An 87,953-nucleotide genomic window follows, 5' to 3' on the forward strand; every position below is an offset into this window, starting at 1 on the left:
GCGTTGCAGGCTCAGCACAACCACAATCGCCTGCCGAGCGGCTTTGGATACCCCGTTCTCGCCGGCGATGCTGGTGGATTAAACTCCCCGTGGAGGGTGCATGAAAAAGCTTCCGTTTCTTGCGCTTCTTTTGGCCGCAGGCCTTGCGGTTGCTGCGGATCTCCCCAGCCTCCGGAGGGATGTGTACTTCCTGGCTTCCTCCGGGCTAGAGGGGCGGCGGGCGGGAAGCGTGGGGGCGCAGGTGGCCGCCTCCTACATTGCCCAGCGCTTTGCCGCTCTAGGGCTTTCTCCAGCCGGGGAGGAGGGCAGCTTTTTCCAGCCTTTTACCTTTGTGGCCAACGTCACCCCGGGGCCTGCAAACGCCTTGAGCTTTTCCGGGGCCGTGACGCTACAAGCCCAACCCCAGGAGTTTGCCCCTGTGCCCTTTTCCGCATCCGGGGAAGCGGAAGGCGAAGTGGTGTTCGTGGGCTACGGGATTTCCGCGCCGGAGGCCGGCTACGACGACTACCAAGGCGTGGACGTGAAGGGCAAGGTGGCGCTTTTGTTGCGCTTTTCCCCCGCGGGAGACGACCCTTCCTCCCCCTTTGCGCCTTACCTGCCGCTGCGCCGTAAGGTTTCCGACGCGGTGGCCAAAGGTGCGGCTGCGGTGCTCATCGCCACCGGTCCCGCCTCCAAGGAGTCCGGGGAGCCGGTGAAGGTGCCCTTTGATTACTCCTTTGCCGATGCCGGGGTGCCGGTGATGGCCATTGCCACGCCTCTGGCCGAGCGCTTGTTTGCCGGCCAGGGTTTTACCCTGCGGGAGTTGCAGGAGCGCATGGACTCCCGCCGCGAGCCGGCTTCCCGGCCGCTTCCGGTGACCGCCCGCATCAAAGCCGACCTTCAGCCAGAGCGGCGGCAAACGGCCAACGTTTTAGCTATGCTGCCGGGCACCGACCCCGTGGTGGGCCACGAGCTGGTGGTGGTGGGAGCCCATTACGACCACCTGGGCTTTGGTGGCCCGGGAAGCAACTCCCTAGCACCCGACGTGCGCGCTGTGCACAACGGCGCCGATGACAACGCCTCCGGTGTGGCAGCGCTTTTGGAAATTGCCCGCCAGCTGGCCGCTCATCCGCCCAGGCGCTCGGTGCTGTTTGTGTCCTTTGGCGCTGAGGAGCTGGGGCTTTTGGGCTCCTCGTACCTGCTCCAGCACTTCCCCCTGCCCAAGGATTGGGTGGTGGCCATGGTGAACCTGGATATGGTGGGAAGACCAAAGAAAGGTCCAGCCCTTACCGTGGGCGGCTACGGCACCGCCAAGGAATGGGCGGAGCTCATCCCCAAGCTCAACCGCAACCACCACCTCAAGCTCACCACTTCCGCCGGTGGCTACGGCGCTTCCGACCACTCCAGCTTTTACAGCGCCGGCATTCCCGTGCTGTTCTTCTTCACCGGTGCCCACGAGGACTACCACAGGCCCAGCGACGACGCGGAAAAGCTCAACTACCCGGGCTTTGCCAGGGTGGTGCAGTTTGCCACCGACACCGTCCGGGCGGTGGCCAACCTCCCCGAGCGGCCCACTTATCAAAAAGTGGCGCAGGAAGAAGGTCCCCGCCGCAGCTTCAAGGTGCGCACCGGACTTATCCCCGAGTACGGTTGGGAAGGGCGAGGGGTTAAGGTGTCCGGGGTGCGTGGCGGATCGGCGGCGGAAAAGGCCGGCCTGCAAGCGGGGGACGTGGTGATCAAGGTGGGCGAGCGGGTGGTGCACAACATTTACGACTACATGTACGCCCTGGGCGACCACCTTCCCGGCGAAACCGTGCCGTTTACCGTCCAGCGAGGGGAACAAACGCTGACCTTGCCGGTAACTTTCGAAGCCGGGGGCGGAGGCAAGAGCTAATGCTTTCCCTTATCACCGCCGGGGAGTCCCACGGCCCTGAGCTTTTGGCGGTGCTTTCCGGTTTGCCTTCGGGCTTGCGCCTTTCCCGGGAAGCCATTGACCGGGAGCTGGCCCGCCGCCAGCACGGTTTTGGCCGTGGAGGTCGCCAAAAAATCGAAAAGGACCAGGTGGAGGTGCGGGCCGGCCTCCGCAACGGAGTCACCCTGGGCTCGCCGTTGGTGCTCGCCATCCGCAACCGGGACTTTGAAAACTGGGCGAAGATCATGGACCCTTGGGAAACCGACCCGGCGCAAGCCGCGCGTCGGCAGGTCACTGCCCCGCGGCCGGGGCACGCCGATCTTGCCGGTGCCTGGAAGTTCAACCACCGGGAGGACCTCCGCAACGTCCTGGAGCGGGCCTCGGCGCGGGAAACCGCGGCGCGGGTGGCCGCAGGGGCGGTGTGTAAGCAGTTCTTGGCCAACTTCGGGGTGGAGGTTCGCTCGGGGGTGTTGGCCCTTGGGGAAAAGGTGCTGCACCCAGGGCCCCCTTCCTTTGAGCTTTTGGCCCAGGTGGACGACCACTCCCCCCTGCGCACGCCCTTTCCGGAAAAAGAGGCGGAGCTTGTGGCTTACGTGGAAGCCGTCAAACACCAGGGCGACACCCTGGGCGGCATCGTTGGGGTGGTGGCCCGGGGCGTTCCCCCGGGCTTGGGCTCCTACACCCAGTGGGACGAGCGCTTGGACGGACAGCTGGCGCAAGCCGTCATGGCGGTGCAAGCGGTGAAATCGGTGGTGATCGGAGCGGGTTGGGAGGTGGCGTTGGGGCCGGGTTCCAAAGCCCACGACCCCATCGTGCCCGGCACCCGGGGCCTGCGCCGCAGCTCCAACCACGCCGGTGGTCTGGAGGGGGGAGTCACCAACGGCGAGGACATCGTGCTGCGGGCGGCCATGAAGCCCATTTCCACCCTCCGGGAGCCCCTGCCTTCCGTGGATTTGGCCACGCTGGAAGCAAGACCGGCCGCTTACGAGCGTTCGGACGTGACCGCAGTTCCCGCTTTAGGTGTGATCCTGGAAAACGTGGTGGCCTTTGTGTTGGCGCGGGCGTTCCTCGCCAAGTTTGGTGGAGACCACATGGACGACGTCCGGGCTTCCTTCGAAGCCTACCAAAAGCGGCTGGCCGGCTGGGGCCCGGAAGCTTTTTTGACGCCAAACTGTTAGCCGAGGCGGTATGGGTGTGAAGATCAAGCGCGCGGAAAAGTACGGGTTTTGCTCCGGGGTAAGGGTGGCCGACATCAAAGTGCGCCGGTTTGCCCAAAGCGGCGGAAAAGCCGCCATCCTCGGTCAAGTGGTCCACAACGAGCGGGTGGTCGCGGACCTCGAAAAGCTGGGCGTTCGCACCGTGCAGCGTATGGAGGAGGCCACCGAGCCGGTCATTGTGTTTTCCGCCCACGGAGTGCCGCCTTCCTTCCATCAAAAGGCCCGGGAGCTGGGCCTGGAAATCCTGGACACCACCTGCAAGTTCGTGTACGACATCCATAAAGAAGCCAAGCGCGCCCTGGAAGCCGGCATGCATTTGGTTTTTATCGGGGAACGTCGCCACCGGGAGGTCATTGGTTACACCCACGACCTGGACCCCGCCTGCTACCACGTGATTCAAAGCCTGGAGGAAGCCCGGGCCGTGGACTGGCGCCAGTTTCCGGCTATCAAGATCCTGTACCAGACCACCCTCAACGCCGAAGACTTCGAAGAGGTGGTGCGGTACATCGAAAGCCAAAACCCCAACACCCACCGGGCCGACACCATTTGCTACGCCACCAAGGAAAACCAGGACGCCGCCCGCAAGCTGGCCCAGGATCCGGAGGTGGACCTGGTTTTGGTCATTGGCGGCAAAAACTCCGCCAACACCCGGCATCTTTTTGAGATTTGCCAGCGCTTTAAACCCACCTACCTCATCCAAGGTGCGGAAAACTTGCGCCCCGAATGGTTTGACAACGTTCGCTGCGTGGGCATCACCGCCGGTGCTTCCACCCCCGATTACGTGGTGGCGGAAGTGGAGGACGCCATCCGCCAGCTCACGGAAGCGGCTGCCGTCCGCTAGCCCGCAGGCTGCAACACCACCGGTAGCGGCCGCGCGGGCCTGAGCTCCTCGAGGCTTGCCGCCACCTCCACCGCTGCAAACACCACGCCGGCTTGCGCCGCCTCCCAGGCAGCCCGGGCGTAATGGGGATCCACCTCCGCTGCCGCCCGCACCCGCAGGCTGTCGGTTCGCTGCACCACGTACACCACCGCCGTGCGCTCCCCACCTGCCGCCAGCTCTGCCAAAAGCCGCAGGTGCTTGGCCCCGCGGGCCGTCACCGCATCGGGAAACAGCGCCTCGCCGCCCTCCACCATGGTGATGTTTTTGACCTCCACCCAGAAAACACCGCGTCGGTCCACCAGCTGCAGGTCCAGCCGGCTCCCAGGGGCGGGGACCACCTCTCGCCGTACGGAAAACGGCCGGTTAAGACCGGGAAGCAAAAGCAGGTTGGAGGTCAGCGCTTCCTCCGCCAAGCGCATGGCCCGCAGGGTGTTGACCCCAACCAGCGTGCTTCCCACCTCCACAATCTCCAGGCGAAACCGCAGCTTCCCCGAAACCGTGGGCAAAAGCCAGCAGCGGCGGCCCGGGTGAAAAACGCCGGTGAGCCTGCCGGAGTTGGGGACATGGACCACCACCTCCTGGCCGTCGTTCAGCCGCACGTCGGCCAAAAACCGCTGGTACCTTCGCAGGAGGACGCCTTCCACCAAAGGCTTTTCAAAGCGCACGGGCCAGTGTAACCCAGCGGCAGCCGCCGTTCCGAGCCAAGGCCAGAACGCCAAGTTGCGCGTTTGCATCCTTGGCGCGAGGCTGCTACACTCACCATCCCACCGCGAGGTGGGCCGGGAGGTGTTATGAAAGAGGGAATTCATCCACCGTACTACGAGGTGGAGGTGCACTGCGCGTGCGGGAACACCTGGAAAACCCGCTCCACCAAAAAGGAGCTGCGGCTGGAAATTTGCTCGGCGTGCCACCCGCTGTTCACCGGCAAGCAGAAGTTCGTGGACTCCGCCGGTATGGTGGAGCGCTTCCAGCGCCGTTACGGCAAGAAGCAGTAACGGGACGGAAAGCTCGAGCGTCAGGGCGGCGGTGTGACCCTGGCGCTCGTGGTGTTTTTACCCATGAACGACCTTCTCCCCAAGCTTGAGGAAATCGAAAGGACCTTCCAGGGCCTGCAAGAAGAGCAGGCTTCCCCCGAGGTTTTGGCCAACCCCGAGCGCCTGGCCGAGCTTTCCCGCAAGGTGGCGGAGCTGGCGCCGGTGGTGGAGTCCATCCGCGCCTACCGCAGCTTGCGGGAAAGGCAAGCGCAAGCCAGGGCCATGCTGGCCGAGGAAAAGGACCCCGAGCTTCTGGCGCTGGCCGAGGAGGAGCTTTCCCAGGTGAACGAGGCGCTGGAGCAAGCGGAAGCCGAGCTCAAGCTCATGCTCCTCCCCGCCGATCCCCACGACAGCCGCAACGTCATCCTTGAGGTTCGCGCCGGCACCGGCGGACAGGAAGCTGCGCTTTTTGCCGGCGAGCTTTTGCGCATGTATTTGCGGTACGCGGAGGCCAAGGGCTGGAAGGCAACCATTACCGAGCTTTCCGAGGCCGACCTGGGCGGGGTGAAAGAAGCGGTGGTGCTCATCGAGGGACGGGGCGCCTACTCCCGCTTGAAGTACGAGTCCGGCGTCCACCGGGTGCAAAGGGTGCCGGTCACCGAGGCTTCTGGCCGCATCCACACCTCAGCAGCCACGGTGGCGGTGCTCCCGGAAGCCGAGGACGTGGAAATCCAAATTGACCCCAAGGAGCTGCGCATTGACACCTTTTGCTCGTCGGGCCATGGCGGTCAATCGGTGAATACCACGTATTCGGCGGTGCGCATCACCCACCTCCCCACCGGCATTGCCGTTTCCTGCCAGGATGAGCGCTCGCAAATTCAAAACCGCGCCAAGGCCATGCGCATCTTGAAATCCCGGCTTCTGGAAATCAAACAGCGGGAGCAGCAGGAAGCTTTGGCAGCACAGCGGCGCTCGCAGGTGGGCACCGGGGACCGCTCGGAAAAGATCCGCACCTACAACTTCCCCCAGTCCCGGGTCACCGACCACCGCATTGGCCTCACCGTGTACCGTCTGCAGGAGGTTTTGGACGGGGAGCTGGACCTCATCCTCGACCCGCTCATCGCCCACTTCCAGGCCGAGCGCTTGAAGGAAGAGCTTGCCGCTTCGGCATGAAACCCTGGAAAAACCTCCGCATCTTGCAGGAAGGAAAGTTCGTCTTGGGGGCCGCCGCCGCCGGCTGCGTGGTAGGCGCGGTGGCTGCGCTCATGGTGCCGCCGCTCCCCTGGGTGACGCCGCCCCTTTCCCCGGCTGCACAGGTAACCGTGCGCATCGCCCACGGGGTGGGGTTGGGGTGGTGGGCCGGCCTGTTTTGGGCTGTCTTTGCCGTGCTCCTGGCCCGCTCCCAACCGCAACGACCCGAGGTTTCCGCCTTGCCCACGCTGGGGCTCTGGGCAGCAGCGGCGGGGCTTTTTACGCTGGCGGTTTTTGTGCTCTTTGGCTTTTCCGCCCAGGTGAGCTTGCTTTCCAGCTTGATACTGGCGCTGATTGCCACCCGCGTGGGCCTTTTTTGGGCTTGTCGTGACCATCGCTGAGCTTTTGGCCGAAGCTCGAGCGCTGCTCAAACCCCGGGAGGGGATGCTCTTCCCCGAACGGGAAGCCCGGGCCTTTTTGGCCTGGCTTTTAGGCAAGGACGAGGCCTTCGTGCTGGCCCACCCCGAGCACCAGGTCCCCGAAGCGCTCGTCATCCGCTTTCGGGAAATGGTGGCGCGGCGGGGAAAGGGCGAGCCGTTTCACCTCATCGTGGGCTTTTGCCCCTTTTTTGGCCGGGAGTTTGCGGTGGCCCCTGGGGTCCTCATCCCCCGGCCGGAAACCGAGCTTTTGCTCAGCGCGGTGTTGCGCCTGCCGCTTCCCCCCCACCCCAGGGTCCTGGATGTGGGCACCGGCTCCGGGGTGCTGGCGGTGAGCTTGAAATGCGAGCTCCCCAAGGCCACGGTGGTGGCCAGCGACGTTTCCTGGCAAGCCCTGCACCTTGCCCGCAAAAACGCGGACAAACACCAGGTCACCATTGGATTGGCCCTCGCCCATTTGGCCAGCGCCTGGCGGGGCCCCTTTGACCTGGTGGTGGCCAACCTCCCCTACCTTCCCGAGGCCATGCGCCACCGCTTGCCGCCGGAGCTTGCCTTTGAGGATCCCCGGGCGCTTTTTGCGGGAGAGAACGGGCTTACTCTGGTGCGGTCTTTGATCCAGGATTTGCCCCGCCTTCTGGAGGCCCGCGGCTTTGCCGCCCTGGAGCTGGGGGAAGGGCAAGCCTCTGTCCTGATCTCGGCGCTCCCTCCCCAGCTGGAGCCACAGGATGTGGTGTACGACCTCCGCGGCGTGGAGAGAGTTTTGCTGCTGCGGAAAAAGCAGCGCTAACGCGAGCTAGCGATTGCCCGGCACCGGCAGGTTTCCCCCTTGGAAAACCTTGAAAAGCTCAGCAGGAAAGGGCAAAGGCTGGCCATTAATGGCGCGTACCGGCACAACCCCGGAAAGGGACGACGTGAGAAACGCGCCCCCGCAGGCCAAAAGCTCATCCAGGTGAAAGCGAGCTTCCCGCACCGGCCATCCCCGCTCCCGCAGGAACGCCATGCAGTAGCCGCGCAGCACGCCGGGGAGGGCCAGGGGCGGGGCGGGAGGGGTGAGCACCTCACCGTCAAAAACCGCAAAGATGTTGGCGGTGGCGGTTTCCCGCACCACCCGCTCGTGAGCGTAAAACAAAACCCCGTCAAAACCTGCGGCGAGCGCCTGACGGTGCAAAACCTGGGCGGGCCCCACGCTGGTGGTCTTGTGGGGGGTCAAAGGGTGAGCCGGGAGCAAAGCGGTGGTCAGGTGCGCGCCGCGTTCCCGCAGCGTTCGTGGCACGGAAAAGCGCGTGGCCCAGACCACCGCTGCGCGCCGCGGGTAAAACCACACCACCCGCAGCGCCGCCGGGCCGGAAGCCAAACCGCACGCCAAAAGCAAGCGCCGGACCGCGCCCTCATCGGCCAACTCTGGGGAACTGGCAAACAGCTCCTGGGCCGAGCGGGAAAAACGCGCAGCATGCGCCTGCCACAAGAGCGGCTGGCCGTCCTGGCAGCCCACGGTCTCGTAAAGCCCCAGGCCCTGGTACACCTCCTGCGGGCGAAACCGTGCGATGCCCCGAGTTTCTGCCCACATGCGGCGTCCTACCAGCAGAAAGCTCAACTCTCCACCCCCAGCGCTTGAAACCAGCTTCGCACCTTTTCCCGGGTTTCCTGCTCTTCCCGCTGGGGCTCGGAATCCCAAACGATGCCGGCCCCGGCATGGAAGTAAAGCCTTCCGCCCGCCACATACCCGGTGCGGATGGGCATGGCCAAGGTAAAGTCACCGCTCGCTTGAAAAACCCCAAAGGCGCCACAATACACGCTACGAGGCACCGGCTCCAGCTCAGCAATACGCTGGCAGGCCGCCAGCTTCGGCGCGCCGGTGACGCTGCCCCCGGGGAAGGTAGTCTGCAGCAAGTCCCGAAGGCTTGTGCCTTCCCGCAGCTCGCCGCGCACCACTGCTTCCCGGTGCACCACGTCCCGGGTTTGCACCGGCCGCCACGGCGCAACCACCTGCACGCTCCCGGGCTCACACACCCGCCCCAGGTCGTGGCGCACCAGATCCACGATCATGGCCAGCTCCGCTTGCTCTTTTTCTCCTGCCCTGGCTGGTTGCTCCCCCCACCAGGTGCCCTTAATTGGCCAGCTTTCCACCACCTGCCCCTGGCGTTTGAGGAAAAGCTCAGGGGAAAGACCCAAAAGCGCCCAACCCTGCTCCTGGTCCTGGAGGAAAAAGGAAAAACGCGGTGGGAGCTCACCGGCGAGCTGCTGGAAAAGACCGGCGGGATCGCCCGAAAACTCAACCTCCCAGCGGCGGGTGAGGTTGACCTGGTACACCTCCCCCGCGCCAATGGCGTCCCGGATCGCCTCCACCCCCTGGCAAAACTCCTGCGAACTCAAAGAGCAATGTAGCGAGTCTCCGGGGGCAAAAGACTGCGGTTGGTTTTCTTCAACATCCTGCAAATCCACCAACGCCCACCAGGCCAGCGGCAGCGGGGCAGGCTCTTGGCAAACGGCCACCAGCGGGTCCAGGTACGGCGCAAACTCGTAAGCCAAAAAACCCAGGGCCACGTGCGACCCACTGGTGAGTTCCCTCTCCAAAACCGTTACCAGATCATCCACCGCCGTTTGTCTTCCGGCTGCCTCGTAAGACCCCTGCCCATCCCGAACGTACAGCACCGCCGCAGGCTCCGCCCGTAAGACGCGCCCCCTACCCCCAAACCCCGGCCCCAATCCAAACCGAACCCGCACAGCAAAATCCTCTCACAGTCGCACCTTGAGGCAAGGAGGGTAAAATGCGCGCTTGGACAAGGTTCGTGCTGGTGCTTGGGCTTTTGGTGGCTCCCGCCTTCACTTGCGAAATTCGGGTGGGCGGCGACCCTATCCAGAAGGAGTACTACCTGTCCGTCCCGTTTTTTCGTCAAGCATGCGACCTCTGCTGTGCCGCTGCTGCCATTCAGATGCTTCAGGGGTACTGTCAGCAGCCTCTGCAAGGTCAATTAGAGATCCTAGGGCTGATCGGGGGCTCGCCGGCCGGCGGTGCGTGGTGGCCCCAAATTGCCGACGGGGTCAACCGACTCACGTGCTTCAGTGGAGCAAGCGTTTCCTATTACGGTGCCGGCGATCCCCTTCAGCTTGAGCTAGCGGTCACGGAACAAATTGCCAGCGTTGTCTGGTACTCCCCCCACCGGCCCGTGCTCCCGCAAGCACCCTTAAACCATGTGGGTGTGCTGGTAGGGGGCAGCGCCGTGGAGTCGGGTCTCAAACTGTGGTGGAACTCGGTTCTTTACCACGATCCTGCGTCCGGACCGCAGCCCTTACCCGCGCACGAGTGGCTAAGCAGAAATTGGTTCAACCAAGAAGACTGGGCACTTGTGCAAATTGTTCCCAAGGGCGTGCAGCTGCCCGTGGCCCAAAGCCTGTGGGAGGAGTACCGCGGTTATGTGGAGTTGTGGGACGGCGAGGGCTTCGAGCCGCCCTTTGAAAACCTTTAGGAGGGTTGCCATGAAAGCTTACGTGTTTTGGACTTGTTTGGTTGCCGTTTCCGCCTTCGGGCAACAGCCTGACTATTGCCCGCCGCCGATGGCGAAAGAGTGGGCGGCAAAAAAAGCAGCTATCCTGAAAGCAAGAAAGGGTGATAAGCATTACCTTCCCAAACCTTTCCCCAAAACCGAAGAGGATTTTCGGGTAGATGTTCGGTACTCGTGGTTCAAGTGGTTTTATCCTTTTGCCAAGAAAGAAAGCGACGTGCGCGCGGAGGACCGGGAGATTTTCTCGGCGCTTATTACAGACGCCTTCGATGTGGAAATCATCCCTGTCATCAACTGGCGCGGGACGATTTGCCAAGACAAGCTTTACCTGGTGAGGCTTTACCGGCAAGCCGCGCCAACGCAAGCGCGCTTCGCCCCGGAAAACTTTCTGGCCTCCATCCGGCTAGATGAGACCGGCGAAGTCGCGGGCTACGCTTACTTTCCCAAGGAGCTTGGGTTTCTTGGGCAAAAGGGCAACAGGACAACCCTGGAGGATCGCCTCAAGCTCTGGCCCCAAGACTTTCGTGAACACGAGGGGCGGGTGAAGCGAAAGTTTGGGTTGGATGCGCGCGCGGTTGGCTACGTTGCCATTGTGCTTCCGGGCGACTACTGCGACGTGATTAACCCTTGCGTGCTTTTGGATGTCCAGGGCCAGCGTTACCTTTACTTGGTCCACTGGATACCGGAAAGGGAAAGGCTTTACAAGCTCGATGCCAACCCGAGACTTGTAACCCGCGAGGAAGTTGAGGCCCTAGGAGGGGAACGCCCTGACCCGTCTGTAGTGTTTCACAAGCTCTTCCAGCAGACGGGGCGGTGGCCAGCACCTTGGGGCTACGACTCTCGGGGGAAACCGTTGTTGATCCTGCTGGAGGAAGGTGTACCACCGCGCCTTGGCGAAGAAAACGAAAAACCGTAACAGCAGGCTCAGTGCGCAAGCGAAAGCGGAAAAGTGGCCGGGGGTTTGCCCACGGGCAGCCTCCGGCATTTTTTGAATGGCGGAGTTTACCCCCGCATGGCTTCGACCGGGCTTAAGCGGGAGGCCTGGCGGGCCGGCCAGAGGCCGGAGAAAAAGCCCACAGCCACCGCAAAACCAAAAGCAAAGGCTAGGCCCGCGGGGGAAGGGGGCAAACCCGCCTCGAAGGCGCTGGAAGCCATGCGGGTCACCAGAAGCCCCAAAATGACCCCCGAGGCAGCGCCCAAAAGCGAAAGGGATGTGGACTCGGCCAGCACCTGGGTGAGGATCGCTTGATCGGAAGCGCCAATGGCCTTGCGGAGGCCAATTTCGTAAAGCCTTTCCGCCAGGGAAATGCGCAAAACCGAGTAAATCCCCACGCCACCCACCAGCAGGGAAATGCCGGCAATGGCAGCAAGCACGATGGTCCAGTTGCGTAGGATCACGCGGATTTCCTTTTCCGCCCGCAACATTTCGTCGGCAACGTTTTCCACCTCGAAGTCGTCAATGCGGTTGTGGGAGCGGCGGATGATCCTTTCGATTTCCGCCTTCACCGCTGCCAACTTGTCCTTGCGGTCGGTGCGCACGGTGATGAGGTTGACCTCTTGCCCGCCGGATAGGTAGGCGCGAAAGGCCGAAAGCGGAATGAGGATGCCCTCCATTTCCCGCCGGGTCCAGCCGGAGTTGGCAAAGCGGTTGCCCAGTCTCTCTTCCACGCCAATCACCTGAAACGGCACGTCCCCCACCTTGACGGTTTTCCCCACCGGGTTTTCATGGCCAAAGAGGCTGGTGGCCAGCTCCGCCCCCAGCACCGCCACCCGGCGGGCAGCTTCTTCGTCCCCCTGGTGGAAGAACCTGCCGCGTTGCACCTGGCGGTCGTGCACCTGGGCGTAGGAAGCGGTGACCGCGTACACCTGCACCCGCTTGGACACGCTTCCGGCCTGCACCACGCGATCGGCAAGCCGTACTGCCGCCACCGCCGCGAGACTCTCGCCCTCGCTGGCCAACGCCTGGGAGTCCCGCAGGGCCAACCCCCGGCTTTGAAACGCCTTCTTTTGCCCCAAAAGCGACTGCGGCCGCTGGGCGCTCACGAACATCACGCCGTCAAAGCCCAGGCCCCGCACCCCCGACCACACCGCTTCCCGCACCCCGGCCATGAGCGTCATGAGCACCACCATTGCCGCGGTGCCCAGGGTGACACCGGTAAGGGTAAGCCCCGAGCGCAGTTTATGCGCCCACACTTCCACCAGAGCCGAGCGAAGGCTTTCGGAAAGGGAAAGCCGCATCATTCGTACCTCAACGCCACCACTGGATCCAGGCGGGCGGCCTTCCAGGCGGGGTACAAGCCAAAAACCACCGCCACGCTCACCGCGCACCCCACCGCGGCCAGGATCATGGTGGGGGTGAGCACCGCCACCTGGTCCAAGAGGTAAGCCATGCCATGGACAAAGGCCACACCTAAAACCAAACCCAAAAACCCGCCCAGGCCGTTGACGATGATGGTCTCCACCAGGAACTGGATGAGCACGTGGCTGCCCTTGGCGCCGATGGCCTTGCGGATCCCCACTTCCCGCATGCGCTCGGTAAACGACGCCAGCATGATGTTGGCCACCACGATGCCGCCCACCAACAGCGAGATAAGCCCGCAAACCAAAAAGGTGATGTCGTAAATTCTGCCCTGCTGCTCCATCTGCTCAATTTGGTCCTTGCGGTCGAAGATTTGAAAGTCCTCCACCCCGTGGCGGGCAAGGAGCAGGTTGCGGAGGGCAGGGACCGCGGTTTTGTGGGCCTCGGGCGAGGCAAGCCGCAAGGCAATTTCATCCACCCGGCTGCTCCCGGCCCCCAGGTAGCGGCGGGTCAAGGTGGTGGCTGGTACAAGGATGAGCTCGTTCATCCACCACAGGGCGTTCCAGGAATCGGCGCGGTTCCAGTAAAACTCCCGAAAGGCCAAAACTCCCACCACCACCAGCGAGTGATCCCCCACCCGGAGGGTCTTGCCCAGGGGATCGCCGGAGCCAAAGAACTCCCGGGCCCGTTCCGCCCCCAACACACACACCGGTGCGCCGGTGAGCAAATCCTCGGCGGTAATGGGGCGGCCGCGGGCCAGGCGCAGCTCGTTGAACTCGGCCCACCCTGGGGTGATACCGGTGACCGTGTAGCGCCGCTGGACTAGCGGTGAGCTCACCCAAAGCCGCTGACGCACGGCGGTTTCCACCAGGTCGAAGCCGGAAACCTTCGCAGCAATGGCTTGCGCGTCCTCCAGGGTGAGCCCCTTGCTGGCCCGCTGTCTGGCGGAAAGGCGGGTGGCGTCCACCGGCTTGGCGTACACGCGGACCTTGAGGGTGCCGCCGGTTTCCTGCCAAAACTCCATGGATTTGGCCCTTTGCCCCGCCGAAAGGCCCAAGGTAGCGACCACTGAGGCCACGCCCAAAACCACACCCACGGTTTGCAGCGCGGTGCGGGCCCCGTAAGCCCGCACGTCAGCCAGGGCATCGGCCACGATTTCCAGAAACCTCAAGGCTCGCTCCGCACGTCCTCGGCAATGCGCCCGTCCACCAGCCGCACCAAGCGACGGGCGTGGGACGCCACCTGCGGGTCATGGGTCACCAGGATCACGGTTTGCCCCTGGGCGTTGATTTCGTCAAAAAGCGCCATGACCTCCGCCCCGGTTTGCTGGTCCAGGTTGCCGGTGGGTTCGTCGGCCAAAAGCACCGCCGGGTTGGTGACCAGCGCCCGGGCAATGGCCGCCCGCTGACGCTGGCCCCCCGAAAGCTGGGAAGGGTAGTGCTTGGCGCGGTCCGCAAGCCCCATGCGGGCCAGCATGCTCAAGGCCCGCTCCCGCCTTTCGCTGCGCGGCACCCCGCCGTAAAGCAGCGGCAGCTCCACGTTGCGGAGGATGGAAGCGCGCGGCAGCAAGTTAAACGCCTGAAAGACAAAACCCACAAAGCGGTTGCGGATTTCCGCTAAGCGGCCGGGTGGGAGGTTGGCCACCTCTTCGCCGGCCAGGCGGTAGGAACCGCGGGTGGGGTTGTCGAGACAACCCAGGATGTGCATGAGCGTGGATTTACCTGACCCCGAAGGGCCCATGATGGCCACGTACTCGCCGCGGTTGACCTGCAAATCCACCCCGCGCAGCGCCTGCACCTCCACCCCGCCGTTGTAAACCTTCCAGATGCCGGAAAGCTCAATGAGCGGGCTCCCCTCAGCCATGGTTAGGACTCCTTCTTCTTGGGACGGGTGGGATCCTCCAGGGCCACTTCTTCGCCGGCGGTAAGACCGGAAACCACGTGCACCCGGGAAAGCGAGGCAATGCCGGTTTCCACCACCCTTTCCTCAAACCAGAACTTCCACGCCTCGGGGCTGGGTGTGGCCTTGGGTTTGGGGGCTTTGCCTTCGGTGACGGTCTTGCGCACGTACACGATGTCCTTGTCGTCTTTACGGAACACCGCTTCCACCGGCACGGTGAGGACCCCGCTTGCTTTTTCACCCAGGATCTTGACGTTGGCGGTCATGCCGGTGCGCAGCTCCTTGCCCTGGGCGTCCAGCACCACCTCCACGTCGTACACCTTCACGTCCCGGTCCAGCCGCGCTGCTGGAGCAATGCGCGAGACCTTGCCGGTGAACTTGGCCTTGGGAAAGGCGTCCAGCGTTACCTCCACGGGAGCGCCTACCGCCACCTTGCCAATGTCCACCTCCGAAACCCCGGCCTTCACGATCATGCGGGAAAGGTCGGCCACGGTGGCAATGACGGTGCCGGCGTTAAAGGACCCCGCGCCGGTAACCGCCTCCCCCAGCTCCACCGGCCGGCGAATCACCACGCCGTCCATGGGGGAGAGGATGTGCAGCACCTGCTGGGGATTGGTGGAAAGCGGCACGCCGGAAGACTCCACGATCTTGGCCTTTTCCCGCGCCGCTTCCAGCGCTTCCTTGGCTTGCTTGTAGCGGGTTTCCGCCGCCCGATGGACCTCCAGGGAAACGAGACCCGCCTTCAACAGCTCGTCCTTGGCCAGGAAGTCCTTTTCCGCATCGGCAAACTCGATTTCCTGCTGGGCCACAGCCCGGCGCACCGCCGCCAGGGTTTGCGCTTGGTTCACGTCCGGCTCGATGGCGGCAATAAGATCGCCCTTTTTCACCGCGTCCCCTTCCCGCACCGGCAGCGCCACCACCTTTCCCGAAAGAGCCGATTTCACGTCCACCTTCACCTCAGGCTCCACGGTGCCGACCTCCACCACCTCCACCTGCACGTCGGCTACCTCTGCTTTGCCCACCGGCACCGGGGGATCCGCGGAAAGCTTGCTATCCGTTCGCCGGGAGGCCACCACCGCCGCGGTGGCCCCCACCGCCAAAACGCCCACCAGGACCCACTTTGCCTTTCTGCTCATGCTCCCTCCACCGACACCTCCCTATACGAAAGCTGAGCGACGGATGTTCTTTGGGCGGCGAGCTAGCTTCCCTGGGGAAGAAGCGAATGAAAAGTCCTATGAAATACGACTTCTCCTTGACAAATACCCCGCGCGAGGCTAGGGTAAACGCCATGATACGGAGGTAACCATGAAAGCGATCCCGCTTACATGCGTGCTTTCCTTTACCCTGGCAGCTGGAACCAGCTTTGGACAGGGGCAGGTGAAGGCCGGTGATGAGGCGCTGGGTGCTTTCCCTTACGACGGGTTCGAGCGCCCCCAGGCGTGCGCCACCTGCCACGTGGACATTGCCCGCCAGTACGAGCAAGCCATGATGTCGCAGGCGTACACCCATCACTGGGATGAGATCGAGTACTTCGAGCTGGCCCTCCCCCATGCCGAAAAGGAACCCAAGGTGGCCGGCGTCAAAGCCGGCTGCAACGGCTGCCACGCACCGTTTTCGTTTTTAGCTGGCGATATTCCCCCCAAGCGGCCCAGCGAGAACACCCGGGCAAACGAAAGCGTGTCCTGCGACCTCTGCCACACCATCACCGGCTTTGCCGGCGACACGCCCTTCAACTACAACTACATCGTTTCCCCCGGCAAGGTGAAGTACGGGCCGCGGCCGGGGTTGGTGAGCCCCCACCATGAAACCCGGGAATCGCCGTTCTTGCGTTCCGCCGAGTTTTGCGGCACCTGTCACAACGAAAAGAGCCCCTTTGACGTGTGGGTGAAGGCCACGCACCTGGAATGGAAGGAAGGGCCCCACGGCAAGGCCGGCATCGTTTGCCAGGACTGCCACATGCCCAAAGCTCCCGGCCGCTCGGCCCGCATGGGTGAGGAGCTCCCCGACGTGCGCCAGCACCTGTTCCACGGCGCGCACGATCCCGGCAAGCTGGCTGGCGTCATCGAGGTCCGCATTCACCCCGAGGTGCGGGAAGCCGAGCCGGGGGAAACCGTGAAGCTCACCGCCACGGTGGTGAACGCCAAAGCCGGACACAGGGTCCCCTCGGGTTCCGCGGAAGAACGCATGTTGTGGCTGCACGTGGAGGCCATCGACAGCAAGGGCAAGGTGTACCACCTGCCGGTGGACGCCAAGGGCTTTGCCGGCGAGGAGTACACCATTGCTTCGGCCACCGCCCTGGCTTACCAGGATATTGGCGACATCAAGGGCATCCCCAACTTCCCCGGCCTCCTGCGGGACGGTACCTATCCACACCTCTCCCCAGGGGACCGCATCTTCCGCTTGCCCTACTTTGACCCCAAAGGCAGGCAAACCATTGCTCAGTGGAACACCGCTTCTCTAGGCACCGATTACCGTTTGGCACCGCTGGCGGCGGTGAACGAGACCTTTACCTTTAAGCTCCCCCAGGGCATCCCCCCGGGTCCTGTGACCGTGCGGGCCACCGTTTACTACTCGCGTCTGGTTTCGTCGGTGGCCGAGTTCCTCAAGGTGCCCGCTGACGAAAGTCAAGAAATCCTCATCAACAGCCACGAAACGCGGTTTACGGTTTTGCCTTAAAAAAGAAAGGAGAACCCCGATGCTTGCCCGCTTTTTCCGCATTGGTTTGGTTTTTGCCGTGCTCTATTTCGTTAACGTCACCCCAAGCCATGCCATCCCCGCCTTTGCCCGCAAGTACCAGTTTTCCTGCTCCACCTGCCATGCCCCCTTTCCGCGGCTTAAGCCCTTCGGCGAGGAGTTTGCCGCCCGCGGCTTCCGCCTGGAGGACCCCTCCCAGGAACCCACCCGCGCCTTTTACGACGTGGGCGACCCTTGGCTGCAGCTCCCCCGGGAGTTCCCCCTGGCGCTGCGGCTGGACGGGTACGCTTCTCTGGTGGATTCCAAAGGGCAGCCCAGATCCACCGATGTGGAGTGGCCATGGTCGGTGAAGCTGCTCACCGGCGGGCAAATTTCCAAGAACATCTCGTACTACGCTTACGGCATCCTGGAAAAGGGCGAAACCATCAAGCTCGAGGACACCTGGGTGCAGTTCAGTTCGGTTTTTGGGGCGCCGGTGGATTTGATGGTGGGGCAGTTTCAGGTTTCCGACCCGCTCTTTAAGCGGGAGCTCCGCCTTTCCCGCAACGACTACGCCATCCTCAAGCTCAGGGTCGGTCACAGCCCCACCAACCTCACCTACGACCGGGGCTTGGTGCTCACCTGGCATGCGCCGGCCGAAATCGAGGTCATAGGGCAAATCGTCAACGGCAACGGCATTGAGCCCGCCGACGAGCGCTTCGACGACAACCGGTTTAAATCGGCAAGCTTGCGCCTGGCCCGCACCTTCGGACCGCTGCGGGTTGGGGTCTTTGGCTACCGCGGCAAATCAGGCCCCGACCAGGGACCTAACGACACCGTGACCTACTTGGGCCCCGATTTGGTGGCGGATCTCGGGGAGAAATGGCAGCTTTCCCTCTGCTACCTGCGCCGCACCGACGACGATCCCTTCCTCGTGGGCCGGCAGGGGGCTTCCCTTGCCACCAAAGGCGGGTTTTTGGAGCTGCACTTTTTCCCCCAGGGTCAGGACGGACGATGGGCGTTTACGCTTTTGGCCAACCGCGTGACCTCCGACCTTCCCAACGTGGAGGTCAAAAACCTCTCGCTCACGGCCAATTACCTGTTGGCACGGAACTTCCGCCTAGTGGCCGAGTTCCTCCGCGACCAAACCGCCGATCAAAACGTCCTTTCGCTGGGTTTGGTCACGGCGTTCTAGGCGGGAGTCGCAAACCTCTCCAGCCGGGCCTGGCGCAGCGCCGCCAAGGCCCGGCCAAGCTTTTCGTGGGGCACAAAAAGCCACAGGCCCTGAGCTCGGGATAACACCAGAACTGGAACTTCCACCTCCGCCAGGGCCGAGGCGGCGGCGGCCAAAAGCCCGGCATGGGCAAGGGAGCCAGACACCTCCACCCGCCGCCAACCGCTGCTTACCACCCGGGCTTCCGGCGGCAGTTGCGTTAAGGCCGATTCGGGGGCCAGGAAGGTGCGCGTATCAAGCGGGTAGCAACCTTGGGAGACCAGCTCCGGCCAGGGCAGTTCCCCACCGGCCAGGGAAACCACCGCGTAGCTTTCAGACGACACGTGGAGGCTCTGCCCAGATCTCACTGATAGCATTAGGCCCAACTCCAGGAAAAATCAGTAGGCGTCGAGGATGTAGTGCAGGGGGTTTTGCCTTTCCCCGTCTTTCCACACCTCGTAGTGCAGGTGGGGACCGGTGGTGCGGCCGGTCATGCCCACCCTTCCAATGACGTCCCCCCGCTTGACCCGCTGCCCTTCCTTCACCAGGATGCGGTCCAAGTGCGCGTAAACGGTTACGAAGCCGTAGCCGTGGTTGACCTTCACCACCCGGCCGTAGCCCGTTTCCCGATCGGCAAATACCACCAAACCATCGGCCGGGGCTTTCACCGGCGTGCCGTAAGCAGCGGAGATGTCCAGGCCGTCGTGAAACGCTGCCTGGCGGGTGATGGGGTCAATGCGGGGCCCAAAGCCATCGGTGATCACCCCCACCACCGGGGCAATGGAGGGAGTGTGCGACAACAGCAGCTGCTGCTCGGAAAGCCGCTGCTCCACCGCTCCCAGCTGCCGCTCCAGGCGCTCCTCCCGCTGCAAGAGGTGTTCGGGGCTGCCGGTGAGCCGATCCAGCGGTCCACCGGTACCCACCGAGGTCTTGCCCGGGAGGGCGGGTGCCACCAGGGCATCGGCCACCCCCGCAGCAATGGCCAGCTGCTTGGTGCGCTGCTCGAACTGCTCCAGCCGCGCGTGGACCTCGGTCAGGGCCTCCTGCAGCCGCTGGTTGGTGCGGCGAAGCTCTTTGTTTTCCTTTTCCAGAGAGCGGTAGAGGGCGCGCTGGCGGACGAAGTTGCCGGAACCCAAAAGCGCCACCAGCGACAAAACCACCGCCAGAACACCAAAGACCGCAGCAACCTTCAGAAGGGTTGGAGAGAGGTGGATTTTATAAACCCGCCCAGCAGCATGGGGAATGATGACAATGGTGCTGTGGCGCTTGTGGTTCAACCTCCAACCTCCTCCCAAAAAACTCAGCTACCACACGCAGCCGCAGCTGCAAAGGTAATGATGACAAGCTCGCCCAGGGCTGTCAACCCCAAGCCAAGTGATGCTGCTCACGGAACTTACTCTGGCTCGGCAGGCGCCGGGGGAGGCTGCGGGGAGCCCAGCACCAGGCTGACCCCCACCAGCACCAGCACCCCTCCCAGCAGGGCTTCCGGCCCGGGCCACTCCCCCAGCACCAACCACCCTAAGCTCACCGCCACCACCGGGTTGATGTACGCCGAGGTAGCCACCCGCGTGGCCGGCCAGGCTCGCAGCAGGAAAAAGTAGGCGGAAAAAGCCAAACATGAGCCGAACACCACCAGGTAAAGCAAGCTCAAAGCCGCTCCGGCAGTCAAAGGGCTGTGGAGAAGCCGTTCCCCCCTCACCAGCGCGATGAAGCTGAGCACCAGCGCACCGGAAACCATTTGCCACGTGGCCATTTCCAGCGGATGGTAGCGCTCCCGCACCCGCCGCACCCAGAGGGAACCCACCGCCCAAATCACCACCGATCCCTCCACTACCAAGGCGGCAAAGAAGTTTTCAGGCAGCACCTTTTCGGGGTGAAGCAAGAAGTAAGAGCCGACAAAACCCACGGCAATGCCCAACCAGCCCCTCACACCCAGCCGTCCCTCCCCCGGCAGCCATGATCCCGCCAGCGCCGAGAGGAGCGCGGTCCACAAGGGGCTGGCAGTAATCAACAGCGCCGTGTAGGAGGAATCCAAGCGGGTTTCAGCCCAAAACACCATGCCGTTGCACAGGCCGATGAAAAGCACCCCCACCCCAAAGGCTGGCCACAGGTGCCGCAGCTCAAAGCGAAAACGCACCCCCGCACGGGCCGCCAAAAGCCCCATCAAAGGCGCCGCCGCCCAGTAGCGAAGGGCTGCAAAGCTAAACGGGTTAAAGGAGTCAAGACCCACCTTGATGGCCAGATAGGTGGAACCCCACACCAGGCAAACCACCGCGTAAGCCAGAAGCTCCAAGGCCGGAACTTTCCGTCGCACCCGCTCATGCTACGCCATGCTGCGGGCTTATTTACTCGGCAGTAGCCTGACGGCAGTAAAAAAATCGAATTCAACTTTCCTTAAACACACAGCCGTTACGGTCCTTTTACGCTCGAGCGAAAATCCGCTAGACTGGTGTGGGCAGGGTGCGGGGTAAGGGGCTCCGCTTGCGGGGGGATATGCAGGAACAAGGAGAGGCTAAAAAGCCGGACGGCAACCACCGGATCGCCGAGAAGCTCGCATCGTTGGTGCGCGACTGGCGAATCCGCACCTTGCTGCCGGTAATCCTCATCCATCTGGTGGCCTTTACGGCCCTTTTTGGCTATATCTACCGGCACGCGATCCACGGCGTTGTCAACGACTACCAGCAAATCGCCACTTCCCTTCTGAACGAGGTGGAAGCTTACTTTGCCGACTCAATGAAGCTTCATGGGAGCCAAGAGGTCCGCCAAATCTTCACCCGTCAGCGGCACTACCGCACGATCAGCCTTGCTCTCCTGGATTCCAGCGGCCGGGTCACCGTTGCTACGGACCCCGCAAGCCTTCCGCAAGCAGAGCTCGCGTCCTTGGTGGCCAAAAGCCTGAAGGAAAAAACGGCGTGGAGTGGCCCACAGGGGGAAGAACTTTGGGTCACCGGCGTGCGTCGGCTGGAAAACCTACCGGAATGCCGGCGGTGCCACAACCAAGAAGGCGAGACACTGGGCTTTGTGGTCATGAGGCAGGACATCTCCGTCCCCTTGCGGGCCGCGCAAGGTTGGGTGCGCAGCGGGTTCGCGGTCATTGCCACCGTGTGGCTCGGCCTGTTGATCGTGATGAGCTGGCTTAAAGCTTTGGTGATTGCCCGCCCTCTGGAGCAAATCCAGGAAAGCCTGCAAGCGGCTACCCCAGGCGGCAAGGTTTCCAAGTACGACCTGGAGGCCATGGCTGCGGAGCTGCAAGCCACCATTCTCCAACTGCTGCGAAAGGAGCAGGAGCACGAAAACGCCCTGGCGTCTTCTATGGCCCGAGCGGAACAGCTGGCTTGCCTGGGGGAAATGGCGGCCGGGCTTACCCACGAGATCAAAAACCCTCTGGCTGCAGTGATGGCGGCCTTGGAAACCCTGGTGCAGGACGCCAAACGAGGCGAGGCACCCCAGCCGGAGATCCTTGCGCAAATGCTGCGGGAGCTGCAACGGGCCCATGGAACGTTGGATCGACTGCTGACGCTGGCCCGTCCCGCCAAGCCGCAACGGGTCAAAGTGGATTTGGCTAAGCTTCTCCGCGAGATGGCTACGCTCTTTGAACCCCGGGCCCGCCGGCGGAACATCACTTTCGAGGTTCGCATCCCCCGGGCGCTCCCAACCCTGGAAGCCGATCCGGATTTGCTGTCGCAGCTCTTCATCAACCTGGTGACCAACGCCTTCCAGGCCACACCCCCCAATGGAGCCATCACGGTTTCCGCCACGCCCTTCCCCCAAAACGACGGGATAGCGGTGATGGTTTCGGATAACGGCTGCGGCATCCCCAAGGAAAACCTCCCGCGGGTTTTTGAGCCGTTCTTTACCACCAAGGAAGGCGGCACGGGGTTAGGTCTGGCCATCGCCCAGCAAATCGCCAGCCAGCACGGGGGTACCATCAGGATTGACTCGCAGCCCGGGCAAGGTACCCAAGTGCTGGTGCTGCTGCCTGTGCAAGTTCAAAGGACAACCGAGGAACCTTAGGATGGCATTGGTCCTGCTCGTTGAAGACGAACAGCTCCTCCGCTGGTCCATGGCCCGCTGGCTGGAGCAGGCAGGGTTTCAGGTGCACCAGGCGGGAAGCCTTGCGGAAGCCAAAGAGCACCTGCACCAGCACTGCCCAGACATCGTGCTTTTGGACCTCGGTCTCCCCGATGGGTTCGGTCTGGACTTGATTGAAGAGGAAAAGCAAAACTTACGGGAAAGCGAAATCATCGTGGTCACCGCTTCCGGCCACGTGGAAGACGCGGTGCGGGCCATGAAGATGGGGGCCTTTGACTTCCTCACCAAGCCGGTTTCCCAGGAAGCCCTGCTGGAGGTGGTGGAGAAGGCCAGTGCCTGGCGTCGGAGCTCCCGGGACGCCGAGGGTTTCCGGCGCCTCACGGAATCGAAAATTAAAGGCCCCCTCATTGCCCACTCACCGGCCATGCTGCGGGTGCTGGACCAAGCTAAACAAGTGGCGGCAGCACCCACCACCGTTCTCATTCAAGGAGAAACCGGCGTGGGCAAGGAGGTGTTGGCTCGCTTTATCCACGCCAACTCCCCTCAAGCCAGCGGCCCCCTGCAAGCCATTAACTGCGCGGCCATTCCCGAGCAACTGGTGGAAAGCGAGCTTTTTGGCTATGAAAAAGGGGCGTTTACCGACGCCCGCGAAAGCCGCAAAGGGGTCTTTGAGCTTGCCGACGGCGGCACCGTCATCCTTGACGAGGTGGCGGAAATCCCCTTGGCCCTCCAGGCCAAGCTGCTGCGCTTTTTGGAAGAGCGGACTTTACGCCGACTGGGTGGAACCCGGGAAATACGGGTGGAGGTACGGGTGATCGCCATCACCAACCGCAACCTGGAGCAACGGGTGGCCGAGGGGCATTTCCGGTCCGATCTCTTTTACCGCCTCAACGTATTCCCCATTTGGGTGCCTCCCCTCAGGCAACGCCGGGAAGACATCCTGCCCCTGGCCCGCCATTTCTTGCAGAGCTTTGCCGCCCCCCTGGGCTAGCGCTTCAGCCACTTTGCCCCGCGGGTGGAAGCGGCGCTTTTAAACCACTCCTGGCCCGGCAACGTGCGGGAGCTGCGAAACCTCATGGAGCGCACCGCACTCTTGGAGGAAGGCGGAGTGGTGGTGGGCCGCGCTTTGAACTGGGGGGAAGTGGAGGCCGAGCCCGCAGCTCACAAGCCCACCGCAGAGCTGGTGCCGCTGGAAGAGCTGGAGTTTCGCGCCGTTGTGAACGCCATGCGGGCCAGCAAGGGAAACCAGTCGGAAGCCGCACGGCTTTTGCGCATCAGTCGCGATCAGCTGCGGTACCGGGTCAAGCAGTACCGGAAAGCCGGTCGCTGGCCCAAAGACCTGGAAGAGTTGGATGAAGCATGAACCGCCCCGTACCAGGAAGCTGGCACAGAGCTTGCTTCAACGGGCGAGGGCGGTCAAGCCGCAAGCTTTGCGGCTTAACCCGGCCAAAGGGTAACTTCCAGCCCGTGCAAGGGGTTGCCCGGTGCGCACCGGAGAGAAAGGAGGGCGGACCTTGGCTGTAAGGCGGTGGCTATTGGGTATTTTTCCCCAGGTGCTGCTTTTGACTTCGGTGGCGCTCCCGGTTTTGGCCAAGCAGCATCCGAGCTTGGTCAACCCTGAGACCACCCGCTGCAGCACCTGTCACCAGCTCTTCCCCCCATCCGCGCAAGCTCACCCTCCGGCGGAGAAGAAGTGCCTTACCTGCCATCGCTTTACCAAGGAAGGGGAGAAAACCCAGGTAGCCTTGGCCGCATCCCAGCCTGACCTCTGTCTTTCCTGCCACAAAGGGCTCAGCAAGCCAGCAAGCCTCACCCTCACCGGCGCCCATCCCCCCGTGGGCGATCAGTGCACCTCCTGCCACGAACCCCACGCCAGCACGGAAAAGCACCTTTTGTCGCAAGGACCACCAAAGCTGTGCCTTTCCTGCCACGGGGAAAGAGACGTGCAGGACAAACACCCTCTGCCGGTGCTGGCAAGCTCCTGCGTGGGCTGCCACGCCCCGCACGGAAGCGACGTGAAGGGCATGCTTCTGGGCCAGGTGCTCCACCCGCCTTTTGCCGAAAAGACCTGCCAGGCTTGCCACCGGAAGGGGTTAGGCAGCAAGGTGCTGATGCAAAAAACCGGTGCCGCCTTGTGCTTTGCCTGCCACAGCCAGCAAGAAAAAACCTGGAGTTCCGGGACCGTGCACGGGGCGGTGCAAAAAGGCCAGTGCACCGCCTGCCATAACCCCCACCTTTCCGCCCAACCGCACCTGGTGCGAGCCACCGGCCCAGCGTTATGCGTGGGATGCCATCAGGATGTGGGAAAGAAGCTGCAAGCCAAGACCCCGCACCCCCCGGCGCAGGAAGACTGCCTCACCTGCCACCAACCCCACCAGGCCGACCGTTCCGGCTTGCTGCAGGCTCCAGTCAATGAACTTTGCGGCAACTGCCATGACGGAAGCGACAAGGGTTTCGCGGCCAAGCACCTGCAAGCCAAAGGGGACAAGCTGGCGTGCGTGGGCTGCCACGACCCCCACGGCAGCCAAGGGGTGCACCTGCTGGCGGAAGGTTCCTCTCACCCGCCCTTTGCGGAGGGGAGCTGCGATGCCTGCCACGAGGGCAGCGCTCAAAAGGTCATGGAAGGCGGCAGCCGGAAGCTGTGCTTTGCCTGCCATTCGGACATGGAAGAAAACCTGGCCAAGGGGGATGTGCACGGGGCGGTGGAAGCCGGCGAGTGCGTGGCCTGTCATTCCCCCCACGCCTCGCGGCAATCTAGCCTCCTGAAAGCCACGCCCGCTTCGGTGTGCGGTGAGTGCCACCCCGATCAGCTGCCCGGACCGGGAGAAACCGCCCACGGCGTCATCAAAGTTCTGGGCTGCCAGGCCTGCCACCAGCCCCATCAGGGCAAGGACAAGCTCCTGCGGAAAGAAGGACCCGAGCTCTGCACCGCCTGCCATGTGGCCAAGGCCACGTCGGAGCTGCAGGTGACGCTGTTTGGCAAGTTCACGGTTCCTCGCGAGCAGTGGAGCCAATGGGCGCGGCTGCGGCTTACCCCCGACGGCACCCGCAACCACCCCGTGACCGGCCACCGGGTCTTGGGCACCCCCACCGCCGCCGGGCGCAACAAAAGCAGCTTTACCGGCGAGCTTTCCTGCCTGACCTGCCATGACCCCCACAAGGGTCAAGGTCGGGCGCTCGCCCGCCAGGGGCAGGATGGCAAGCCGGTTACCTGCGAAACCTGCCACGCCAAATGAGGGTGAACATGAAAGCCTGTTTTTTGTTGTGGGTCGCGGTTCTTTCCGCCTGTGCTTCTGCCCCTAAACAGGCCAAGACAGAGGCCGATCCCTATGCCCGCTACGTCTGGCCCCCACCACCCGATGAAGCCAAGATCCGCCTGGTGACGATCCTTTCCGGGCGCGCCGATGTGGAAGCCGAAAGCAAATGGAAAAGAGCCCTCATTGGCGCCTCCCCCCACGCGGTTTTTGACTTCCTGCGCAAGCCCTTTGCCGCGTTGTTCGATGCTCAAGGTCGCCTGTGGGTTTCAGACCCCGGCCTGCACGCGCTGGTGCGGTTTGATCAGCAAAACCGCCGCTACGACGTGTTTGGCACCACCGGCAGCTTGCGTTTGAAGACGCCCCTGGGCTTGGGGCTGGGACCCGACGGCACGGTGTACGTGGCCGACGCGGATCTCAAGCGGGTTTTGGCCTATGGGCCGGAGGGGGAACTGAAGACCGCGTACGGCAAACCCGGGGAGTTGGAAAACCCCACCGATGCCGCGGTTTCCCCGGACGGCAAAAAGCTCTACGTCACCGACTCCAAAGCCCATCGCGTGGTGATCTTCGAGGCAGCGACCGGCAAAGTGGTGGGAAGCTTTGGGGAAAGGGGCTCCGGGGAAGGCCAGTTCAGCTTCCCCTCGGCGCTGTGCTTTGACGCCGAAGGGCACCTTTTTGTGGTGGACCAAATCAACGCCCGGGTGCAGGTTTTCGACAGTGACGGGACCTTTCTGCAGGTAATTGGCGGACTGGGCGTGGGATTTGGCAACTTCGTGCGGCCCAAGGACGTGGCCGTTGACAACCAAGGCCGCCTGTACGTCAGCGACGCCGCGTTTAACAACGTGCAGATCTTCGACCGCGAGCTGCGCCTGCTCACCTTTGTGGGGGAAACCGGCGAGCAACCGGGGCAGTTCCGCATTGCTTCGGGTATTGCCGTCCGCCCGGGGGAGTTTGCGGTGGTGGACCAGTTGGGCCGCAGGGTTCAGCTCTTCCGCTACCTACCCACTACTGGGGAATGAAACCCACAGGGTGGGGATTTTTCCCCAGCTTCTTTTTATCCATCCCCACCGCGCCTTGTTAACAGCTTGATTACGAGAAGATTACACAAAGCGGTGAAATCTGTATCGCTTGGCATTTGCTTTGCATCAAATGCGACAGGGGGCTTTCCCAGAAGGGAAAGCCCAGGAAAGGAGGATGTATGAAGAAAGTTTTGGTTGTCTTTGCTTCTCTTATCTTGGCGGTGGGTCTCGCCAGCGCCGCTTCCATCGTGGGCTCCAAGCACGACCTGCGGGCCTCCGGGGGCGGCACCCCCACCGGCCAAGGGTTAACGGAGGTTTGCGTGGTGTGCCACACCCCCCACCAGGCGAGCGCTGCCAACGGCCAGTATCCACTGTGGAACCACCAGGGTACAGCTACTGCCAGCTTTGGGGTCTACAGCAGCCCCACCATGAACGCCACCCCGGCGGAAATTGGCGGGGCAGCCATGGGTTCGCAGTCGGTTTCGCTCCTGTGCATGAGCTGCCACGATGGAACGGTGTCGGTGTTGGCCATGTACAACAATCCACCCAGCGGTGCGCCTACAGTCAATCCCATTAGCGGACGAATTGATGCCTCCGGTCGCATCATCAGCACCGCCAACATTGGCACGAACCTGACCGATGACCATCCGGTGAACTTCACGTACAACACGGCCTTGGCCAATGCCGACGGCGGCTTGGTGGACCCAGCAACCAGCCCCACCATTCAGGGCTGGCTGGTGGCCGGGACCGTGCAGTGCGCCTCCTGCCATGACGTGCACGATCCCCAGTACACGCCGTTCCTGCGCGCTGACAACACCGGCTCGGCGCTGTGCCTCACCTGCCACATCAAGTAGTTTTTCGAAGGCGTAGCATGTCCACCGGGCGGCGGGTTTTCCCGCCGCTCGGTGTGCTGGGGGGACCATGAAACATCTGGCACTGCTCACGCTTCTGGGAACAGTAGCAACGCTGGGCGCGCAAACACCGGTGGCCCGGGTGGGGGATGTGACCATTTCCCGGGAGATTTTGGACGAAAACGTGGCCCGGGTGCTTCAGGGCCAGTACCAACACACCCGGGTGAGCGAGGAGAAACTGCAGGAGCTGCGGGTGAAAGAGCTTTCTGTCCTCATCCGCCGGCAGCTTCTGGTGGCGGGAGCCAAAGACCGGGGTCTCGCCTTGCCGCTTGCCGAAGCTCGGCTGCAGGTGGCGGCCATGGAAAAGCAGCTGGGCCCGGAGGAGTATCAAAAATCCTTAAAAGCCCGGGGCTGGACCAGAAAAGACCACGAGCGGATCCTGGCGGAAACCCTCCTCGCCGAAAAAGCCTATCAGCGCTTCATCCTTAACCCGTCGGCTGTCAGTGAGGAGGAAATCGCGGCCTTTTTCAAAGCTAACCCAGAGCGTTTCCAGTGGCCCGAAGCGTTGCGCGTCCAGCATATTCTCCTCAAGGTTTCCGCTACCGCCGACGCCAAGACCTGGGAAAAACGCGAGCAAGAAGCAAAGGACCTCGTTGCCCGCCTGCAACGGGGGGAAGATTTCGCCACCTTGGCTTCCCAGCTTTCCGATGACCCTTACCGGGTCAAGGGCGGGGATTTGGGCTGGGTGCACCGCGGGCGCCTGGTGGAACCGCTGGAAACCGCAGTGTGGACCGCCCGGGTGGGACAGCTTCTAGGACCTGTGCGCTCCTCCGAAGGGTTTCACGTGGTCAGGGTGCTGGAGCGGCGGCTTGCCCGGCCCATGACGCTTGATGAAGCGCGGCCCCTCATTCAGCGGGAGCTTGGGGAAAAGAAGAGGCTTGAAGCGGAAAAGCGCTTCTTTGCCGAAGTGAAGAGCCGTCACGCCGTGGTGATCCTGGATTCCAGCTTGGCCCATGCGGCACCTTAAGCTTTTCCTAATTTGCTTCTTGTTCGCTGCTCCGGCTTTGGCCCAGCAGTTCGGCCAGTGGAGCTGGCAGGCCAACGTGCGCGCCGGGGGTCGGAGCTACGAGAACACCTCCCAGGGCCAGGTCCTTTCCCAGTACCAGGAGCAGGTCCTGGGTTTGGCCTTCAACCTTAACGGTTTTTTGGTCCACCCAGCCATTGCCCGCTTCAACCTGGGGCTAGACCTGGTCTTTTCCCGCTACCCCAAGGGCATGGCGGTGGACAACAACCGCACGGGCTTTTCCCTGCGCTTGGGTTTGCTTCCGGAAAGCGCCTATCCCCTCGAGCTGTTTGCCTCCCGCTCGCGGTTTGACTACCAGGGTTTGGCGGATTTGCCCGCCTTTACCTTTGCCGGCACACCCGAGCAAACCACCAGCTGGGGCGGGCGCTTGCGCTTTCGCCACGGACTCCTGGCCGGTGCCCTCTTGGGCTTTGACGCATCCACCATCCGCTTTTTGGAAGGAAGCAAGACCCAAGACGAAAAGCGGGCGTTTTTCGATTGGAGCGGCAGCGGCCAACGCCTGCAGCACCATCTGCGCTTGGACCACCAGGACCGCAGCTACGGTGTGCTGGGTTTGAGGTACCGGGACGTTACGGCTACCTGGGATTCCCACGGGAACTTTACGCCCACCACCCGCTGGGACCTTTCCCTTTCCGGTCTGCAACGGGAGTTTGGCCGCGGTGGAAGCTCGTACGTTCAAAGCTCGCTTCGCCAAAACCTCACCCATCAAACCCCGTCGTCCTGGGTTTTGTCGGCCTTTTACGCCGGAGGTTTTGCCCAAAGCGAGGGGAGCGAAGCGTCGGTGACCCATGACCTGTCCTTAAGGGCACAAAGGAGCTTTACGGGCGGCTTTGACCTGGGCGTTGACGTGGGTGCCGCTCGTCAGCAAGCCGGGGATTACTCCACCCAGGCGCCCCGCTTGGGGTTGACCGCCAGTTACCAAAGGCAGGGGAAGCTGGGGCAGCTTGCCCTTTCGGCAGCTACCGCTCTGGGACGCCTCACCCAAGAAGGCCCCGACCAACGCGCCACCAGCTCCTACGCCAGCACCTCCGCCGGGCTTACCCTGCGTTCGGGATCGCCCCAGGTCCTGCAAGGGGAGCTGGAGCTTGCTTACGCCAAGAACAAGCTGCGGCAAGCGGCCGAAGACGTGGGTCCACAACCGGAACCCCAGGCGCTTTTGGCTTTGGGTACTGAGGACAACCGACGGGCGCGGCTCACCCTCCGCCGAAACTTGGGTGCTGTGCAGCTTTCCGCCTTTTCCGACTGGTGGCAGCGGGAAACCACCCCCACTTGGAACCTCCCTCGACTGGAAAGCAAAACCCTTACCCACACCCTGCAGGCGGGCTTCCCTGTGGGGAACCTGGCCATCAACGTGGGCCAAAGCCAGTACTTCGCGGTGCGTAAACAAGAACTCGCCTACTTTTCCGGGGTTTTGTCGCTGCGCCCTTTCCATTTCCTGGGGCTCACCCTGAGCCACCGGCAAGACCGCCGTCGCCTTCCCGGCGAGCCTTGGTTAGACTCCAAGCGGCAGGAAGTGGCGATGACGGGGTATCTGGGCGCGTACCAACTGCAACTGCGGCTGTACTGGCTTGAGGACCGCTGGAACCTTGGCGCGCCGCGCGAGGATCGGGGCTTAACCTGGACGGTTTCCCGGAGCATGGGCGGGTGGTTGCCCATCATCACCGCTCCGGTTCGCCGGGGGGTGATCCGGTGAGGAAGGCCCTGGCCCTGGCTGCAGCGTGGGCGGCCGCCAGCTGCGGCACCACCCCAACTGCGGTTCCCAAGCTCATTTGGTCCAGCCCTTCGCCCAGGGTGGAGCTGGTTTCGGTCATGCAAACCACCGCCGACATCCCCATGCCGTGGCTGCGCCGCATGGTGGGCTCGGGGGCTGAGGCGCTTTTCGTGCGCCCCTACGGTGTAGCCTGGCTGGGCGAAGATTTGCTGGTGGTGGATTCCGGGGCACGGAGGGTTTTGCGGTTTGCTGCAGGTTCACTGCTGCGCTCGCCGGAAGGTGTGTTTGCCGAGCCTCTCTTTGCGGCCGCCATCCCAAGCGGCGTTGCGGTGAGCGACCCCCCGGCCGGCAAGGTGGTGCTTTTGGACGAAGCTTTGCGTCCTCAATCGGTTTTGGCCGAAGGCTTACAGCGCCCCACCGGTTTGGCCTGGGTGGGGGGCGGGCTTTGGGTGGCCGAAACCACAGCCCATCAGCTGCGCTGCCTGGGCCCTGTTTGCCCCCGGCCCACCTTGGGCCAGCGCGGAGTCGGCCAAGGCGAGCTCAACTTCCCCACCGCTTTAGCCGCCTCCGGCACCACCCTCTGGGTGGCGGACACCTTGAACTTCCGCATTCAGGCGTTTGACATCAACTCCGGGGAGGTGACGGCAGTTGTTGGCGGGCTCGGGGACAGCCCCGGCAGCACCCCCCGCGCCAAGGGTTTGGCGGTAGATGGGGAAGGTCAGCTTTGGGTGAGCGATGGCGTGTTGAACCAGGTAAGCGTGTTTTCGCCCGCGGGTCACCTGTTAACCTGTTTGGGGGGAGAAACGGCTTCCCAGCCCCTGTTTTCCATGCCCGCCGGCATCGCTGCCCGCGGGCGAGAAATTGCGGTGGCCGATGCGCTGGCTCGGCGCATCGTGGTGTTTCGCGTAAAGGCCCAGGAGGGACCGTGAAGCTTGCCACCTGCTTCCTGCTTCTGGCTTCGGGTTGCTGGGCGCAAGGCACCAGCGTGGTGCATACCGTGCATAACCTCTCGGCCTTTGGACCCGGCGAAGTGAAGGTCCTGGGCGAAAAGGAGGTGTGCAAGTTCTGCCATGTCCCCCACTCCGCCACCGTGTCCGCACCCCTGTGGGGGCGGCCGGTGCCCCAGGGGCAATTCCGGGTTCCGGAGGTTTCCGCAGGACGCGGCAAGGCCCCGGCCCCGCAACCGGACGGGGCCTCCCGCTTGTGCCTTTCCTGCCACGACGGCAGCGTGGCCCAGGGCTTTTCCCCGGCGGCCAAGACCTTGAAGGCTTTCTCGGTTGGAGGTTTGCGGGAAAAGGGAGACCTCTCCGGAAGCCACCCGGTTTCGATTCCTTTGCCCGAAAGCTCACTCGATCCTGACGACGAGCGGGATATGGGCGTGAAGGCCCAGGCGGTGATTGCCGCCGATCCCACCGTGCGCTTGGACAAGGACGGGAAGCTCCAATGCACCACCTGCCACGACCCCCACGCCGATCCTTACTACCAACCCGGTGTGGTTCCCCACTTTTGGGTGCGACCCACCGTGGATGAGGTGTGCCTGGCATGCCACGAGCTGCGGTAATCGCCGCGCTCTGGTTCGCCTCCTGGCCGGCTTTGGCGGCGCCGGGGGCCGGGCACGTGGACCGCTCCCAGCTGCCGGCCGGCTGCCTCACCTGCCACCAGGGCCATGGCCAGAGCAACTCGCCCATGCTCCGGGTACCGCAGCAGGAGCTTTGCCTCACCTGTCACGGTGGACAGGGAGCGCGGCAGGAGGCGATCCGACGTGGGCTTTTGAAGCCAACTGCCAATCCGGCGGATATTTCCCGGGCCTTGCTTTTGCCCTACCAGCACCCGATGGACCCCCTGGCCACCTCCAGCCGCCAGGGGGTGACCTGTACCTCCTGTCACGCGCCCCACCGCGGGGCAACGGTCAATCCTTCCGGTGGCAAGAAGCTTTCCCCCCAAAACCCCCGGAAGTTTGAGTTTGAGCTTTGCGAGAGCTGCCACGGTTTCCAAGGGGCCCTCACCCAAAGCCTCGCCGATATTTCCCGCTACTTCGACTACCCCAGCCAGTCCTTTCACCCGGTTCACCGGCCCAGCAGCAACCGCTCGCCTTCGCTCCGCCCCGGCCTTTCGGGGAAGGAAATCAACTGCACGGATTGCCACGGAAGTGACGCCCCTCAAGGCCCCAAAGGGCCCCACGGGTCTTCCACCCGGTTTTTGCTGCGCGCTCCCTACACCACTACCGACGGTCAGGGGGAAAGCCCCGAAGCCTACGCCCTGTGCTACCGCTGCCACCAGCGGGAAAAGGTGCTTTCGCCCCAATCGCCCTTTCCCTACCATCAAAAGCACGTGGTGGACGAGCGCGCTTCCTGCGCCACCTGTCACAACGGCCACGGCTCCCCTAACAACCGGGCGTTAATTCGCTTTGGCGAGGAAACTACCTTGGCCGGTGTGGCCCCGGCCGCTTCCGGTCGCCTGCAGTTCCTTTCCACCGGCCCCGGGCAGGGCAGCTGCTTCCTCACCTGCCACGGGAAAAACCACGATCCCTTAAGCTACGGACCCGGCAATCCGCCCCCACCGCCAGGGACCCTGGGCCATTCACCTGGGAAATTCTCCCCACCTTCCCCACCGGGGTTGGGGATTAATCCCCATCTCCGGCCCCGCTGAAGCACCGACACCCTGGCGTAGCAAGGCACGGGGTTTGCTTGCGCCCCAAAGGGGGTGCTGGCTATGCGCATGTCGAAAAATCAAGCGATGACCCTCCTCGCGTTGTTCCTCTTCCTCTTGGATCCCATGGTGACCTATCCCCCCTGGAGTGCCAGCATCGTAGGCTCCAAACATGACCTTTCCACAAACTGGGACCCCTACTCCACCCAGGTGTGCGCCTTTTGTCACACGCCTCACTTTGCCAACCCCTCACTTCCCATTCAGGCTCCCCTGTGGAACCGTTCGGTGGATTTGGACAAGGTTTTTCAACCCTACTCCAGCCCCACCATGAACACCACACCCGGAAACCCCCAAACCACCGTTTCCATGCTGTGCTTGGGTTGCCACGACGGAACGGTAGGCTGGGAGGTCATCCGTGGCTACAACGTTTCCGACAAACACGACCTCATCAATGCCCCAGGGCCCGGAGGCATCCCCGACACCACGTCATGGCCTAACTGTCAGCGCTGCCATCCCGAGTACTACGGCGACCCACCGGCTTTTTGGCAAGGCACCGACCTCAGGGACGACCACCCCATCGCCATCGTCTACCCCACCGCCGCCCAGGACCCCAAGTTCAACCTCCCACCGGACCTCAGCAACGGGTGGAGCGACGTGAAGCTGTACTCAGGGCGGGTGGAGTGCCCCACCTGCCATCAGGTTCACGATCCGGGAATCCCCCCGTTTATGCGCAAGTCAAACCAGGGTAGCGCCCTATGTTTGACGTGTCACATCAAGTAAGGAGGCGTTCTATGCGCGCCAAGACTATTTTTTGGCGCATCAAAAAGCTTGGCCTCACGGAAGCAATTGCCGTCGCCACGCTTGCATCGCAAGTTGCGATGGTTGGGCTTTTCCCCACGCCCGGGCTGGCACAAACCTGCAGTTCCCGGGGAACGCCCACGGTCCCTGCCCCCCAGGTGACCTACCTTCGTTTTCTAGCCGTCACCGCCACACCCCAAGCCCTGGCCACCGATGCCAGCGGGCGGCTGTTCGTTGCCGATGCGAAAGCCGGGGTGGTGGAGGTGCGGGACCGTTACGGACGGCTGGAAACCCGTTGGACCGGGCTGCAACAACCCGTGGCGGTAGCGGCCGATGACGAAGGGCGAGTTTTCGTGGCCGAGACCGAGCCCGGTGCCGTAAGGATTTTCGACCTCGCGGGCATTCGCCCGGTGAGCTACTTAGGGCGAGGAGAGGGTGAGTTTGCCCTGCCTACCGCCATCTCCGTGGCTCCCCAGGCCAAGCTGGTGTTCGTAGCCGATGGCGGCGAGCACGCGGTGAAGGTGTACAGCCCCACCGGCGGCTGGATCAAAACCATTGGCGGCCCTGGAACCACCGCCGGGCGCTTTTTCTTTCCCGCCGGCCTGGCGGTCAACACCCGTAACGAGCTTTTGGTGGTAGACCAGGGCAACGCGCGCGTGCAAGTTTTTGACTTCGACGGCAACTTCCTCCGTTGCTTTGGCCGCGCCGGCGGCATGGGCACCAGCCGCCTCTTGGTGCGAGCCAACGGCCTTGTGGCCGACACCTTAGACCGGGTTTTCCTCGTGGACAGCTTCCAAGACCTGGTGCGGGTCTTTGATCCTGCGGGCCCCACGCTTTCCACCGTGGGAACCTTTGGCGAGGGTCCCGGCCAGCTCTTCACCCCCGTGGGTCTCGCCCTAGACCCCTTAAACCGGCTCTTCGTGGCTTCCCCAAACACCGGCAAAGTTGAGGTCTTTGGGTTGGACAGCTTCCAGGACCCCCATGTGGTGGCGGCTCAGGTGAGCGCCGATCCAGACACCGTGCCAGTAAGCCGCCGGCTTTTGACGGTGTGGCTCGCCATCACGCCGCTGGAGCGCGACGCCCGGGATCTGGACCCGGCAACCCTTCGCCTCAGCGGCACCGCACCCATCGTTCTCAACAGCAAGCTCGAAGCTAACGCGCAAGGCCTGTGGACCCTGCGGGTTCTGGTGCAGTTCGCCCCCAAGCCCCAGGACGTTGTGGGTAGCGAACTGCGAATTCCCGTGAGCCTGGAGTTCCGCGACGGGGTCCCGGTGGAGGGCATGGTCATCCTCAAGCAAGGCCCGGGAGGTAAGCAATGAAGCGCGCATCGTGGTTGGTTTTCTTGGTTCCTTTCCTGGCCTGGGCGGCGGACCCGCCCCACGATTGGCCCACCGCTGGCCTCACCTGCACCGACTGCCACACCCCCCACACCGCGCCCGGGGGCACCCTCACTTCCACCTCCGGAAACGCCAACTTGTGCTTGAGCTGCCACGTCATTGGCGGCCTCGCCAACAGCCACCCCTTTTACCTCACGGACCAAGCGTTCCCCTGGCCCGGCCTGCGCTCTGGACAAACGCCCAGCGGCACCTCTCACCGTTGGGATTCCTCGGCAGTGGGGCACGTGAAACCTGGGACCACCAACACCTCCACGGGCACGGTGGTTTCCGGAGGCACCTACACCGGCCGCTACCCGAAGACCTACACCATTTCCATCACCCAGAGCGGGGATGTGGGGGTGGCGCGGTTTTCCTGGAGCGCCACCAGCCCACCGGGGGGCAGCGGCAGCAACCTGCTCACCGGCACCAACGTGGCCTTGGACGAAGGCATTACGGTCACCTTCAAACCTGGCACCACCTCTCCCGCCTTTGTGGCCGGGGACGTGTTTTACCTTTACGTTCGCCCTGACCTCCGCAACCCTACCCTCACTTCGGTACTCCAGCGGCTGGAAAACGGGCGGCTTACCTGTTCCGCCTGCCACGATCAGCACAGCCAAGCCGCCGAACCTTTCGATCCCCAGGCCCCCGCTTATGCCGGTTCCGGCACCGGCAATGGCCGGCACTACCAGCGCACCGCCAACAACGTGGCGCAAATCTGCGAGGACTGCCACGCGGCCCGGACCGTAACCCTTTCCTCCCAGGGCTCCCATCCGGTGGCGGTGTCTGTCCCCACAACCAGTAGCTTCAAGCAACCCACGCAGCTTCCCTTGGACAAGACCACCGGCAAGGTGCGGTGCCTTACCTGCCACAGGGTGCACTACGCGCCCGCCAACGACGGTGCAGTCTTGCGGCTGACCTCGCATAAGGCGCTGTGCCAGGACTGCCACGTGAAAAGCCCCAGCGGCAGCAACCCGATTCACGCCTCCACCACTAACGGGGTTCTATGGCCCGGAGGCCAGTACGGCAGCACCCTGCCTGCCCGGCCCGATGCCAGCCAGCGGGGCGCCTGCACCCAGTGCCACGCGGTTCACGGCTGGCCCAACAACGCCTCGCCCAGTACGGACTACAACTGGCTTTTGGCCGACGCTGAAGAAAACCTCTGCTTTACCTGCCACGATGGGGCTCCGGTGGCTGTCAACGTGCGTGGTGACTTCCTGAAGACCTACAAACACCCGGCCACCAGCTACTCGGGCCGCCATCAGCCCAACGAAAGCGCTTCCTCGGCTTTCGGAACCAGCAACCGCCACGCGGAATGCACTGACTGCCACAACCCTCACCAGGCTGAAGGCCCCAGCTCCGGTTCTGCGCCTCCCACCATCTCGGCGCTGCTCAAAGGCGCGTCTGGGGTGGCGGTCACCAACGGCGCCGCCGGCACCACTCCCACCTACACGTTCCTCACCTCGGCCCAGTACGAGTACCAGGTGTGCTTCAAGTGCCACTCCAGCTGGACCAGCCAGCCTTCGGGGCAAACCAACCTGGCGCTTAAGCTAAACCCCAACAACCCCTCGTACCACCCGGTGGAAGCTGTGGGAAAAAACACCGGGATTAACGCCAACGCCTTCGTCAACGGCTGGTCAAGCTCCAGCCTTACCTACTGTTCCAGTTGCCACGGCAGCGATGGGACCGTTCGTGGCGTGCACGGTTCGGCAAACCAGTACATCCTCAAGCGGCCATTTAGCCCTTCGTCGGCTCAGCGCACCATGAGCTCCAACGACCTGTGTTTCCTGTGCCACCGGTACGACACCTACGCCAACGACGGCGCCACCACAACCGTCAAGGGCTACAGCCGGTTCAATCCCCCAACATTTACCAAGGGCCACACCTTCCACGTAGGGAACAGGCGGTATCCCTGCAGCGCCTGCCACGAAACCCATGGGTCCACAACCCGCCCGCACCTCATCGTCACCGGCCGCAGCCCGGGCCTTACCAACTACACCCATAGTTCTAACGGTGGCACCTGTTACCCCACCTGCCACGGCAGCAAGACTTACACGGTCAACTACTAGTGGCAGTACCCCCGCGGGCTGCCTGCCCGCACCCCCCTTGGCCCACCCCCCCTCCGCGGGGGGTGAGCTTTTTTGCTAAAATTCGCCCGGCGGGCCAACGTAGCTCAGCCGGTAGAGCAGCTGATTCGTAATCAGCAGGTCGTCGGTTCGAGTCCGACCGTTGGCTCCAGCAATATCAAGAGCGTCGACGGGCCCGCAAGAGCGGGCCTTTTCTTAATGGCATTACGAAGAGCCATCACGGGCGCTGGAGGGTCTGATGGCTCGCTTATGGGAAGCAAGATCACACCTCTTGCCCTCCCAGCTTTCCGCGCTTTTCCAGAAGCCCGGCCTCCTTGAGAAGCTGCAGCACTTCTTCCCGGCTCAGCTCCCGAAGCTCGCCAGGTTGCAGGTCACCCAAGCTCACCGGACCCACCGCCACCCGCTTCAGCTGGCGCACCCGGTGTCCCAAAGCGTGGAACAGACGGCGGATTTGCCGATTGATGCCTTCGTGGAGCACCACCTCCAAGCGAGTGCCGCCCCGCGGAGCCTTGCCCAGCCTGCGCACTTCCGCTGGCCGGGTCTTTCGCCCATCCAACTCCATTCCACCGGCGCGCAAGCGGTCCAGTGCAGCTTCGCTGGGCAAGCCCCGCACCGTCACCAGGTAGGTTTTGGGCAAAACCCCCGGATCCATGAGCCGCTGGGCAACCCGGGAGTCGTTGCACAGGAGGATCAGGCCTTCCGAATCCTTGTCCAGACGGCCCACCGCGTAAAACCCACGGAACTCCGCCGGGAGCAGCATGAAAAGCGTGGGCGCCCCTCTTTCGCTCACCCGCGATACCACCACCCCTCGGGGCTTGTGAAAGGCAACAACCCTGGGCAGGCCATGACCCCGCACGCCGGGAGCATAACCCACTCCGAGCATGGAGAAAGCAAGACGGCCCTGTTCTGGTTGGTTTTCAATGGGTCCCACCCTGGAATCTGCCCGCAGCCGCCGAGCTTTATGGGCCTTCGTCCTCCCGTGTTTCCCGTTTAGGTTCCGGGCAGGAGTCTCGAAGGGATTGAAAAAGCCTGACCAGGAAGTCAAAAGCCACCTGATACCCGCCCGGCCATTGGCTTTCCCGGGGACCCGCTACGTTCAGCACGTCAGGCCTCACGGCCGCAAACCAATCCCGGGCCTTTTGGAGCGCCTGAACTTCCAAAGGGGACAGGACGAGGTGCGGCTTGTTGAGCCTTTGGCACCACTGGATGGTGAGCCTGGTGCCACCGGCGGGTTCACCCTGGACCAGCACCAGGGTGGCATCGGCGGCTTCCACGTTGGCCCGGGTCCGGGCGGCGTAGGCTGAGCTTGCCAGCTCCACCAGGGGATAGCGCTCGGGGATCCTCCCGTCTTCCGCCCGCCTTCCCCGCGGGCAAAAGCCTCCACAAGGAATTCCCAGCGCCTGCGCCGCATCCAGCGCTGCCCGATCCACCCCGGTTTGCCCGCCGGAAATGACCTTCATCTCCCCCGTGCCCCAGGCTTTCGGCCACTTCACCGCCCCGACGATTGGCAGCCCCGGGAATTCTTCGCGTCCCTTGCGACATTTCAAAACCCACGCTGCGAAGCCCGCGCCTTTCAAAACCCATGCCGCCAAATCAAAATATCAAAACGCCCAGCGCCCAGTCTTCTAGGCCCCTCTCAACGGAAAATTTTCGTTCTCAAATGAGCGAAGGCCCCTAGGGAGCGCCTTCCGCCCCCAAATCCACCACCGCTGCACCCCAGGTCCCGGTTCGCAGCTCCTCAATGACCACCGCCAGCCGCTCCGCTTCCTTGGGGAGCTTTATGGGCGCCTCGTAGGTCCACACCGTACCCTCGGACTCCTCACCCACCGCCTGCTCAAACTCCTCCTGATGCACAAAGGGCTCGCCCTTCCTCAGGTGCACCGCCACCGTCACACGCAGGCGGGCACGGCTCACCTTCTCAAGAACCTGCCGCACCGCCCCCAGGTCGGTTCGTACCTCCAACCTCCCCAGCCGGCTCTTCCCCTCCACCTTCTGCACCTCCAAACTTACCTTTGGTGCCAACTCCCCTTCGGCCAAGGACCCCCTCATCACCGCTTCCCTCGCCCGGGCGACCGCCTGACCACCGGGACTTCCCAACGTGATTCGCTTCGGCCCCCATACCTTGAGGCCAGGTTCTTTGACCCGAACCTCCAGGTCATAAGTTCTGCCATCCGGCGCCATGGGCACCTGAAACCACAAAAGGTAGGTGTTCTCCAAGCGCTTGAGCCCTTCCCCTAAGCTTTCCCGCGGCGGAATCACTGCACCCCCGGTCTCGTCCGCCAAGTACTGCATGGGCTCATGCGCCGCCACCACCAGCAGCTCGCCCACCGCCACACTCCCCCGCCCAAAGACCTCGGGGGAAACCGCCGGCCGCCGAAACTGCGCCGACCACACCGGCGAGTACGCCTCCATGTAGCCGGGGTTGAGCGAAACAACGGGAACACCCAAGTTCGCCGTTACGGCCGCTAACTCTTGAACCTCCGCAAGGAAATTCGCATCAAGAAGACCCACGGAAGTAGGGCCTTCCGTTTTTGTTTGGTCCCTTCCCGAAGATTGCTTGGACTGGCCAAGAGAGCCATAAGGGCCCTGAAGGTTTAGATCGAATCCATCCCAAACGAGAAGCACCAAACGCTTTCCTCCGCTATACTGCAGAAGCGAGTTCCGCAGAGCCTTAAGCGCGCCGCGGACTCTCGCAATTTCTTCCCCTCCGGAAAGCATACTTACGAGCTGGGAGTCAAAGCCGACACTGGAAAAGGATTGAGCCTCCTTGCGCAGCTTAATTTGCCAATTTACCACGAAAATCCTGCTCAGATCATTGAGTTCCTTTCGCAAACACTCGCTATCCTCGCACAGCTTCGCCCCTTCATCGGAACCCGGCGAGGCCGCAACCAGCACGGGGCCTACGCGCGTGAGCTCCTCGGCGTAAGCCCGGAGTTTCGCCACCGAAGCGTCCCGGTTGCGAGGGGAACAAAGATCACGAACAAGCAGCACAAGCACACCTCGCCTTTCTTGCGCCGGCAGGGCTGTGGTTGGAGGAACAGGCGCCGAAGCTGGCTCGGAGGAAACCCCAACGGGGGTCGGCAATTGCGGCAGAATTGGCTCCACCGCCAATACCGGGACCGCCTGCCCTTTGAACAAAACCTCAAGTTGCTCCGGGCGCGGCGGGCCACCTGCGGTGCGGTTTTCCCAGCGAATCACGGTGCTCACCGCCGTCACCGCCACCTGCTCATGAAAGGGCTCCTGTGAAAGCACCGGAACGGTCAACAACGACAGAACCAACACCCACCAAGCTCGTTTCATGCGGACCTCCTTAATGTCTTTCGGTTCAACGTCCCGGCCGCTGCCAAGCCGGGCCTCCAGCATCTCACCGCACGCAGGCTCCAACGGGACCACCCCGGCAATGGCGCGGCGCCACTTTGCAAGCGCACCTGCCAGCACAAACCTCTCGCTGCCCGTCACCCGCCAGTGGAGCCCGTTCGTTTTGAAACCTTTCCTGTGAACACGCCCCTTGCCTTCAACGCCTTTCGCCCGCAACCATCCCTCCCGCCCTACGAAGCGCCCGATGTCCCAAGCTCCACCAGAGCCGCTCCCCAAGCACCCAAAGGCCACATTTCCACCGCAACCCCCGCTTGGCAGCCCTTTGATGGCCAACGGATTTCGTGCTCCAACACCCACTTATCCCTCGGGGCTTCCACCGAGATTGCAGAAAAGGCCGGCAGCGTTCCCGGACAAGCCACACAGACCGTGAGCCGCCCAACCTCTCCTGGGTTTAAAAGCCCCAGGTTGAAGCTTTGCAGCGTCACTCGCAACAAACCCAACCCTGAACCATCGTCGAAAACCACCGGATCAACGAGCGTAGCGACCACTGGCAATGAGCCTTTTTCCTTGTTCCGCAACGCTCGCCAAGCGAGTTCCTCACCCACCAGCGGATGGGTTTTCGCGTCTATGCGCCGGGGATACCAGAATCTCGTGCCATCGGCTGTCCCCTGCACCTCCAAAGAGCCACCAACGCTCTCACCCTCTTGAGCCTCCAGCGCAACGGCCCAGAAACGGAGGCTTTCGGCCGGCCATCGGAACTCAGCCAGCGCTTGGGCCTTGCCGCCGGTGGCTGTCACCACGGCTTGCCAGCCGGAAAGCTCTTCAACGGATGCCGTACCCGCGTCCTCGGGTGGAAGAACCTGGGGGTCGTAATGAAGCGGTGCCCACCTGGCAACGTTGCCGGGCCCGGTCTTTTGACCTACCACCGCAGCAAATACCAAGCACCCCCGGGCGGCGAGGCTTTCGCCCACACCCGCAGCGAGCTCACCTAAAAGGGGAACCTGACTTGACCCCGCCCCTCGCTCATGCCGGGAGTAAAAACGCTCGGGCTGGAGATCCAAAGCCTCGGAAACCACCACCAAAACCGCCGGGGGAGGCAAGGTCTCGCAAGCCAGGAGCAAACTTCCCAGGTTCCTGCGGACCAGGTTCAGCTCTTGACCGAGGAAATCCGACGAATGCCCTACTTCGCTAGCAGCCCCCCTTCTTCGCGAAGCGAGCTCTTGCCTCTCCTCAAATTCCTTCCGTAGGCGCTGGCTTGGGTTTTGGCGAGGAAGACCGCGCTCCCAGGTCCGAAACCACTCTTTAAGCTCTGAAGCACTCGTTGTGCGCCAGACATGCAGCGGGTCCTTTTCCAGGTCCACCACACAGATGGCGCCAGCAGCCTTCAAATGGTCCAGCAAGAGCTTCTTGACCGCACCCGAGGCCGCTTCGCCCAGGAACCGGCTGTTCAAAGCAAAACACGGCCATCTGCCGCCCCCGTTTTCCTGAGGGCTCCAGGTGCGTTGGACCTTTCGAACCGCGCCTCCCACTCGAACAACCCATTCGTTCGGCCTCACCGGCAAGGCGCCAGGAGCTAGCCCCACCCAAAAAACCGGGGCCCGGGGTCTGGTTTCTCCGCCCGTTTCTGCCTTTTGAGGGGCAGCGCTGGACGAAAGTCCCGTGGTTTGCAACGGCTCGGACCCACCCGGCGCCCCGCCCACCAGCCCCCAGCCCAGAGGCCAGCCCTCTTGACACCGTCGCGCTGGCCACGCCCCTTGCAGCCAAACCACGGTTTGCCGTCGCAAGAGACCAGCGAGCTCCTGGGCCGCAGCAGCGAGGTCCCCCACCGAGCGCACCGTTTGCCCCGTGGGCCACTGGTCCCCGGAATATTTCCTGGAGTCCCAAACCACCAGGGGAACCATGAGCTCCCGCAAGTACTCGCGAACCTCGGAAGGCAGAAAGACGCTCTCGTCCTCGGCCTCGTCCCCGCGAGCCAAAATCACCGCCCGGGGACCCGGGTGTGTGGCAAGATGAAAAGCCGCCACGGCCACGGCATCCGCTGTCCGCCGTCGCTGGGCGGCCCCAGCGTCGGCTGCCTGGCTGGCCGAAAGCAGCCAGTTCAGCGTCCCAGCTTTCCGCGAAAAACCTGGAGAGGCTTGGGGTGAAACCACTTGCGGCAAACTGCCAAAAGCACCCAAAACAGTACCCGTTCTGCTCCTTCCAAGGCCTTTTGAGCCGTTTCCCAAGCCCTGGCATCGGCAGGCTGAAACCAACTCATCTCCTTGAGGCCCCGGGGTTGGAACTGAGCCTGCTGGGCCCAAAAACGCACCCGTCGTAGGGCCCCAGGTTCCAAAACGAAAACCAGAGCCGGAGGGGCAGACGTTTCCTCACCCAAGACGGTTTGGCCACAAAGTGAAGCCGGAAGTGATCCAGACGGCTTTTCCACCACCACAAAACCCGCGGTGGTTTCAGCAACCTCCGAAAACAAGGTGGGCCCGACCGTCGCGGCATATTCGGTGACGCTGCCATCGACGAATTCCAAGCGAACCAGAAGCACAGAGCCCTCAGCTGGGGCGCGAATCTTCGCCACCTGATTTGGGCCGAAATTCCAGCGTTGCTCTCCCACCCCAACTTGAATGGCGGCTATCGGCTTTTTTTCCGGATGCCCGCCGCTGACGCGAAAGCAGAGATAAGACGGATCGCAAGGTTCACGCTTCAATGAAACCCGCGGACGCCAGGGACCGCGATTCAGCCACACCCGCTCCCTTACCTGGCCCCGCGCGTCCTCCAAGACCACCTCATGCACTCGTGGTGTGCCCCCGAGGTCCAAGGCGCAAGTCGAATGAACCGAAACTAGCTCGCAAGCCAGCTGTCCGTTGAGCCACAATCGGCCCGGAAGGTCCTCCCGGACAGCGGAAATCTGCAGGACCACAGTCCCAACCAAAATGCCCCACGGAAAGCTAACGATCTCCATGCCTGTACCCAGCTCCAACCTGAGCACACAAAGCGCAATTCAACCTAAGGAAATGGTTAAGCCTCCGCCATCGACCAGAAACCGAGCTTGAGTTGTCCGCTATCAGCAACACCCTGTCCTCTTTGCCGGCAACCGTGACGCTCCCTTCACCTCGCAAAAGGATTGCCGGTCCGTGCTCTTGACTCCCGGAAAACCGCACCACTTCCAGCCTCACCTGCGCCAGCTTCATCTCTGCCACCTGCACCTCAGAAAGCAAGATCCGTACCACTTTTGGCTGGTTAAAAGTTCCCTGCCTTGGCTTTTCCGAATGCCCCATGGCTATCCGAACATTATTGGTGTTCTCGCTGCGAACCATAAAGGATTCCAAGAAATCTGCAGGCAAAAGGCGTTCTTTCTTGCCCGGATTTGCGTAGCGCATCTCAAAGCCAAGCCTTGGGATGAAAACGTTAATCTCGTACCCGAGCCGCGGATTTGGTTCCTTTTGGGGGGCCAATACCCCGAGGCCATGGTGAAGGGGTCATCGGGAAAGGAAGCTCCCCCTGAAGCCAAAGAAGGCGTTGCCTGCGTAAAAGGTGCTCCAGTTCGACCAGCGCCGCATCGAAACGGGAGGAGCTCGAAACATCGCGTGGGGTCGGCCACTGCGGACAATTTACCGCCCCGGCCGACCAAATTACCAGCGGAATATGAAGCTGCTCCAAGTAGCGAGTCACGGTGCCAGCTTTAAATACCGAGTGGTCATTGACGCATTGGCCGTCCAAAATGAGGACCACAGCCCGCCTTCCGGGCCAAGAGCCCACACGAAAAGCTCCCAGAGCCACAGCGTCGGCGAAACGCCGTGGCTCATGGCGGCCCTCAAAAGGAAGATTTGCCGGGAGGGTAACGATGCCAGCTGCCCGTTTGCCTTTTCCGCTGCTGGGCTTCGCGATCGTTTCCCTTTGTGGGAGCTGGGGCGTCGCCCCTATCGCCACGACCTGGCGCAAAAATGGAATCCTGGAGTCGAGGAGCTGGCTACGCCGCGAGCCAGCGAAACTACCAGCCAGAATTTCGTCGGCCAGCGCCCTCACCGCGGCCGGGTGAGCAACAACCCCGATCACTGCATCCCCCTCCTCCACCGCGACCACGCGGCATCCCAACAATTCCGTGGGCACCTCTATGCCTGGCTCGACCTCTACTACGATCGGTGACAAAGAGCTCTCAGCTTCTTCCGCAAAATCTGCTTGGAGGACGACGCTCCGTTGCGCGCGCCGCCCGTCAGGAAAAAGCGCCTCCGCCACCAAGATCGATGGTTCACGAAGAGGCTGTTGCCAGACAAAGGGCTCACCGGGCTTCAGCGCTCGTTCTGTCCCCCCAATCTGCAGCCTAACCTCACGAGGTAACAGCTTTTCGGGGTGCGCCCAACCCACATTCACACGAAGCGCGTTCGGCTGCTTGTCAATTCGTAAGAAAAGCTCCGCTTCCTGTCCGGGACGGTTAATCCACCGCTCAACCCGCGCCGGGCCGCCCTCGCGCTCTGGACCGACGAGCTCAAGCCGGTGCATCGCCAGGTCCCCACCCAGATCTATTTGGCACGAGGGAGATGCTGTGGAGAGCACGCAGACCTCGCGACCGTCAAGAAACAGCCTGGCTGGGGATTCTTCTGGTGCAAGTGAGACGTAAACGGGAATTACACCCACGAGCAAACCGACGGGAAAAGAGAGGATTTCCACGGCCGCAGACTACCAGGGAAATCGTGGTGGGCAATTAACTTGAAACCAAACAAACTGCTCCGGCGTCCCGTCCCCGTTCTCGTCCCAGCCGATGTACTGCCAGCATTCCTGGCGGGTCCAGGGGTTGTTTAAATCACAGGAAGTTGTCGTTTCGGCTTTCGAAAACCCATCCTGAATCCCCTCGCGGGAGGTGGCGCCGTTGCAGAGGCGGATGAAAGAGCCAACCCACTCCGAAAAGTTAGTGTCGGCAAAATAATCTATCACTAGCTCAGAAACGGGCATCGTTGGCTCACCGGCAGCCAAGTCTCGGGCTGCAAGCAATCCTTGATCACCGCGGTCCCCCATCACAAACCGACCCTGTCGCTGGCCTTCCCTCTCCCACACAACGAGCGCGCCGGAAAGCGTTTCCCCTTGCACCGTGAGCTTCACCGGCACCTGCATCACCTCCCGGCGGGAAACCTTGCGCCATTGGCCAGAAAAAGAGCTCGCGCTGTCCGCCGAAAGCAACACCCTGTCCTCTTTTCCGGCAACCGTGACGATCCCTTCACCTCGCAACAGGATTGCCGATCCGTGCTCTTGACTCCCGGAAAACCGCACCACTTCCAGCCTCACCTGCGTCAGCGTCATCTCTGCCACCTGCACCTCAGAAAGCAAGATCCGTATCACCTCCGGCAAGGGTACCCTCTGCTTCCACTTCGGGAAGGAAAACCCAACTGGGCCAGCCATCTTAGACGCCTAATAACCCCAACCGAAGGCTCTTGGGGAACCTGAAGCTTTTAGGTTTTTGCTCCAAACAAAGGGGTTCCCAAAACATTTTTGGGACCGGTTAACAAAGTCTCGCTCCGGCCGCGCTAGGAGATTGTGGGTCTTCGCGCCCTACAACCTGGTTCATCCTGAAGGTCCTGCGCACGTAGCCCTTGTTTCCCCCAAACAGCAACAAAGCGCGCGAGAGAAACGCCTGCCTCCTACGGACTCTCAACAGGGACTGACGCCCCGCCCCAGCGGCCGCTTTCCAAATCCTCCACAACTACGCCAAGCCAAAGAGCATCCGGTGCAACGTTCGTTTCGAAGATCAGGAACTCATCAGGCGGCGTTTCCAGCATCCTCTGTTGCCACCGCACTGGACCCGACTGAGCCCAGGTGCCAACAGAAAGCCGTACAGGACCACGCGGCGGTTCTTCTTTTCCCTGCCTGAGATGCAATCTGATGCCCAAGGTCGTGGACCCGTCGCGTGGCTCCCTCCTTGTTACAGCAATGTCGTCCAGCAGATCACCGGAAACGGTACCGCCCCTTGCATACGCTTGCAACGGCCCAATGACCCAAAACTCTGGGCGCTCCCGGCGTATTGCCCAGCTTATAGAACCCAGGGAAAGCCTGCTACCCTGCCCAGAAAGTCCGCCGATCTTTTCGGTTTGCAGAAGGGCCCAGAGGTGCTTCCCATTGGCCTCAAATTGCCACTGAAAACGATCCTTAGCGCTAGAACCGCCAGTGTATAAGGCAAGCAACTTCAAGAATTCTTGGTCGCCCCCCGCCAGTGAAACAGTAGTAGTAGTGGTGGGACTTACGCTTCCCTCAAGCCCCGCGCCAAAGAGAAACCTAGCCTCCGGTTTCCTGAGCGTCTGCCATACGCCAAGGACGGAATAGCCACGGAACGACAAAAAGGCGGCAAGCTGGCGCAGCTCTTCGGAAAGGCCACAGTTTTGTGCCGCAGGTAGCGGTTCGCCGGTAACTTGGCTCATCAGCGTCGCTACGAGACCACAGGGGTCCATGGGAAGATCGTCTACGAAAACGAGCAGCCAAGCAGGACCTGGGTGGTTGTCAGCCCAGTCCACCAATGAGGCTAAAGCTGCAAGCAAGGTACTTCTTTCTTCCTGACCTCGCGAGGCCGCTAATGCCATTTTAGCTTGGCGATACATCGGCGCATTGTTCCTCGTTAATGGCTCGAGGTAACCAGCCCGGCGCCCCGCTAGGCCTAGCATTGCCTCAAAAACCCGCGTTAACTGCGACCAGTGTGTATTCAAAGCCTCGGGACCAACTAACTGAACCGGCTCCAATCCGAAGCCGACCTGCCTCGGCAACAGCAAGATCGGGGAATGGGGAGCCAAAGCAAACGCTAATTCGGACACCTGCTGTTTCCAATAGGGCAGAGACTCGGCGGTTACAAAGGCAGGGTGGATGAAAACAAACACAGGCGCCGAACCTGGCTCAGCTTCCACCGGCAGGCGTGCGGGCTCGGCCCCTTCGGCTTGAAACACAGCCTCGTCAGCGCCGCTAGTTACTTTGTTTGCAAAACCAGGCGGGATTGGAAGTCGAAGCATCTCCCCTTTTCTCGCATTCGCTGCTAGCGACCGACCGAGTGAGCCCAGGCGAGTTAAGGGTTTGGGTACCTCTCCCCCAGATGCCTGATCAGCTTCCGGCCGGGGTTTCGAGCTCCCAGCATACCGATAATCCCCAGCCCGACGATACCCAGCTGGAAGCTCAGGAACCGGCTCAGCCAGAGGATCCCTGGTCAGCCAAAGGACAACCTGATTCCCGAGAACGCGGTCCAGGGCCGCAAATGCGGGAGCAAGATCGTCTTGACTCCATATTTTGGTAACCGCAACATCTTCGCTACTTTTAGTCGCGATGATCCAGTGCACCAAGGGAACGTTAAGCTCCATCAAGTACCGGCGAACCGACGCACTTGCAAACCTGGAGGCATCTTCGCCAACCGTGCTAGAGATGGCCCAGACCACCCGCCTACGGCTGACGCTGCTGGCAAGATAGCCGGCCAAAGCCGTAGCATCCCAAAGCCGTCGAGGACGCTTGGCAAACCGCTGGGAAAGCTCCTCCGAAGCCAGTAGGAGACGTTGAAGCCAATCTCGAGACCTGGGGATCTCAACCCGAGGGAAGCCTTCTACCGCCAGGATTAGCGTAATTGCCACTGGTTCTGACAACGGTCCTGAAAACCGTAGTTGCCGCACGGCGCGAAGAGACGCAGTGCGCTCGCGCAGCTCCCAGTCCCCTGCCGGTGCCTCTTGCACGCCGGCCAGATCAAGCAGCTTCGCTAGGGAAAACGGTTCAGCCACTACCAGCAGGTGGGCTTCACCCCTCTCAACAGCGAACGGTGCGCTCTCACCCAAAGCAAGCGCACGTTGTTCCTCACTCTCCACCGCCTCCAGATGCCAAGGATAAACCGCAACCGAGGCGTTCTCAGAAAACTGCGAAAGCGGTAACACCGATGAGGCCCGTAAACCATCGGCAAAGGCAACCTCGGCCGCCACAAAAACAGATCCCTCGCAATTCAGCGACAGTGAGTGCCGGGGTGGACCGTCAAACAAAACCTCTCGATCACTGGTTACAAGCAGGCGAATGGCCTTCTCTTTATTCGGGTGGGCATACACCAAGAACATCTCACAACGTTTCCCGTTTGTGGTTTTCACCAATCGCAACTCCGCAGGCAAAACGCCCCGGTTTAACCATCTCGTGTCGTTCACGACCAACCCTTGCGGTGTCTCGCTGGCCAAATCCAAGCGGTGAAGCTTTGGCACCGCTCCCAAAGCAACCTGGCAAGAGTTCTGCGATGGTGTGAGATCACAAACCTTTTCCCCGTTGAGCAGCAAAGAGCCACCGTTTTCGCCAGCGGAAAAAGCAACGGTGATTTGGATAACACCCACCAGCAGACCAACAGGGTACGAGAGAATTTCCATGGCCTTTACATCAAGCTAGTTGTACCACGGGCACTCAATGCTACACCATACACAGCCGGGTGCACACCGGTTACAACTGAATTCTGCACAAGTCGATGAGCCGCCACCCCCGCTGCAAAGTTCGGAGATCTCCCACTTCACCGGGCCAACAACGCCCTCCCTCACAGTCGTCCCGTTACACAGCCGTAATTCCCAACCAACTTCCTCCGTGAAGGTCGAATCGGAATAATAGTGGATTTCCACTTCCCGACTTGGCAGACGGGGTTCGGGGGTTCCTAAAAGGGAAACTCCCATGCCAGCTGTTTCTTCCACCACAAACCGACCCTGTCGCTGGCCTTCCCTCTCCCACACCACCAGCGCGCCGGAAAGCGTTTCACCCCGCACCGTGAGCTTCACCGGCACCTGCATCACCTCCCCGCGGGAAAGCTTCCGCCATTGACCAGAAAAACCGCTCGCCGTGTCCGCCAAAAGCAACACCCTGTCCTCTTTTCCGGCAACCGTGACGATCCCTTCACCTCGCAAAAGGATTGCCGGTCCGTGCTCTTGACTCCCGGAAAACCGCACCACTTCCAGCCTCACCTGCGCCAGCTTCATCTCTGCCACCTGCACCTCAGAAAGCAAGATCCGTACCACCTCCCGGGAGACCCCCACCCGCTCCTTGTCAGGCGGCAGCCCCCATGTCAGCTCACTTCCGAGGAACATCCCCAACACAACAGCCAAAACCTTACCCCGTTTCATGGTCTTGCCTCCTTTCTCGCCCCTTTCCGGGGCTTTTTTTTGGAGGCTAGCCGCTTTTTTTTTTTGGCAAGATCCAAAATGTGATCGGGGTCACAAAAGAGAAAGAATCGTGACTTGGCCAAAAGCCCCCAGAAACGCCGGGGGCCTGAACCGGTGGCAGGGGGTTTCCTGCCCTTTTTGCCCACGGGGTCCCGAGCTCCGTCTTACCCGCAAGCGAAACAACAGAAAAGTTCGAGGTTAGCCACTTCGGCGACCAAACTCGATGTCGAGGCAAGCAACAACCGAGGCTGCCCCAAGCCTATTACGTGGCTCCTTTCGGTGGCAGGAGACGCAAGATTCCATTTGGGAGGAGCTTTCCTGAGGTGCAACTTAGGTCCTGGGGCTTGGACACTAGGCCTAAGGTTTCCCAAAGGCGCTGGGCCGGAACAAGGCACAAGCGGTGGTGGCCAGGGGGCGCCATAGGCAAGACAGTTCCCTCAAGACCTGGTACCGTGCCGTAAGCTTCCCGCCAACTGGTCACATCGTGGAAGGCATCGAGCATGTAGTCGTCGATCATCGGCAACAAGTAACTGCGGGGTTTTTCTCCGCTACCCACCACTAGGTTTCTCGGAAGCACGAGCGTACCGCCCCGCTGGCCCATGGCAATTGGGAGAGACGAAGGCAGCGGTGCGCGGGAAAAAAATCCCTGAACCGCGAGGGGAGGGGCCAGCACCACGCCGCTTACGGCCACCGCTTGGGCTGGAATAGGCAAACGCGCTCTGCCGTCGGCACTCGAGGTGACAGGTATCGGCGGCAATAGCTGCGCGGGAAGGCCTTCACCCAACGGTCTAAAATGCACCAAAGCCCCAGCAACGGGCTTTTCCCCGTCGGACAGTTCCAGGGTAACAAACGAAAACGGAGTAAGCGCAAGATCCAGCGACAACGGTTCACCGTCAACCAGGCGCACGGCAAAGACTTGCGAAATGCCGGTGGGGCCTACAGCTTGGACCCAGTATTCCCCTTCCGGAAGGCCTTGCACCTCAAAATATCCATCTCGCTTGATCTGGGAAGAGCCTGAGGCGGCCATTGCTTTGCCAAGAACATAAACGAACGTAGGTCCTGAGGCCACGCCTTCCCCGTAAACGTAACCGGAAAGGTGGGTTGCGGGAAACGTAATGGCAAGCGTCCTGCCAGCCTTAGCTTCAAACCACAGAGCAGCCTCAAAACGGGTCGAGTCGGCCAGAGGGCTCACCCACCACCTTCCCTTTTCCGGTAGGTACGCGGAAAAGCGCCCTTCCTCGTCGGTGTTCACGTGAACCTCGAAAGTTGCGTTTTCGGTTTTTACAAACCTGAAGCGTCCCTTCCACGGCTTGTCACCGTAGAAGATCGCGCCACGAACGGTAAACCCTGCGTCCCCAAAGTCCACCGTAGCGCCCGTCGCACCCAGCCAAACTTGCTCCACGGATAAAGCCTCCCCCTCCGCGTTGTGGATTAAAACGTTATAGGTCCCCTCGGGCAGTGGGGGAGACGCCCAGGTTCCCCCGCCGGCAACACGCCCCTGCACCACCGGCTTCTTAACCCCTTGCCCTGAGTTCTCGGCGAAAACCAAAACTTCCCAGGACCCTGTGAGCTGGGGAGAAATACGAACCCGCAGGTTGCCGCCGCACGCCACGTTGAGGACAGGAAGAGTGAGAGATGAGGAGGCCGTCAGAGAAAACCGCAAAAGCCGTGCACCACATCCCGAGTTCAGCCGGAGTTCATAGCTACCTCCCTCCAGGCCCGCAAACGAGAACGCCCCCTCTCTATCGGTAAATCCCTCCTCCCGGTAAAACGGGTCGTCCTCGGGCGCAAGTGAGGGGAAACTGGCCTTCACCGGAAGGAGAGAGATCGAAAGGGGAGGGTCGGGAGCTGGGCTGAGCACACCTGTAACCCTGGCCTCTGCTCGCAGGGGGATGTTAGCGACCTCCGTTGTATGCCCGGGGCTAAGCCGCAGTTTGTCTATCCGAAAGGAAACAAAACCAGGAATAACCAGTTTGCCTCGCCACTCGCCAGCGGGTGCAGAACACCGCCACCGTTCTCCACCCCGCGTGCAACTTAGCTCCCACGAGGGCCCCACGCTGCCACGGGCTGGGAACAGGGTGGCCTTAACACCGGTTAACGTTTCGTCACGACTCTTAAACGAAAACACCACCTCGGCTTGCCAAAAAAACCTCAGCTCTGCCCCTGAGGTCACAGGGACTGGGACTGTAACCGAGGCCGGCCAAAGAGAGGGCTGCAGTACCTTTAGGTGCCAGGGTCCTGGTTCGGGGAGAGAGAGGCTCGGGTTGTCAGCCGTAACGGTAAAAACCTTCACCGCTCCCTCCCCGTCCTGGACCTCCAACACCACCGGCGTAAGGCCCAGGTCCTCCGGGAAACGAAACCGCAGCTCGCCAGCTGGAGTTACAGCAAGAGCAAAAAGCAAACTAAGGGACCACATGATGGTTACGAACCCGTTTGGGGATGTTCTTTTTTTCTTGTGCTTTTAGCCTAGCGCCTTCGGCCGGAGGGGCTGTCTTACCCTCTAAAAACAGCGGCACCGGTCGTGGTAAACATTCGGAATCACCATTACAGCCGCCGGCTACCGCGCAAGGCACGCTTACCTGGCACCTGTTGCCGCTCGGCCAACAGTAAAAGTAGCCGGATGAAGTTGGATAGCATCCCCCATTGCCGGCGCAGTAGACACAACTTTGAGCTGCAAGCGATGGCACCCAAGTCAGCCCTACCACCAAAGCGCTCAGAAGCATCACCCCTTTCGCCAAACGGCAATATACCTGACGCCCCCCAGGCTGAACCAAGGACTTCGAACCCGTAAGGGATGGCGTATCAGGCTTCTTTTGCCGCAGCGCTGGCTCCCTAACGCTCACGGTTCGCAACAGCGACCATCTTTTAAGGTCCATGTCTTGCCTCCTTTCTCGCCCCTTTCCGCGGCTTTTTTTCGGAGGCTAGCCGCTTTTTTTTTTTTGGCAAGATCCAAAATGTGATCGGGATCACAACGGGTACCCCCTCAAGTTGCACCGTGCGGGCAGGCACGGTGGCCGAAAAGGGCCACGTTTAAAGGGGGAGAAGTGCCTCCTGGGCGGGGAGGAAGGCCAAGCACAGAGCGAGGATGAGGTACAGGGCCAAAAGCTGGACGCCTTCCAGCCAGTTGGATTCGCCGTTGAGGGTAACAAGGCCCGAAAGCCCCACGGAAGCGGCCACCGCCACCACTTCCACCGCGGAAAACACCAGGCCCATGGGGTGACCCAGAGGGAAAGAGAGCAAAACCAAAACCGGGGTGACAAACAGCGCCACCTGCAGGGAGGAAGCAAAGCAAATGGAAAGCGCGGCGTCCATGTGGTTACGCCAGGCGAGCACGATGGCCGCAGCGTGCTCGGCAGCGTTGCCCAGCACCGCCACCACCACCACCCCCAGGAACACCTGGCTCAAGCCCAACTGGTGCCCCACCTCCTCCACGCTGCCCACCAGAACTTCGGCCACAAGGCCAGTGAGAGCACCGGAGACCAGCAAAAGGGTCACCGCCTTTCGGGTGCTCCAGGGCGGTGCTTCATGGGCGGCGTGGGTTCCCAGAAGGTCTTTGTGGGTGTGGAGGGAAAACACCAGGCTGGCGGTGTACACCAAGAGCAGCACGACCGATACCGCCACCGAAAGGGGCAAGGCCAACGATTCCCGGTGAGCAAGGCGCACGAGGTGAAAGAACAGAGCAGGCAAAAGCAAGGCAAAAACCGCCAGAGCTAAAGACGCCAGCTGGCTTTCGGCGGCGAGGGCCGAAAACTTCTGCACCCGGTGGCGCAAACCACCGGCCAAAAGGGCAAGCCCCAAAACCAAAAGCAAGTTGCCTATGATGGAGCCGGAAAGCGAGGCCTGGACCACCTCCACCAGCCCCCGCCGCAACGCCAGCACGGCAATGATGAGCTCGGCGGCGTTACCGCAGGTGGCGTTCAAAAGGCCGGCAGCCACCGGACCCAACCGCTCGGCCAGCGCATCGGTGGCTTCCCCCAAAAGCCGCGCCAGCGGCAAAAGGGCAAGACCCGCCAAGGCAAACCGCACCAGGGACGGGGCGTGAGCCCAGCCGGCGGCTAACGCCGCCGGTACCAGTCCCCAGGGCAACCACTTTAAGGCTCGGCGTACCACGCCCGTGCTTCCTCCATAATGGCCACACCCGAAGAGGTGCCCAGCCGGTTGGCCCCGGCGGCCAGCATGGCCCCGGCCTGGGCAAAGGTGCGGATGCCGCCGGAAGCCTTGACCCCCACCGAAGCAGGAGCTATACGCCGCAGCAAAGCCACGTCTTCCACGGTGGCGCCGGAGCCCAAAAAGCCCGTGGAGGTTTTGAGGAACGAAGCCCCGGCCGCCACCGCCAATTGGGCTGCCCGGGTCTTTTCTTCCTCGCTCAAAAGTCCGGTTTCCAGGATGACCTTTACGGAAGCCCCGTGCTCCTTCGCCACCTCCACCACGGCGGCAACATCGGCCTGGACTTTTTGGTCTTCCCCGCCTTTGAGCAAGCCCAGGGCCATGACCATGTCCAGCTCCCGGGCGCCCGCCCGCAAGGCCTCCCGAGCCTCAAAGACCTTAACGGCGGTGGTGGTAGCACCCAGGGGAAAGCCAATGACCGTGGCCACCACCACCGGGCTTCCTTGCAAATGGTGGACCGCTTCCTCCACCCACGTGGGGTTCACGCACACAGCGGCAAAGCCGTACTCCCGGGCCTGCTGGCAAAGGCGCAGGATATCGGAGCGGGTGGCCTCGGGTTTGAGCAACGTGTGGTCAATGGCGGCTGCCAGCTCCTGCAACGGGTCTCGGCTCATGGTTGTGCCTCCGCGTTCCAAATTTCCGCCAACTGCACCGGGCTCACTTCCGTTTGGCTTCCGGCCCGCAAATCTTTAAGCAGCACCACCCCCCGGGCCAGCTCGTCTTCTCCGAAAATGGCCACTCTGGCAAAGCCCAGCTTGTCGGCCCGTTTCAAAGCCGCCTTCAGCGAGCGCCCGCTCACCTCCAGCTCCACCGGCACCCCTTGCCGCACCAGGTCCCGGGCCAACTGCAAACCGAAAAAAGCGGTCTCACCCCCCAGGGGGATAAGGTACAGCCGCCCTTCGGCGGTGACCTTGGCGGCAAAAGCCGGGGGTAAAACCTCCACCAGGCGATCCTCGCCAATGGCAAAGCCCACACCGGGAATTTCCGGGCCGCCCAAATCGGCCAAAAGCCGGTCGTAGCGCCCCCCGCCGCAAATCACCGTGGATTCGCCAAGCTCTGGGGACACCACCTCAAAAACCGTGCGCACGTAGTAATCAAGACCCCGCACCAGCCTGGGGTTGTGCTGCCAGGGAATGCCCAGGGAGGTCAAAAGGGAGGTCACCTCCTCCACGTGCGCCCGGGAAGCTGGGCTGGCTACCGCTTCCATTCCCGGAGTGGTGGCGGTGATTGCCTTGCACGTGGGGACCTTGCAGTCCAGAACCCGCAAGGGGTTTTCCTCCAGGCGCCGCTGGCAATCCGCGCAAAGCTGGTCTCTTACACCTTGCAAATGGCTGCGCAGCAGCTCGCCGTACCTGGGACGGTCTTCGGGATCACCCAGGTTGTTAACATGCACCGTGAGGTTGTCAAAGCCCAGAGCGGTGAAAAATTCAAACAGCACCACAATGCATTCGGCATCGGCCAGAGGCGAGGCGGCGCCAATGATTTCCAGGCCAATTTGCCGAAACTCCCGGTAACGCCCCCGCTGCATCCGCTCGTAGCGAAACATGGGGCCAATGTAGTAAAGGCGTTGGGGCAAAGGCCGCTGGTCCAGGCTGTTTTCCAAAAAAGCCCGGGCTACCCCGGCCGTGCCTTCCGGCCGCAAGGTTAAAGAGCGACCCTTGCGGTCGGCAAAGGTGTACATCTCCTTGTGGACGATGTCGGTGGTCTCCCCCACCGAGCGCACGAAAAGCTCGGTGTGCTCGAAGACGGGGGTGCGGATTTCCTCGGCACCGAAAGCCTGAAACACGCGGTGGGCGGTGGCTTCCACGGCCACCCAAAGCTTGGACTCCGGAGGCACGATGTCGCGGGTACCGCGGGGCTTTTGGATCATAGGAGCTTCTCCCAATCGGAAAGGCAAGCGAGCTCCTTTTCCTGCTCCTCTTCCGCCAGGTAGCGGCTTTTCAGCTCCAAGTAATGGACCAGGCCCGCCCGCACCCTCTCCCGTTCCTCGTCCTTCACGGGCCGCACCACCTTGGCCGGCACCCCGGCCACCAGCATGCCCGGAGGAACCTGCATCCCCGGCGGCACCAAAGCCCCGGCGGCCACCAGCGACCCTTCCCCCACCACCGCGCCGTTGAGCACCGTGGCGTGCATGCCCACCAAAGCGCCGTTTTCCACCCGGCAGCCGTGGAGGATGGCGCTATGGCCCACCGTCACATCCTCGCCCACGTGGGTAGGGGCGTCGGTGTCCACGTGAATGACCGCGTTGTCCTGGATGTTGGACCTTGTGCCCACCCGCACCTCGTTGAGGTCAGCACGGATCACCGCGCCGTACCACACGCTCACGTCATCGGCAAGCTCCACATCCCCCACCACCACAGCCGTGGAAGCCAAAAAAACCCGCTGGCCAAAACGGGGCCTTTTCCCGGCAAAGGACCTCAGACGCACGCTCACCTCCCGGCCGCCAAAACTACCACAGCCCGCGGCACCGCCCAAGATCCAACCCAAGTCCAACCACCGTGAAGACTTGTGGAAAACAGCAGACACACCAAAATTGTAACCTCAGCACGCTCGAGGATTTAGCGCAAGTTAGTGCAGCATATGAGGTTAGAGGCACGCACAAAACGCCGTGCACATTGTCAAAGTCTCTGGAGGAGGCCACGTTGTTGGCGATTTCCACAGGGTTTTCCACAAGGTTTTCCGCACAACCTGTGGAAACCCGCCCTGGCCGTTTGGCCAGCCGTGGCTGCCGCGAGGCACTGTTTTCCCCACCGGGTTCTTGCCGCAAGCCGTCTGTGGCTCATTATCACCTGGGGTGGCTGCAAAATCCAGCGAACCCCATGAAGAATTGCAACTTCCTCCCCTGTGGAAAAAAGGTCTCACCCCCACGTAGGCAAGTCACCGGCAACCAAGAATTTATGTTAAATAACGGCCAGTCAATACGTTACGAAATGCACGAAAAAGCCACAGAGCGCCCCCAAAACGCTCCAATGCAAAGCCTTAGCCCGTTTTCCACAGAGATTTCCACAGGTCCTGTCATTTTCCAGATCAGGTTGCCGTCTGCTCAGGGCCTTGCAACCAGGAGACAGGCACGGGAAAACAGCCAGAGCGCAAAACGCGAGGCGGGGTCACCGTGGCATCCACCAGCGTGGAAGGGGTTCCTCCTGGGGTTTCCCCGCCGTCCAGAAGCAAGTCCACCTCCGCCGCCAGTAGGCCCAGCTCTTCTGGCCTCCTCGCCGGGGGCTTTTTCGAGAGATTCGCCGAAGTAGCAGTGAGAGGCCCTACGTCGTGCAGCAACGATCGCAAAAGATCATGAGCCGGGACGCGCACGGCCACAGTCCTACCACTGCCCGGAAGCGGCTGGCGAGCAGGGAAAACCACCGTCAAGGGCGCCGGCCACACCGACCGCAAGCGCTTTCGCCAAAGCTCAGGAATCACTGCCAGCTCCTGGGCTTGCTCCACGTTTGCCGCCACCACCAGCAGAGCCTTGGAGGCTTCTCGGCCTTTCATGGCAAAGACCCTGGCCACGGCTTCCGGGTGGTGGGGGTTGACCGCCAAACCGTAGAAGGTTTCGGTAGGGACCACCACCACCCCATGGGATGCCAGCACCTCCCGCACCGCCGCCACTGCCGCCGGGAGGTGATGAGCTTCGGTAAACGGTAGGACCTTCACGGGCGGCTCAAGAGCTCAAGGGCATGCTGGCGGGCAGCCTCGGAGCCTTCCTTGGCCCCCAGCATGCGCACCAGCTCCTGCACCCGGGCTTCGCCTTCCACGCGGGACACGTGCGTCACGGTTCGCCCCTGACGGCTCTTTTTGGCCACCACAAAATGCGCATCGCCAAGACCCGCCACCTGTGGTAAGTGGGTGACCACCAGCACTTGGTCCTTGGCCCCCAAGGCTTTGAGGAGCTGCCCCACCTCTTCCGCCACCCGCCCCCCAATCCCGGAGTCCACCTCGTCAAAAAGCAGGGTTAGAGCGTGCGAACGCTGGGAAACCCGGCGAAGCGCCGTGCGCAGAGCCAAGTGAATGCGCGAAAGCTCACCACCGGAGGCAATTTTGGCCAAAGGCTTCAAAGGTTCACCAGAATTGGGCGAAAGGTAAAGCTCGCCGTCGGCAACGCCCCAGGGTGCAGGGTTGATCCTGTGGCCTTCAAAGGTGAGCGGCCCATCGGTGGCTTGCCGCAGGGTTTGCCGCAACTCCATGCGGGTCTCGGGCATCCCCAGACGGGTAAGCACCGCAGTTACTTCCTTTGCCAGCGCCACGGCTGCCTGTTGCCGCTGTTGGTGAAGCTTTCCCGCCAACTCCAAGAACGCCTGCGCCGCTGCCTTTTCCTCCTCTTCAAGCTTTTGGATGTGCTCTTCCACGCCTTCCAGCGTTGCCTTTTCCTCCTGCAAAGCTTGGAAATGCGCCAACACCGCCGCCACCGAGCCACCGTACTTGCGGGTGAGGCGTTCCAAAGTGGCCAGCCGGGCTTCCACTTCCTCCAAACGCTGGGGATCCACGCGCACGCGGTCGGCCAGCGAATCCAACGCCCTCAGCGCTTCTTCCGCCAGAAGCTCGGCTTGCTCCAGCTGCTCGCGGGTCTCGCCCACGCTCACACCCAGCTGCGAAAGCTCCCGCACCGCGCGGGCCGCTCGCGAAAGCAGCGTCACCGCACCATCTCCACCCAGAGCACCCCGCGCCGCAGCCAAAAGCTCGCCGATCCTCTCGGCGTGCCGCAGGAAGGTGCGTTCCTCCAAAAGCGCCTCGTGCTCCCCTTCGCGAAGGCAAGCGGCGCCGATTTCATTGAGCTGGTATTGGATCAAATCGAGCCTATCCCGCCTTTGGGCCAACCGCGACCTGGCCTCGGCCAGGGCTTGCCGCGTTTCCTGCCAGTGCTGGAACGCTTGCGCCACCTGGGCTGCCATGGTCTCCAGGCCACCAAAAGCGTCCACCAGGGCCAGGTGCGTGGTGGGATCGGCTAAATCCCGTTGCTCGTGCTGCCCGGCAATGGCCAGAAGCGATGGCGCCAGGCGCTGGAGGGTGGCCAGGGTCACCGGCACATCGTTAACCCAGGCCCGGGAGCGCCCGGAAGCGGCCATTTCCCGGCGAATCACCAGCTCGGTGTTGGCTTCCACTCCCAGCTCGTTGAGGAAACCAGCCAGCTCTTCCGGAACAGGCGAAAAAACCCCTTCCACCAAAAGCTTTTCCGCACCGGCGCGCAGCATGTCCGCATCCCCCCGCTCCCCGGAAAGGAGCTTCAGGGAGTGCACCAGGAGGGACTTTCCCGCGCCGGTTTCGCCGGTGAGCACCACAAAGCCCGGCGGCAGCTCCAGCCGCACCGCCTCGATGATGCCTAAATCCCGGACCTCCAGCTCCCGCAGCACGAAAAAAGCCTAGCGAGCCCCATCCCAGAAATCAACGCTGCTAATTTTCTCCATAACCATTGGCATCCCTGAAGGAAATGGCTTCCTTCAAGGTCCGATTGCGGTTTTGGGGTTGGTACGTTCCCCTTTCGTGGATCAGGTCGGTGGAGGCCTGTCCAGAGAGCAGCGCCCCACACGTGGAGCGGCGGATGCACGAAGCTTTTGGGGTCACCGTTCGTGGCGAAAAAACGTGTAACTCATTGCTGCCTTTGCCGTATGCTTAGGGCATGATTGACCTGCGTTCGGATACCGTGACCAAGCCCACACCGGAAATGCGAAAGGCCATGGCGGAAGCCGAGGTGGGGGACGACGTTTACGGGGAAGACCCCACCGTCAAGCGCCTGGAGGAGCTGGCGGCTGCCAAGCTCGAGCGGGAAGCCGCGCTTTTCGTGCCCACCGGCTCCATGGGCAACCAAATTGCCGTGCACCTCTGGACCCACCCCGGCAGCGAGGTGATCATTGAGGCCCGCGGCCACATCGTCAACTTCGAAATGGGGGCCATGGCCGCGCTTTCAGGAGCTCTTCCCCGCCCCATTACCACCACCAACGGTTTGCTTTCCCCGGAACAGGTAGAAGCCGCCGTCAACCCCAAGGTGAGCTACCGTACGCCCACGCGCCTTTTGTGCCTGGAAAACACCCACAACCTGTGGTCGGGCTTGCCCATGCCCAGGGAGCTCAAGGACCAGCTGGTGGCGGTGGCCCACAAACACGGCCTCAAAGTGCACCTGGACGGCGCCCGCATCTTCAACGCGGCCATGGCACTGGGAACCACCGCAGCAGAGCTGGCCCGGGGCTGCGACAGCGTGATGTTTTGCCTTTCCAAGGGGCTGGCTGCTCCGGTGGGTTCAATGCTGGTGGGGGATGCCGACTTTATTGCTGAGGCTCGCCGTGTCCGCAAGCTTTTCGGCGGCGGTATGCGGCAGGTGGGGGTGCTGGCAGCAGCAGGAATCGTGGCTCTCACCACCATGGTGGAGCGCCTGGTCGAGGATCACCGGCGGGCCAAGAGGCTGGCCGAAGGGTTGGCGGAGCTTCCCGGTGTAATTTTGGACCCCGAACGCATCCAAACCAACATCGTGGTGTTTCGCCTGGCCCGCCCCGACCTCCCCGGCGACGAAACCCTGCCCCCGAACGCTCGGTTCGTAGCCGCCATGAAGGAGCATGGGGTGCTCTGCGGCGCTTTCGGCAAAGAAGAGGTGCGCATGGTGACCCACTACCACATCACCGACCCCGATGTAGAACACACGCTGGCTGCCGCCCGCACCGTCCTCGGCAAAGCATAAGAAAAGCGCCCGCCGAAGCGGGCGCTTTTTTGCTTGCCTTTTGCAGCGCTAGGCCGCGGGCTCGCCAGCCTGTGGCTTGTCCGTAGCGGCTTTCACCATGGCGTACACGGTTAGGGCCACACCGATCACAAAGGTCACCAGGAAGACCAGGAAAATCCCCCACTGGGGAGCCACTTGGGCGCCCTCCAGCGGCTTCCACTCGGCCAGGTACACCTCGCGCAGCTGATGGCGGGTGATGATCATGAGAACGATGGCGCCTACCAAAAACTCCATGGCCCGCCGCACCTTGGTGCCCTCGGCCAGGGGGTCCCGGATGCCCGCCAGCACCACCAGAAGCCCAATGCCGGCCAAAATGCCCAAGCCCAAAGGCAAGGTGGTAGCGGCCCCTCCTTTCATTAAGCCAGACAGCACCGGCGAAGGCAAGGCCAGAAGCAGCCAGAAGCCTACCAGGAGCTGCACCACCGTGGTGTAAAGCGCCGCTTTCACTCCGAACCGGGCCATCTCGGCCAGCTCCGCGGTTTGCCCTTGGGTTTTGCTGCGCCGCACCGCCACATAGGCCGCCAGGGCCCCAGCCATGGCCAGGGCAGCCAGCAAGAAGTGCAGGAAGCGCGGTACAAACGTGGGATCAGCCAGGGCGCTTTTGGCTTGCGTCCACACACCTTCCCAACGGGAGGGCTGCAGGTGCAGGAGGTTCACCATGACCTGGGTCGCTGCAATGATCAGAAAGCACAAAGCCGAAAGGGGCACGGCCAGCCCGGCGCTCTGGCCCTTTTGCAGGCGGAACTTGGCTACGTAGTTGAGGTAGTAGCCCACCATCAAAAAGCCCAGCATGCCCAGCCAGGCCCCTGCCACCAGAATCGTGGCCGTGTAGAAGAAGCGGCCGTAAAGCACCTGCACAAACAAAAGCGGGGCAATGCCAAAGGTAATGGCAAAGGAAATTGCCCAGGAGTTGGCGTTGACGAAGAACGATTGCAGCTCACGCCGACCGTTTCCGGCCAACGCCGCCAAAATCGAGCCACCCAAAACCACGTTCACAAAAAGCATGTGCAGCAAAAACGTCACCACCCACAAAAGGTGGAAAAGCCAAACCGGCCCAGGGATAGGAGCCGGGTCCAGGGCGGGGATCAAGTTAGTTGCCATGGCTCACCTCCGCAACTTTTGTTCCCGTGAGGGTTACCAGGTACGCTTTTAAGGCCTCTTTTTCCTCTTCTGTGCCCACAAAAGGAGGCATGAATGGGTAGTCCAGCTTTTCCGTGGCCACGTGGCCGTTCTTCCTGTACTGGTTCGACGTGTACTTTTCACCTTCATCCCGCATGGTTGTCAGGATCATGTCGAGGGTTTCGGCGTCAGCACCGGAAATGAGCTTGCGAATACCCAAATAGCCGTTTTCGGTATGGCACATGGCGCACTGGGCGCGGAACACCGCCCGGCCTTTGGCCACCGGATCGTCCGGCTGCCCCACCATCAGCCACTTGGCCTTGGACAAAATCCCCTCCTGGTTGAGCTTGGCAATTTCCGAAATCAAAATCCCGTTGGAAAACATGTAATCGCGGATAATGAAAGGCTTGCGCGCTCCTTCCCGCAGCCGCTCGTAGCCACCAAAAAACGCAAAGGCCAACACCAAAGCCACCGCCGTGATTGGCCAGCGCTGGGCCTTAGGGGCAAGAAGGGCAAAGAGCACGAAAACCAGGTAGGCCAAAAGCATCCACAGCAAGAAGTGGCGGGTGGAGGCTAGCGCGGGAAGCTTCGGGCTTGCCCCCAGGAAAAGCGCGCGAATGGACTCCGGCAGCGCCGCTTCCCACCAACGGTAGCCGCCGTAGGCAATGAGGATGCCCACCACCTGGATTCCAGCCAAAAACCGCACGAGCCGAGCCCGCGCCGCCAGGTCCTGCTCCCGGAGGGCCGCAAAGGCCATGTAGGCTCCGGCCAGGAACACGCAAATGCCCGTGCGCAGCACCAAGCCAGGCACATAGGTGGGGTTGAAGAAGCCGTCAGCGAAGGCCTTGGTTTGCAGCCAGTTGCCGGGGGTGAGCATGAAGGAAATAATGCCCTGGATGATCACCAAGGACATGAACGCGGCAAAGGCGTAAAGCCAGATTAAGAGCAAATGGGTCCTGGGCCGCACCTTGTCCCACGTGGCGTAGTAAGCCAGCGCGGTAGCCACTTCCAAGATGAAAAACACCCACTCGGTGGCCCACCCCCAAACGTAGGAGTGAATGAGCGCCGAGGTGGCCACCGGGTGGAGAAGCCCAATGGTGACCCAGATCCCCACCCCAGAAATGGCACCAAACACCGTGGAAACCAAAATCAAAATCAATGACGTGCGTTTCGCCAGGTTCCTCAGGGCCTGATCCTGGCGCTTCACCGCCAGGGTTTCCGCCACGGCCATGACGATGCCGCCCCCCACCGCAAAGTGGGAAACCAGCACGTGGGTGATGGCCACGAGGCCGATGAGCACCCCGGCCCCAATGCCTGGTATCCACAACGGGTAATCCATCCTTGCCTCCTTTCCCGGCCCAGCCGGCCGTAAACTTCCTTTAATTTATGACACTAAACCGCCAAACTCAAGGCCCCGTCCCCTTTCCCTCAAACACAAACCCTCGCAGAGTTCTTTCACAAGCGCCCAAAAGAAAACCGCCCGGGGTTCCGGGCGGTTTAGACGCAAAGGACTTGAAGCTACGGGCGAATGGGACGGCCCTCACCCGGGACCTCCCGGCGCAGGTGCCGGCGCATCACCGGCCGCTGCTGCTCGGTGGTTTGCGGGACGAAGAGCTGGAGCGTGCTGTTGAAGGCTCCCGGCGCCATTTGCACCTGGGACGCCATCACCGTAGTTGTGGTTTCGGTGCCCTCCAGGTACTTCTGCAGGTTCACCTGGGGAACCCGCGCACCGAACGCCGAGTTGATGAGCTTCACGAACTCGTTGGCCACCAAGGCGTAGCCCAACCGCTGGGGGTGCACGCCGTCGTAAGAAAAGATGCCGCCGGTGAGGAAGGAGGCGGTGAGCTTAATGCCACCGAGCATGTAGCCGTGGGCCACGATGTCGTTAAAGATGCTGTTGACATCCAAGACCGGGGCGCCGACAGCAGCAGCTTCCTGGGCAATGATGCCGTTGAGCTGGGCAATACGGGCGTTGATGGCGGCCGCTTCCGCTGCCCGCAGCACCACCCCGGGGACGAACTGGCCGTTCACGATCCCACCGTCAGGCAAGAGCTTGCCGGTGCCAGGGATGCCGTACCCCTGGGCAATCAGGGACGCCCCCTGCAGGGTCACGTAGTCACCGTCGGTGAGAGGACCGGAATCGGCCTGCAAGTAGATCTTTTGGCCTTGAGACGTAAAGACGTAAGGCTTGACGGTGGTCACAAAGGGAATGGAGGTGACGTTGGGGATGTTGGCCACCACGATTTTGGTGTTGGGCAGCTGCGCACGAAGGGTGGCCAGAAGCGTATGGTACTGCTGTTGGAAGGTGGCCACCGGCGTCATGGTCACCCCGTCAATGGGAACTGCGGCCAACGCCGCGCCCAACACGTCGTTGTTGCCAATCCACACGGTCATGAAGGTAGGTTTGGCCGCAATGGCCTGCGCCACCGCTGTGCCGTCAACATTCGTGCCCGGGATCTTGGGGAAACGCAGCACGATGTCGTACATGATGGTGCTAGGATCAATTTGACCGCGCTGCAGCTTGGTGATGTCCCCGGTTTTGGTGAGCAAATCCCCGGTCTTGGAGCCAGGAATCCCCAGGTTGTTGTAAATCCCCTGGTAGGTGGCGTTGATGGGCTGACCGGGTGTGGTTCCGGACGGAGCCAAAACCGGAGAAGGAGCCAACGCCATGAGCTTCAACACCGGGGCAATGCCCGGGTCAGAGACCAGCGGTTGCTGGAATGTGGCCAGCCCGAACTGCCGGGCCAGAATTGCGGGGTAGGAGTGCTCCTGGTAGAACTTGGCCAGGCCACCGGAAGCGTAGCCCGCCGTCAACGAATCCCCTAAGGCCACGTACCTGGTGAAATCCACCTGGGCCGAGGCTACGGCCGCCACGCCCAGGGCAAGTAAGGCCAGCAACGAGTTTACCTTTTTCATGTTGCCCTCCCTAGAAGCTGTACACCACGCTCATGCCAAAAAGCTCGGCACGGGTGCGGTAGGTACCGTTGAAGTTATCAATGCTTTGCCCTTGGGTGGAGCGGTTATCGAAGGGCAGATGCAGGAAGGAGCCGTCCACCCGCATCTTGGGGTTCACCTGCCAAGAAAAGCCAATGGAGTAGCCGTTGCGGTCGGCATCGGGCAGCAAGGGCGACACAATGTGGGTGGGCATGGGGGTACGGTCGCGGAGGTACCCCACTTGCACCGCAAAGGTATCCGAGAACTTGCGCTCCAGACCCACACGGTAGGTCCACGCATCACGGAAGTTCTCTTCCCGCACCGAGGAAAGTTGGGGGTAACCCACGATGGTAATGGGAAGCTCCTTGAAGCTGTCCCACCCCATGTGCACGGCGTCGGCGCTGATGATGGTCTTTTCCCCTTTCCAGGCCAAACCAATTCGCGCTTCCGCCGGAAAGTTCACTCGGGTTTGCCCCTTGGGGTTGCGATCAAAGGGGATGAGTTGCGCCACCATGGCGTCAAAATCCGCGTACCCGGTACTAAACTGCACGAAAGACGCCTTGGCGTCGTTAATCTCCACTTCCACCCGAGAACGGTAGGCCGCACCCAGGGAAAAGCCACCGCCCAGCTTCCAAAGAACGCCCACGTTGTAGCCCCAGCCGTCAGCAAACCCCTCGTTGTACATGTGGACTTGGCCCACTTCCGCTACCCGCTGGGTGTAGGGGTTGATAACGCCGATGGACTTGGTGAGGTCCACCTGGGTGAGGAAGTAGTCAAAACCCACACCCACCGCAAAGCTGTCGGAAAGCTTCCAGGAAACGTGGGGGTTAACGTCGAAGACCTTCAGGTCAATGCGCTTGGAAATGAAGCGACCGGCGTAGTTATTTGGCCACCAAGTGCCCAACCCAAAGGGCGCGATCATGGACAAACCCCAGCGGAAGTTTCCGGCCAGGGGCGCCGAATAGTGGAAGTGAGGCGGGTAAAAGATTTGGTCCTCCATTTCCGACTTATAGCCCGCCCCGGGGTACGGGTTATCGCCGCGGAACTTGGAGGACTCGGTAATCAAGAACACCCCGGCCATTGCCTTGGTGCCGTCCAAAAACGCCAAGCCCGCGGGGTTGTAGTAGCCGGCGGAAGGATCATCCGCCACCGCCACAAACGCCCCGCCCATGCTCACACCCCGAGCCCCGTGCTCGAACAACGCAAAACCGTTGCCCCAAGCCAAGGCCGGCAGCAGGAGCACCACCGCCAACATCACGCTGCACTTCCTCACCATGGTCATCTCTCCTCCTTTCTTGAGCTTGCCCCTCTGAGGCTTGCCGTACGGATCATGCTGCAACTTTAAAACCGCAGCTACGGCTTCGTCAATATGCGTTTTGCGCAAAAAGGGCCGAACAAACGAGAATTTGTCCGGGGCTTTTAGTGAAAAAATGCACAATTCGAAGCAAGCGGAACTTACGCCGTGCGTCGCACCGCCACCAGGGTGAAGTCATCGCTCATGGCTTCCCCTTGGGTGAACTCCCGCACCCCCGCCAGCACCCTTGTCGCCAGCTCCCCCAGGGGTGCATTGGCGCAAGCCGCCGCCAGCTCCCGCAGCCGAGCGAGCCCGAACTCTTCGCCAACGCGGTTGGACGCCTCCACGATCCCGTCGGTGGCCACCACCAAAAGCTCACCCTTCCGCAGCACCAGCGTGTCTTCCTCAAAGCGAGGGTTGGGCACCAGGCCCAGGGGCGGACCCTGGGGGTACAGCAGGCGGGTTTGGCCGTCGAGACCCACCACCACCGCCGGAGTGTGCCCGGCCCCCAAGGCGCGGACCGTGCCATCCTCCCGCAACGCAAAGAAAAACGCGGTGGCAAACTGGTGCTCCGCCCACAGCGTGGCCAAATGCTCATGAAGCAGGTAAGCGAGCTCTTTTAAGCTTGCCGCTTGCCTGGCCGCCACCCGCAGGGCCCCTTGCAGAGAAGCAGCCAGCAAGGCCGCTGGCGCGCCCTTGCCCGACACATCGAAAAGAGCGAGAAGCGTCCCTTCGCCGTTGGGGAGGAAATCGTAAAGGTCGCCCCCCACCTGGCGGGAAGGCAGCGAAAAACCCGAAAGCTCCCAGCCGGGCAGCTGCTCCGGGAGCTGCGGGAAGAGGTGCTGCTGGACCGAGGCGGCCAGGGCCAGCTCCCGCTCCAGCCTTTCCTGGGCCACCCGCTGGCGGTGGGCCAGGATGGCCGAAAAGGCCAGCGCCCCCTGCGCCGCAAACAGCGAGAGGGTTTCCACATCCTGGGCCGAAAAGGGGGCAAGCCCCCCTCGCACTTCCCGATCCCCCAGCGCCAAAACCCCAAAGCTCCGCTCCCGGTCGCCGATGGGCACCGCCACCACGAAAGGCGACACAAGCCTGGGGGTCGTCACGGCCTCCGGCGTGGGCGGAACCAGCACCGCCTCACCCACCCGTTCCACAACGCATAACCCCCCGGCGATCCACCGGCCACTTCCGCGCCGGGGCAAAGCTCGTCGGCCAACCACAGCTCCCCGCGGCGGGCGTCCAAAAGCGCCATGCTGTGGAAGAGCAAGCTCTGCCCCACGGCTCTGGCGTCCAGCTGCCCGCTCAACACCTCCGCCATGGCCCGCAGGCTTTCGGTCTCCCAGAGCCGTCGCCGCTCGGCAAAACGGCTGGCCCGCAGCTCTTCCCGCAGCCACCAGGCCGAAAGCACGGTTCCTGCGGCCAAGAGCAACTCCTCGCCGGGAGGCGTACCGCCGGCCAGGGCCACCTCGAACGGTTCCCTCCCCGCCGGCAGCCGGTGGGTTATCGGCGGTGAGGCAAAGCGCCCCACCTCGGCCAACACCTCCGAGCCACGCGAAAGCCGCCCCCCTGCCGCCCCGGTGCTGGCCACCAGATGCTCCAGAGCACGCCGGGGAACAGAGGCCTGGCTGCCCTGGGCTGCTTCCTGCCAAAGCCCGAGGAGTTGCTTGACGATCACAGCCGTGCCAGTTCGGCGAGCGCTTCGTCCCGCGAGCCGAAGAGGCGGGCGTACTGGGAAAGCCCCATGACCTCGAAGGTCTTGGCCACCGAGGGGTGAAGGTTGCAGAAGGCCAGCACCACGTTTTCCGAAAGGCAAGCCTCCAGCACCTCCAAAAGCAAGGAAATGCCAATGGAGTTGATGATCCTCACCTTGGCCAGGTCCAAAAGGATGGCCCTTTTGCCCTCGGCAAGGATTTCCCGGGCCGCCCTGGCGATGGCTTCCCCACCTTCGTTGTTGATGTAGCCGGCCACCGCCAGGATGGCGGCGGTACCGTGGTCGGCCTCCCGCTTCAAGGTGCAGGCTTCCACGTTCAGCTCCCGGATGCTATGCGGTACAGGCTCACCACCATCCGCCCCGGCTGCGACTCAAAGGTCAAGCCATCGGAAAAGCGCCGCATGATCACAAGCCCCCAACCGCGTTTGCGAGGCGAGCTCAGTTTATCAGCAAGCTGGGGCTGAGGCACGGCTTCGGGTTGAAAACCCGGCCCGTGGTCAATGACCCGAACCCGGAAGTGAACGCCGTCTCCCTGGCGGTGGGCTTCCACCTCCACCTCCACCGGGGGCTGGCCATGCTCTAAGGCGTTGAGGCAGGCCTCCAAAACCGCCAGGCGAAAGTCGGAAAGCACCTCGGGTCTTACCGCAAAAAAAAGCCTCGCCTCCTCCAGGAGGTGCAAGGCCTGGGCCTCGCCACCTTTTTCCTTCCGCAGCACCACCCGTGAGGCAAAGGTGTCGGTGTCCGTTTGTCCCCCCATTCACTTCCCTCAAACGCTCAAAAGCAAGAGCAAAAGGCGGACGGCCACCCGCAGCGAAAGCCTAAGCTGCTCCGGGCTGACGTGCGCGGCGCCGACAACGCCCAAACCCAAAACCCAGAGGCCCTTTCCGGCCCCCGGCACGCCCTTTCCCACCCCTCGTGTTGGCCACCGCACCGCATGGCGCCATGCACGCCCCGTGCCAACCAGCTCCCTGGTGTAAGTTGTTGCTCAGGCCCCGCTTATCTCCGCACGCCCCGGGACCACATGTTGCAAGATGCAACATCACCCAATTCAAACGGCTCTCATTCCAGAGCAAGCTCAAGAACACGATACGGTTCGGTCACCGATGCAAAACGCAACATCATGTTGCACCCCACCGCTTGAGCATGCGGTAGAGGGTGGTGCGGTCCACGCCCAGGGCCCGCGCGGCTTCCCTTTTTCGCCCCCCGCAGCGCTCCAGGGTGCGAAGCACGTGCTCCCGCACGACCTCCTCTAAGGTCCCGCTGGCCGCCAGCCTACCCGCTCCGGACCCCATGGCCAGCAGCACGTCTTCCGCCGTCACCTCGTCCCCGGAGGCCAAAGCAAGAGAGGCCTCCACCAGGTGCTCCAGCTCCCGCACGTTGCCGGGAAAGTCGTACCGCAAGAAGAGCTGCCAGGCTTCTCGGGATAGGCGAACCTCCCCCTTGCCCAGCTTGCGCCCCAGGCGTTGCAGGAAGTACCGCACCAAAACCGGGATGTCCTCGGGACGCTCCCGCAAGGGGGGCAGCCGCAGCTCCACCACCCGCAGGCGGTAGTAGAGGTCCTTGCGGAACTCCCCCCGCTCCAGCATGTCCTCGAGGTTGCGGTGGGTGGCCGCCACCAAGCGCACATCCACAGGGATTTCCCGCCTCCCCCCAACCCGCTCCAGGGTGCGCTCCTGGAGCACCCGCAACAGCTTGGCCTGGAGGTTGAGGGAAAGATCCCCCACCTCGTCTAAGAAAAGCGTGCCGCCGTGGGCCACCTCCAGCTTGCCGATCCTGGCCTCCACACCGGTGGCCACCCCCCTTTCGATGCCGAAGAGCTCGGCTTCCAGAAGGCTTTCCGGCACCGCCGCGCAGTTAATGGGAACAAAAGGCTTTTCGGCGCGGGGGGAAAGGTCGTGGAGCAAACGCGCCACCTTTTCCTTGCCGGTGCCCGATTCCCCGCGCACCAGCACCGACACCTCCAGAGGGGCCACGCGACGGGCCAGCTCCAGGGCCCGCAGCATGGCCGGCGATTCGGCCACAAAATCGGGAAGCTCCTCCCGCAAGCTGCGGTTTTCCTCCTCCAGAGCCTGCCGCTTCCGCTTTTCCGTTTCCAGGGCCCGGGAAGAAGCCAACGCCGAGGCGGCCAGCAGCGAAAGCGACCGCAAAAAGGTGGCGTCATCGCTGGTAAAGTCCCCTTCCCCCTCCCTGGTTTCGCGGTCGGCCACCGCCACCAGCAGCACCCACTGCCCCTGCCAGCTGCCCGGGGCCACCATCACCTGCCGGTAGGGCAAGCCCAGCTCAGCTCCCGGGAAAACCTGCACGGCATCTTCGGCGAAACGGGAGCGAAAGGCCCGGAAGAACTCCTGCGGCTGGCCTTGCCACTGGACCGCCGCCCAGCTGCTCACCAGGCCCTCCGGAGTCAACGCCACCACCAGGCCCCGCCGGGCATCCAGAAGCCCCACCGCCCGGTTGACCAGCTCTTCCACCAGCTCGTTTTCTTCCCGGGGCCCCCCTAAGGCCAGCGAAAGCTCCAGGATGGCCTCCAGCTGTGCTTGCCTCCAGGTGGGAACCGGCCAGCTCAAATCTGCCCCTCCACCCGCTTAAGCAGCGGAAAGCGTGGGTTGGTGGCCCTCACCTTGGCCAGGACCTCAAGGGCTTCTGCCTTTTTTCCCAAACGGGCCAGGGCTAAAGCCTTCCAGCACTGGGCGGTGAGGAGGCTTTCCGCCTGCCACACGTTCACAAAAGAGAAAGCAGCCTCCGCTTGCTGCGCCGAAGCCAACGCTTCCTGAAAGCGGTTTTGGCTCACAAACCTCTGCGTTCTCAAAAGCGGCAAAAGCCGCGCCAAGCTGCGAGAGCCGGGGGTGCCCGCGGCCATCGCTTGCTCTACCGTCCCTTCCAGGCTTTCGGCCTGGGCCCAATCCCCCCGGGCGCAAAACGCAGCATGCACCACAAAGAACTCCCCCTCGTCCCGGGGCTTGGTTATGACCTCCGCGGCCTCAAGCAGCAGCGGTGGCTGGTCGTGGAAGAAGGCTAAAAGACCCAGCGCCGTAGCTTCCACCACCGGCCGCTCCTCAGGCTTGAGGTCCAGGGCCGAGGCCAGCTCCCGGGTGGCGGACTTGGCGAGCTCCACATCCCCCAGCAACACCGCCAGATCGCCCCAGTGGCGCCAGGCCGGGTAAAAGCGCGGGTTGGCCTGCACCGCCGCCTCCAGCTCTCTCTTCGCTTCTTCAAAGCGGCCGGTGATGAGGAAAAGCTCTCCCAGAGAGTCGTGGGGGTTAGCCTGGTCGGGAGCAATAAAGGCGTACTTGCGGAACTGCTCTTCCGCCTGGGCAAAGCGGCCCCGGGCCAGCTCAATGTAGCCCAGGATGTTGTAGGCCAAGGCGTCGTTGGCGTCCAGCTCCAGGGTCTTTCGCCCCCACCTTTCGGCTTCGTCCGATCTGCCCGCTTCCTGGTAGGTAAGAGCCAAAAGCCGGGTAAGCTCCACCTCCCGCGGGTACTGGGCCTGGTACTCCAAAAGCCTACTAACAAAAGCCTCGCGGTCACCGCTGCGTCGCAGCACCAGGAGGTCCAAGAGCATGCGTTCCCTTGGGGTCAGAGTGGCCGGGTCTTTCTGTTTCAACAGCTCCAGCTGCTCCCTGGCCTCCCGCACGCGCCCCAGCCCACTGTACGCCCGCTGCAGGAAGTAGCGGGCGGCAAAGGAGTTGGGGTCTTTGGCCAGCGCTTGCTCCAGGATTTCCGCGGCTTCCCGGTAGTAAAGCTTGTTGAGCTCACCCCGGGCCTTTTCCACCAGGGCCAAGACCTCGGGGTCGCGGGTGCTCCAGGCCGGACGGTTGAGCCAGGACCAGAGGCCCAAGCCGGCCCCCAAAAGGGCCACTGTCAGCACCACAAACCAGACCTTTTTCATGCTTTACCTTCCCAGCTCACGGCCATCACCGTGATGTCGTCAAAAGCCTTCCTGCCCCCGGAAAACTGCTGCACGAAGCCAATGACATGGGCCACCGCTTCCTCCACGTCGGAAGGTGCAGCGGCAAAAACCTCCCGCAGCGGACCTAGGCCCAACGCTTGGCCATCGCTCCCCTGGGCGTCGGAAAGGCCGTCGGAGTACACCAGCACCAAATCCCCGGGTTCAAGCTGTACCCGCACCTCGTCCCACTGGGCTTCCGCCAAAGCCCCGAGAGGCAACCGGAAGGCGGGCATGGGGAGCTCCTCCACCTCACCTCGCCGGCGGCGAACCAACGGCGGCGGCTGCCCGGCCAAGCAGTAGCGGAGCTCACCCCCCGGGCACAGGAGCAGGTACGCCAACGCCAGAACCATCCGCCGCTCCCGGCGGTAAAGACGGCGGTTAACCTCCGAAAGCAAGCGGGCCGGGTCCGTGGCGTTCATGGCTTCGGCGCGTAACGCCTCCCGGGCTGCCACCATGAGCATGGCCCCCGCCACCGACTTGCCGGCCACATCCCCCAGCACCAAAGCCTGGCACTCCCCCCGGGAGTTGGGGAGCACATCGTAAAAGTCCCCGCCCACCTGGTAGGCAGGAACGCAGCGGGCTGCCACCCGCCACGGTGCCGGCGCCACGATGCGCTCCGGGATTAAGGAAAACTGCACCTGACGCGCAATGTCCAGCTCCTTTTCCAGCTCCATCTGGCGAGTGTGCTCGGCAAGGAAGCGGGCGTTTTCAAAGCCCACGGCTCCCTGGTTGGCAACGGTGCGCAAGAGCTGCAGCTCCTCGCGGCTCACCTCCTCGTCGGAAAGCTTGGGACCCACCACCAGGAAGGCGTACAGCTCCCCTGAAGCCACCAGCGGCACGAACAGCCTGGCCCCCGCCTCCCGGGCCGCCGCCAGGAATGAAGCGGTGCCCTCGTCCAGAAGCGAAAGCCCCTCCAACTGCGCCAGCCGCAGCGGCCCACCCCGGTCCCGCAGCTCCCTCACCAACGCCCGCTCCGACGAAAGCTCAACGGGAAGCCCGCCGCGGCGCTGGGAGGCCACAAGCCTGTGGCCTTCCACCCGGTACAGCACCACCCAGGCCAGGTGCATGATTTCCGAAAGCCTGCGGGTGAGCCAGTCCTCCAGGCGCGCCACCGAAAACTCGCGGGTCAAGGCTTCGGAAAGCTCCTCCAGGGCCTTGCGGGCGTCCACCATGTCACGGAAGAAAAAGCGGTCCACGGGGCCCTGGATGCGGCGGCGAAGGGGGTCAAAAAGCGCCACCACCAAAAGCGCAAAGAGCACCGGGAAGTAGCGGGACTGCACCAAACCCTGGTGGCGGGCCAGGGCGTTGGCGGCGGTGAGCGTCAAGGCGTAAATGGCGGTCACCGAAGCGGTGGTGAGGGTGTATAAAAGCGAGCGCCGCACCACCACCCGCACGTCCAAAAGCTGAAAGCGAACGATGGCGTAGGCAAACGCCACCGGCACGGCACCAAAGGAAAGCACCGCCCAGGCCAGGCTGGCCTCGGTGTCGCTCATGGTGGGGATGACCACCGCAAACAGCAGGAAGGGCACCACCCCCACCACCGTCCCCGCAAACACCGTGCCCATTTGCCGACGCTGGCGGGCATCCTCGGCCCGCAACAGCGAGCGCAACAGCGCCAAAAGCCCCAACACCAGGTAATCGCCCATGAGCACCCAGGAGGCCACCGGTGCACCCGAAAGGAACCGCAGCTTCCAGCCCATGAGCCGGGAGCCAGCGGTGCTCACCGCGTAGGTCAACGGCGGTAAAGCGTAAAGCAACGTGAAAAAGTGCGGGGAGGTGTTCACGAAACGCTGGAGGTCCGCCAGAAAACCGGTGGGCGATGTTGCAAAGGAAAAGACCTGGCGCCGGGGGAAGATCAGGAAGAAGTGCAAAAACGCCGCGGGAAGCGCCAAAAGCGAAAGCGTGCCGGTGGTGAGCACCACCCCGTCAAAGAAGCCGTAGGAGGCCGGGCGCAACCGGCAAACCAGGAAGAGCATGAACAGCGTGCAGAGGATGAAGAAAACCCGGGCCGGTCCCGCCGGGGCATCGTCGGGACGGGAAACCAGCACAAAGAAGCCCACGGCAAAGAAGAAAAACCCGGTAAACGCCGCGTAAAGGAACAGCGGGGTGGAAAGCCTGCGGGTGGAAAGCCGCACCTCCAGCTCCAGGAGCTTGCCATCCCGGAGGATGAGGTACGGGACCTTTTCCCCACGCCAGGTGGCCAAAAGCCGGGCCACCTCCCCCGGAGAACGGACGATGGCGCGGCCCACACCCACGATGCGGTCCCCGGCCTTGATCCCGGCCAGCGCCCCACCGGTCCCGGGCACCACGCCCTTCACCAGCAAAAGTTCCCGGTCGGCGGCCAGCAGCACCCCGTCCCAGGGCCGGGGGAGAAACATGTCCAAAACCGAAAGGCACGCCACCAGGAAAGCCCCGAGGCCAAACCACAGCAGGCGACGGGGAACACGGGAAAGCCCTAGCACGCACCCACAATAATACGCTTGGCCTGCCCCTCCAAGGGTAGAATGGCGCGATGGCTGGCGGAATCTTTGTGAGCTTCGAGGGGATCGAGGGGTGTGGCAAGTCCACCCAGCTTTCCCTCCTGGCCCAGGAGCTCCAGCGACGGGGGGTCAAGGTCGTGACCACCCGCGAACCGGGGGGCACCCCCTTGGGCGAAGAAATCCGCGCCTTGCTGTTAAACCCCGCCTTTAGCCCCACCCCCTGGGCGGAGCTTTTCCTCCTGGAGGCCGCCCGGGCTCAACTGGTGGCCACCGTCATCCGCCCGGCTCTGGAAGAAGGGGCCTGGGTGCTTGCCGACCGCTTTAGCGATTCATCCCTGGCCTACCAGGCCGGCGGCCGCGGTCTGCCCTGGGCCCAGGTGCGGGCCCTCAACCGCATGGCCACCGGAGGGCTCGTTCCCCACCGCACGCTGGTGCTCACGCTCCCCGTTTCCCAGGCCCTAACCCGCGCCCGCAACCGCGCAAGCACCCAGGCCAGCAACCGCCGCTTCGAAGACGAAGCCGAGGCCTTCCACCGCCGGGTGGCCAGGGCCTTCCAGCGGCTGGCCACCCAGGAACCGCAAAGGGTGCGGCTGGTGGACGGCCGGGGCAGCACCAGCCAAGTGCACGCCCGGGTGCTTAAGGAGCTTTCGGAGCTTTTGCCGTGAGCACGCTCTGGCCCTTCCCCGACGATGCCCTGCGCATCTCCCGCTTTCCCGCGGCTTCCCCGGTGCTTTCGGGCCTCCATCGCGCGCTGCACGCGGGCACGGTGCCCAACACCCTGCTGCTGGTGGGCGAGCCTTTGGCCGGCCGGGAGGCGGTGGCGGCGGAGCTTTCGGCCATGCTCATTTGCCCCGAAGGCAGGCTTTTTTGTACCTGTAGCTCCTGCCAGCGGGTCCGCCAAGGGGTCCACCCCGACCTGCACCTGCTGCGGGTTGGGGTGGGGCACAAGGAAATCCGCATGGAGGACGTGGAGGAGGTCCTGGCGAACTTCCAGCAGGTGCCGTTTGAAGGCCGACGGCGGGTTTACGTGCTGGCGAACGCCCATACCCCTCCCCTTAACGTGTTTGCCGCTTCCGCGCTTTTGAAGACCCTGGAAGAGCCGGTGGCTCACGCCTGCTGGATCCTCCTGGCCTGCAACCCTCTGCGGGTTTTACCCACCATCGTGTCCCGGGCGGTGCAACTGCGGGTCCCCAGCTCACCTGCCGCGGCCGCCGAAAACCTGGGGCCCAGGGCCCTGACGTTGCTGCAGGCCGTGCCGGGAAGCCTGGGAGCCCTGGTGGAGGAGGGGGAGGAGGGCGAAGGCTTTTTGCAGCTGGCCCAGGAGCTTTTGCCCCAGGCCATGAACGGTAACTACCTGGCGCTTTTGCGCCTTTCAGCCCTGGTGAGGGAGCGCCCCTGGCGCGCCTCTCTGTTGTCCGCCCTGAGCTTGGCCTCCGCCTCCCAGGTTCAGCCCGAGCTTGCCGAACGGGCGGTGGCGTTGGCGGAAGGGTGGCTTTTGGCGCAGCGGCTTTCTGAGCAGCTCTACCTGGGGTTTGAGGCTACGGCGTTAGCTTCTCTGGGCCGGGTCCTGGAGGTGACCTAAAAAAGAGCCGCCGGGGGTTGACCCGGCGGCAACCGTTCTACATCGAAGGGCGGCGCGACCAAGCATTTTTGGTCGGCCTTTGTTTGGCGGGACGTCGTTCGAAAGGCACCGTTTGGCAGGCTTTAGTTTGGTTGGCTTTGCCTGACTGGTCGCCTGATCGTCCGCCCTCCTTTCTCGACTACCTACAGTATAGGCCCCGCTTTTGAATTTGTCTAGTCCCCGGGGGTGAGCTTCACCCGGACCTCCACCCCCTGCCCCGACTCCACGGTCACCGTTTGCGTTTCCCCGCGAAAGCCGGGGGCCAGCACCTCCACCCTGTGGCTGCCGGGCTCCACCGCCAAGCCCCGCACCATTTGCGCCAGCTCCTCACCCGTGCCCACAAACTCCCCGTCCACGTACACCGCCGCTTGCGGGGGTTCCACGGCAAAACGCAGTGCAGCCTTTCCTTCCCGCGGCCGCTGCGGCTTTTCCCGCGGCGAAAGCTCCGGACGGAGGGAAGGATCAGGCCGCGGCCGTGAAGCCTCCCGGGCCTCCCGGCCCTTGCCAAAAACCCGAGCCACCGGCAACCCCTCGGGGCGGTCGTACCAGGGCGCCGGCTTTTCCCCAGGACTGCGGGCCAGCTCAAAATCCAAGGGGAAGAAACGCCCGGGCTGCGCGTCAATTTCCACCCGCCGGGTTTCGTACCCGGCTAACGAAAACTCCAAGGTGTAACGACCCGGACGCAGGTAAAGGTAGTCGGGGTTGCCGTCGAAGTCATCGGCGGTACCGATGAGCTGCCCGTCCAGGTAAACCCGGGCATGTTCCGGGCTCACGTCGGTGTCCACCACAGCCAGCTCGGGGGACCTGGCTTGCACCACCACCGGCGCCACCACCGCCGGGCCCCACCACCAGGGGTCCCACCAGGGCCACCACAGGTGGACCCCCACCCGCACCCGGCCATGGGCCCAAGCCTGGGGTGCCGCAGCAAGCACCAAAAGCATGCTGGCGAGGATCGTCTTCCGCATAGCTCGCACCCTCCCACCCTGACGTTAGCAACCCACATGCCAACTTAAGGCCCTTTGTGTCGGATGGCAAGGGCCCATCCTGAGGACATTTGTCCCAAACACCGTCCTCACCGGGGCATTTCGGGAGCAAGGACCGCCGGTGGCAGGGGGCCCAAGGCGCGCCGCGCCAGCCACCGCCAGGAGTGAGCGGCTACCCGGCGGGCCGGGTGAAGCTGGAAAGCCTCCACGTAGGAAGTTCCTTCCACGGTGAGGGCGCGAAACGCCGCAAGGCCAGCCATCACCCGGTGGTAGGGGCGTACCGAAAGCTGCGAGGCGTAGCAGGCAAAGGCCTTTTCCTTGGCCCCCCAGCCTTCATCGGCGTTGACCAAAAGGTTGGGCCACAGGGGGATGCCGATCTCGTAAAACGCCACCCACGCCGGCAAGGCCTTTCGCCAACCGAAAAGCAACTGCCACCGCAAAGCGAGCTGCAATGCCCGGGCGCAGGCCCGGTGGTCGGGGTGGAGATCGGCGGCATGGGGTGCAAAAACCACCTCCGGACGGAAGCTGGCGAGCTCCTGGCGAACAGCTCGGGCCAGTCCAGCAACGCAGGCACCGAGCTTCCGGTCTTCAAAATCCCAAAAGGCCCCATCGGGGACACCCAGGATGTGCAGAGCAGCTTGGGCCTCCGCCCGGCGGACGGGGCTTTCGCCCTGCGCCTCCCCGCCGGTGAGCGCCACCACCCGGAGGCTTACGCCTCTTCTTCCGGCTTGCGCTAAAGTCGCGCCCAAACCGAACGTTTCATCGTCAGGGTGAGGTGCCAGCACCAGCCAGCGCCGGCCCGGCGGAAAAGCCGTGTGGTAGGGAACAAGCTCCAGCTCTTCAGCAAACCGCATGCCTTCGTCCCCGCAGAGCGTACACCCCGGCGGCAGCGAACCCCAAGAACCCCAGGGCCAGCCCCACCCCCAACCCTGGCGGCCCGTACCGCCACATCACCTCGTGCGTCCCCTGGGGCACCACCACCCCCATGGCGCCCAGGTTGGCGGTGACCAGCGGCACAGGGTGCCCATCCAGGTACGCCTGCCACCCGGGAGCCCGGGGAGCGTGAAACACCGCCAGCACTGGGCCCGAGGCCTGCACCTGGACCCGCACCCGCCAGGGCCGTTTTTCCACGATCTCCAGCTCGCCTTCCCCCGAAAGCACCGGCGGGGGGGACACCACCGCGGTGTGGGCAAAGTCCAGGCCTTCCCACTGCCCCTGGGAGGCCTCACCCGGGAGCGGCAGCGCTCGCGTCGCCAGGCGCAACACCGGCAGAAAACGCCGGTTCCGGTAAAGGCGCAGGTGCTCGTTGCGATCCACCTCCTCCCACCCCTGGTCCCAGGGCGATGCCAAACCCTCGGGCCCCGAAAGCAACCACCGCACCCCCCAGGCTCCCGCCAAACCCGCCCATGGCGTGGTGATGGGCCCCGGCAGGTCCTCCCCCCGGGCGCCCAACGCCGCATGAAGGGCGGCCAAACTGCGGGGGCGTACGGGATCGTGGGAGCGCAAATCCGAAAAGCCCATGCGCGCCAGGAGGTTCGCCGGCACCACGTGGCCCACCGCCAAAACCCGCTCCCCGGGCTGGACCCAGCGGGCAAGCAAGGAAGCCACCGGGTTTTCCGGCGCGAGGCGGGATACCGGCAAGACCGAAAAGCTCCAAAACCCCGCCTCCAGTGCCGCGAGCAGCGGTAAAAGGACGCCCCGGCGGAGGGCCAGAAGTCCCGCAGCTAAAGTTGGCACCGCCACCGTGGGCCACACCCGTGGCCCCGTCCCCGGAATCGAGGCAAGCGTCAGCACCAGCACCACACCCTGCACCACCAGCCACGCCAGGGTGAGCCGCCGCGTAGGGATGGGCCTTTTCGGAAATCGAAGGGCCGCCATGGCAATCAAACAAAAGGGCAGCAGGAAAGCCACCCGCGGCCAGGTCATGTGCCGCAACACCGGCAGGGCACGCCCCACCTCGCGAAAGCCGGGAAGCTCAAAGAAAAGCCCAACGGCAAACACCGCCACCGAAGCCAGTGCCAGGACCCAGCGCCGGTGCCGCGTTCGGGTCTCGCCAGCCAACAGCAAAAGCCACGCCACCGATCCGCAGGCCAACGCTACCGGGGCGTGGGGAAAGGGAAAGGCGAAGTTCCAGTCCGCCGGATGCCCCAAGCGAAAAGGCACCCAGAGCAAGCTGGCAAGCCTCAGTTTGTCGTGCCAAGACAGACCTTCCGCCGGTGAAAGCACGGCGTGGAACTTCGCGGAATCCAAAACCGTGAGGATCACCGGCAAGCCAAAGCCCAGGCCAATAAGACCGGCAATGGCTAACGGAGGCAGCAAACGGCGAAGCCGCCGGAAGCGGCCCCAACTGAGCACGAAGCCGGCCAGGGCCAGCGCCAGCGCCAAAAAGGCGGCTGTCTCCGGATGGGTGGACCAACCGAGAAGCGTCCCCAAAAGCACAGCCAGGGCCGCTCCGGCTTTCCCCTGTCCCCGCAGGGTCCTCGCCAGCAGCCAAAAAGCCCAAGGGGTGGCGGCCACCACCCAGGTGAGCGGTACCGGCAGCCAGGAAAAGAAGTTCAGCGAAAGGGAAAAGCTCAAAGCCCCAAACCAACGGGCAGGTGGGCCGCAGCCTAACCGGGAAAGCCAAACCCACATACCGAAAAACGCCGCCAGCACCTTCAGCACCGCCATCACCGAGGTCCCCACCTCCGGCCCCCACAGCCAAACCGGCAGCTGGAGCGGCCACGGAAGCCCTGTTTGCCCATTGGCAAAAAGCGGCACCCCACCGCCAATGCGATCGGAAATCCACGGCGGCTCCCCGGCTTTGACCAGCCGCCTCACCTCCTCCCACCACACCGCAAACTGCAACGGCAAATCACTTTGCTCCCGCGAGCCCACGCGGTGATGCAGTCCCGCGGGAGCTGGCGAGAGAACGCCAGGAACAACCAGGTAGAGGTGATGGGCAGAAAACCCAAAGATCGCAGCGAGCACCAAAGCCAGGCCAACGGCTGGGAGAAACTTTCTCGCCTGTCGTGCGTGCTTTGTGCGCGGGGGCAGCGAATCAAGCGTGGCCGGGTAACGCTTGCGGATCATACGAGATCGCCATCCGCCATGGAAAAGAAAGCGTTTTCCCAAAAGTCGCGGGGATCGAGGTCGGCGCGGGCGGAAATAGCTGTGACCGTGATTTCATCGTAGGCTTGCGAGCGCACCCATCCGCAGTCGAGAAGGACTTGTGCTGCCAGTGGATCACCGTGGAGCCAAGTATGGAGCGTCTTACAGCCCCAGTCCTTGGCGAGGGAACCCACAGCGCAAAGAAGATCGCGGAGGACCTGGGGGGACCTTCCGTCCCAGAGTAGATCCACGAGGTAACAAACCTCCCCACGGGCCCGCAGCACCGCAGCAGCACTGGGCCCTTCACCCTCCAACCAAAATAGAAAGCGGTACGGTTGCTCAGGGTGCAGCAAATAACGCCAACGTACGAAGGCCTCATCCCGACACGCCATCACCGGAAAGCGTTCGCGAGTAAGGTGCCAAAGTTGCTCCCAAAGCTCAGGGTTGAAACCTAAGAAAAGCCCCCTGGGGACGTTGCGGAAGGATCGCCCCGCAACTCTGGCCTCAAATGCCGGCAGGCTTCCTAACGCGGTCCACCCTAAATGCGAAATCAGTACCTGCGTATGGCGCCGTCCCGCCAAGCCGTAAAGGAGCTCCAGCGGGCCCTCCCGGCAGTAAAGCTCGAAGAACGCCCTGGCCGTGGCACGGTAAGCGTTTTCGCCACCTGGAAGCGTTGCCCCCAAGTCGGTGCGGAAAGCATCAACCCCTTGACCAATCAGCCGCCGGGCACCCTGCACGTGAAAGGGAGTTGGCAGTGCCGCAAAGTGCGCTAAAAGCTCGCCTGTTACGCTTTCTGCGGTCAAGACCGCTTGGCCCCAGGGGCACTGGAGGAACTTCCACCGCCATTCATCTAAAGACCGAGACTGACGAAACACGCGGTTGAAGGCGCGGTTGATTTTTTCCCCTTGCTCTGGCCCGAAATGGCGGAAGACCCAGTCAGGCATCCCACCTCCATGGTCCGCAGAGAGTACCGCCCAACCCGAAGCCAGCAACCAAGAGGGTTCGGGGGTGTCTATCAAAGGCAAGCGACGACCGAATGGCGGTCTCGGGAAAAGCTGTCGTCCCTTTTAAACCAAAAGCGGGAACTCCCAAGGGGCTCGGCGAAACCAGCCACCAGAGTGGCTCCCTAGCATCCACGGTGATCGGTACAGGCCTCGCAGGAAACGGGGTTTTCGGCAAAGGGCATGCGGCAATGAGGCTCCCGACCCAGCCAAAGTTTTTTCGATAATAGCGTCGCCGTGAAGCGAGCATGTGGTGGGCATGATCGGAAGGCGTTGCGCTCATCCCCCACCGGTGCTGAGCTCTCGCGGCTGGCACTAGCGCGCAAGAAAGGCCTCGTCGTCGGGCTCGGAGAAGCCAGTCCGTCTCCTCAAAGTAGAGGAAATAGCCTTCATCCCAGGGACCAAGCTGAAGAAAGGTTTCCCGGCGTAAGGCCAGCAGAGCGCCTCCCAAAAAGCGCAGAGGGACGGTCTCACGAGCCTCCCAAACGGCAATCGCTCGCCGGGCCTCTTTGGCCAGCAGACGCTTGCGCAAGCCACGGAAGCGGCCGGCACAAAGGCGCAAAAGCTCCGCCCCAGGGAGCTGAGGTTCCATGGGGGGAAACATCAGTTCGCCCATCAGAAACTGCGGCCCAACAATCGCGTGTCGGTCAAGGCCAACTAAAAGCGAACCCAGAGCACCGCCCTCCAACTCCACGTCAGGATTGCTCACCAGGACGATGTCCCCGCTGGCTCTGGCAACGCCGCTGTTTACACCTGCCGCGTAGCCCCGGTTGGTTTGGACGATCAAGGAGTCGGGTTGCATGTCTTGGAGGGCGCGTACCTCGTCGGGATCTTGCGAGTGATCCACGACAACCACTTCAGCCTTGACACCCAGCGTTTTGGCCTGGCGTCGAAACCGCTCAATCGCGCCCCGCACGTAAGAAGAGGACCTAAAGCAGACGAGAACGAGAGAGACCGAAGTCATTCCGGGTTTTCTCGGCAAAGGATTTCAAATAGCTCCAACGTTAGCCCCTTTATCGCCTTCAAAAGTCCCTTCAAATACCCAGCACACTGCCTCCCGAATTCTCCTTGCCGCCTCCAAGCGCGAAAACTCTTTTGCGCGCTCAAGACCGGCCTCTCGCACGGCACGCCATCGGGAAGGTGATTGTAAAAGGTCCATGGCCGCCTCAGCCAAGGCGTAGGGGTCCTTCGGCGGCACAAGAGGCACTACACCCCCAGCCAAAAACCGGAAGGCGTCAATATCGGAAGCAACCGCCGGTACGCCCGAGGCCATAGCCTCCAAAAGGGGAAGGCCAAAGCCCTCCTCCCAGGAGGGTGCCAGCAACAAGTCGCACTGCCGCACAACTTGTGCTGTTTGATGAGGAGTAAGGCTCTCAAAGTAACGGTCGGGTTGAAGGAGCCGACGCTCTTCCTGTGTTAGCGGAAACTGGCTAATGCGCCATAGCTCAACCGGAAGGCCGCGCGATCGCATAATGAGGACTGCCTGTAGCGCAGTGGCTACTCCTTTCCACTGAAAATCAAACGACCCCATGACGAGAACCCTCGGCATACCTCGGGGTTCCGGCTTTCGGCGCTTAGGGCGGAAAAAGGGATCCAGCGGCGGAGGCAGGAGAAAAGTCGGGCGACCGAAACGAGCCTCCAAGAGGTTCCCCAGGGAAGGGTTCACAACCCACGTGGGAATCGGCAAGGCATAGGTTTTAAGGATTGATGGCTCCACTTCTGTTCCCTGCGCGTAGTGGCCTTCAAACCCCTGGCAGTAGTGGACCTTCCTCCCCCAAGGGATAGAAAGGGCTGGTTCAACGGTGGTCCAAAAGGTGGCCACTGTGAGGTCAGCGGAGGGCAAAAACACCGGTGAAAACGAGGGGACCTTGCGAAACTCCACCTTGAGGGAATACCAAGAGGGTCTTGCCTCCTTAGCCACGACCGTCACGTCAAGCCCCTGCTCGGCAAGGAGCTCGGCTTGCTGGAGAACGACCTTGACGCCCCCATAAAGCCCCGTGCCTTCAAGGAGGAAAACGACCCGCCCGCCCATCACAATCGCCACCGGTAAGGCACCTGAAGCAGCGAAGGGTTCCAGCGATCCCCCTTCACTTCCAAAGGGCGCGGGAGGCGGATTCGGTCCCAAAGTACCAAGCCGGTATCGTCAAAAACGAAGGCGTTGACCCAGAATTTCCCATACCCGAGGGGCAAGGATTCCACGTGACAGGACACACGATCGTCTTTCGCCAGCAAGAGGGGTGGTAGCCCACTCCAATGAGTGGACGCGAAAAAAACGCACCGCTCGTCTAAGGTGTCCACGGAAACACCCACGTGGAAAGCCGGCGCGCCCTGAGGGACCTGTAAGTTAAGGTGGAACGTAAGGGGTTCCCCCGAGGTCCAGTTTTCAAGGGCCGGATCGGTTTCAAGAGCGCGCAAGTGTGGGCGTGGCACGGGATGGGCTTCGGATGTGTCCCGTGCCTGCACCTGTGTGCCGCTCACAGGCTGCTTTTTTCCCAGGAATTCACTGTAGGCTTCCACGACTTCTGCGGCGTCTCCAAAGGCTTCCACCCGCCCTTCCCGCAACCAGATCGCCCTTTCACAGAAGCTGGTGACCAGGTAAAGGGAGTGCGAGCAGAAAAGGATCGTCTTACCCCGGCTTTTGAGAGCTTGCATGCGGTCAACGCATTTTTTTTGGAATGCCCCATCACCCACTGCCAAGGCTTCGTCTACCACTAAAACTTCGGGGTCCACCTGCGTTGCCACTGCAAAGGCCAATCGCGCTGCCATCCCCGAGGAGTACGTGCGAAGCGGTTGATTGGCAAACGGTCCAAGGTCCGCGAACGCGAGGATATCCTCCAGGCGGGTGGCCATTTCCTTGGGAGGAATGCCCAAGAGAGAGCCGTAAAGAATCGCGTTCTCTCGACCCGTGAAATCCGGGTGAAATCCCATTCCCAGCTCCAAAATAGCTGCCACCGGTTGGCGCGCGTACACGTCGCCGCTGTCGGGTCTGGTAATTCCAGCTACTATTCGGAGGAGGGTGCTTTTACCCGAACCGTTCTCACCGATGATGCCAATGGCCTCCCCGGGTTTGGCTGAAAAAGAAACCGCCCGAAGTGCAGCTTTGCGTGCGCGCTGGGAGCCAAACCCGAATAAGGCCAATAATCGGTCGCGCCGCCGGAAAAAGAGCGGGTAGCTCTTGGAAACATCGCGGACATCTAGCGAAACTGCCGGCTCTCGCTTCGGCATTAAAGCGACCCTCTCCGCTCCAACACTATCATAGGGAGCGGGTGTTACGGGGCGGGCGTTCCGCAACGGTAAAGCCAGAAGGCCTCGTCGCCCACGATGGCTTCTGGAAGGGCGGCAAGGAGGCGGCAGGGGATTTGCTCGCTGAGAGGTCTATTCAGCAATAGGCAGGTTTCCCCGGAAGTTCCGAGATTTAGGGCCTCGGCAACAATCTCCTGCTCTGAAAGGAACTCGCGACGCACCCGTGCTAAGTTCCAAACCACGAAGCTCCCGTAGGCTTTGGTGGTAAGGTAGTAAACGCGCTGGTCAGGTAGAAACCCCGCGACGGTAGAGGCAGCCCAATCCGTGTGGCCCACAAGAGGTGCCCCTTTGCAGTGAAGAGAGACAGAACGAGCTGCGTCTTTGCCCGCGCTAAACGGATGCCGCCAATCCACGAGTGTGGCGACGAGGCTACCTTGCAAGCCGGCTGCGAGCGATAAAGCCAGGAACAGATGGCCAGAAGAACGGAGGGAAGTTTCAAGATCTCTTGCTAGCCAAAGGCAGGGCACGCTCCAAACAAGAATGAAGCCGTGATGCCTTGCAGCCCCAGGAAACTTTACGTAAAAGAAGCTGACGAGAATAAGTAATCCCAAGCTCCAGATGAGAATAAGCCGCCTGGATGACCAGAGCGCGGTAACGAGCTGGGCGGCCATTCCCGCAGCGACAGCGATAGCGAGGGGAAAGGCGAAAGGCACGCCTGCAAAGTCAAAGGGAAAAAGCAACGTATTGTTCCAAAAGTGAAGGTCGTACCGGAGGAGGGGAAGGAGCGAAAAGGCTAATCCGCGAAGGATGTAATAGGCACGAAAGGGTTCCCACCCGAGAAAAAGGCCTCTTGCATGTTCGTAGTCGGTTGGGGGGATGCAGCTCCAGACCGCAACGCCCCATCCCACGGCTAGGAGAATCCAGCTCTTAACGCCGGCGCCCTTCCATTTTGCCTTCAGAGCTAACGCCAGCGGGGGCACAAGGAGTACGCCCATCGGGGAGGAGTTCGAAGCTAGGGCCAGGGAAATGGATGCTCCTGTGGGGCGGGTGCTCCATTTCAAAGCTAGCAAAAGAAAGAGAAGTGTGAGGCCATAGTTCCGGCTAATGACCCCATACTCATAGAAAGGGAAATAGCCAAACAGCCATCCAACCCTCACCCAAAAAGCAAAAGGTGCATAGCGGAGGAAGACCCACGCAGCTGCTGAAGCCACGATCCAATGCAGAGCCTGCATGGCAACGGGGTGTTGAAAGAAGCGGGTTACAACCCAAAGGGCAACGTGCCACAAAAGCGGGTGACCTTCGTAGCGGGTATTGCGCCAAAGCTCTCCTAAAGTACTGCTATCCCTCGCCAAAAGCCACGCTTGGATCTCATCCCGCCAGGGTTCATGATGCAGTAAAGCAAGACCGAGGAGTAACATGTAGAGACCTTGGACTGCCAAAAGCATGCTGGCTTCTCGTTTCAGAGTGCGTTCCATACCGCTGAAGCCTAACAAAAAAAACCGGCCTCCGCGAGGAGGCCGGTTGGGAAATTTGCCAGCAATCTTTACGGTGCAGGCACGGCAGGGATAAAGATGGGGTCGTTGGTGAGGTTGTCAATGACCGAAGCGTAGGCTTGGCCGATGCCTCCTTCTACTTCGATCACCGCGGAAACCACCCGTAGGTTCGCCGGCAGCGTCCACCCTTTGTTGCGGAACCGGTTCTCCAGCTTGTCCTGGTCCCAGGGGTTTGTTTCGGACAGGGCCACGGTGTAAGGCGTATTGGCGTCAGGATTCAGGAGGCGACCCTGCTCGTCGTAGAACCAGACCTTGAAGTTCACGGTCGGTCCGCCCACGTGGACAAAACCGAGGTTAGAGCGGGCAATGTCCTCGCTGGCCATGCCGGTGAGGTAAAGCCTCCGATACCCCGTGTCGCCGCCGGCAGCGTTACCCGCGTGGAAGGATTTCAGGGTTTGGCCGTAGGTTCCGCCATCCGCAGCGAGGTTAAACGTGCGGGCGGAAACCACAGGAAATACGCCGTCCTTGGGATACACAAGCAAAGTACCACTAACGTCGGGAGCGGGGAGCGGCTCCACCACCCACGCCACAACATCCCCAATGGGCAGGGTCTGAGCACCGGGGAGCGTCACGTCCTTCTCGAACTTCGGCAGTCCCCTGGGCACAAACTTCAGGGTGAAGCTCTTGGCCTCGGTAGCAGGATTTGTAAGGGTCACAGAGGACCGCCACATAGAGCCGGCAGCGCCAGGGTTATGAGCTATTCCTGGGATCACCAAGACTGTGCCACTGGCGGGCGGTTCATTGGTTTCCAGACTTGCGTCACCTGTGCGGTTGTCCACGACCGAGCCGTTAAACCCAGCTTCGCTGCCCTCGGTAAGCACCAGCTTTACCGTCGCTACGCCAAGCGGATCGGGCACAGAGAAGAAGCTGAGAAGTGACGCCTGTTCGTAGCCCAAGGGCGCAATCGTTTTACCTTGCTTCACCGCTTTGAGTTGCCCCTGCGCATCGTAAAGGAAGAGATCGAGCCGGGCCTCGCTGGGCCGCAGGTTGTACAAGCTCACGTTGGTACGGAATCCCTCGCCGCCCGTTCCATCGTGCCGCAAGCCGGTGATCCACTGCTCACGAGGCATGCTCCCTGGTCGGACTTCTAGCGCTGGAATGAGCTGGCCAAAGGTCCCGCCGCCGGGCACGTTGGTGTAGGTCCTCCCCACCACCACCGGCGGTACGCCCTCAGCGTTTTCATACGTGACCCGTACGGCTGCTTTGCTCACATCAACCCCGGCTTGCTGGCGGAAGAACTCCAAAACGTTGTCCAACGCCAGGGAACTCTTCGGTGGAATCGGTACATTGCTAACCCCGGGTGGGTTTGAGTTGCTCTTCCCGGCTTCCAGGACGTACAGGTTCACCCGGGTCTCGGTGTTCGCAGGGTTAAAGATGCGAAGGTCGGTGCGCCATAGGGTGTTGTTGAGACCCGGCACTTTTGCCGCGTCAGCGGCCACAAATGCTTCAGGTCCGCAGACTTGTCCCGAAACTTCTACCGTCTTGGTGACCGTGCCAGTGTAAGTGCCGCGTTTTGCTGTTAGCTTCACCTGCCGCTGGCCCCCGCACTTGAAGCTGTAGTTCACGGGGTTGCCGGAAAGCTTAACGGGAGTTGGCTCTCCAGGCTTTGGATCCTGGATTTCCCAGGTAAACTCCGTAGGATCGCCATAGGCAAACCCGGTCTTAGCAGTTAGCGTAGACTGTTTCCCTACACTTGCGTTGGCCGGAGGCTCGAAATCCGCGGTTACTGGCCGCTCGTCGGCGTAAATTTGCACGGTCTTGAGCTTTTCCTCCGACCAACCAACGCAGTTCTTCGCTTTTAGCCGGACGTTCTTGGGACCCGGCTGACTCCACAGCACGGTCACAGTGGCCTGCCCGGTAAAATCAGCCTTAAGCTCTTGGAAATCATACCAGTGCCAATCGGTTGGATTATTGGTTGAGGCGTCTGTGAGCTTCACCTTTTGCCCGGCGTAGGGCTGTTTGGAGCATTGGCCAGGAAAGGTCTGACATACTTGTTCCTGAGTGGGCTCCCACGGCTGCCAAGTGAAATCCGCTACCGGCACCGCGGTCCCCCCACAAGCCGGCAACACGGTAATTTGCTTTTGTTTCGTGGAGCTGCCCTTGCAGTTGGAAGCTGTGAGCGTCACCGTGTACGTGCCCTCTTTTTGGAAGATATACGTTGGGTTCTTGCTGTCAGAGGTCCCAGGTGGAATAACAGGGGGCACTCCATCGCCAAAGTTCCAGCTCCAGGCCGTAGGATTTCCTCCGGACATATCGGTGAACTGCACCGGCTGACCCGGCTGAGGCTGGACCGGCGACCAGGTGAAGTCGGCGGCCGGTGCCTGCGGTTCGTTGCAGTTGGACTGGACCGTAACGGTCGTGGAACCCGAGTAGTCTACTCCATTCACCTTACCCACCGCCGTCACGGTCTTGGTTCCCGCCGTTTGATAGGTGTGCGTAGCCGCGCAGACCCCTAGGGTACATGGGTACGTGACCGGTTTGGGACCTTCGCCCGTGTTGATCGTAATGCTGCCGCTACCGCTTGCCGGGGGACCGGACAGGCTGAAGGTCACTAGTTGGCCCACCTGAGGTGCAGAGGGGCTGACTGTGATGGTAACAGTCCCAGTCCCTCCTCCACCGCCGCCCCCACCACCCCC

74 protein-coding genes, 1 tRNA gene and 1 pseudogene are annotated in these 87,953 nt (G+C 62.4%); 31 read left to right on the top strand and 45 right to left on the bottom strand.

Translation table 11 applies throughout. The features are described from left to right. Positions 1-100: 100 nt before the first annotated feature. From EG19_RS02550 to ispH, 3 genes are read left to right on the top strand one after another with little or no spacing between them, the layout of a single operon-like run. On the top strand, positions 101-1,873 hold the full coding sequence (locus EG19_RS02550) for a M20/M25/M40 family metallo-hydrolase (RefSeq protein WP_053334788.1): 1,773 nt from the start codon (positions 101-103) through the stop codon (positions 1,871-1,873). After that, positions 1,873-3,069 carry a chorismate synthase gene (aroC, locus tag EG19_RS02555; RefSeq protein ID WP_038047130.1) on the top strand — a complete coding sequence of 399 codons (1,197 nt, stop codon included), beginning with the start codon at positions 1,873-1,875 and terminating at the stop codon, positions 3,067-3,069. Before EG19_RS02550 ends, aroC begins: the two co-directional genes overlap by 1 nt. 16 nt (positions 3,070-3,085) lie before the next feature. Further along, positions 3,086-3,949: a 4-hydroxy-3-methylbut-2-enyl diphosphate reductase gene (gene ispH / locus EG19_RS02560; protein ID WP_038047295.1), complete on the top strand. Its 864-nt coding sequence runs from the start codon at positions 3,086-3,088 to the stop codon at positions 3,947-3,949. On the opposite strand, the gene sfsA is transcribed toward ispH, so the two are convergent. Next, positions 3,946-4,653, bottom strand: a complete 708-nt coding sequence (gene sfsA / locus EG19_RS02565) for a DNA/RNA nuclease SfsA (RefSeq protein ID WP_038047297.1) — start codon at positions 4,651-4,653, stop codon at positions 3,946-3,948. The genes ispH and sfsA overlap by 4 nt on opposite strands. A 126-nt stretch (positions 4,654-4,779) precedes the next feature. Here sfsA and rpmE point away from each other — a divergent pair, with 126 nt between their 5' ends. The 4 genes from rpmE (at position 4,780) to prmC (ending at position 7,377) form a co-directional block, all read left to right on the top strand. Further along, the gene (gene rpmE, locus EG19_RS02570) at positions 4,780-4,983 is read left to right on the top strand and encodes a 50S ribosomal protein L31 (protein WP_038047133.1); all 204 of its coding nucleotides are present in this window, start codon (positions 4,780-4,782) and stop codon (positions 4,981-4,983) included. 63 nt (positions 4,984-5,046) lie between these two features. Next, positions 5,047-6,135 carry a peptide chain release factor 1 gene (prfA, locus tag EG19_RS02575; protein ID WP_038047299.1) on the top strand — a complete coding sequence of 363 codons (1,089 nt, stop codon included), beginning with the start codon at positions 5,047-5,049 and terminating at the stop codon, positions 6,133-6,135. Then, positions 6,132-6,554, top strand: coding sequence for a hypothetical protein (locus tag EG19_RS02580; protein WP_038047135.1), 423 nt, complete (start codon positions 6,132-6,134; stop codon positions 6,552-6,554). Before prfA ends, EG19_RS02580 begins: the two co-directional genes overlap by 4 nt. Beyond that, on the top strand, positions 6,541-7,377 hold the full coding sequence (gene prmC, locus EG19_RS02585; protein WP_053334791.1) for a peptide chain release factor N(5)-glutamine methyltransferase: 837 nt from the start codon (positions 6,541-6,543) through the stop codon (positions 7,375-7,377). The genes EG19_RS02580 and prmC overlap by 14 nt, the downstream gene beginning before the upstream one ends. 6 nt (positions 7,378-7,383) lie before the next feature. On the opposite strand, the gene EG19_RS02590 is transcribed toward prmC, so the two are convergent. Both EG19_RS02590 and EG19_RS02595 read right to left on the bottom strand, forming a co-directional pair. Then, a complete protein-coding gene (locus EG19_RS02590) occupies positions 7,384-8,157 on the bottom strand; it encodes an aminotransferase class IV (protein WP_152543863.1) in 774 nt (257 codons plus the stop codon). A gap of 23 nt (positions 8,158-8,180) precedes the next feature. Beyond that, positions 8,181-9,242, bottom strand: coding sequence for an anthranilate synthase component I family protein (locus EG19_RS02595; protein ID WP_152543864.1), 1,062 nt, complete (start codon positions 9,240-9,242; stop codon positions 8,181-8,183). A gap of 116 nt (positions 9,243-9,358) precedes the next feature. Between EG19_RS02595 and EG19_RS02600 the strand changes: the two genes are divergently transcribed. Together EG19_RS02600 and EG19_RS02605 are read left to right on the top strand one after the other, a co-directional pair. Continuing rightward, on the top strand, positions 9,359-10,057 hold the full coding sequence (locus EG19_RS02600) for a hypothetical protein (RefSeq protein ID WP_038047140.1): 699 nt from the start codon (positions 9,359-9,361) through the stop codon (positions 10,055-10,057). A gap of 253 nt (positions 10,058-10,310) precedes the next feature. Further along, positions 10,311-11,009: a hypothetical protein gene (locus EG19_RS02605; protein ID WP_152543865.1), complete on the top strand. Its 699-nt coding sequence runs from the start codon at positions 10,311-10,313 to the stop codon at positions 11,007-11,009. Positions 11,010-11,095: 86 nt separating this feature from the next. Here the strand turns inward: EG19_RS02605 and EG19_RS02610 are convergent, their stop codons facing one another. The 4 genes from EG19_RS02610 to EG19_RS02620 are packed head-to-tail and all read right to left on the bottom strand — an operon-like array spanning position 11,096 to position 15,427. Then, complete coding sequence (locus tag EG19_RS02610) at positions 11,096-12,334, bottom strand: ABC transporter permease (RefSeq protein ID WP_053334793.1); 1,239 nt, start codon at positions 12,332-12,334, stop codon at positions 11,096-11,098. Continuing rightward, the gene (locus tag EG19_RS12240; protein WP_053334794.1) at positions 12,331-13,563 is read right to left on the bottom strand and encodes an ABC transporter permease; all 1,233 of its coding nucleotides are present in this window, start codon (positions 13,561-13,563) and stop codon (positions 12,331-12,333) included. The genes EG19_RS02610 and EG19_RS12240 overlap by 4 nt, the downstream gene beginning before the upstream one ends. Next, the gene (locus EG19_RS02615; protein ID WP_038047146.1) at positions 13,560-14,255 is read right to left on the bottom strand and encodes an ABC transporter ATP-binding protein; all 696 of its coding nucleotides are present in this window, start codon (positions 14,253-14,255) and stop codon (positions 13,560-13,562) included. The genes EG19_RS12240 and EG19_RS02615 overlap by 4 nt, the downstream gene beginning before the upstream one ends. 2 nt (positions 14,256-14,257) lie before the next feature. Then, positions 14,258-15,427, bottom strand: a complete 1,170-nt coding sequence (locus EG19_RS02620; RefSeq protein ID WP_038047148.1) for an efflux RND transporter periplasmic adaptor subunit — start codon at positions 15,425-15,427, stop codon at positions 14,258-14,260. A gap of 169 nt (positions 15,428-15,596) precedes the next feature. On the opposite strand from EG19_RS02620, the gene EG19_RS02625 reads away from it, so the two are divergent. After that, positions 15,597-16,967, top strand: coding sequence for a NapC/NirT family cytochrome c (locus EG19_RS02625; protein ID WP_038047149.1), 1,371 nt, complete (start codon positions 15,597-15,599; stop codon positions 16,965-16,967). 19 nt (positions 16,968-16,986) lie between these two features. Continuing rightward, positions 16,987-18,159, top strand: coding sequence for a hypothetical protein (locus EG19_RS02630; protein WP_038047151.1), 1,173 nt, complete (start codon positions 16,987-16,989; stop codon positions 18,157-18,159). Here EG19_RS02630 and EG19_RS02635 read toward each other — a convergent pair. From EG19_RS02635 to EG19_RS02645, 3 genes are all read right to left on the bottom strand, one after another. Then, positions 18,156-18,521: an ACT domain-containing protein gene (locus EG19_RS02635; protein ID WP_038047152.1), complete on the bottom strand. Its 366-nt coding sequence runs from the start codon at positions 18,519-18,521 to the stop codon at positions 18,156-18,158. The genes EG19_RS02630 and EG19_RS02635 overlap by 4 nt on opposite strands. Positions 18,522-18,575: 54 nt before the next feature. Beyond that, positions 18,576-19,454: a M23 family metallopeptidase gene (locus EG19_RS02640; protein WP_053334795.1), complete on the bottom strand. Its 879-nt coding sequence runs from the start codon at positions 19,452-19,454 to the stop codon at positions 18,576-18,578. A gap of 116 nt (positions 19,455-19,570) precedes the next feature. Beyond that, positions 19,571-20,491: a DMT family transporter gene (locus EG19_RS02645; protein ID WP_081799862.1), complete on the bottom strand. Its 921-nt coding sequence runs from the start codon at positions 20,489-20,491 to the stop codon at positions 19,571-19,573. A 137-nt stretch (positions 20,492-20,628) separates the two neighbouring features. On the opposite strand from EG19_RS02645, the gene EG19_RS02650 reads away from it, so the two are divergent. From EG19_RS02650 to EG19_RS02715, 16 genes and pseudogenes are all read left to right on the top strand, one after another. Then, on the top strand, positions 20,629-22,191 hold the full coding sequence (locus EG19_RS02650; RefSeq protein ID WP_152543866.1) for a sensor histidine kinase: 1,563 nt from the start codon (positions 20,629-20,631) through the stop codon (positions 22,189-22,191). A gap of 1 nt (position 22,192) precedes the next feature. Beyond that, complete coding sequence (locus EG19_RS02655) at positions 22,193-23,200, top strand: sigma-54-dependent transcriptional regulator (protein ID WP_053334797.1); 1,008 nt, start codon at positions 22,193-22,195, stop codon at positions 23,198-23,200. 18 nt (positions 23,201-23,218) lie between these two features. After that, a pseudogene (locus EG19_RS14530) lies at positions 23,219-23,329 on the top strand (AAA-type ATPase lid domain-containing protein); the annotation flags it as partial. A 63-nt stretch (positions 23,330-23,392) separates the two neighbouring features. Beyond that, positions 23,393-23,572, top strand: coding sequence for a helix-turn-helix domain-containing protein (locus EG19_RS14535; RefSeq protein ID WP_456119743.1), 180 nt, complete (start codon positions 23,393-23,395; stop codon positions 23,570-23,572). Between the two features lie 151 nt (positions 23,573-23,723). Beyond that, positions 23,724-25,445: a cytochrome c3 family protein gene (locus EG19_RS02660; RefSeq protein WP_161685296.1), complete on the top strand. Its 1,722-nt coding sequence runs from the start codon at positions 23,724-23,726 to the stop codon at positions 25,443-25,445. 8 nt (positions 25,446-25,453) lie between these two features. Further along, on the top strand, positions 25,454-26,482 hold the full coding sequence (locus EG19_RS02665) for an SMP-30/gluconolactonase/LRE family protein (protein ID WP_161685299.1): 1,029 nt from the start codon (positions 25,454-25,456) through the stop codon (positions 26,480-26,482). 179 nt (positions 26,483-26,661) lie between these two features. After that, positions 26,662-27,336, top strand: a complete 675-nt coding sequence (locus EG19_RS02670; RefSeq protein ID WP_038047162.1) for a cytochrome c3 family protein — start codon at positions 26,662-26,664, stop codon at positions 27,334-27,336. A gap of 67 nt (positions 27,337-27,403) precedes the next feature. Continuing rightward, positions 27,404-28,360, top strand: coding sequence for a peptidylprolyl isomerase (locus EG19_RS02675; protein WP_081799864.1), 957 nt, complete (start codon positions 27,404-27,406; stop codon positions 28,358-28,360). Beyond that, the gene (locus tag EG19_RS02680; RefSeq protein ID WP_038047165.1) at positions 28,347-30,110 is read left to right on the top strand and encodes a hypothetical protein; all 1,764 of its coding nucleotides are present in this window, start codon (positions 28,347-28,349) and stop codon (positions 30,108-30,110) included. Before EG19_RS02675 ends, EG19_RS02680 begins: the two co-directional genes overlap by 14 nt. After that, positions 30,107-31,057, top strand: a complete 951-nt coding sequence (locus EG19_RS12250) for an SMP-30/gluconolactonase/LRE family protein (protein ID WP_053334799.1) — start codon at positions 30,107-30,109, stop codon at positions 31,055-31,057. The genes EG19_RS02680 and EG19_RS12250 overlap by 4 nt, the downstream gene beginning before the upstream one ends. Further along, positions 31,054-31,689, top strand: a complete 636-nt coding sequence (locus tag EG19_RS02690; RefSeq protein WP_038047168.1) for a cytochrome c3 family protein — start codon at positions 31,054-31,056, stop codon at positions 31,687-31,689. Before EG19_RS12250 ends, EG19_RS02690 begins: the two co-directional genes overlap by 4 nt. After that, positions 31,671-32,777 carry a cytochrome c3 family protein gene (locus EG19_RS12255; RefSeq protein ID WP_053334800.1) on the top strand — a complete coding sequence of 369 codons (1,107 nt, stop codon included), beginning with the start codon at positions 31,671-31,673 and terminating at the stop codon, positions 32,775-32,777. The genes EG19_RS02690 and EG19_RS12255 overlap by 19 nt, the downstream gene beginning before the upstream one ends. A gap of 87 nt (positions 32,778-32,864) precedes the next feature. After that, positions 32,865-33,557 carry a cytochrome c3 family protein gene (locus EG19_RS02700; protein ID WP_038047171.1) on the top strand — a complete coding sequence of 231 codons (693 nt, stop codon included), beginning with the start codon at positions 32,865-32,867 and terminating at the stop codon, positions 33,555-33,557. Positions 33,558-33,568: 11 nt separating this feature from the next. Further along, on the top strand, positions 33,569-34,894 hold the full coding sequence (locus tag EG19_RS02705; RefSeq protein WP_038047174.1) for an NHL repeat-containing protein: 1,326 nt from the start codon (positions 33,569-33,571) through the stop codon (positions 34,892-34,894). Next, complete coding sequence (locus tag EG19_RS02710) at positions 34,891-37,017, top strand: cytochrome c3 family protein (RefSeq protein WP_038047177.1); 2,127 nt, start codon at positions 34,891-34,893, stop codon at positions 37,015-37,017. The genes EG19_RS02705 and EG19_RS02710 overlap by 4 nt, the downstream gene beginning before the upstream one ends. A gap of 93 nt (positions 37,018-37,110) precedes the next feature. Then, a tRNA-Thr gene (locus EG19_RS02715) sits at positions 37,111-37,186 on the top strand. Between the two features lie 111 nt (positions 37,187-37,297). On the opposite strand, the gene EG19_RS02720 is transcribed toward EG19_RS02715, so the two are convergent. From EG19_RS02720 to EG19_RS02740, 5 genes are all read right to left on the bottom strand, one after another. Continuing rightward, the gene (locus EG19_RS02720) at positions 37,298-37,891 is read right to left on the bottom strand and encodes a pseudouridine synthase (RefSeq protein ID WP_161685305.1); all 594 of its coding nucleotides are present in this window, start codon (positions 37,889-37,891) and stop codon (positions 37,298-37,300) included. Between the two features lie 103 nt (positions 37,892-37,994). Further along, positions 37,995-38,528 carry a putative molybdenum carrier protein gene (locus EG19_RS02725; protein ID WP_235208690.1) on the bottom strand — a complete coding sequence of 178 codons (534 nt, stop codon included), beginning with the start codon at positions 38,526-38,528 and terminating at the stop codon, positions 37,995-37,997. Positions 38,529-38,709: 181 nt separating this feature from the next. Continuing rightward, on the bottom strand, positions 38,710-39,546 hold the full coding sequence (locus EG19_RS13340) for a hypothetical protein (protein ID WP_152543869.1): 837 nt from the start codon (positions 39,544-39,546) through the stop codon (positions 38,710-38,712). Positions 39,547-40,583: 1,037 nt separating this feature from the next. Next, positions 40,584-42,377, bottom strand: coding sequence for a hypothetical protein (locus tag EG19_RS02735; protein WP_152543870.1), 1,794 nt, complete (start codon positions 42,375-42,377; stop codon positions 40,584-40,586). Between the two features lie 74 nt (positions 42,378-42,451). Further along, positions 42,452-42,889 carry a hypothetical protein gene (locus EG19_RS02740; protein WP_038047186.1) on the bottom strand — a complete coding sequence of 146 codons (438 nt, stop codon included), beginning with the start codon at positions 42,887-42,889 and terminating at the stop codon, positions 42,452-42,454. 1,100 nt (positions 42,890-43,989) lie between these two features. Here EG19_RS02740 and EG19_RS13565 point away from each other — a divergent pair. Next, on the top strand, positions 43,990-44,490 hold the full coding sequence (locus EG19_RS13565; protein WP_161685307.1) for a hypothetical protein: 501 nt from the start codon (positions 43,990-43,992) through the stop codon (positions 44,488-44,490). A gap of 531 nt (positions 44,491-45,021) precedes the next feature. Here the strand turns inward: EG19_RS13565 and EG19_RS02750 are convergent. The 9 genes from EG19_RS02750 to recN form a co-directional block, all read right to left on the bottom strand. After that, entirely contained in the window at positions 45,022-45,678 is a 657-nt protein-coding gene (locus EG19_RS02750) for a hypothetical protein (protein ID WP_152543872.1), read from the bottom strand. Between the two features lie 299 nt (positions 45,679-45,977). Beyond that, positions 45,978-48,701, bottom strand: coding sequence for a hypothetical protein (locus tag EG19_RS12260; RefSeq protein ID WP_152543873.1), 2,724 nt, complete (start codon positions 48,699-48,701; stop codon positions 45,978-45,980). Between the two features lie 15 nt (positions 48,702-48,716). Next, positions 48,717-49,439 carry a hypothetical protein gene (locus tag EG19_RS02765; protein ID WP_038047195.1) on the bottom strand — a complete coding sequence of 241 codons (723 nt, stop codon included), beginning with the start codon at positions 49,437-49,439 and terminating at the stop codon, positions 48,717-48,719. A gap of 3,069 nt (positions 49,440-52,508) precedes the next feature. Beyond that, complete coding sequence (cax, locus tag EG19_RS02780) at positions 52,509-53,588, bottom strand: calcium/proton exchanger (protein WP_038047203.1); 1,080 nt, start codon at positions 53,586-53,588, stop codon at positions 52,509-52,511. After that, a complete protein-coding gene (deoC, locus tag EG19_RS02785) occupies positions 53,570-54,259 on the bottom strand; it encodes a deoxyribose-phosphate aldolase (protein WP_038047206.1) in 690 nt (229 codons plus the stop codon). The genes cax and deoC overlap by 19 nt, the downstream gene beginning before the upstream one ends. Continuing rightward, positions 54,256-55,515, bottom strand: a complete 1,260-nt coding sequence (hisS, locus tag EG19_RS02790; RefSeq protein WP_038047209.1) for a histidine--tRNA ligase — start codon at positions 55,513-55,515, stop codon at positions 54,256-54,258. The genes deoC and hisS overlap by 4 nt, the downstream gene beginning before the upstream one ends. Further along, positions 55,512-56,072 (bottom strand): gamma carbonic anhydrase family protein, encoded by a 561-nt coding sequence (locus tag EG19_RS02795; RefSeq protein WP_200867104.1) that lies wholly within the window; start codon positions 56,070-56,072, stop codon positions 55,512-55,514. The genes hisS and EG19_RS02795 overlap by 4 nt, the downstream gene beginning before the upstream one ends. 600 nt (positions 56,073-56,672) lie before the next feature. Next, on the bottom strand, positions 56,673-57,296 hold the full coding sequence (locus tag EG19_RS02800) for an L-threonylcarbamoyladenylate synthase (RefSeq protein WP_053334803.1): 624 nt from the start codon (positions 57,294-57,296) through the stop codon (positions 56,673-56,675). After that, positions 57,293-58,990, bottom strand: coding sequence for a DNA repair protein RecN (gene recN, locus EG19_RS02805; protein ID WP_038047212.1), 1,698 nt, complete (start codon positions 58,988-58,990; stop codon positions 57,293-57,295). Before recN ends, EG19_RS02800 begins: the two co-directional genes overlap by 4 nt. A gap of 266 nt (positions 58,991-59,256) precedes the next feature. On the opposite strand from recN, the gene EG19_RS02810 reads away from it, so the two are divergent. After that, positions 59,257-60,309, top strand: a complete 1,053-nt coding sequence (locus tag EG19_RS02810; protein ID WP_038047215.1) for a threonine aldolase family protein — start codon at positions 59,257-59,259, stop codon at positions 60,307-60,309. A 48-nt stretch (positions 60,310-60,357) separates the two neighbouring features. On the opposite strand, the gene EG19_RS02815 is transcribed toward EG19_RS02810, so the two are convergent. From EG19_RS02815 to EG19_RS02865, 12 genes are all read right to left on the bottom strand, one after another. Further along, positions 60,358-61,449 (bottom strand): hypothetical protein, encoded by a 1,092-nt coding sequence (locus EG19_RS02815; protein WP_152543875.1) that lies wholly within the window; start codon positions 61,447-61,449, stop codon positions 60,358-60,360. Then, on the bottom strand, positions 61,439-62,806 hold the full coding sequence (locus tag EG19_RS02820; protein ID WP_053334804.1) for a cytochrome ubiquinol oxidase subunit I: 1,368 nt from the start codon (positions 62,804-62,806) through the stop codon (positions 61,439-61,441). The genes EG19_RS02815 and EG19_RS02820 overlap by 11 nt, the downstream gene beginning before the upstream one ends. A 179-nt stretch (positions 62,807-62,985) precedes the next feature. Next, positions 62,986-64,383, bottom strand: a complete 1,398-nt coding sequence (locus EG19_RS02825; protein WP_038047220.1) for an SGNH/GDSL hydrolase family protein — start codon at positions 64,381-64,383, stop codon at positions 62,986-62,988. 10 nt (positions 64,384-64,393) lie between these two features. Then, positions 64,394-65,683, bottom strand: a complete 1,290-nt coding sequence (locus tag EG19_RS02830; protein ID WP_038047222.1) for an OmpP1/FadL family transporter — start codon at positions 65,681-65,683, stop codon at positions 64,394-64,396. A gap of 173 nt (positions 65,684-65,856) precedes the next feature. Then, positions 65,857-66,843 (bottom strand): PP2C family protein-serine/threonine phosphatase, encoded by a 987-nt coding sequence (locus EG19_RS02835; protein ID WP_038047224.1) that lies wholly within the window; start codon positions 66,841-66,843, stop codon positions 65,857-65,859. Continuing rightward, positions 66,792-67,364, bottom strand: a complete 573-nt coding sequence (locus EG19_RS02840; protein ID WP_038047226.1) for a hypothetical protein — start codon at positions 67,362-67,364, stop codon at positions 66,792-66,794. The genes EG19_RS02835 and EG19_RS02840 overlap by 52 nt, the downstream gene beginning before the upstream one ends. Then, positions 67,361-67,714, bottom strand: coding sequence for an STAS domain-containing protein (locus EG19_RS02845; RefSeq protein WP_053334805.1), 354 nt, complete (start codon positions 67,712-67,714; stop codon positions 67,361-67,363). Before EG19_RS02845 ends, EG19_RS02840 begins: the two co-directional genes overlap by 4 nt. A gap of 2 nt (positions 67,715-67,716) precedes the next feature. After that, complete coding sequence (locus EG19_RS02850) at positions 67,717-68,157, bottom strand: ATP-binding protein (RefSeq protein WP_038047228.1); 441 nt, start codon at positions 68,155-68,157, stop codon at positions 67,717-67,719. A gap of 9 nt (positions 68,158-68,166) precedes the next feature. Then, positions 68,167-68,310 carry a hypothetical protein gene (locus EG19_RS13570; protein ID WP_161685310.1) on the bottom strand — a complete coding sequence of 48 codons (144 nt, stop codon included), beginning with the start codon at positions 68,308-68,310 and terminating at the stop codon, positions 68,167-68,169. Positions 68,311-68,518: 208 nt separating this feature from the next. Beyond that, a complete protein-coding gene (locus EG19_RS02855) occupies positions 68,519-69,964 on the bottom strand; it encodes a sigma-54 interaction domain-containing protein (protein WP_053334806.1) in 1,446 nt (481 codons plus the stop codon). Continuing rightward, positions 69,961-71,286 (bottom strand): tetratricopeptide repeat protein, encoded by a 1,326-nt coding sequence (locus EG19_RS02860; RefSeq protein ID WP_038047230.1) that lies wholly within the window; start codon positions 71,284-71,286, stop codon positions 69,961-69,963. Before EG19_RS02860 ends, EG19_RS02855 begins: the two co-directional genes overlap by 4 nt. Further along, complete coding sequence (locus EG19_RS02865; RefSeq protein WP_038047232.1) at positions 71,283-73,808, bottom strand: SpoIIE family protein phosphatase; 2,526 nt, start codon at positions 73,806-73,808, stop codon at positions 71,283-71,285. Before EG19_RS02865 ends, EG19_RS02860 begins: the two co-directional genes overlap by 4 nt. Positions 73,809-73,858: 50 nt before the next feature. Here EG19_RS02865 and tmk point away from each other — a divergent pair, with 50 nt between their 5' ends. Together tmk and EG19_RS02875 are read left to right on the top strand one after the other, a co-directional pair. After that, complete coding sequence (gene tmk / locus EG19_RS02870) at positions 73,859-74,491, top strand: dTMP kinase (RefSeq protein WP_038047233.1); 633 nt, start codon at positions 73,859-73,861, stop codon at positions 74,489-74,491. Further along, entirely contained in the window at positions 74,488-75,408 is a 921-nt protein-coding gene (locus EG19_RS02875; RefSeq protein ID WP_038047235.1) for a hypothetical protein, read from the top strand. The genes tmk and EG19_RS02875 overlap by 4 nt, the downstream gene beginning before the upstream one ends. A gap of 212 nt (positions 75,409-75,620) precedes the next feature. Here the strand turns inward: EG19_RS02875 and EG19_RS02880 are convergent, their stop codons facing one another. The 9 genes from EG19_RS02880 to EG19_RS02925 form a co-directional block, all read right to left on the bottom strand. Continuing rightward, a complete protein-coding gene (locus EG19_RS02880; protein ID WP_152543876.1) occupies positions 75,621-76,412 on the bottom strand; it encodes a PEGA domain-containing protein in 792 nt (263 codons plus the stop codon). Between the two features lie 107 nt (positions 76,413-76,519). Further along, positions 76,520-77,284, bottom strand: a complete 765-nt coding sequence (locus EG19_RS12265) for a PIG-L deacetylase family protein (protein ID WP_053334808.1) — start codon at positions 77,282-77,284, stop codon at positions 76,520-76,522. Beyond that, positions 77,271-79,400 (bottom strand): DUF6044 family protein, encoded by a 2,130-nt coding sequence (locus EG19_RS02895; protein ID WP_152543877.1) that lies wholly within the window; start codon positions 79,398-79,400, stop codon positions 77,271-77,273. The genes EG19_RS12265 and EG19_RS02895 overlap by 14 nt, the downstream gene beginning before the upstream one ends. A 98-nt stretch (positions 79,401-79,498) precedes the next feature. After that, a complete protein-coding gene (locus tag EG19_RS02900; protein WP_038047245.1) occupies positions 79,499-80,464 on the bottom strand; it encodes a hypothetical protein in 966 nt (321 codons plus the stop codon). After that, complete coding sequence (locus EG19_RS14385) at positions 80,457-81,485, bottom strand: glycosyltransferase family 2 protein (protein ID WP_038047249.1); 1,029 nt, start codon at positions 81,483-81,485, stop codon at positions 80,457-80,459. The genes EG19_RS02900 and EG19_RS14385 overlap by 8 nt, the downstream gene beginning before the upstream one ends. Positions 81,486-81,509: 24 nt before the next feature. Continuing rightward, positions 81,510-82,553, bottom strand: a complete 1,044-nt coding sequence (locus EG19_RS14390) for a glycosyltransferase (RefSeq protein WP_152543879.1) — start codon at positions 82,551-82,553, stop codon at positions 81,510-81,512. Then, the gene (locus tag EG19_RS02915; protein WP_407702145.1) at positions 82,553-83,659 is read right to left on the bottom strand and encodes an ABC transporter ATP-binding protein; all 1,107 of its coding nucleotides are present in this window, start codon (positions 83,657-83,659) and stop codon (positions 82,553-82,555) included. The genes EG19_RS14390 and EG19_RS02915 overlap by 1 nt, the downstream gene beginning before the upstream one ends. 131 nt (positions 83,660-83,790) lie before the next feature. Beyond that, entirely contained in the window at positions 83,791-85,239 is a 1,449-nt protein-coding gene (locus tag EG19_RS02920) for a hypothetical protein (RefSeq protein WP_038047255.1), read from the bottom strand. A gap of 68 nt (positions 85,240-85,307) precedes the next feature. Then, a partial coding sequence (locus EG19_RS02925) for a PKD domain-containing protein (protein WP_152543880.1) occupies positions 85,308-87,953 on the bottom strand: 2,646 nt, incomplete at its 5' end.

Source organism: Thermoanaerobaculum aquaticum (assembly GCF_000687145.1).
GTDB lineage: Bacteria > Acidobacteriota > Thermoanaerobaculia > Thermoanaerobaculales > Thermoanaerobaculaceae > Thermoanaerobaculum > Thermoanaerobaculum aquaticum.

Coding starts and splice junctions, on each gene's coding strand:
- EG19_RS02550 (WP_053334788.1), top strand. CDS start 101: ATGAAAAAGCTTCCGTTTCTTGCGCTTCTTTTGGCCGCAGGCCTTGCG.
- aroC (WP_038047130.1), top strand. CDS start 1,873: ATGCTTTCCCTTATCACCGCCGGGGAGTCCCACGGCCCTGAGCTTTTG.
- rpmE (WP_038047133.1), top strand. CDS start 4,780: ATGAAAGAGGGAATTCATCCACCGTACTACGAGGTGGAGGTGCACTGC.
- prfA (WP_038047299.1), top strand. CDS start 5,047: ATGAACGACCTTCTCCCCAAGCTTGAGGAAATCGAAAGGACCTTCCAG.
- EG19_RS02580 (WP_038047135.1), top strand. CDS start 6,132: ATGAAACCCTGGAAAAACCTCCGCATCTTGCAGGAAGGAAAGTTCGTC.
- EG19_RS02590 (WP_152543863.1), bottom strand. CDS start 8,157: ATGTGGGCAGAAACTCGGGGCATCGCACGGTTTCGCCCGCAGGAGGTG.
- EG19_RS02600 (WP_038047140.1), top strand. CDS start 9,359: ATGCGCGCTTGGACAAGGTTCGTGCTGGTGCTTGGGCTTTTGGTGGCT.
- EG19_RS02610 (WP_053334793.1), bottom strand. CDS start 12,334: ATGATGCGGCTTTCCCTTTCCGAAAGCCTTCGCTCGGCTCTGGTGGAA.
- EG19_RS02615 (WP_038047146.1), bottom strand. CDS start 14,255: ATGGCTGAGGGGAGCCCGCTCATTGAGCTTTCCGGCATCTGGAAGGTT.
- EG19_RS02620 (WP_038047148.1), bottom strand. CDS start 15,427: ATGAGCAGAAAGGCAAAGTGGGTCCTGGTGGGCGTTTTGGCGGTGGGG.
- EG19_RS02625 (WP_038047149.1), top strand. CDS start 15,597: ATGAAAGCGATCCCGCTTACATGCGTGCTTTCCTTTACCCTGGCAGCT.
- EG19_RS02630 (WP_038047151.1), top strand. CDS start 16,987: ATGCTTGCCCGCTTTTTCCGCATTGGTTTGGTTTTTGCCGTGCTCTAT.
- EG19_RS02655 (WP_053334797.1), top strand. CDS start 22,193: ATGGCATTGGTCCTGCTCGTTGAAGACGAACAGCTCCTCCGCTGGTCC.
- EG19_RS02665 (WP_161685299.1), top strand. CDS start 25,454: ATGAAAGCCTGTTTTTTGTTGTGGGTCGCGGTTCTTTCCGCCTGTGCT.
- EG19_RS02670 (WP_038047162.1), top strand. CDS start 26,662: ATGAAGAAAGTTTTGGTTGTCTTTGCTTCTCTTATCTTGGCGGTGGGT.
- EG19_RS02675 (WP_081799864.1), top strand. CDS start 27,404: ATGAAACATCTGGCACTGCTCACGCTTCTGGGAACAGTAGCAACGCTG.
- EG19_RS02680 (WP_038047165.1), top strand. CDS start 28,347: ATGCGGCACCTTAAGCTTTTCCTAATTTGCTTCTTGTTCGCTGCTCCG.
- EG19_RS12255 (WP_053334800.1), top strand. CDS start 31,671: ATGCCACGAGCTGCGGTAATCGCCGCGCTCTGGTTCGCCTCCTGGCCG.
- EG19_RS02700 (WP_038047171.1), top strand. CDS start 32,865: ATGACCCTCCTCGCGTTGTTCCTCTTCCTCTTGGATCCCATGGTGACC.
- EG19_RS02705 (WP_038047174.1), top strand. CDS start 33,569: ATGCGCGCCAAGACTATTTTTTGGCGCATCAAAAAGCTTGGCCTCACG.
- EG19_RS02710 (WP_038047177.1), top strand. CDS start 34,891: ATGAAGCGCGCATCGTGGTTGGTTTTCTTGGTTCCTTTCCTGGCCTGG.
- EG19_RS13565 (WP_161685307.1), top strand. CDS start 43,990: ATGAAGCTGCTCCAAGTAGCGAGTCACGGTGCCAGCTTTAAATACCGA.
- EG19_RS12260 (WP_152543873.1), bottom strand. CDS start 48,701: ATGGAAATTCTCTCGTACCCTGTTGGTCTGCTGGTGGGTGTTATCCAA.
- EG19_RS02765 (WP_038047195.1), bottom strand. CDS start 49,439: ATGAAACGGGGTAAGGTTTTGGCTGTTGTGTTGGGGATGTTCCTCGGA.
- deoC (WP_038047206.1), bottom strand. CDS start 54,259: ATGAGCCGAGACCCGTTGCAGGAGCTGGCAGCCGCCATTGACCACACG.
- hisS (WP_038047209.1), bottom strand. CDS start 55,515: ATGATCCAAAAGCCCCGCGGTACCCGCGACATCGTGCCTCCGGAGTCC.
- EG19_RS02810 (WP_038047215.1), top strand. CDS start 59,257: ATGATTGACCTGCGTTCGGATACCGTGACCAAGCCCACACCGGAAATG.
- EG19_RS02815 (WP_152543875.1), bottom strand. CDS start 61,449: ATGGCAACTAACTTGATCCCCGCCCTGGACCCGGCTCCTATCCCTGGG.
- EG19_RS02820 (WP_053334804.1), bottom strand. CDS start 62,806: ATGGATTACCCGTTGTGGATACCAGGCATTGGGGCCGGGGTGCTCATC.
- EG19_RS02825 (WP_038047220.1), bottom strand. CDS start 64,383: ATGAAAAAGGTAAACTCGTTGCTGGCCTTACTTGCCCTGGGCGTGGCG.
- EG19_RS02830 (WP_038047222.1), bottom strand. CDS start 65,683: ATGACCATGGTGAGGAAGTGCAGCGTGATGTTGGCGGTGGTGCTCCTG.
- EG19_RS02850 (WP_038047228.1), bottom strand. CDS start 68,157: ATGGGGGGACAAACGGACACCGACACCTTTGCCTCACGGGTGGTGCTG.
- EG19_RS02860 (WP_038047230.1), bottom strand. CDS start 71,286: ATGAAAAAGGTCTGGTTTGTGGTGCTGACAGTGGCCCTTTTGGGGGCC.
- tmk (WP_038047233.1), top strand. CDS start 73,859: ATGGCTGGCGGAATCTTTGTGAGCTTCGAGGGGATCGAGGGGTGTGGC.
- EG19_RS02880 (WP_152543876.1), bottom strand. CDS start 76,412: ATGCGGAAGACGATCCTCGCCAGCATGCTTTTGGTGCTTGCTGCGGCA.
- EG19_RS12265 (WP_053334808.1), bottom strand. CDS start 77,284: ATGCGGTTTGCTGAAGAGCTGGAGCTTGTTCCCTACCACACGGCTTTT.
- EG19_RS02900 (WP_038047245.1), bottom strand. CDS start 80,464: ATGCCTGACTGGGTCTTCCGCCATTTCGGGCCAGAGCAAGGGGAAAAA.
- EG19_RS14385 (WP_038047249.1), bottom strand. CDS start 81,485: ATGACTTCGGTCTCTCTCGTTCTCGTCTGCTTTAGGTCCTCTTCTTAC.
- EG19_RS14390 (WP_152543879.1), bottom strand. CDS start 82,553: ATGGGCGGGCGGGTCGTTTTCCTCCTTGAAGGCACGGGGCTTTATGGG.
- EG19_RS02920 (WP_038047255.1), bottom strand. CDS start 85,239: ATGGAACGCACTCTGAAACGAGAAGCCAGCATGCTTTTGGCAGTCCAA.